108 protein-coding genes and 1 pseudogene (1 of these 109 running past the window's edge) are annotated in these 113,387 nt (G+C 70.9%); 69 read left to right on the top strand and 40 right to left on the bottom strand.

Annotated features, from left to right (window positions below; translation table 11 throughout):
• Positions 1-108 precede the first annotated feature (108 nt).
• The 8 genes from IG84_RS0102105 (at position 109) to IG84_RS0102135 (ending at position 7,335) form a co-directional block, all read left to right on the top strand.
• Entirely contained in the window at positions 109-753 is a 645-nt protein-coding gene (locus IG84_RS0102105; protein ID WP_031050585.1) for an HAD family hydrolase, read from the top strand.
• A 66-nt stretch (positions 754-819) separates the two neighbouring features.
• Positions 820-2,100: an MFS transporter gene (locus tag IG84_RS0102110; protein ID WP_051861292.1), complete on the top strand. Its 1,281-nt coding sequence runs from the start codon at positions 820-822 to the stop codon at positions 2,098-2,100.
• Positions 2,051-3,226, top strand: coding sequence for an acetoin utilization protein AcuC (locus IG84_RS0102115; RefSeq protein ID WP_031050591.1), 1,176 nt, complete (start codon positions 2,051-2,053; stop codon positions 3,224-3,226). The genes IG84_RS0102110 and IG84_RS0102115 overlap by 50 nt, the downstream gene beginning before the upstream one ends.
• Before the next feature lie 323 nt (positions 3,227-3,549).
• On the top strand, positions 3,550-4,365 hold the full coding sequence (locus IG84_RS0102120) for a phosphatase (RefSeq protein WP_031050594.1): 816 nt from the start codon (positions 3,550-3,552) through the stop codon (positions 4,363-4,365).
• A gap of 128 nt (positions 4,366-4,493) precedes the next feature.
• Positions 4,494-4,703: a helix-turn-helix domain-containing protein gene (locus IG84_RS0102125; RefSeq protein WP_014144137.1), complete on the top strand. Its 210-nt coding sequence runs from the start codon at positions 4,494-4,496 to the stop codon at positions 4,701-4,703.
• Positions 4,704-4,866: 163 nt separating this feature from the next.
• Positions 4,867-4,965 (top strand): 30S ribosomal protein bS22, encoded by a 99-nt coding sequence (locus IG84_RS39480; RefSeq protein WP_003948845.1) that lies wholly within the window; start codon positions 4,867-4,869, stop codon positions 4,963-4,965.
• Between the two features lie 301 nt (positions 4,966-5,266).
• Positions 5,267-6,316: an NAD-dependent epimerase/dehydratase family protein gene (locus IG84_RS0102130; RefSeq protein ID WP_031050597.1), complete on the top strand. Its 1,050-nt coding sequence runs from the start codon at positions 5,267-5,269 to the stop codon at positions 6,314-6,316.
• 14 nt (positions 6,317-6,330) lie between these two features.
• Positions 6,331-7,335, top strand: coding sequence for a lysophospholipid acyltransferase family protein (locus IG84_RS0102135; RefSeq protein ID WP_031050602.1), 1,005 nt, complete (start codon positions 6,331-6,333; stop codon positions 7,333-7,335).
• 168 nt (positions 7,336-7,503) lie between these two features.
• Here the strand turns inward: IG84_RS0102135 and IG84_RS0102140 are convergent, their stop codons facing one another.
• From IG84_RS0102140 to IG84_RS0102155, 4 genes are all read right to left on the bottom strand, one after another.
• A complete protein-coding gene (locus IG84_RS0102140) occupies positions 7,504-8,706 on the bottom strand; it encodes a DUF5667 domain-containing protein (RefSeq protein WP_031050604.1) in 1,203 nt (400 codons plus the stop codon).
• Positions 8,707-9,021: 315 nt separating this feature from the next.
• On the bottom strand, positions 9,022-9,816 hold the full coding sequence (locus IG84_RS0102145) for an ECF subfamily RNA polymerase sigma factor, BldN family (RefSeq protein WP_031050605.1): 795 nt from the start codon (positions 9,814-9,816) through the stop codon (positions 9,022-9,024).
• A 516-nt stretch (positions 9,817-10,332) separates the two neighbouring features.
• Positions 10,333-11,241, bottom strand: a complete 909-nt coding sequence (locus IG84_RS0102150) for an HAD family hydrolase (RefSeq protein ID WP_382467570.1) — start codon at positions 11,239-11,241, stop codon at positions 10,333-10,335.
• 261 nt (positions 11,242-11,502) lie between these two features.
• Positions 11,503-11,781: a glutaredoxin family protein gene (locus tag IG84_RS0102155; RefSeq protein WP_031050610.1), complete on the bottom strand. Its 279-nt coding sequence runs from the start codon at positions 11,779-11,781 to the stop codon at positions 11,503-11,505.
• 385 nt (positions 11,782-12,166) lie between these two features.
• Between IG84_RS0102155 and IG84_RS0102160 the strand changes: the two genes are divergently transcribed.
• Genes IG84_RS0102160 through hemB form a run of 5 tightly spaced genes read left to right on the top strand, consistent with a single transcriptional unit; the run spans position 12,167 to position 17,991 of the window.
• Positions 12,167-12,946 (top strand): redox-sensing transcriptional repressor Rex, encoded by a 780-nt coding sequence (locus IG84_RS0102160; protein ID WP_031050613.1) that lies wholly within the window; start codon positions 12,167-12,169, stop codon positions 12,944-12,946.
• The gene (locus IG84_RS0102165; RefSeq protein ID WP_031050616.1) at positions 12,943-14,391 is read left to right on the top strand and encodes a glutamyl-tRNA reductase; all 1,449 of its coding nucleotides are present in this window, start codon (positions 12,943-12,945) and stop codon (positions 14,389-14,391) included. The genes IG84_RS0102160 and IG84_RS0102165 overlap by 4 nt, the downstream gene beginning before the upstream one ends.
• Positions 14,388-15,356 (top strand): hydroxymethylbilane synthase, encoded by a 969-nt coding sequence (gene hemC, locus IG84_RS0102170; protein WP_031050619.1) that lies wholly within the window; start codon positions 14,388-14,390, stop codon positions 15,354-15,356. Before IG84_RS0102165 ends, hemC begins: the two co-directional genes overlap by 4 nt.
• Positions 15,353-17,002 (top strand): bifunctional uroporphyrinogen-III C-methyltransferase/uroporphyrinogen-III synthase, encoded by a 1,650-nt coding sequence (locus IG84_RS0102175; RefSeq protein WP_031050622.1) that lies wholly within the window; start codon positions 15,353-15,355, stop codon positions 17,000-17,002. Before hemC ends, IG84_RS0102175 begins: the two co-directional genes overlap by 4 nt.
• A complete protein-coding gene (gene hemB, locus IG84_RS0102180; protein WP_078648557.1) occupies positions 16,999-17,991 on the top strand; it encodes a porphobilinogen synthase in 993 nt (330 codons plus the stop codon). The genes IG84_RS0102175 and hemB overlap by 4 nt, the downstream gene beginning before the upstream one ends.
• Positions 17,992-18,082: 91 nt before the next feature.
• On the opposite strand, the gene IG84_RS0102185 is transcribed toward hemB, so the two are convergent.
• Both IG84_RS0102185 and argS read right to left on the bottom strand, forming a co-directional pair.
• Positions 18,083-18,274, bottom strand: a complete 192-nt coding sequence (locus IG84_RS0102185; protein WP_031050630.1) for a DUF1059 domain-containing protein — start codon at positions 18,272-18,274, stop codon at positions 18,083-18,085.
• A gap of 159 nt (positions 18,275-18,433) precedes the next feature.
• On the bottom strand, positions 18,434-20,188 hold the full coding sequence (gene argS / locus IG84_RS0102190) for an arginine--tRNA ligase (protein ID WP_031050632.1): 1,755 nt from the start codon (positions 20,186-20,188) through the stop codon (positions 18,434-18,436).
• Positions 20,189-20,336: 148 nt separating this feature from the next.
• Between argS and lysS the strand changes: the two genes are divergently transcribed.
• Positions 20,337-22,157: a lysine--tRNA ligase gene (lysS, locus tag IG84_RS0102195; RefSeq protein ID WP_078648558.1), complete on the top strand. Its 1,821-nt coding sequence runs from the start codon at positions 20,337-20,339 to the stop codon at positions 22,155-22,157.
• Between the two features lie 72 nt (positions 22,158-22,229).
• Here lysS and IG84_RS0102200 read toward each other — a convergent pair whose 3' ends face one another.
• From IG84_RS0102200 to IG84_RS0102210, 3 genes are all read right to left on the bottom strand, one after another.
• Entirely contained in the window at positions 22,230-23,456 is a 1,227-nt protein-coding gene (locus IG84_RS0102200; protein ID WP_031050636.1) for a DUF2637 domain-containing protein, read from the bottom strand.
• 137 nt (positions 23,457-23,593) lie between these two features.
• Positions 23,594-24,307, bottom strand: coding sequence for a DUF3558 family protein (locus IG84_RS0102205; RefSeq protein WP_031050641.1), 714 nt, complete (start codon positions 24,305-24,307; stop codon positions 23,594-23,596).
• Positions 24,308-24,458: 151 nt separating this feature from the next.
• Positions 24,459-25,547, bottom strand: a complete 1,089-nt coding sequence (locus tag IG84_RS0102210; RefSeq protein WP_051861296.1) for a hypothetical protein — start codon at positions 25,545-25,547, stop codon at positions 24,459-24,461.
• A gap of 240 nt (positions 25,548-25,787) precedes the next feature.
• Here IG84_RS0102210 and IG84_RS0102215 point away from each other — a divergent pair, with 240 nt between their 5' ends.
• The 7 genes from IG84_RS0102215 (at position 25,788) to IG84_RS0102245 (ending at position 33,639) form a co-directional block, all read left to right on the top strand.
• A complete protein-coding gene (locus IG84_RS0102215; protein ID WP_031050646.1) occupies positions 25,788-26,981 on the top strand; it encodes an RtcB family protein in 1,194 nt (397 codons plus the stop codon).
• Positions 26,982-27,420: 439 nt separating this feature from the next.
• The gene (locus tag IG84_RS0102220) at positions 27,421-27,780 is read left to right on the top strand and encodes a hypothetical protein (protein ID WP_031050648.1); all 360 of its coding nucleotides are present in this window, start codon (positions 27,421-27,423) and stop codon (positions 27,778-27,780) included.
• 307 nt (positions 27,781-28,087) lie between these two features.
• Complete coding sequence (locus IG84_RS0102225; protein WP_031050652.1) at positions 28,088-28,765, top strand: GAP family protein; 678 nt, start codon at positions 28,088-28,090, stop codon at positions 28,763-28,765.
• 276 nt (positions 28,766-29,041) lie between these two features.
• Complete coding sequence (locus tag IG84_RS0102230; RefSeq protein WP_031050654.1) at positions 29,042-29,632, top strand: hypothetical protein; 591 nt, start codon at positions 29,042-29,044, stop codon at positions 29,630-29,632.
• A 92-nt stretch (positions 29,633-29,724) separates the two neighbouring features.
• Entirely contained in the window at positions 29,725-31,077 is a 1,353-nt protein-coding gene (locus tag IG84_RS0102235; protein ID WP_051861297.1) for a Dyp-type peroxidase, read from the top strand.
• A gap of 56 nt (positions 31,078-31,133) precedes the next feature.
• Positions 31,134-32,288, top strand: a complete 1,155-nt coding sequence (locus tag IG84_RS0102240; protein WP_031050658.1) for a catalase family protein — start codon at positions 31,134-31,136, stop codon at positions 32,286-32,288.
• A 313-nt stretch (positions 32,289-32,601) separates the two neighbouring features.
• Positions 32,602-33,639: a methyltransferase gene (locus IG84_RS0102245; protein WP_031050661.1), complete on the top strand. Its 1,038-nt coding sequence runs from the start codon at positions 32,602-32,604 to the stop codon at positions 33,637-33,639.
• A 143-nt stretch (positions 33,640-33,782) separates the two neighbouring features.
• On the opposite strand, the gene IG84_RS0102250 is transcribed toward IG84_RS0102245, so the two are convergent.
• The 5 genes from IG84_RS0102250 to IG84_RS0102270 all read right to left on the bottom strand — a co-directional run bounded on the left by IG84_RS0102250 (position 33,783) and on the right by IG84_RS0102270 (position 37,492).
• A complete protein-coding gene (locus IG84_RS0102250) occupies positions 33,783-34,226 on the bottom strand; it encodes a peptidoglycan-binding domain-containing protein (RefSeq protein WP_245659200.1) in 444 nt (147 codons plus the stop codon).
• A gap of 71 nt (positions 34,227-34,297) precedes the next feature.
• Complete coding sequence (locus tag IG84_RS0102255) at positions 34,298-34,690, bottom strand: VOC family protein (protein WP_031050668.1); 393 nt, start codon at positions 34,688-34,690, stop codon at positions 34,298-34,300.
• 52 nt (positions 34,691-34,742) lie between these two features.
• Positions 34,743-35,492, bottom strand: a complete 750-nt coding sequence (locus tag IG84_RS0102260) for an SDR family NAD(P)-dependent oxidoreductase (RefSeq protein ID WP_031050671.1) — start codon at positions 35,490-35,492, stop codon at positions 34,743-34,745.
• Positions 35,493-35,591: 99 nt separating this feature from the next.
• Positions 35,592-35,927: a YnfA family protein gene (locus IG84_RS0102265; protein ID WP_031050674.1), complete on the bottom strand. Its 336-nt coding sequence runs from the start codon at positions 35,925-35,927 to the stop codon at positions 35,592-35,594.
• A 20-nt stretch (positions 35,928-35,947) separates the two neighbouring features.
• A complete protein-coding gene (locus tag IG84_RS0102270; RefSeq protein WP_037799092.1) occupies positions 35,948-37,492 on the bottom strand; it encodes an FAD-dependent oxidoreductase in 1,545 nt (514 codons plus the stop codon).
• 108 nt (positions 37,493-37,600) lie between these two features.
• Between IG84_RS0102270 and IG84_RS0102275 the strand changes: the two genes are divergently transcribed.
• Positions 37,601-38,200 carry a TetR/AcrR family transcriptional regulator gene (locus tag IG84_RS0102275; protein ID WP_051861298.1) on the top strand — a complete coding sequence of 200 codons (600 nt, stop codon included), beginning with the start codon at positions 37,601-37,603 and terminating at the stop codon, positions 38,198-38,200.
• Positions 38,201-38,210: 10 nt separating this feature from the next.
• Here IG84_RS0102275 and IG84_RS0102280 read toward each other — a convergent pair whose 3' ends face one another.
• Together IG84_RS0102280 and IG84_RS0102285 are read right to left on the bottom strand one after the other, a co-directional pair.
• Complete coding sequence (locus tag IG84_RS0102280; RefSeq protein ID WP_031050682.1) at positions 38,211-39,149, bottom strand: M56 family metallopeptidase; 939 nt, start codon at positions 39,147-39,149, stop codon at positions 38,211-38,213.
• A 3-nt stretch (positions 39,150-39,152) separates the two neighbouring features.
• Positions 39,153-39,584: a BlaI/MecI/CopY family transcriptional regulator gene (locus tag IG84_RS0102285; RefSeq protein ID WP_031050684.1), complete on the bottom strand. Its 432-nt coding sequence runs from the start codon at positions 39,582-39,584 to the stop codon at positions 39,153-39,155.
• A 171-nt stretch (positions 39,585-39,755) separates the two neighbouring features.
• On the opposite strand from IG84_RS0102285, the gene IG84_RS0102290 reads away from it, so the two are divergent.
• Positions 39,756-40,019 carry a twin-arginine translocase TatA/TatE family subunit gene (locus IG84_RS0102290; protein ID WP_037799095.1) on the top strand — a complete coding sequence of 88 codons (264 nt, stop codon included), beginning with the start codon at positions 39,756-39,758 and terminating at the stop codon, positions 40,017-40,019.
• A gap of 30 nt (positions 40,020-40,049) precedes the next feature.
• Here the strand turns inward: IG84_RS0102290 and IG84_RS0102295 are convergent, their stop codons facing one another.
• From IG84_RS0102295 to IG84_RS0102320, 6 genes are all read right to left on the bottom strand, one after another.
• A complete protein-coding gene (locus tag IG84_RS0102295) occupies positions 40,050-40,505 on the bottom strand; it encodes a tellurite resistance TerB family protein (RefSeq protein ID WP_031050687.1) in 456 nt (151 codons plus the stop codon).
• Positions 40,506-40,632: 127 nt separating this feature from the next.
• Positions 40,633-41,355 (bottom strand): GAF and ANTAR domain-containing protein, encoded by a 723-nt coding sequence (locus IG84_RS0102300; protein WP_031050690.1) that lies wholly within the window; start codon positions 41,353-41,355, stop codon positions 40,633-40,635.
• A 56-nt stretch (positions 41,356-41,411) separates the two neighbouring features.
• On the bottom strand, positions 41,412-42,257 hold the full coding sequence (locus IG84_RS0102305) for an ANTAR domain-containing protein (RefSeq protein WP_031050693.1): 846 nt from the start codon (positions 42,255-42,257) through the stop codon (positions 41,412-41,414).
• A gap of 9 nt (positions 42,258-42,266) precedes the next feature.
• On the bottom strand, positions 42,267-44,147 hold the full coding sequence (locus tag IG84_RS0102310; protein WP_031050695.1) for a CheR family methyltransferase: 1,881 nt from the start codon (positions 44,145-44,147) through the stop codon (positions 42,267-42,269).
• Positions 44,147-44,767 carry a chemotaxis protein CheB gene (locus IG84_RS0102315; protein ID WP_031050698.1) on the bottom strand — a complete coding sequence of 207 codons (621 nt, stop codon included), beginning with the start codon at positions 44,765-44,767 and terminating at the stop codon, positions 44,147-44,149. The genes IG84_RS0102310 and IG84_RS0102315 overlap by 1 nt, the downstream gene beginning before the upstream one ends.
• Positions 44,768-44,886: 119 nt before the next feature.
• Positions 44,887-45,498 (bottom strand): hypothetical protein, encoded by a 612-nt coding sequence (locus IG84_RS0102320; RefSeq protein ID WP_078648563.1) that lies wholly within the window; start codon positions 45,496-45,498, stop codon positions 44,887-44,889.
• A gap of 125 nt (positions 45,499-45,623) precedes the next feature.
• Between IG84_RS0102320 and hemL the strand changes: the two genes are divergently transcribed.
• The 7 genes from hemL (at position 45,624) to ccsB (ending at position 53,343) form a co-directional block, all read left to right on the top strand.
• Positions 45,624-46,931 carry a glutamate-1-semialdehyde 2,1-aminomutase gene (gene hemL / locus IG84_RS0102325; RefSeq protein ID WP_078648564.1) on the top strand — a complete coding sequence of 436 codons (1,308 nt, stop codon included), beginning with the start codon at positions 45,624-45,626 and terminating at the stop codon, positions 46,929-46,931.
• Positions 46,928-47,650, top strand: coding sequence for a histidine phosphatase family protein (locus IG84_RS0102330; protein WP_031050705.1), 723 nt, complete (start codon positions 46,928-46,930; stop codon positions 47,648-47,650). The genes hemL and IG84_RS0102330 overlap by 4 nt, the downstream gene beginning before the upstream one ends.
• Before the next feature lie 151 nt (positions 47,651-47,801).
• Positions 47,802-49,010, top strand: a complete 1,209-nt coding sequence (locus IG84_RS0102335) for a polysaccharide deacetylase family protein (protein ID WP_031050708.1) — start codon at positions 47,802-47,804, stop codon at positions 49,008-49,010.
• A 57-nt stretch (positions 49,011-49,067) separates the two neighbouring features.
• Complete coding sequence (locus IG84_RS0102340) at positions 49,068-49,685, top strand: TlpA family protein disulfide reductase (protein WP_031050711.1); 618 nt, start codon at positions 49,068-49,070, stop codon at positions 49,683-49,685.
• 4 nt (positions 49,686-49,689) lie between these two features.
• Positions 49,690-50,460, top strand: a complete 771-nt coding sequence (locus IG84_RS0102345) for a cytochrome c biogenesis CcdA family protein (protein WP_031050713.1) — start codon at positions 49,690-49,692, stop codon at positions 50,458-50,460.
• A 4-nt stretch (positions 50,461-50,464) separates the two neighbouring features.
• Entirely contained in the window at positions 50,465-52,258 is a 1,794-nt protein-coding gene (resB, locus tag IG84_RS0102350) for a cytochrome c biogenesis protein ResB (RefSeq protein WP_031050715.1), read from the top strand.
• Positions 52,255-53,343 carry a c-type cytochrome biogenesis protein CcsB gene (ccsB, locus tag IG84_RS0102355; protein ID WP_031050717.1) on the top strand — a complete coding sequence of 363 codons (1,089 nt, stop codon included), beginning with the start codon at positions 52,255-52,257 and terminating at the stop codon, positions 53,341-53,343. Before resB ends, ccsB begins: the two co-directional genes overlap by 4 nt.
• A 36-nt stretch (positions 53,344-53,379) precedes the next feature.
• Here ccsB and IG84_RS0102360 read toward each other — a convergent pair whose 3' ends face one another.
• From IG84_RS0102360 to IG84_RS0102380, 5 genes are all read right to left on the bottom strand, one after another.
• Entirely contained in the window at positions 53,380-53,967 is a 588-nt protein-coding gene (locus IG84_RS0102360; RefSeq protein ID WP_031050720.1) for a DUF4291 domain-containing protein, read from the bottom strand.
• 107 nt (positions 53,968-54,074) lie between these two features.
• Positions 54,075-55,499, bottom strand: coding sequence for an alkaline phosphatase family protein (locus tag IG84_RS0102365; RefSeq protein WP_031050723.1), 1,425 nt, complete (start codon positions 55,497-55,499; stop codon positions 54,075-54,077).
• 174 nt (positions 55,500-55,673) lie between these two features.
• Entirely contained in the window at positions 55,674-56,603 is a 930-nt protein-coding gene (locus IG84_RS0102370) for an isopenicillin N synthase family dioxygenase (RefSeq protein WP_031050726.1), read from the bottom strand.
• 58 nt (positions 56,604-56,661) lie between these two features.
• Positions 56,662-57,114 carry a nucleoside deaminase gene (locus IG84_RS0102375; RefSeq protein ID WP_031050729.1) on the bottom strand — a complete coding sequence of 151 codons (453 nt, stop codon included), beginning with the start codon at positions 57,112-57,114 and terminating at the stop codon, positions 56,662-56,664.
• Positions 57,111-57,536, bottom strand: a complete 426-nt coding sequence (locus IG84_RS0102380) for a PLD nuclease N-terminal domain-containing protein (RefSeq protein WP_031050732.1) — start codon at positions 57,534-57,536, stop codon at positions 57,111-57,113. Before IG84_RS0102380 ends, IG84_RS0102375 begins: the two co-directional genes overlap by 4 nt.
• 89 nt (positions 57,537-57,625) lie before the next feature.
• Here IG84_RS0102380 and IG84_RS0102385 point away from each other — a divergent pair, with 89 nt between their 5' ends.
• Together IG84_RS0102385 and mqnP are read left to right on the top strand one after the other, a co-directional pair.
• A complete protein-coding gene (locus IG84_RS0102385) occupies positions 57,626-59,083 on the top strand; it encodes a menaquinone biosynthesis decarboxylase (protein ID WP_031050734.1) in 1,458 nt (485 codons plus the stop codon).
• A complete protein-coding gene (mqnP, locus tag IG84_RS0102390) occupies positions 59,080-59,982 on the top strand; it encodes a menaquinone biosynthesis prenyltransferase MqnP (RefSeq protein ID WP_031050736.1) in 903 nt (300 codons plus the stop codon). Before IG84_RS0102385 ends, mqnP begins: the two co-directional genes overlap by 4 nt.
• An 88-nt stretch (positions 59,983-60,070) precedes the next feature.
• Here mqnP and IG84_RS37620 read toward each other — a convergent pair whose 3' ends face one another.
• On the bottom strand, positions 60,071-60,817 hold the full coding sequence (locus tag IG84_RS37620) for a DUF4870 domain-containing protein (RefSeq protein WP_051861299.1): 747 nt from the start codon (positions 60,815-60,817) through the stop codon (positions 60,071-60,073).
• Positions 60,818-60,893: 76 nt separating this feature from the next.
• On the bottom strand, positions 60,894-61,478 hold the full coding sequence (locus IG84_RS0102400) for a rhomboid family intramembrane serine protease (protein WP_031050741.1): 585 nt from the start codon (positions 61,476-61,478) through the stop codon (positions 60,894-60,896).
• Between the two features lie 135 nt (positions 61,479-61,613).
• On the opposite strand from IG84_RS0102400, the gene IG84_RS0102405 reads away from it, so the two are divergent.
• From IG84_RS0102405 to IG84_RS0102435, 7 genes are all read left to right on the top strand, one after another.
• Positions 61,614-62,336 carry a UbiX family flavin prenyltransferase gene (locus IG84_RS0102405; protein ID WP_031050744.1) on the top strand — a complete coding sequence of 241 codons (723 nt, stop codon included), beginning with the start codon at positions 61,614-61,616 and terminating at the stop codon, positions 62,334-62,336.
• A 105-nt stretch (positions 62,337-62,441) separates the two neighbouring features.
• Positions 62,442-62,897, top strand: coding sequence for an Lrp/AsnC family transcriptional regulator (locus tag IG84_RS0102410; RefSeq protein ID WP_031050747.1), 456 nt, complete (start codon positions 62,442-62,444; stop codon positions 62,895-62,897).
• A 53-nt stretch (positions 62,898-62,950) separates the two neighbouring features.
• Positions 62,951-64,114, top strand: a complete 1,164-nt coding sequence (gene mqnE, locus IG84_RS0102415) for an aminofutalosine synthase MqnE (protein ID WP_031050750.1) — start codon at positions 62,951-62,953, stop codon at positions 64,112-64,114.
• Positions 64,115-64,161: 47 nt separating this feature from the next.
• On the top strand, positions 64,162-64,686 hold the full coding sequence (locus IG84_RS0102420; protein ID WP_031050755.1) for a GNAT family N-acetyltransferase: 525 nt from the start codon (positions 64,162-64,164) through the stop codon (positions 64,684-64,686).
• Between the two features lie 94 nt (positions 64,687-64,780).
• Complete coding sequence (locus IG84_RS0102425) at positions 64,781-65,068, top strand: DUF4229 domain-containing protein (protein ID WP_031050757.1); 288 nt, start codon at positions 64,781-64,783, stop codon at positions 65,066-65,068.
• Between the two features lie 380 nt (positions 65,069-65,448).
• The gene (locus IG84_RS0102430; RefSeq protein ID WP_031050759.1) at positions 65,449-66,792 is read left to right on the top strand and encodes a dicarboxylate/amino acid:cation symporter; all 1,344 of its coding nucleotides are present in this window, start codon (positions 65,449-65,451) and stop codon (positions 66,790-66,792) included.
• 163 nt (positions 66,793-66,955) lie between these two features.
• Complete coding sequence (locus IG84_RS0102435) at positions 66,956-67,606, top strand: TetR/AcrR family transcriptional regulator (RefSeq protein WP_031050762.1); 651 nt, start codon at positions 66,956-66,958, stop codon at positions 67,604-67,606.
• Between the two features lie 72 nt (positions 67,607-67,678).
• On the opposite strand, the gene IG84_RS0102440 is transcribed toward IG84_RS0102435, so the two are convergent.
• Together IG84_RS0102440 and IG84_RS0102445 are read right to left on the bottom strand one after the other, a co-directional pair.
• Positions 67,679-68,551 carry a MaoC family dehydratase gene (locus IG84_RS0102440; protein WP_031050763.1) on the bottom strand — a complete coding sequence of 291 codons (873 nt, stop codon included), beginning with the start codon at positions 68,549-68,551 and terminating at the stop codon, positions 67,679-67,681.
• A complete protein-coding gene (locus tag IG84_RS0102445) occupies positions 68,551-69,879 on the bottom strand; it encodes a 3-oxoacyl-ACP reductase (protein ID WP_031050765.1) in 1,329 nt (442 codons plus the stop codon). Before IG84_RS0102445 ends, IG84_RS0102440 begins: the two co-directional genes overlap by 1 nt.
• Positions 69,880-69,950: 71 nt before the next feature.
• Here IG84_RS0102445 and IG84_RS0102450 point away from each other — a divergent pair, with 71 nt between their 5' ends.
• Together IG84_RS0102450 and IG84_RS0102455 are read left to right on the top strand one after the other, a co-directional pair.
• Positions 69,951-71,240: an acetyl-CoA C-acetyltransferase gene (locus IG84_RS0102450; RefSeq protein WP_031050767.1), complete on the top strand. Its 1,290-nt coding sequence runs from the start codon at positions 69,951-69,953 to the stop codon at positions 71,238-71,240.
• 118 nt (positions 71,241-71,358) lie between these two features.
• Positions 71,359-73,269 carry an AMP-dependent synthetase/ligase gene (locus IG84_RS0102455; protein ID WP_031050770.1) on the top strand — a complete coding sequence of 637 codons (1,911 nt, stop codon included), beginning with the start codon at positions 71,359-71,361 and terminating at the stop codon, positions 73,267-73,269.
• Between the two features lie 240 nt (positions 73,270-73,509).
• Here IG84_RS0102455 and IG84_RS0102460 read toward each other — a convergent pair whose 3' ends face one another.
• Positions 73,510-73,713 carry a cold-shock protein gene (locus IG84_RS0102460; protein ID WP_003984261.1) on the bottom strand — a complete coding sequence of 68 codons (204 nt, stop codon included), beginning with the start codon at positions 73,711-73,713 and terminating at the stop codon, positions 73,510-73,512.
• A gap of 336 nt (positions 73,714-74,049) precedes the next feature.
• On the opposite strand from IG84_RS0102460, the gene IG84_RS0102465 reads away from it, so the two are divergent.
• From IG84_RS0102465 to IG84_RS0102480, 4 genes are all read left to right on the top strand, one after another.
• Positions 74,050-74,937 (top strand): menaquinone biosynthetic enzyme MqnA/MqnD family protein, encoded by an 888-nt coding sequence (locus IG84_RS0102465; RefSeq protein WP_051861304.1) that lies wholly within the window; start codon positions 74,050-74,052, stop codon positions 74,935-74,937.
• Between the two features lie 400 nt (positions 74,938-75,337).
• Positions 75,338-76,537 (top strand): cyclic dehypoxanthinyl futalosine synthase, encoded by a 1,200-nt coding sequence (gene mqnC / locus IG84_RS0102470; protein WP_031050775.1) that lies wholly within the window; start codon positions 75,338-75,340, stop codon positions 76,535-76,537.
• Between the two features lie 10 nt (positions 76,538-76,547).
• The gene (locus IG84_RS0102475; protein WP_031050778.1) at positions 76,548-77,081 is read left to right on the top strand and encodes an imidazolonepropionase-like domain-containing protein; all 534 of its coding nucleotides are present in this window, start codon (positions 76,548-76,550) and stop codon (positions 77,079-77,081) included.
• Between the two features lie 36 nt (positions 77,082-77,117).
• Entirely contained in the window at positions 77,118-77,816 is a 699-nt protein-coding gene (locus IG84_RS0102480; protein WP_031050781.1) for a demethylmenaquinone methyltransferase, read from the top strand.
• Positions 77,817-77,842: 26 nt separating this feature from the next.
• On the opposite strand, the gene IG84_RS0102485 is transcribed toward IG84_RS0102480, so the two are convergent.
• Positions 77,843-78,355, bottom strand: coding sequence for a GNAT family N-acetyltransferase (locus IG84_RS0102485; RefSeq protein WP_031050784.1), 513 nt, complete (start codon positions 78,353-78,355; stop codon positions 77,843-77,845).
• A gap of 55 nt (positions 78,356-78,410) precedes the next feature.
• Here IG84_RS0102485 and IG84_RS0102490 point away from each other — a divergent pair.
• The 4 genes and pseudogenes from IG84_RS0102490 to IG84_RS0102505 form a co-directional block, all read left to right on the top strand.
• Positions 78,411-79,763: pseudogene (locus IG84_RS0102490) on the top strand (geranylgeranyl reductase family protein); the annotation flags it as partial.
• Positions 79,764-80,020: 257 nt separating this feature from the next.
• The gene (locus IG84_RS40410; protein WP_157848803.1) at positions 80,021-80,188 is read left to right on the top strand and encodes a hypothetical protein; all 168 of its coding nucleotides are present in this window, start codon (positions 80,021-80,023) and stop codon (positions 80,186-80,188) included.
• 50 nt (positions 80,189-80,238) lie between these two features.
• A complete protein-coding gene (locus tag IG84_RS0102500) occupies positions 80,239-80,982 on the top strand; it encodes an IclR family transcriptional regulator (protein WP_031050791.1) in 744 nt (247 codons plus the stop codon).
• Positions 80,983-81,094: 112 nt separating this feature from the next.
• The gene (locus tag IG84_RS0102505) at positions 81,095-81,424 is read left to right on the top strand and encodes a putative quinol monooxygenase (RefSeq protein ID WP_031050794.1); all 330 of its coding nucleotides are present in this window, start codon (positions 81,095-81,097) and stop codon (positions 81,422-81,424) included.
• 103 nt (positions 81,425-81,527) lie between these two features.
• On the opposite strand, the gene IG84_RS0102510 is transcribed toward IG84_RS0102505, so the two are convergent.
• Complete coding sequence (locus IG84_RS0102510) at positions 81,528-82,340, bottom strand: C40 family peptidase (protein ID WP_031050797.1); 813 nt, start codon at positions 82,338-82,340, stop codon at positions 81,528-81,530.
• Between the two features lie 725 nt (positions 82,341-83,065).
• On the opposite strand from IG84_RS0102510, the gene IG84_RS0102515 reads away from it, so the two are divergent.
• From IG84_RS0102515 to nuoN, 14 genes are read left to right on the top strand one after another with little or no spacing between them, the layout of a single operon-like run.
• Entirely contained in the window at positions 83,066-83,425 is a 360-nt protein-coding gene (locus tag IG84_RS0102515; protein WP_030262580.1) for an NADH-quinone oxidoreductase subunit A, read from the top strand.
• Positions 83,426-83,435: 10 nt separating this feature from the next.
• A complete protein-coding gene (locus tag IG84_RS0102520) occupies positions 83,436-83,990 on the top strand; it encodes a NuoB/complex I 20 kDa subunit family protein (protein WP_030262584.1) in 555 nt (184 codons plus the stop codon).
• Positions 83,987-84,784 (top strand): NADH-quinone oxidoreductase subunit C, encoded by a 798-nt coding sequence (locus IG84_RS0102525; RefSeq protein WP_031050800.1) that lies wholly within the window; start codon positions 83,987-83,989, stop codon positions 84,782-84,784. Before IG84_RS0102520 ends, IG84_RS0102525 begins: the two co-directional genes overlap by 4 nt.
• The gene (locus IG84_RS0102530) at positions 84,784-86,115 is read left to right on the top strand and encodes an NADH-quinone oxidoreductase subunit D (RefSeq protein ID WP_031050803.1); all 1,332 of its coding nucleotides are present in this window, start codon (positions 84,784-84,786) and stop codon (positions 86,113-86,115) included. The genes IG84_RS0102525 and IG84_RS0102530 overlap by 1 nt, the downstream gene beginning before the upstream one ends.
• A gap of 35 nt (positions 86,116-86,150) precedes the next feature.
• Entirely contained in the window at positions 86,151-86,996 is an 846-nt protein-coding gene (nuoE, locus tag IG84_RS0102535) for an NADH-quinone oxidoreductase subunit NuoE (protein ID WP_037799107.1), read from the top strand.
• Positions 86,996-88,372, top strand: coding sequence for an NADH-quinone oxidoreductase subunit NuoF (gene nuoF / locus IG84_RS0102540; protein WP_031050811.1), 1,377 nt, complete (start codon positions 86,996-86,998; stop codon positions 88,370-88,372). The genes nuoE and nuoF overlap by 1 nt, the downstream gene beginning before the upstream one ends.
• Positions 88,369-90,915, top strand: coding sequence for an NADH-quinone oxidoreductase subunit G (locus IG84_RS0102545; RefSeq protein WP_031050813.1), 2,547 nt, complete (start codon positions 88,369-88,371; stop codon positions 90,913-90,915). The genes nuoF and IG84_RS0102545 overlap by 4 nt, the downstream gene beginning before the upstream one ends.
• Complete coding sequence (gene nuoH, locus IG84_RS0102550) at positions 90,915-92,306, top strand: NADH-quinone oxidoreductase subunit NuoH (protein ID WP_051861306.1); 1,392 nt, start codon at positions 90,915-90,917, stop codon at positions 92,304-92,306. The genes IG84_RS0102545 and nuoH overlap by 1 nt, the downstream gene beginning before the upstream one ends.
• The gene (gene nuoI / locus IG84_RS0102555; protein ID WP_037799110.1) at positions 92,299-92,931 is read left to right on the top strand and encodes an NADH-quinone oxidoreductase subunit NuoI; all 633 of its coding nucleotides are present in this window, start codon (positions 92,299-92,301) and stop codon (positions 92,929-92,931) included. The genes nuoH and nuoI overlap by 8 nt, the downstream gene beginning before the upstream one ends.
• Positions 92,928-93,785 (top strand): NADH-quinone oxidoreductase subunit J, encoded by an 858-nt coding sequence (locus IG84_RS0102560; protein WP_031050819.1) that lies wholly within the window; start codon positions 92,928-92,930, stop codon positions 93,783-93,785. The genes nuoI and IG84_RS0102560 overlap by 4 nt, the downstream gene beginning before the upstream one ends.
• A complete protein-coding gene (nuoK, locus tag IG84_RS0102565; RefSeq protein ID WP_030262617.1) occupies positions 93,782-94,081 on the top strand; it encodes an NADH-quinone oxidoreductase subunit NuoK in 300 nt (99 codons plus the stop codon). Before IG84_RS0102560 ends, nuoK begins: the two co-directional genes overlap by 4 nt.
• A 12-nt stretch (positions 94,082-94,093) precedes the next feature.
• Complete coding sequence (gene nuoL / locus IG84_RS0102570; protein ID WP_031050821.1) at positions 94,094-96,040, top strand: NADH-quinone oxidoreductase subunit L; 1,947 nt, start codon at positions 94,094-94,096, stop codon at positions 96,038-96,040.
• 3 nt (positions 96,041-96,043) lie between these two features.
• On the top strand, positions 96,044-97,687 hold the full coding sequence (locus IG84_RS0102575; protein WP_031050823.1) for an NADH-quinone oxidoreductase subunit M: 1,644 nt from the start codon (positions 96,044-96,046) through the stop codon (positions 97,685-97,687).
• A complete protein-coding gene (gene nuoN / locus IG84_RS0102580; protein ID WP_031050825.1) occupies positions 97,684-99,363 on the top strand; it encodes an NADH-quinone oxidoreductase subunit NuoN in 1,680 nt (559 codons plus the stop codon). Before IG84_RS0102575 ends, nuoN begins: the two co-directional genes overlap by 4 nt.
• Before the next feature lie 91 nt (positions 99,364-99,454).
• Here the strand turns inward: nuoN and IG84_RS0102585 are convergent, their stop codons facing one another.
• The gene (locus tag IG84_RS0102585) at positions 99,455-99,946 is read right to left on the bottom strand and encodes a hypothetical protein (protein ID WP_051861312.1); all 492 of its coding nucleotides are present in this window, start codon (positions 99,944-99,946) and stop codon (positions 99,455-99,457) included.
• Between the two features lie 24 nt (positions 99,947-99,970).
• Positions 99,971-100,405 (bottom strand): hypothetical protein, encoded by a 435-nt coding sequence (locus tag IG84_RS0102590; protein WP_031050829.1) that lies wholly within the window; start codon positions 100,403-100,405, stop codon positions 99,971-99,973.
• Positions 100,406-100,703: 298 nt separating this feature from the next.
• Between IG84_RS0102590 and IG84_RS0102595 the strand changes: the two genes are divergently transcribed.
• Positions 100,704-101,903 (top strand): carboxylate--amine ligase, encoded by a 1,200-nt coding sequence (locus tag IG84_RS0102595; protein ID WP_382467557.1) that lies wholly within the window; start codon positions 100,704-100,706, stop codon positions 101,901-101,903.
• A 117-nt stretch (positions 101,904-102,020) separates the two neighbouring features.
• On the top strand, positions 102,021-103,217 hold the full coding sequence (locus IG84_RS0102600) for an NAD(P)-binding domain-containing protein (RefSeq protein ID WP_031050833.1): 1,197 nt from the start codon (positions 102,021-102,023) through the stop codon (positions 103,215-103,217).
• 134 nt (positions 103,218-103,351) lie between these two features.
• Here IG84_RS0102600 and IG84_RS0102605 read toward each other — a convergent pair whose 3' ends face one another.
• Together IG84_RS0102605 and IG84_RS0102610 are read right to left on the bottom strand one after the other, a co-directional pair.
• Entirely contained in the window at positions 103,352-105,349 is a 1,998-nt protein-coding gene (locus IG84_RS0102605; protein ID WP_031050836.1) for a CocE/NonD family hydrolase, read from the bottom strand.
• A gap of 20 nt (positions 105,350-105,369) precedes the next feature.
• Positions 105,370-106,842 (bottom strand): peptide MFS transporter, encoded by a 1,473-nt coding sequence (locus IG84_RS0102610; RefSeq protein ID WP_031050838.1) that lies wholly within the window; start codon positions 106,840-106,842, stop codon positions 105,370-105,372.
• Positions 106,843-107,090: 248 nt separating this feature from the next.
• Here IG84_RS0102610 and IG84_RS0102615 point away from each other — a divergent pair, with 248 nt between their 5' ends.
• The 4 genes from IG84_RS0102615 (at position 107,091) to IG84_RS0102630 (ending at position 111,678) form a co-directional block, all read left to right on the top strand.
• A complete protein-coding gene (locus tag IG84_RS0102615; protein WP_031050840.1) occupies positions 107,091-108,104 on the top strand; it encodes a polyprenyl synthetase family protein in 1,014 nt (337 codons plus the stop codon).
• Between the two features lie 232 nt (positions 108,105-108,336).
• The gene (locus IG84_RS0102620; protein ID WP_031050842.1) at positions 108,337-109,638 is read left to right on the top strand and encodes a LolA family protein; all 1,302 of its coding nucleotides are present in this window, start codon (positions 108,337-108,339) and stop codon (positions 109,636-109,638) included.
• Positions 109,639-109,763: 125 nt separating this feature from the next.
• Positions 109,764-110,810 carry an ABC transporter ATP-binding protein gene (locus tag IG84_RS0102625; RefSeq protein WP_031050845.1) on the top strand — a complete coding sequence of 349 codons (1,047 nt, stop codon included), beginning with the start codon at positions 109,764-109,766 and terminating at the stop codon, positions 110,808-110,810.
• Positions 110,797-111,678: an ABC transporter permease gene (locus IG84_RS0102630; RefSeq protein ID WP_031050848.1), complete on the top strand. Its 882-nt coding sequence runs from the start codon at positions 110,797-110,799 to the stop codon at positions 111,676-111,678. The genes IG84_RS0102625 and IG84_RS0102630 overlap by 14 nt, the downstream gene beginning before the upstream one ends.
• Here the strand turns inward: IG84_RS0102630 and rarD are convergent.
• Both rarD and IG84_RS0102640 read right to left on the bottom strand, forming a co-directional pair.
• Positions 111,615-112,592 carry an EamA family transporter RarD gene (gene rarD, locus IG84_RS0102635; protein WP_037799113.1) on the bottom strand — a complete coding sequence of 326 codons (978 nt, stop codon included), beginning with the start codon at positions 112,590-112,592 and terminating at the stop codon, positions 111,615-111,617. The genes IG84_RS0102630 and rarD overlap by 64 nt on opposite strands.
• A 330-nt stretch (positions 112,593-112,922) precedes the next feature.
• Positions 112,923-113,387, bottom strand: the 3' portion of a protein-coding gene (locus IG84_RS0102640; RefSeq protein WP_031050854.1) for a 2-oxoacid:ferredoxin oxidoreductase subunit beta. Its footprint extends 630 nt past the window's final position; the window shows 465 of its 1,095 coding nt (coding positions 631-1,095); its start codon lies beyond the right edge, outside the window — the gene reads right to left on this strand; the stop codon is at positions 112,923-112,925.

A 113,387-nucleotide genomic window follows, 5' to 3' on the forward strand; every position in this document is an offset into this window, starting at 1 on the left:
GGTACTGCAGGGGGGACCCTGTGGGAGAGTAGGACGCCGCCGAACAATCATTGTGGGAAAGCCCCGCACCGTATGGTGCGGGGCTTTTCTGCGTTTAGGGTCGGTCCCATGCGATACGACCTGGTCATCTTCGACAACGACGGTGTGCTCGTCGACAGTGAGCCGATCTCCAATACGATCCTGGCCGGCTACCTCACCGAGCTCGGACATCCGACGACGTACGAGGAATCCATCCGGGACTACATGGGTGCCGCGATACACCGGGTGCACGACCTCGTCGCCGAGCGGACCGGACAGCGACTGCCCGCGGATTTCGACACCACTTTCCATGCCCGGGTCTTCGCCGCTTTCGAGCAGGAGCTGACGCCCGTCACCGGAGTACCGGAACTGCTGGAGAAACTGACGGCGGCCGGCACTCCGTACTGCGTCGCATCCTCCGGGAGCCACGAGCGGATCAGAGTAGGGCACCGGAAAACCGGGCTCGACCGGTGGTTCGGAGACGAGCGGATCTTCAGCTCGGAGGACGTGGGGCGGGGAAAGCCGGCCCCCGATCTCTTTCTGCACGCGGCGGAGAAGATGGGCGTCGCCCCCGAGCGGTGCGCGGTCATCGAGGACAGCCCGCTGGGCGTGCAGGCGGCGATCGCGGCCGGCATGGACGTGTACGGGTTCACGGCCATGACCCCGGCCGACCGGCTGACGGGCGCGACCGCGCTCTTCACCGACATGGCGAAGCTCCCGGATCTCCTCGTGTGACTCGTGTGAGGCGACTTATGTGATTCATCTACCCATCAGTAGCAGTGAGTTCTACGCTGTCCGGCCATGACCGCCCCCTCCGCCCCAGAGCCCGGCCTCGAGCTCGCCCCTGAGCCTCGCCTCCGCCACGGCCGGGCCGCGCTCGCCCTGAGCTTCTTCGTGCAAGGGGCGGTCTTCGCGCTGCTCGTGACGCGCATACCGGCGATCCAGGACCGGTACGGGATCTCCGACGCGCTGCTGCCCGCATTCCTCGCGGCCGTCCCGGTACTGGCCGGCGTGGGCAGCGTGGCGACCGAGCACCTGGTGAAGCGGATACGGCCCGGGCTCGTCCTGCGATGCGTACAGCCGGTGGTCTGCCTGGCGCTGGTGGGCGTGGGGGCCGGGAGCGGGCTGGCCCAGGTGGCCGTGGCCCTGGGGGTGTTCGGGCTGGCGGTCGGGGCGCTGGACGCGTCGATGAACATGCTGGGGGTGAGCCTGCAGCGCGCCTACGGGCGCAGCATCATGCTCGGCTTCCACGCCGCGTACAGCCTCGGCGGCATCGTGGGCGCCTCGCTGGCCTGGGTGGGCGCGCACGGGGAGCTGCCGCTGGTGGCGCTGTACGGACCGGTCGCCGCGGTCGCCGTCCCGGCCGTGCTGATCGCCGGTCGCTGGTACGTCGACCAGGAACGTGGGCCGAAGGCCGCCGGTGCCGTGGCCCCCGCCTCCCTGTCCATGCGGTTCCTCCTCCCCCTCTGCCTCGTGATGGCCTTCGCGTACATCGGGGACTCGACGGTCTCCAACTGGAGCGCGAAGTACCTGCAGGACGTGCTGGGGAGTTCGGAGCAGCTGGCGACCGTGCCGTACAACGTGTACATGGTCACCACGCTCCTCGGGCGGACCGTCGGGGATCTGGGGGTGCGGAGGTTCGGGCCGGTCGCGGTGGTGCGGACGGGGGCCGTGGTGGCGGCCGCGGGGTTCGCGGTGGTGGCCGCGGCGCCCGGTGCGTGGCCGGGGATGGCCGGGTTCACGCTGTTGGGCCTGGGGCTGTGCGTGATCGTGCCGCAGACGTTCGCGGCGGCGGGCCGGCAGGCGTACGAGGCGCACGGTCCGGCAGGCGGTCCGAAAGCGTCGGATGCAGCCATCGCGCGACTGAATATCTTCAACTATGTGGGCTTTCTGGTGGGTTCGCCGCTCGTCGGGGCGGTGGGGGACGCCTGGAGTTACCGCGGGGCAATGCTGGTGCCGATGGTGCTCGTGTTGGCGACACTGGTGTATGCCCCATCGTTCGGCGGGGGCCGGGCCCGATACGGTGGCGGGCATGAGTGGCCGCGCACAGCTGATGTGGGACGAGGCAGTAACGGGCTATGACTTCGGGCCCGGTCATCCGATGGACCCGGTGCGGCTCGCGCTGACCATGCGGCTGGTCCAGGCGTACGGACTCGACCGCGCGCCGGTAAAGGTGTCGGCCGCCAAGGCGGCGGGCCTGTCCACGCTGCGCCTGGTGCACCGCGAGGACTACATCGACGCGGTACGGCGTGCCTCGGCCGATCCGAAGGCCGCGGAGGCGGCGTACGGGCTCGGTACCGAGGACGACCCGGCGTTCGCGGGCATGCACGAGGCGTCGGCGCTGATCGCCGGGCAGTCGGTGGGCGCGGCGGAGGCGGTGTGGCGCGGGGACGCGCTGCACGCGGTGAACTTCACCGGTGGGCTGCACCACGCGATGCCGGGCGGCGCGGCCGGTTTCTGCATCTACAACGACGCGGCGCTGGCCATCGCGCGGCTCCTGGAGCTGGGCGCGCGCCGGGTGGTGTACATCGACGTGGACGTGCATCACGGGGACGGCGTGCAGGCCGCGTTCTGGGAGGACCCGCGGGTCCTGACGATCTCGCTGCACGAGCACCCGCGCACGCTCTTCCCGCAGACCGGCTGGCCGGAGGAGACCGGCGCCGAAGGGGCCGAGGGCAGCGCGGCGAATGTGGCGCTGCCGGCCGGTACGGGCGACGCGGGATGGCTGCGCGCTTTCCACGCGGTGGTGCCCGAGCTGGTGGCCGGATTCGGTCCCGATGTGATCGTCACGCAGCACGGCGCCGACACCCATTTCGAGGACCCGCTGGCGCACTTGGCGGTGAGCGTGGACGCGCAGCGCGCGGTGGCCGAGACCTGTCACGAGCTGGCGCACGCACACTGCGAGGGGCGCTGGGTGGCGCTCGGGGGCGGCGGTTACGCGGTGGTCGATGTGGTGCCGCGTACCTGGACGCACCTGGTGGCGATCGCGGCGGGGCAGCCGCTGGACCCGGCGACGGACATCCCGGAGGAGTGGCGGCAGCAGGTGTACCGGCTGACGCGCCAGCAGGGGCCGCGGCGGATGACGGACGGGCGGGAGCCGGTGTTCCGGGACTTCGCGGACAGCGGGTACGACCCGGCGGACCGGCTGGACCAGGCGATCCTGGCGACCCGCCGCGCGGTGTTCCCGGCCCACGGGCTGCTGCCGTAACGGGGTTTGGGGCGGGAGCGGGCCGCATACAGAGGCGCTGACGATGGTCCCCACTCAACCCCTACCCGTGGGGTGGGAGGGGGCATGCGCGGGGATGGGGCGGAACGCTGACGCCGGGGTGGAATGCCAATGGCGGAACGTGAACGGCGGGATGGGGCGCGAACGTCGGGGTGGGGCGCGGATGTTGGAGCGGGACGTGAGCGCCGGGGAGAACGCCACTGACGGGACGTGAACGCCGGTGAGGGGCGTCAGGGGTTACACGGAGGTGTGATTACTGGGCGGTTCGGGCATGGGGGTCGGTGCGGGGCGTCAGCATGGGCGGCGTGTTGAGCAGTGGCGCGCTGCGGGCGCATCTGGTCGGAGCACGGCTCGCGGGGTCGATCGCGACCTCGCGGGAGAAGAGCCTGAACCGCTACCGCCTCTTCGCGGCCGGCGACCCACGGGCGCTCATCGGGCTGGAGCCCGCAGGGGACTGGTCCGTCGGCGATCTGCTCGGGCTCATGGGAGAAAGGTGCGGGGTTTCAGCCGATCCTGCGCATATTTCTGGCACGGATGTGATCGACCCGGACCGGACCGTGGCGGCACTGAACGCGTTCGCCGACCGGCTCGGTGAGGCGGCCGGCGAACGCTCGCCGGTACTGATCGGCACGGGCCATCCTGACCGCCTCACCGGCTTTTACGGCGGTCTGGCAGACGCTTTGTCGGCGGCGGGATGCCCCGTCCTCACCCCTGCGTACGGCATGAGTATCGACATAATGACCCGGTTTGGGGTACGTACGTACAACCTTGCGTACGTACGGGGAGTCGCGCGGATGCGCGAACCCGGCGTGCGGGGGGACCTCGGGGAGCCGGAGATCCACACGCACTCCCCCCTCCCGGTTCGTAGTGCCCTTGGTGCTGCCGCAGACGCCTGTGGGCCCCTTCCCGAGCTGGTGATCGGGGACCACGGATGGGTCTGCGGAGCAGGTCAGCTGGGCTTTGAGGCCATCGGCCTGGCGGATACTGACGATCCGGCGCTGTTCGTCGGGCAGGCGGAGGGGCGGGTGTCCGTCGTAGTTCCGCTTGATGACGCTGTGCGGTCTGATTACTACCGACCGCTTACTCGCTATGTACTCAATCGAGCGTGTCTGTCACAGTAGGCGGCCGACGGCTACTCCTCTTCCCCACTCGCATCACCCGCCCCTAACCTGGGGAGTGAGCGCATAGCGACGAAGAGTCACCGGAGGGGAAGCCGGTGCCCGTCATGTGCGGAAGGACCAGGTGTGTCATGGCTGCAGACCAGAGGCCTCTGAATGAGGTCGTGTTCCTTACTGTGGCGGAAGTTGCCACAGTGATGCGAGTGTCGAAGATGACCGTGTACCGCTTGGTGCACAGCGGTCATCTGCCCGCGATCCGAGTGGGGAGGTCGTTCCGGGTTCCGGAGCAGGCGGTCCACGACTACCTCCGCGAGTCCTATGTGGGGGTGGAATCGGCCTGACGGGGGCCCAAGAGGTCCCTTTGCGGGCCTGGTGAGGCCGTATGGAGGCCACGGAAGACCCTCGGATTACGCCGTACGCTCGGCGCCGGGTAGGCTGGCCCGATGTAGGTAGTGTGGGCTCGGACGCCCCGCACCGAGTGATTCGAAGTGAGCGAGGGTAGTCGTGGGCTCTGTTATCAAGAAGCGGCGCAAGCGGATGGCTAAGAAGAAGCACCGCAAGCTGCTCAAGCGCACCCGTGTTCAGCGTCGCAACAAGAAGTAAGCGACGCTGAGCGCGTTACTACAGCCCCCCACCGCATGGTGGGGGGCTGCAGTGCGTTCGGGGGCGCACAAGCCCGGAAGGGCAGCCGAGCCCGGAACGGCACACAAGCCCGGAAGCCGGGTACTCGGCGCAGTGCCACGGCGCGAGCCGGCGTCCGGTACGCAGGACCGGACCAGGCCGAAACATGGCCGGGGCCGTCCACAAGTCATCACAGCGCAACACCGACCGGATAGCGTGGGCCGCCACATCTCGGCACGTGCGGGGACGTGCGGGGGACGACGGTGGGAAGGAAGGGCTGATCTTGGGCAAGGTCGTGCTCGTCACGGGAGCCGCACGTCAGCTGGGCGGCCGTTATGTTCGCCGGCTGCAGCGCGATCCCGACGTCGACCGGGTGATCGGCGTCGACGCCGTGCCGCCCGAGCACCACCTCGGCGGCGCCGAGTTCCTGAAGGCCGACATCAGACATCCGGCCATCGCCAAGGTCCTCGCCGAAACGGGCGTGGACACGGTCGTGCACATGGACATCCACGGCACCCCGCTCGGTTCCCGCGGCGGCCGCTCGACGGCCAAGGAGACCAACGTCATCGGGACGATGCAGCTCCTGGGCGCGTGCCAGAAGGCACCGCACGTCAAGCGGCTGGTCGTGAAGTCCTCCGCGAGTGTGTACGGCTCCGCGCCCCGGGACCCGGCGGTCTTCACCGAGACGATCAGCCCCAAGTCCCTGCCCAGCGGCGGCTTCGCGAAGGACGTCGTCGAGGTCGAGGGGTACGTACGCGGGTTCGCCCGCCGCCGGCCCGACGTCGCGGTCTGCGTGCTGCGGTTCGCCAACATCCTCGGGCCGTGCGCGGACTCCCCGCTCGCGGAGTACTTCTCGCTGCCGGTGCTGCCCACGGTCCTCGGGTACGACCCGCGGCTGCAGTTCGTGCACGAGGAGGACGCGATCGAGGTGCTGCGGATCGCGGCCGCCGAGCCGCGTCGCGGAACGCTCAACAGCGGCACGTTCAACATCGCGGGCGACGGCGTGCTGCTGCTCTCGCAGTGCTCGCGGCGGCTGGGCCGCCCCACGCTGCCGCTGCTGCTGCCGACGGTCACGTGGGCGGGCTCGATGCTGCGCTCGCTCGGCATCACCGACTTCTCGCCGGAGCAGATCCGGATGCTCACGCACGGCCGGGTCGTCAGGACGACCCAGATGCGCGAGACACTGGGATTTGAACCGGCGTACACCACGGCCGAGACCTTCGCGGAGTTCGCCCGCAGCCGAGGTCCCGGCCTGCTGCCGCCCGAGACCGTCTCCCGTACCGTCGACCGGCTCGCCGCGCTGCTGCCCGCAGCCAGTGCCCAGACCCAGTGAGGAGTTCACCCACGATGGCGGACGCCAAGGTCATCCCGTTCGGCGAGGAGCCGCGCTCGAGGAGGAGGGCCAAGCGGTCGGCGGGCGCGGCGCGCAGCGCGGCCCTGACGCCCGTACCGCCGCCGCGCCAGGAGGAGCCGGGGGCGACGGCCCCAGGCGAAGCGCCCGAGGAGCGGGGCGCGTCCTGGGAGCAGCGGCTCGCCGGCGGCCTCAACTTCCTGCGCAGACGGCTCACCGGTGAGTACGAGGTCGACGACTTCGGGTACGACGAGGAGCTCACCGACCAGGTCATGATGTCCGCGCTGCGGCCCCTGTACGAGAAGTACTTCCGGGTCGAGGTGAAGGGCGTCGAGAACATCCCCGACAAGGGCGGGGCGCTGATCGTCGCCAACCACTCCGGGACGCTGCCGCTGGACGGCCTGATGCTCCAGGTCGCGATCCACGACCAGCACCCGGCGGGGCGTCATCTGCGGCTGCTGGCGGCCGATCTGGTCTTCATGCTGCCGGTGGTCAACGAGCTGGCGCGGAAGGCCGGGCACACGCTGGCCTGCACGGAGGACGCCGAGCGGCTGCTGGAGCGCGGCGAGGTGGTCGGCGTCATGCCGGAGGGCTTCAAGGGCGTCGGCAAGCCCTTCTCGGACCGGTACCGGCTGCAGCGCTTCGGGCGCGGCGGCTTCGTCTCGACGGCGCTGAAGTCCGGGGCGCCGATCGTGCCGTGCTCGATCGTGGGCGCGGAGGAGATCTACCCGATGATCGGGAACGCCAGGACGCTGGCGCGGCTGCTGGGCTTCCCGTACTTCCCGATCACGCCGACGTTCCCGTGGCTGGGGCCGCTGGGCGCGGTACCGCTGCCGACGAAGTGGACGATCCAGTTCGGCGAGCCGATTCCGACGGACGGGTATCCGGCGGAGGCGGCGGACGACCCGATGCTGATGTTCAACCTCACCGACCAGGTGCGCGAAACGATTCAGCACACGCTCTACAAGCTGTTGGTGCAACGGCGTTCGGTCTTCTTCTGAGGCCGTGACGGCCGGGTGACGGCCGTGATGGGGGATGCCCCGCGTGCGCACCGCCGGGCGGCCCGTACGGACACAGGCGACGGCGCCCGGTGTTCTTCTGGAGGGAAGGACCGGAAGAACACCGGGCGCCGCCGGGCCGCGGAGGCGCGCTGCGATTGCCGCGCGCCGCTACTCCTCCTGGCCGTCGACGCCGAGCCCCGGGAGCAGGTCCGGGAGCAGCGGCGGGATCGTGACGTCGGGCTCGGTGGGCTCGTCGCTCTTCTGCTCGCCCTCCGAGGGGGAGGGGCTGTCCTTGGTGGGCGGGTCGAGCAGGCCGCCGGTGTTCCCGCCGAGCAGGCCGTCGTCCTTCGGCGGGGACGACGAGGACGGGCGGGGCGTCGGGGAGTCGTGCTCCTTGCCGCTCGCGGACGGGCTGCCGGAGCGGGACGGCGCCGTCGAGTGGTCCTCGGCCGTGCTGTCCGAGGCGGACGGAGCGCCGTGCCGGGCGCCCTTGTCCGGCTTCTTCGGCAGCAGCGAGCGCAGCGGCCCGACCTCCTCGTCTATGGCGTCGAAGACCGAGCTGACGTCCTGTGAGACGTCGTCGAGCTGCACCGGCAGCCGGTCGCGGAGCTGCGCCCAGCCCTCGCGGTGCGAGGCGGTGAAGGAGTCCAGCGCCTGGATGGCGCCGAGCGAACCGTCCCGCTCGTACGCGTCGTGCAGCAGGCGGTGGCCCGTGCCCGCGGATTCGGTGACGCCCGCCAGCGACCTGCGGACCTCGGAGAGCGTCTCGTGCGCCAGCGGACCGGCCCTGAGCCGCTCCATCAGCCGGCGGGCCTCCTGCATCCGGCTGGACGCCTGGTCGAGGTAGAGCCGGCCGCGGTCGGAGTCGTCCTCGGCCATGCCGAGCTTGAGGTCCTCCATGCCGCGCTTGAGGCCGTACAGCGAATCGCCGGGCAGCGCGTCGGAGCTCGCGGCGGCCACTCCGCTGAACGCGCCCGCGGCCACCCCGACCGTCAGCCCGCCGGCGGCGAGCCTCCTGGACAGCCGGGACCGCGGGCGCAGCCGGCCGAGCGACTTGGCGGCGCGGTGCGCGCCTCGCACGCCGCGCTGCTGGGGCACCTTCGCGCCGTCGGAGGGTGCGCCGCCTTCGGCGAAGGCGGCCTCCATCGCGGCGATGAGCTGCGCGCGCTGGATCGTGCGCGCTTCCGGGTCCAGCGTGGGCTTGGGGAGCTCCCCCAGGCCGCCGGCGACTGCCAGCAGCCGTGCCGTTTCGGGCTCCGGCTCCTGCTCCGGTGTGTCGATCTGCTCATCGGCCGCGCCCTGGAGGTCCTGATCCTCCAGCGCCTGGGCGAAGGCGTGAGCCCGCCGGTGCGCCGATACGTTCGCGATCACGGGCGGCACCTCCTCTCATCATCCCGCTCGACTCCCCGGACTGGCTTGACGATCCAGCAGGGCCGGAAGGCTGCACACCCTGCGCACAACCACTCGATCGAGTGAGCGGCCGCGGGCATGGCGTGTCTGCAGGGAGCCTGCATTCCGCACAACGAGCGGCGAGGTACTCGGGTTACGCCCCCACGATGATGTGACGGACCGGTACCGCGCGATGGCTGAAAGTGATGGCCTGGTCAGGGCTTGGCGGCACAATAAGAGTGGTGTGGGGGACGGATGTTCGGGGAGGGGGCGGCCCGAGGAGGGGAGCGGACGGCGTCAGCGGGCGTCGTCCGGCAGCAGCCGCGCGAGGGTCCGGACAGCGCGGTACTGGAGGGTCTTGATCGCTCCTTCGTTCTTGCCCATGACGCGGGCGGTCTCGGCGACCGACAGCCCTTGGAGGAACCGGAGCGTGACGCATTCCTGCTGCTGGGGGTTGAGTTTGCGGACGGCTTCGAGGAGGGCGGCGTTGGACAGGGATTCGAGGACGGAGTCCTCGGGGCTGCGCTCGACCTCGTTGGCGTCGAGCATCTCGCCCGTGGTCACCTCCAGGCGGAAGCGCGAGGACTTGAAGTGGTCCGCGACGAGGTTGCGCGCGATGGTCACCAGCCAGGCGCCGAAGTCCCGGCCCTGCCAGGTGAAGGTGCCGATCCGGCGCAGCGCGCGCAGGAACGTCTCGCTGGTCAGGTCCTCGGCGGTGGCCCGGCCGCCGACGCGGTAATAGATGTAGCGGTAGACCGTGTCGGCGTACTGGTCGTAGAGGCGGCCGAACGCGTCGGCCTCGCCCGCCTGGGCGCGCTCGACGAGCTCCATCATGCGGCGGCTGTCGCTGTCGGCGGGGCGGCGGGCGGTGGTCGTGCCACCGCGGCGCGTACGGCTGCCGGCGGACCGTGCGCCGACGGCGGTCCTGGCGTCCGCCAGGGCGTAGCAGGGGCGGACGGGTCCTGCGGCAGGTGCGGGTGTGGCGAGGGCGGGGACGGTGTACGCGGTGGGGACAAAACTGCGCAGGTGGTCGACGAGCGTCGTACGCAGCGTAGCCAGGCCCGAGGCGTCAACCCCGACGTGTGGGTACACGGGACTCCCAGAGGCAGAGCTTCCATCACGTGCAGTGCGGGACCGTTCACCCGCGGTAGGGGCTTATGGGTTCCGGTTTGCGTCTGAGGAGAATAACGCTTCGTACAGGCAGCGCTACACCCAGTTGCTCAAATCGTCGATTCCGTCTGGTCTGTTACGTATTTCTGGTCGTTCAAGTATCAGATGTTGAACAGGTATTGATCGGAAAGCGACGTGATCTGCCTGGTTGGAGGGCGTGTTGTGGCGTACCGGGCGTCGTGCGACTGTGCGTCGACCGGTGGGGTATGAAGAAGGTTTGCCCTGCACACAGCGGTACGGGTGTTCGTACGGGGCGCGTAGAAGCACCCTCAGGAGTGGTGCTGCGAAGGGCAGCGCGAAAAAACTGGAACGCGCCGTCGATGTGATCATCGGTGGGCGGCGCGTCTCCCGCCCTTTCGGTGACGGTGTGTAACGCCTACCCCTCCACTGGAAGTTGGGTGAGCTTCCGGTTATGGAGCTCGCCCCGGAGGGGCGTGGCTACCGGCGCCGGCGCTGCAGGGCGACCGCCGCCGCCGCGCCGCCCGCGACCGCGCCCACCCCGGCCGCCGCCGGAATGCCGATCTTGGCGGCCTTGCGGCCCGTCCGGTAGTCGCGCAGCCGCCAGCCCTGCTCCCGCGCGTGCTTGCGCAGCCGGGTGTCGGGATTGATCGCGTAAGGGTGGCCGACGAGGGAGAGCATCGGGATGTCGTTGGCGGAGTCGCTGTACGCGGCGCAGCGCGACAGGTCCAGCCCCTCGGCCATGGCCAGCGCCCGTACGGCCTCGGCCTTGGCGGGCCCGTGCAGCGGCTCGCCGACCAGCTTGCCCGTATAGACCCCGCCGACGGACTCGGCGACCGTGCCGAGCGCGCCGGTCAGGCCGAGCCGGCGGGCGATGATCGTGGCGGTCTCCACGGGGGCCGCGGTCACCAGCCAGACCTTCTGGCCCGCGTCCAGGTGTGCCTGGGCGAGCGCGCGGGTGCCGGGCCAGACGCGCTCGGCCATGTACTCGTCGTAGATCTCCTCGCCTATGGTCATCAGCTCGGAGACGCGGTGGCCCTTGACGATGGAGAGGGCGCTGTTGCGCACGTCCTCCATGTGCTCGGGGTTCTCCGAGCCGGCCAGCCGGAAGTACGCCTGCTGCCAGACGAAGCGGGCGAGGTCACGCTTGTGGAAGAAGTGCCGCTTATAGAGACCGCGTCCGAAGTGGTAGATCGCGGCGCCCTGCATGACGGTGTTGTCGAGGTCGAAGAAGGCGGCGGCCGCCTCGTCGCCGACGACCGGGAAGTCCGGCTCGGCGTCCTCGGATTCGCTGTCGGCGGCCGCTGCGGCGGCTTCCGCCGCGGCCTGGGCCTCGGCTTCCTGGGAGCTCTTGCGGGCGGCCTCGGCCGCCGCCTCGCCGGCCAGCACGCTGCGCGCGGTGGCGGGGCGCCGGTGACGGGTGAACCACCCCGTCACAAGGGACGGAATGCCCGTGACGAGGGACGCACTGAAGGGGCTCCTGCCGGGGCGGTGCTCGGGCGAGGGGTCGGCCATACGGCGAGCATAGCCAGTTTGTTCGGTGGCCCTGGTTACGCACGCATGTCAGGCAGGTACGGGGCTGCCGACGGTCGCGTTACGGCCACACCGCGTGGCCCCGGCGCGCCCCGGCCACGGGCCTTGTGTACGCCCTCAGGCGCCCAGCGCCTTGCGCAGCCGCTGCGGGTCGACGCGCCAGAAGTCGTGCTGCGCGCCGTCGACGAGGATGACCGGAATCTGCTCCCAGTATTTGCGGTAGAGCTCTTCGTCCTCGGTGATGTCCTGCTTCTCCCAGACGGCGCCGGTCTCGGCGCAGACCGCCTCGATCACCTTCTGTGCGTCGTCGCACAAATGGCACCCCGGCTTGCCGATGAGCGTGACCGTGTGGTCGGCGGGGTTCTTGCGCGGGGTGCGGCGGAGAAGCGGGGCCATGCCGCCATTGTGCCCCTGCCGGGTCCGTCCGTGCCCGTGTCACCAGGTCAAGAACGTTTATGACGGCCGTCACGAACCCTCTGCCGGGGAGGTGGTTTCCCGTACCATCGACGGGCGATTTAGTGGTGTACGGGGGCAAAACAGCAAGGAGACTCGCGGCGTGTTCCCGTTCACGATCCTGCGTTATGCACGCGAAGCGTGTGAACGGAGTGACGCAGGATGCGGTTCCGCGAATTGCCGCAATAAGTGCGTGACACCGGTCACGTTGACGGGACAAAGCGGACACCATCTTTGTGCACGCGTTCACAAAGACATAGCCTGCTATCGACAGGGCGGTCTTGAGACATTTGGCCGTCCAAAGCCCCGCTCTACCCGCAGGAGCACCGTGGCAACTGGCCGAACTCACCGACCGGCGACCCGAAGCCGAGGGATCCCCGAGGCCACCGTCGCCCGGCTTCCGCTGTATCTGCGTGCACTGACCGCGCTCTCGGAGCGTTCGGTCCCCACGGTCTCCTCCGAGGAGCTGGCGGCCGCGGCGGGGGTCAATTCCGCCAAGCTGCGCAAGGACTTCTCGTACCTGGGCTCCTACGGCACCCGCGGCGTGGGCTACGACGTGGAGTACCTCGTCTACCAGATCTCGCGGGAGCTCGGTCTCACGCAGGACTGGCCGGTTGTGATCGTCGGTATCGGTAACCTCGGCGCCGCGCTCGCCAACTACGGCGGCTTCGCCTCCCGCGGCTTCCGCGTCGCGGCCCTGATCGACGCCGACCCGGCCATGGCGGGCAAGCCCGTCGCGGGCATCGCCGTCCAGCACACCGATGAGCTCGAGAAGATCATCACCGACAACGGCGTCTCGATCGGCGTGATCGCGACCCCCGCGGGCGCAGCCCAGCAGGTCTGCGACCGTCTCGTCGCCGCCGGCGTCACCTCCATCCTGAACTTCGCGCCGACCGTGCTGTCCGTCCCCGAAGGGGTCGACGTGCGCAAGGTCGACCTGTCGATAGAGCTGCAGATCCTCGCCTTCCACGAGCAGCGCAAGGCCGGCGAGGAGGCCAGCAGCCAGGACGCGGCGCAGCCCGCGACGACTCCGGTGCGCCCGGGGTCCACCGACGACTCCGACCGCAAGGGACCTGACGGGGACGTGCCCGCCGTGATGCCGGCATGAGTCTCCTTGTTGTCGGCCTTTCGCATCGCAGTGCGCCGGTCAGCATCCTGGAGCGCGCCGCGCTCGCGCCCGACTCCCGCGGCAAGCTGCTGCAGGACGTCGTGTCGGCCGAGCCCGCCGCCGAGTCGGCCGTGCTCTCCACCTGCAACCGCATCGAGCTCTACGCCGACGTGGACAAGTTCCACGCCGGTGTGGCCGAGCTGTCCACGCTGCTCGCCCAGCACAGCGGCGTCAGCCTGGACGAGCTCACGCCGTACCTCTACGTCCACTACGAGGACCGCGCCGTCCACCACCTGCTGTCCGTGGCCTGCGGCCTGGACTCCATGGTCGTCGGCGAGGGCCAGATCCTCGGCCAGATCAAGGACGCGCTCGCCCTCGCGCAGGACCAGCACACCGCCGGGCGGCTGCTGAACGACCTGTTCCAGCAGGCCCTGCGGGTCGGCAAGCGCGCGCACAGCGAGACCGGCATCGACAAGGCCGGCCAGTCCCTGGTCACCTTCGGCCTGGAGCAGCTCGCGGGCGCGGCCGGCGGTCACGACGCGCACTGCGTCCTCACCGACGACGCCGTGCCGGACGCCACGGCCCCGCTCGGCGCACCGGGCGTCGACGCCTGGGCCCGCGGCAAGCGTGCCCTGGTCATCGGCGCGGGCTCGATGTCCTCGCTCGCGGCCGCCACCCTGGCGCGCGCGGGCGTGAGCGAACTGGCCGTCGCCAACCGCACCGTGGAGCGCGCCGAGCGGCTGACGGAGATCCTCACCGAGCCGGGCAGCCCCGGGCGCGCCAACGGCCTCACCGCGCGCGCCGTCCCGATGTCCGAGGTACCGGCCGAGCTGGCCGCCGCCGACATCGCGATCTCGTGTACGGGGGCGACCGGGCTCGTCCTCACCGGCGAGGCGGTCGCGGCGGCCGCCGAGGGCCGCAAGGACCGGGAACTGGCCCTGCTCGACCTGGCGATGCCGCGCGACATCGACGGCGCGGCCCACCGGATCGCGGGCGTCCACCTCGTCGACATCGAATCGCTGGCCGACGCGTCCGCCGACGCCCCCATGGCGTCCGACGTGGACCAGGTACGCACCATCGTGTCCGAGGAGGTCGCGGCCTTCGGCGCGGCCCAGCGCGCCGCGACGATCACCCCGACCGTGGTGGCCCTGCGCACCATGGCCGCGGACGTGGTCGCCGCCGAGATCGCGCGGCTGGACGGCCGCCTCCCCGACCTGGACGACAAGCAGCGCGCGGAGATCAACCAGACCGTGCGCCGGGTCGTCGACAAGCTTCTGCACGCGCCCACCGTGCGGGTCAAGCAGCTCGCCAGCGAGCCCGGCGGTGCCGGGTACGCCGACGCGCTGACCAAGCTCTTCGACCTCGACCCCCAGACGGTCGCCGCCGTCAGCCGGGCCGACACGCGCGCGGACAGGCACGACACAGCACGGGAGCAGCGCTCATGACGCACCACGCATTGCGACTCGGGACACGGCGCAGCAGACTCGCCATGGCCCAGTCCGGACTCGTCGCCGAGGCGGTCCGCCAGGTCACCGGGCGGCCCGTCGAGCTGGTGGAGATCACCACCTACGGCGATGTCTCGCGCGAGCACCTGGCGCAGATCGGCGGTACCGGCGTCTTCGTCTCGGCGCTGCGCGACGCGCTGCTCGGCGGCGAGATCGACTTCGCCGTCCACTCGCTCAAGGACCTGCCGACCGCGCAGCCCGAGGACCTGACCCTCGCCGCGATCCCGGTCCGCGAGGACCCGCGGGACGCGCTGATAGCCCGCGACGGCCTCACGTTCGAGCAGCTCCCCGACGGGGCGCGGGTCGGTACCGGCTCGCCGCGCCGCATGGCGCAGCTCAACGCCTGGGCGCGGACGCTGGGCCGTCGTATCGAGACCGTGCCGATCCGCGGGAACATCGACACCCGCATCGGTTACGTCGAGAAGGGCGAGCTGGACGCGGTCGTACTGGCCGCTGCCGGGCTCAACCGCCTCGGCCGCACCGGCGAGGCGACGGAGCTCCTCTCGCCGGACGCAGTTTTGCCCGCCCCTGGCCAAGGGGCGCTTGCGGTGGAGTGTGCCGCTACCCATGAGCACCTCGCCGCCCGGCTCGCCGAGCTCGACGACCCGTTCACCCGGGCCGCCGTGACCGCCGAGCGTTCCCTGCTCGCCGCCCTGGAGGCCGGCTGCTCCGCACCTGTGGGTGCGCTGGCCGATTTCCAGGCCGGCGAACGGGCTGTCACCGAAATGCGCCTGCGTGGCGTCGTCGGCACGACCGACGGCAGCACGCTGGTGCAGCTGTCCACCACCGGACACGTACCCACCTCCCGCGACGACGTTTCAGTACCGGCGACCATGGGCCGTGAGCTCGCCGCCGAGATGCTCGCCAAGGGTGCGGCCGGTCTTATGGGGGAGCGAGCACTTTGAACCCCACCGCCCCTAACCACCCCGCCGCCGGCCAGGTCACCTTCCTCGGTGCCGGGCCGGGAGATCCGGGTCTGCTCACGCTGCGCGCCGTGGAGGCGCTGTCCCACGCGGACGTGCTGATTGCGGACCCGCAGGTGCTCGACGTCGTCCGCACGCATGCCCGGGCGAACGTGGACACACCGCTGCAGGCTTCCGCTGACGAGGCGTCAATCCCCGCCGATGTCCCCACGCTTCGGGACACGACCAATCTTGTCATGGGCGCCGCGCGCACCGGCAAGCGGGTCGTGCGTGCCGTGTCCGGAGACCCCGGCCTGGACGCCAATGTGGCCGAGGAGATGCTGGCCTGCGCCTCCGAGGGCATCGGCTTCGAGGTCGTGCCGGGCATCGCCGCAGCGGTCGGCGTGCCCGCGTACGCCGGTGTGCCGCTGCGCGACGCGCAGGGCACCGACGTCCGCTTCGTGGACGCCCGTACGGCCGACGACCGCTGCTGGTCCGAGGTCGGCGCCAGCGACGCGACCGCGGTCGTCTCCACCACCCTCGACTCGGTGGCCGCGGCCGCCGGCGAGCTGGTCGCGGCGGGCCGCAAGCCCGACACCCCGTTGACCGTCACGATCGCCGGTACGACCACCAAGCAGCGCACCTGGACCGCCACCCTCGGCACCATCGCGCAGACGCTGAAGGCCGCCAAGGTGCTGCCCTCGGCGGACGGCGGGCAGCCGGTCATAGCCGTGGTCGGCGAGCGCAGCGCCGCCGCGCAGCGGGACCAGCTCTCCTGGTTCGAGTCCAAGCCGCTGTTCGGCTGGAAGGTGCTCGTGCCGCGGACGAAGGAGCAGGCCGCCTCGCTCTCCGACCAGCTCGTCTCGTACGGCGCGGTGCCGCACGAGGTCCCGACGATCGCCGTCGAGCCGCCGCGCACTCCCCAGCAGATGGAGCGCGCGGTCAAGGGCCTGGTCACCGGCCGGTACGAGTGGATCGCCTTCACCTCGGTCAACGCCGTGAAGGCCGTCCGCGAGAAGTTCGAGGAGTACGGCCTGGACGCGCGTGCCTTCGCGGGCATCAAGGTCGCGGCCGTCGGCGAGCAGACCGCCAAGGCGCTCATCGCCTTCGGCGTGAAGCCGGACCTGGTTCCTTCCGGGGAGCAGTCCGCGGCGGGCCTCCTGGAGGACTGGCCGCCCTACGACCCGGTCTTCGACCCGATCGACCGCGTCTTCCTCCCGCGCGCCGACATCGCCACCGAGACCCTGGTGGCGGGCCTGATCGAGCTGGGCTGGGAGGTCGACGACGTCACGGCCTACCGGACCGTACGCGCCTCGCCCCCGCCCGCCACGACCCGTGAGGCGATCAAGGGCGGCGGCTTCGACGCGGTACTTTTCACCTCGTCTTCGACGGTGCGGAACCTCGTCGGCATCGCCGGCAAGCCGCACAACGTGACCGTGATCGCCTGTATCGGCCCGGCCACCGCGAAGACCGCCGAGGAGCACGGGCTGCGCGTGGACGTCATGTCGCCCGAGCCCTCGGTGCACAAGTTGGCCGAAGCGCTCGCGGACTTCGGTACGGCCCGGCGCGCCGCCGCGGTCGAGGCCGGTGACCCGGTCACCCGTCCGAGCGAGCGCCGGCCCGGATCGCGCAGGAGGGCACGCAGTTGAGCAGTACGTACGGACGTTTCCCAGGTGCGCGGCCGCGGCGGCTGCGCACCACCCCTGCCATGCGCCGCATGGTCGCCGAGACCCGTCTCCACCCGGCGGACCTGATCCTTCCCGCGTTCGTGCGCGAGGGGATCTCCGAGCCGGTGCCGATCGGGTCGATGCCGGGCGTCGTCCAGCACACCCGTGACACGCTGCGGAAGGCGGCCGTCGACGCCGTCTCCGCGGGCGTCTCCGGGATCATGCTCTTCGGCGTCCCCGAGGAGGCCAAGAAGGACGCGGCGGGCACGGTGGGCACGGACCCCGACGGCATCCTCCAGGTCGCCCTCCGGGACGTGCGCTCCGAGGTCGGCGACGATCTCGTGATCATGTCCGACCTCTGCCTGGACGAGTTCACCGACCACGGCCACTGCGGCGTCCTGACGCCGGATGGCCGGGTCGACAACGACGCCACGCTGGAGCGGTACGCGGAGATGGCCCGCGTCCAGGCCGATGCGGGCGCCCACACGGTCGCACCCAGCGGCATGATGGACGGGCAGGTCCGTGTGATTCGCGAGGCGCTGGACGGCGCGGGCCACGCGGATGTCTCGATCCTCGCCTACACCGCGAAGTACGCCTCGGCCTTCTACGGCCCCTTCCGCGAAGCGGTGGGCTCGTCGCTGCAGGGCGACCGGAAGACGTACCAGCAGGACGGCGCCAACGCCCGCGAGTCCCTGCGCGAGCTGGCCCTCGACCTCGAAGAGGGCGCGGACATGGTCATGGTCAAGCCGGCCATGCCGTACCTCGACATCCTGCGGGACGTCGCGGAGTCCGTCGACGTGCCGGTCGCCGCGTACCAGATCTCCGGCGAGTACGCGATGATCGAAGCTGCCGCGGAAAAGGGCTGGATCGACCGCGACGCGGCGATCCTGGAGGCCCTCACCGGCATCAAGCGCGCGGGCGCCCAGAACATCCTCACGTACTGGGCAACCGAGGTCGCCCGCCGGCTCTGACGCCTCTGACGCCTACGGCGTCGCTGTACCGACCGCTGAGCCCCCGCCGTCCATCCGGACGCGGGGGCTCTGGTCATTCACTTCCTCAGCCCTAGGCGTGCTGCGGTACCTCGTCCTTGAGCGCGTCCCGGACCTGCCGACGCAGTTCCAGGCTGTCCGTGTGCCCGTGCACGGACACAGCGTGCTCAGCGGCGGCACGGACGACTTCTTCCTCCTCGCCGGAGATCACAAGCGTGCAGTTCATCTCGCTGGGGTAATCCCGGCAATCGGCGACCTTGCGCATAACGCGACCACCTCCTCACCTTCCAGTGTCGACCCGCCTGGGGCGCGACGCATTCCCTCTTCGGTGCCGCCTGCGACGCAGCGATGCGGCGGTCCCGGAAGGGAAATCCGGGGCCGCCGCATCGGGGGCGTGCGGGAGCGCGTGGTGGCGCGTGGGGCGTCAGAGGCGCTCGGGGGTCCTGATGCCCAGGAGGGACATGCCCTTGTGGAGGGTGCGGGCGGTGATGTCGCAGAGGAAGAGGCGGTTTTCGACCTGGGCGGGGGTGTCCGCCTTCAGGACCGGGCACTGGTCGTAGAAGGTCGTGTAGAGGGAGGCGAGCTGGTAGAGGTACGCCGTCAGCTTGTGGGGCGCGTACTCCGCGGCCGCGTCCGCGACCGTTTCGGCGAACTGGTCGATGTGCAGGCCGAGGGCCCGCTCGGCCGGGGCCAGCGGGAGCTCGGCGTGGGCCACGGGCTGCGCGTCGCCGGCCTTGCGGAGGATGGACTTGATGCGGGCGTGGGCGTACTGGATGTACACCGACGTGTCGCCGTTGAGGGAGACCATCTGGTCCAGGTCGAACTTGTAGTCGCGGTTCGCGGACGTGGAGAGGTCCGCGTACTTCACCGCGCCGATGCCGACCTGGGCGCCCCGCTCCTGGATCTCTTCCTCGGTGAGGTCCTGGGCCTTCTCGCGCACCACCTCGGCGGCGCGCTGCGCCGCCTCGTCGAGCAGGTCCTCCAGGCGGACGGTCTCGCCCGCACGCGTCTTGAACGGCTTGCCGTCCGCGCCGAGCACCGTGCCGTAGCCCATGTTGTGCGCGGTGACCTCGTCGCCGAGCCAGCCCGCCCGGCGGGCCGTCTCGAAGACCATCTTGAAGTGCAGGGACTGGCGCACGTCCACGACGTACAGGAGCGTCGTCGCCTGCAGGTCGAAGACGCGGTTTCGGATAGCGGAGAGGTCGGACGCCGCGTAGCCGAAGCCGCCGTCCGCCTTCTGCACGATGAGCGGGACCGGCTGGTCGTCCTTGCCCTTGATGTCGTCGAAGAAGACGACGAGGGCGCCCTCGGAGCGGACCGCGACGCCGGACTCCTCCAGCAGCCGGGCCGTCTCGGCCATCATGTCGTTGTACGCGGACTCGCCGACGATCTCGTCGTCCCGGATCTCCATGTCCAGCTTCTCGAAGACCGAGTAGAAGTAGACCTTCGACTCGTCCACGAACCGCTGCCAGAGGTCCAGGGTCTCCTTGTCGCCGGACTGGAGGGCCACGACCCGCTTGCGGGCCCGCTCCTTGAACTCCTCGTCCGCGTCGAAGACGGCGCGCGACGCCTTGTACACCCGGTTCAGGTTCGACATGGCCTGTTCGCCGTCGACATCCTCGGCCGGGGCCAGCTCGCCGGGGTTCTCGATCAGGTACTGGATGAGCATGCCGAACTGGGTGCCCCAGTCGCCGATGTGGTGGCGGCCGATCGTCTTCTCGCCGGTGAAGTCCAGCAGGTGGCGCAGGGCGTCGCCGATCACCGCGGAACGCAGGTGGCCGACGTGCATCTCCTTGGCGACGTTCGGCTGGGCGTAGTCGATCACCGTCGTGCCGGGGTTCTCGGCGTACGGCACGCCGAGCCGGTCGTCCGCGGCGCGGGCGGCCAGCGTCTGCACGAGGGCCGTGTCGGTGACCGTGATGTTCAGGAAGCCGGGCCCGGAGACCTCGATGTCCTTGATCAGCTCGGGGGCCGTGATCCGCTCGACGACCTGCGTGGCCAGCTCACGGGGGTTCCCCTTGAGCTTCTTCGCGAGCGCGAGCATCCCGTTGGCCTGGAAGTCGGCCCGGTCGCTTCGTCGCAGCAGCGGGTCGGCGGCGCCGGCCTCCGGCAGGGCTGCCGAGAGGGCGTCCGCGACGCGCTGGTTGACCGAGGCGGCGAGAGAAGGGACCGAAGCCATGGAGTGCTGCCGTTCCGTTGAAGGGGATGAGGTGGTCAGGGTTTGTGACCAGTATTTCACGCCGGTCCCGGCGGCCTCCCCGGATTTACCGGCGCGGGAACCGGCCGGGCGACCGGCGGGGGAAACGATCACGGGGGTGTCTGGGACAATGGAACGGCCAGGCTTGGGTCCGACGACCGTGAGCAACCGAACGAAGCGCGAAGAAGAGGAAGGGCCGACCGTGGCTCAGAGCACCGAGACAACCGACTGGGTCTCCCGTTACGCGGATGAGGTCATTGCCGAGTCGGAGCGTCGCGCGCCTGGCAAACCGGTCGTGGTCGCCTCCGGCCTGTCCCCCTCCGGCCCGATCCACCTGGGCAACCTCCGCGAGGTCATGACCCCGCACCTGGTCGCGGACGAGATCCGCCGCCGGGGCCTGGAATGCGTGCACATCCTGTCCTGGGACGACTACGACCGTTACCGCAAGGTGCCGTTCGGCATCCCCGGCGTCGACGAGTCCTGGTCGGAGCACATCGGCAAGCCGCTGACCGCCGTGCCGGCGCCGCCCGGCAGCGCGTACGGAAGCTGGGCCGAGCACTTCAAGGCGGCCATGGAGGAGTCCCTGGCCGAGCTGGGCGTGGAGTACCGCGGCATCAGCCAGACCGCGCAGTACACCTCCGGCGCGTACCGCGAGCAGATCCTGCACGCCATGAAGCACCGCGGCGGGATCGACGGCATCCTCGCGCAGTACCGCACGAAGCCGAAGAACGACCCGAAGAAGCAGGCCAAGAATTCGCAGAAGCCGGTCGACGAGGCCGAGCTGGAGGCCGCCGAGGGCTCGGGCGCGGCCGCCGAGGACGACGGCAGCGCGGGCGGCTCCGGGTACTTCCCGTACAAGCCGTACTGCACGGCCTGCAACAAGGACTTCACCACGGTCACGTCCTACGACGACGAGACCACCGAGCTGGCGTACGAGTGCACCGCCTGCGGGCACCGCGAGACCGTGGTCCTGAAGGAGTTCGACCACGGCAAGCTGGTGTGGAAGGTCGACTGGCCGATGCGCTGGTCGTACGAGGGCGTGATCTTCGAGCCCAGCGGCGTGGACCACTCCTCGCCGGGCTCGTCCTTCGTCGTCGGCGGCCAGATCGTGCGCGAGATCTTCGACGGTGCGCAGCCGATCGGCCCGATGTACGCCTTCGTCGGCATCAGCGGCATGGCCAAGATGTCCTCCTCCAAGGGCGGCGTGCCGACCCCGGCCGACGCGCTGGAGATCATGGAGGCGCCGCTGCTGCGCTGGCTGTACGCGCGCCGCAAGCCCAACCAGTCGTTCAAGATCGCCTTCGACCAGGAGATCCAGCGGCTGTACGACGAGTGGGACAAGCTGGAGTCCAAGGTCGCCGACGGCTCGGTCCTGCCGGCCGACGCCGCCGCGTACACCCGCGCGGTGCGCACCGCCGCCGGTGACCTGCCGCGGACCCCGCGCCCGCTGCCGTACCGCACGCTCGCCTCGGTCGTGGACGTCACGGCCGGCCACGACGAGCAGACGCTGCGGATCCTGACCGAGCTGGACCCGGAGAACCCGGTCACCTCGCTCGACGAGGTCCGGCCGCGGCTGGAGCGCGCCGAGCACTGGATCACCCACCAGGTGCCCGCCGAGCAGCGCACGATCGTCCGCGACGAGCCGGACACCGAGCTGCTGGCGTCCCTGGACGACGAGGCGCGCGAGTCGCTCCGGCTGCTGCTGGACGGCCTGGACGAGCACTGGTCGCTGGACGGCCTGACGCACCTGGTCTACGGCGTGCCGAAGGTCCGGGCGGGCTTCTCCGCGGACGCCACCGCGAAGGAGCTGCCGCCGGAGATCAAGACCGCCCAGCGGTCGTTCTTCGCGCTGCTGTACCGCCTGCTGGTCAGCCGCGAGACCGGCCCGCGCCTGCCCACCCTGCTCCTCGCCGTCGGCGCGGACCGGGTGCGCAAGCTGCTGGGCGCGTAAGAGGTACCGCACTCCGTCAGGGGCCCGGGCGCACGCCGCCCGGGCCCCTGGCCGTGCGAGGTGCCCGGTTCGTCAGGCGATGTGCTCGCTCTCCATCTCCTGGCGGAAGCGGGCGCGGAAGTCGCGTACGTACGTCCGCAGGTAGTTCTCGCTGAGGGGACCGACGCCGTCCCGGCCCGTGACGCCGTAGTTGTTGAGCAGGTAGCGCGCGAACTGGTGGGCGTCGGGCAGCTCGTTCCTGTCGGCGACGTACGCCCGGAACGCCTCGTAGAACTGCTCGTCGCGCGGCATGCCCTCGGAGAGGGCGGCGGGCGGGGCGACGGGGACCGGGGCGGGCTCGGGTGCCGGCGGCGCGGGCATCGGTACGGTCGCGCCCGCGGTACCGAGCGGGCGGCTGCGCCCCGGGCCCACGGGGATGGTGAGCGCGGGCTCTGCGGGCTCGACGGGCTCTGCGGCTTCCACCGGTGTGACTGCTTCGGCCGTCTCGACCTGCTCGACCTGCTCGACCGTCTCGACCGGCTCGGCGGGCGACTCCACCGGTACGGGATGCTCCCGGGCCGCCGCGTCCAGTTCCGGGCGCACCGGCTCGCCGATCTGCTCGCCGAGCCGTTCGCGTACCGGATCGATCCCCGCCGCCGCGAGCCCCGCGGGCGCGGTCTCCGCGAGCGGTATCCCGTACCGTGCCAGCCGCAGCGGCATCAGCGACTCCACCGGCGCCTTGCGCCGCCACGCGCGCCCGTACCGCGACCGGAGCCGCGCCTGGTACACCAGCCGGTCCTGCTCCAGCTTGATCACCTGCTCGTAGGAGCGCAGCTCCCACAGCTTCATGCGGCGCCACAGCCGGAAGGTCGAGGGGAAGGCGAGGAGCCAGCGGGAGAGCCGGACGCCCTCCATGTGCTTGTCGGCGGTGAGGTCGGCGATCCGGCCGACCGCGTGCCGGGCGGCCTCGACCGCCACGACGAAGAGGACCGGGATCACCGCGTGCATGCCGACGCCGAGCGGGTCGGGCCAGGCCGCCGCGCCGTTGAAGGCGATCGTCGCGGCCGTCAGCAGCCAGGCCGTCTGGCGCAGCAGCGGGAACGGGATGCGGATCCAGGTGAGCAGCAGGTCCAGCGCCAGGAGGACGACGATGCCCGCGTCGATGCCGATCGGGAAGACGTACGAGAAGGAGCCGAAGCCCTTCTGCTCGGCGAGCGCGCGGACCGCCGAGTACGAACCGGCGAAGCCGATCGCGGCGATGACCAGCGCGCCCGCGACGACCACGCCGATCAGTATTCGGTGCGTACGACTCACACGCATCGCGGCCACCCGCGATCCCTCCCCGCACTCGGCTGACTGGCCTGATTGGCGCGCCTAGCCTGGCACACCTGTGTGGCCGGGTGCCGGGAGGGACGGAGGCGTTACGCGAGTGGTACGCCCGCGGTGCGGATATGTGGTTACTTGTTCGCCTGCGAGATCTCGTTGACGGCCTGCTTCGCGGCCTCCTGCGCGTCCGCGAGCATCTCCTTGCCGTCCGGTGCCTTCGCGCCGGCCAGGCCCGCACCGTTGAAGTTGATGGTGACCACGGCGTTGGCGGTACGGGCGACGACCGTCTGGTTCTTGAAGTCGTTGCCGTCCTTCTTCAGGTCGTACGTCACCGTGGTCGCCTGGTCGCCGATGCCCTTGGCGGGCTCGCTCTTGACGTTCTTGGCGTCCTTGGTGCCCTTGGCCGCGTCGACCTGCTTGTTGTAGAAGCCGGTCGCCCGCTTGTCGCCGGAGCCCAGCGCGGGGTCGGAGTCGTAACGCTGCAGGTTGACGGCGAGCCAGCGGAACTGCGTGCCGTTGATGCCGCCCTTGCCCTGCCGCTCCTCGCTGCTCCAGGTGCAGGTGCCGTGCGCGGAGGTGTCGCTGCTCTTCCCCTCCTCACCGCTCTCGTCCTTCACGGCGGGCAGCATCTTCTTGACGCGGTCCTTCGTGAGGGCCTTGCAGGGGTCGGGGAGCTTCTTGAACTTGCCCGGTGCCACCTTGGGCGAGGAGCTCGGGGACGCGGACTTCGAGGCGGAGTCGCCGCCCGAGTCCTTGCCCGAGTCGTCGGAGCAGCCGGCGACGAGCATCACCGGTACGGCTGCGCAGGCGAGGTAGCTGGCGAGTCGCTTGGCTGAACGGTGCATGGTTCCTTCGCTGTTCGTCGTCGTGCGAGCGGCCGTTCCGCGCGCAGGGTCCGGGTGGCCCCTGGGTCGCACGGTACGCGGCGGACGGGTGCCGGTCGCCGATTCGTGTCGTTACTCGCCGACGGTAACCGGTCAATCCGACCGTAACCGGTCATTCGGTCCAGTGCGCGGCCAGCTCGGCGGCCAGCGCCCGGGCCTTTTCCTGCAGCTCGCGGCGGTCGGGGAGGACGGACTTGTCGGTGGACCACTGGTCGTACTCGATGGTCACGATCACATTCGAGGACCGGAAGACGACCGTGACGTCGCGGTGCAGACCGGAGTCGGCGGTGACCAGCGCGTCGTTCAGGAAGGCGGCGTCGCCGAGGCCGGCGAGCGGACGCGGCGCGAGGCTCGCGGCGTCGTCGGGGGAACCGGAACCGGGGGAGCCGGAGGGGTCGGGGGAGCCGGAAGAGCTGGGGGAGTCGCCTTCGGCCGTACGGGTGTCCGAGGGGCGCGAGGCGTCACCGGAGCCGCTGCCGGCGCTCTTCCCGGAGCCGCTGTCCTGCGCGTCGCCGGGGGCGTTCCCCGCGGTGTTTCCGGCGGTCCCGGAGCCGTCGCCGGCCTGCGAGCGGCCGGTCGGGTCCGCCGAGGGGTCGGCGGCGGGGCCCTTGCCGCCGGAGGGGCGGGTGCCGCTGCCCGCGCCGGTACGGCTGTCGGCGTCGCTGCCCGATGCCCCACCGGACTTCTCGCCCTGCTCGGCCTTCTCCCCGTCCTTCTCGCCGGAGGTGCCCGACCCCTTGCTCGCGGACGGGGTGGGGGTGCTCGACGCGTCGCTCGGGATGTGGGCCGCGAGCTCCTTCTTCGCGTACAGCTCCTGCGCCTTGTCGTCGTCGCTGACGGAGCCGTCGTACGACACCACGCGCTGCAGGTCGATGTTCAGGTGGCGGGTGCCCTCGGAGGTCTCCCGCTTCCAGTGGCAGCCGACCCGGCGGTCGGTGTCGAAGGTGACGTCGGCCCGGCCGCGGTAGATCTTGTCGGCCTCCGCGCGGGTCTCCGGGCTGCCGTCGGTGGGCAGCAGGCTGCGCAGCGTGCTCCGGCCGGGCAGCCCGCACGGCTCGGGGAGCGAGTCGAACTCGCCCGGCTCGGCGACCGGCGCCGACGACGTGCTGTCGCCGCCCTTGGCGTCCTCGGCCCCCGCATCGGTGTCCGAGCTGCCGGAGCAGCTGGTGAGCATGGTGGCCAACGCCACGGCAGCCGCCACGGCGGCCCCTCGTACGGACGACCTTCGCTGCACCGTCCCCGGCTCCTTCCGTACGAAATCCGGTTGCCGCTGAGCAGCGGCTGATGGACACAATGTCTACCGCACGCATCGCCGCACCCGCCGGTCCGTTGTCGGTGATCGGGTGCAATATCCAGCTTTTGCGTTTTCGACGCTACGCACCTTTTGCTGGTTTTTGTTGGCGTTTGCCGTTATCCATTTCATCGGGGGAACGAGGAAGTCATGTCGTACGTGGAAGTGCCCGGCGCGCAGGTCCCGATCCGCATGTGGGCGGACCCGGCCACGGTCGAGGGTGTCGCGCTGCAGCAGCTCCGCAATGTGGCGACGCTGCCGTGGATCAAGGGCCTCGCCGTGATGCCGGACGTGCACTACGGAAAGGGCGCGACGGTCGGGTCGGTCATCGCCATGCACGGCGCGGTCTGTCCGGCGGCGGTCGGCGTCGACATCGGCTGCGGCATGTCCGCGGTCAAGACCTCCCTGACGGCGAACGACCTTCCTGCCGACCTCTCCCGCCTCCGCTCGAAGATCGAGCAGGCCATTCCGGTCGGCCGCGGAATGCACGACGACCCGGTGGACCCGGGCCGGCTGCACGGTTACGGCACGGCCGGCTGGGACGACTTCTGGTCCCGCTTCGACGGCATCGCCGACGCGGTCAAGTTCCGCCAGGACCGGGCAACGAAGCAGATGGGCACGCTCGGTTCGGGCAACCATTTCATCGAGTTCTGCCTGGACGAGGACGACGCCGTCTGGCTGATGCTGCACTCCGGCTCCCGGAACATCGGCAAGGAGCTCGCCGACTTCCACATCGGCGAGGCCCAGAAGCTGCCGCACAATCAGGGCCTGGTCGACCGCGACCTCGCCGTCTTCATCGCGGACACCCCGCAGATGGCGGCGTACCGCAACGACCTCTTCTGGGCGCAGGAGTACGCCAAGCACAACCGCGCGATCATGATGGCCCTCTTCCAGGACATCGTCCGCAAGGAATTCAAGAAGGCCCGCCCGACCTTCGAACCGGTCATCTCCTGCCACCACAACTACGTCGCCGAGGAGCGGTACGACGGCATGGACCTGCTCGTGACGCGGAAGGGCGCGATCCGGGCCGGGAGCGGGGATTACGGGATCATCCCGGGCTCGATGGGGACCGGCTCGTACATCGTGAAGGGCCTCGGCAACGAGAAGTCCTTCAACTCCGCGTCGCACGGGGCGGGTCGGAAGATGAGCCGTAATGCCGCGAAGAAGCGGTTCTCCACGAAGGACCTGGAGGAGCAGACGCGGGGTGTGGAGTGCCGTAAGGACTCCGGCGTCGTGGACGAGATCCCGGGCGCGTACAAGCCGATCGAGAAGGTCATCGACCAGCAGCGCGACCTGGTGCAGGTCGTCGCCAAGCTCAAGCAGGTCATCTGCGTGAAGGGCTGAGGGGCAGCGCTGTACGTGACCGACGAGCCCCGGACTGAATGCGGTCCGGGGCTCGGTGCGCTTCTTGTGACGAAGTAAGCAAGGGAGCGATGGGGACCGGCTGCGCTTCGTGGCGAGCTGGGTGGCCGATCAACTGCCCAGGGCCTGTTGGCCCTGCCGGAGAGAAGTCGTGGATGTCGGCCGAGGTGGCAGTGCTCGACCGAGGTGGACGCTGAGCGGGTCGTCGGCGTAGTGGCCGAAGGCCGGGACCTCGGTACAGCCGCAGGAGCGGTACAGGCGACCGGGCGGAATGACGACCCTGGCGTCTCGGAGTGGCAGGTTGGGGCCGGACCTCTCCGCGTGACTGCTGCGGGCGGATACCGGCAATCAATCGTGCCGATGGTGCCGGGGTGCCACACTTCTGGCGTAGCCCTACTGACGGCTGCGACTGGAGACAGCCATGAAGCGAACCGACGCTGACTATCAGGACGCCGTACAGGCTGCTGTTGACATCTTGCGGGAGCGAGCCCGGCAGGCGCGTGACATCTCCTACGGGGACCTGAGCGCCGAGCTGACGGCGCGCGGGTTCACTGGTGTCACGCCGCATCACGGGATCATGTCCTACCTCCTCAAGGACGTCTGTCTGTATGACAACGAGGACGGGCGGGCTCCCATGCTCTCTGTGCTCGTGGTCAACAAGGCCAGTCGCGTCCCGTCGGAGCAGTTCTCCGTCCTTGCCCGTGGGCTTCCGTTCTCCCGGCCGGGCGACTGGACCTGGCAGGACGAGCAACGAGCGGTGTTCGCCGGTTCTCGCGACTGAGCCGGCAGCGGCCCCGGCCTCACAGCTCGAGCAGGTCATCTGTGTGAAGGGCTGAGGGACAGCGCTGCACGTGTCCGCTTCGCCGTGCGGCCTTGCGGGGCCGCTGCCCGTACCTCACCATGGGCACGGCCAAGGGCTGCCGTACGCCGAAGACAGCCCATCGGTTCGGCAACGTCGGCGGCCATCAGCACGAGCGCTCACGCTCGTACGGGCCGCCCGAAGGTTACCCGCGCCTGTCCGTGTGCCTCCGGCGGCCGAGGGACCTGCCTGGCCGACACGTGTTCCTCATCGCCGCCCGGAGGGCGCCATGGGTCAAACTCTCGGTGATGTGCTGGGCTTTGCGGCAGGTGTCGCCATCAGCCCGCTTCCGATCGTCGCGATCATCCTGATCCTGGCCACACCACGGGGTCGGCTCAACGGATCGCTGTTCACCATCGGCTGGCTGGTGGGTCTGTCGGCACTGGGTGCGGTGATGCTGGCGATCGGAGGACCGGCCGGTTCCGCCGCCGGCAAGCAGCCGGCCACCTGGGTGGGCGGCCTCAAAATCGGCCTGGGAGTCCTGCTCGTCCTCTTCGCCGTACGACAGTGGCGCCGGCGTCCTGCCGATGCCTCGCAGGCGCAGCTTCCGAAGTGGATGGCGGCCATCGACCGTTTCACGCCGGTCAAGACCCTGGGCCTCGGTCTGGCGCTGTCGGCCGCCAACCTCAAGAACGCACCGCTCACCATCGCCGCCGGTGCCACGATCAGCGCGTCCGGGCTTCCGCTCGGGCAGCAGGTCGGATCGCTCGCCGTGTTCGTGGTCATCGGGTCCCTCGGGCTGCTCGTTCCCCTCGCGGTCTTCCTGTTGATGGGCGAACGGGCCCGACGCACCCTCGGCAACTGGAAGGACTGGGCCGTCCGGCACAACACCGCCGTGATGGCAGTCCTGTTCTTCGTCCTCGGGCTGAAACTGTTCGGCGACGGCATCGGCATCCTGACCTCCTGACCCGCACAGTCCTGTCCCGGGAGTCCCGCACCGGGGCGATGGCGTACGGCCGACCGGCCGGGAGTGCGGACAACGGTGTCCTGCGCGGTGCGGGCGGCGGTCGCTCTGTTCGCTGCAGTCAGCGTGGGAACGACCGCGTACCCGTACCGCGGTGGCCGGTTTTCCGAGCTGTCCGGGCTCGGGCGGCGCGCTAAGAATGGGGCAAGAGGGCGATGGCGCCTCATCTCCGACGCGCTTGGCGCCCCTCGGACGTATCCGTGGCAGGAGTGACTCACGATGGCTACGACGTCAGATGCAACCTCGTCGGACCAGCCCGAGCGCCCGGGCATGAAGGACGGAGTGTGCAGCGAGTTCACCGTCTTCACCGAGATCAAGCCGGGCCATGCGGACGCGTTGCGCAGGGACCTCGCCATGATGGCCGACGGATCGGCCGACAAGGAGGCCCGTGGGGCGCTGGAGCAGATCGGCACCCTGCACGACGCACGCCACGTGATGTTCGACAACGACACCCGGCACATGTTCGCCAGTGTCTTCGACGGCTCCTGGGACACCTACATCGACGACTTCGGCAAGACGGTGATCGGGGAACGCTTCGACAGGGTCTTCTCGCACACCGAAGGGTTCCCCGGCATCACCGATCCGGGGGTGAAGGACTGGTTCCTCGCCCACCAGGCACCCGCGGGAGTCTTCGTCAGCTCCTATCCCGACCTGACTGTTCAGCAGATCTGGAAGGACCAACGCGTGAGCGAGGCGTTCCAGGCGGTACTGGACACCCCCGAGTTCCGGGCGGCGCTGGACAACCCGGCCAACGCGGAGCTGCTGGCCAGCCCCGCCTTCCGGAGGCTGATGGAGGAGGCCGAGCGCTGATACCCGCCCCATGACCGACCCCGCGCCGGCCGGAGCGAGCCGGCCGACGCGGGGCTGTCCAGGCAGAGACGGATGCGGAGGCGCAGGCGAACATGAACGCGTCGGCAAGCACGAGCGGGACCGGAGTGGACGTCGAGATCGACGACGTCCAGAGCGGGGCGTTGCATCCACGGCCGGTGCCGTACGTGGGAAGGTTCGTCTTCCTGCGTGTCGATGACCGCGACGCCGGGCGCACCCTGCTGCGGCGGCTGCTCCCGTCGGTCGAGGGCGGTCTGCCCAGCGCGGACCCGAATCAGGACGCCTGGGTGGCGGTGGCGTTCACCTACCAGGGCCTGCGGGCGCTGGGCGTGCCCCAGGAGTCGTTGGACAGCTTCCCGCGGGCGTTCCGTCAGGGCATGGCGGCGCGTGCGCATCTGATCGGCGACGTGGGCGAGAGCGACCCGGCCCATTGGGAGCCGCCGTTCGGTACGGCCGATGTGCATGTCGTGCTGAGTGCCCTCTCCCCCGATGAGGCGCGGCTGGAGAAGGCACTGGAGCGGGCCCGCGCCGCCTGCCAGGAGACGCCCGGGGTGACCGTGACCTGGCAGCAGGAGGTCCGCCAGCTCCCGACCGGGCGCACCACCTTCGGCTTCCGCGACGGCATCAGCCATCCGCATATCGAGGGCCTCGGGCTGCCCGGCTCCAACTCCCAGGAGGCTCCCCTCAAGGCGGGCGAGTTCCTTCTCGGCTACCCCGACGAAACCGGCAACCTGCCGCCCATGCCCAGCCCCGATGTGCTGGGGCGCAATGGGACCTACGCGGCGGTGCGCAAGCTGCACACCAACGTGGCGGCCTGGCGCCAGTACCTGCGTGCGCACACCTCCAGCGAACAGGAGGAGGCGCTGCTGGCGGCGAAGATGGTCGGGCGCTGGCCCAGCGGGGCACCGTTGACACTGTCTCCGGAGCACGATGACGCGGAGCTGGGCAACGACCCGCACCGCAACAACGACTTCCTGTACCGGGAGAACGACGATCGCGGTTTCCGGTGCCCCGCCGGCGCGCACATCCGGCGGGTCAACCCCCGCGATGCCACCATCATCGGCGACGCGCGGATGCACCGCCTCATCCGCCGCGGCACCACCTACGGCCCGCCGTTGCCGGAGGGTGTCCTCGAGGACGACGGCGCCGACCGAGGGCTGATCGGCGTCTTCATCGGGGCCCACATTGAGCGGCAGTTCGAGTTCATCAAGACCGAGTGGGTCAACGACGGCAACTTCATCGGTTACCCCGGCGAGCAGGACCCGGTGGCCGGGCATCACGGCGGTACCGGCAGCGCCACCATCCCGGAGCAGCCGGTCCGGCGCCGCCTGCAGAACCTGCCCGGCTTCGTGGTCACCCGAGGCGGTGAGTACTGCTTCCTGCCGGGTCTGCGCGCCCTGCGCTGGCTCGCCGAACCGGAGGGCTGAGGGGCTGTCCTGCTCCCCGAGCCCGCCGGCACGGTCTCCGAGAAGAGGTCGAGGTCATGGCAGCACGGTTCGTTCCCTACACGCGGGACGTCGAGGACGAGGACCCGCACTTCGACCGTCACCTGCAGACGGTGATCGACAAGACCAGGCGCTTCATCGCCGAGTCGGTCACGGCCGGTGGCACCGGCCGGGCCGTCCGCGACGCCCACGCCAAGGGGTACGGGGTGGTCCGGGGGCAGGTGGAGATCCTGACCGGACTTCCTCCCGAGTACGCCCAGGGCATCTACGCGACGCCGGGAACCCACGACGCGCTCATCCGCTTCTCCAACGGGTCGCCCCACGCCGGGGCCGACGCCCGGCTGGGCAACGCGACCGGACTGGCACTGAAGATCTTCGACATCAAGGGCCCGACCCTGCTGGAGGACGAACCGGACGCAGGCACGTTCGACTACGCCAACATCAACGCACCGATCTTCTTCTGCAACACGGTCGAGCACTACCTGTTCATCCAGGACCTGTTCCTGAACGCGCCGGACTACTTCTCGCAGGGCCGGCCCGGCGCGCACCGGTTCTTCGCCGAGTTCGTGACCGGAAAGGGAACGCTGGCCCAGGAGGACTGGGCGTGGGACGAATTCCTGGCCTTCCTGCGCCTGTCGAAGATCCCCCCGGTCAACGTGCTGCTGTCGAGCTACTGGACGATGGGCGCCGTCCGGCACGGAAACCACATCGCCAAGGTGCGCATCGCCCCCGACCCGCACTGCGCGGCCGCGGTGGACCGGCGCGCCATCGACGCGACCTCGGCACCGGAGGTCTTCCGGCCGGCCCTGGTGGCCGAGCTGCAGGAGCGGCCCTACGCCTTCGACATCCAGGTGCAGCTCTGCACCGACCTGGAGCGGATGCCGGTGGAGGACACCACCGTGGAGTGGCCCGAGCAGCTGTCGCCGTTCGTCACGGTGGCCAGGCTGCGGTTGCCGCGGCAGGACATCTCCGGTCAGGACAACCTGGAGAAGATGGACGCGCTGTCCTTCACGCCCTGGCGGGTCACCGCCGAGCACGCGCCCCTGGGCAACATCATGCGGGCCCGCAAGGAGGTCTACCGGCAGTCCTCCATCGAGCGCCACAAGCTGAATCAGCAGCCCCGCAAAGAACCCCGCAGCGCCGACGAGGTGCTTCCCCCGGCTCACGACCGCGACGACGCCGTGGGCGGGTAGGACCCGGACCAGGTGGTCGCCCCGAAGCCGTGCGTGATCGACAAGACCTGGGCGGTACGTGATCGACAGGCCCCGGGCTGAAGGGGCTCGGAAAGGGTGCTTCGGGGTGGACCGGGAAGGGGGCGTGGCGGAGCGGGAGCGGCGCGCTCAGGCGTTCTCGGACGGTGTTGCGGGGGAGGGGCGAAGAAGGTGCTCCCGGTCGCTCGCAGGGCCCGCCACGTCCTTTGCCGGGAGCCGTAAAACCGGGTCTGACCTGCATAATTTGGGACAATGGGAGGGTCGAACGCCGGGTCCCGACGACAGGAGCAGACCCTTGCCAGTCACCTCTGACACCCAGACGGCAGACCTCAACAGCCACCGCCCCTCCTCCCCGCTCCACGACCTGATGTACGGGCACGTCTACGCCTCCGCGCTGCGTGCCGTCGCTCTGCACGGCATCGCGGACCAGGTCGCTGACACGCCGCGCCCGGTCGCGGACCTGGCCGAGCAGGCCGGCCTGGATGCCGGGGCGCTGCGGCGGGTGCTGCGGCTGCTGGCCGCCCGCGGCCTGTTCCTGGAAGACGCCGACGGGGCCTTCGCCCTCACCGACGCCGGTCAGGCGCTGCGTACGGACGCCGCCGATTCCCAGCACGCCGCGGTGCTGCTGTTCACCGACGAGATGTTCCGCAGCTCCGCCGAAGGCATCGAAAGCACCCTGCGGACCGGCGAGCCCAGCTTCGACGCCGTCCACGGCCGGCCGCTCTTCGACCACCTGGCCGCCACGCCCGACAAGAGCCGGCTGTTCAACGCCGCGATGACCTCCCTGACCACCGGGGTGAACGAGCAGCTCACCCGGGCCTGCCCGTTCCCCGAGGAGGGCACGGTCGTGGACGTCGGCGGCGGCCGCGGCGGGCTGCTCCGGGAGGTGCTCACCGCCCACCCGGACCTGACCGGAATCCTCTTCGACCAGCCGCAGACGGTGGCCGACCACCTCCTGGACACCGGCGAACTGCGGGGCCGCTGGCGCACGCAGGGCGGGGACTTCTTCACCACCGTGCCCGAGGGCGGCGACCTGTACCTGCTCAAGAACGTCCTGCACGACTGGCCCGACGAGGACTGCTTGCGCATTCTGCACACGATCCGCCGCGCGGTCGTCCCGGGCACCCGGCTGCTCGTGATCGACGCCGTCCTGCCCGGCAACGGGACGCCGCACCCGGCCCTGGCGCTGGACATGGTCATGCTGATGACGCTCAAGGGGCGGGAACGCACCGCCGCCGAGTTCGAGGACCTGCTCGCCACCGCCGGCTTCCGCCTCCACCGCATCGTGCCGACCGAGGCCCTGTCCTCGGTCCTCGAAGCCGAAGCCGTCTGACCGGCATGCGCCCCGCCGCCGCTCGGCACGTACCGCTCACCCGCTCGATGGGGCCGACTGTCGGCTCCTGCGAGTAGCGGTAAGGGAGAAAGGGCCGGCCCCCGGTGGGGCCGGCCCTTTCGGTGTGGCGGGTGGGACGTGGATCAGGCGGCGGGCTGAGCGGGCTGTCCGGGGGACTGGACCGGGCCGGCCGGGGCGCCCGCCTGGTACAGCGCGAGCCAGGTGGTGGGGTTGACCACGCCGTTCGGGACGAGGTCGTGGTCGGCCTGGAAGTGGGCCACGGCCGCCATGGTGTTGGCGTCGAAGGTGCCGCTGAGGTTGTTCCAGCCCAGGTACTGGCGGTTGGCCAGCAGGCACTGGACCTGGGAGACCTGGTCGCCCGCCGCACCGAGGGCGACGGTGCCGCGGTCCTCGGAGAAGGCACAGGCGGCGGGGCCGTGCACGACGTTGTCGCCCATCGCGGCGGAGGCGGGGGTGGCGAGCAGGCCGGTGGTCAACAGGCCCGCGCCCGCGGCCAGTACGGCCGCACGCTTGAAGGCCCTGCCGGGCCTGCGGAAACGGGGGGTGGGGATACGGAAAGTGCTCACGCTGCCCGCGTTCCCACCGAGCGGAAAATCATGTGGGGTGAGCATTGTGGATCTTGTGAAGGTCCGTCGCCCTACGCGTCCGCCGGGTACCAGCGCAGCTCGACGGTGTTGCCGTCCGGGTCCTGGACGTAGAGGGACTCGGCGGTGCCGCGGGCGCCGAAGCGCTTGCCGGGACCGTCGAGCACGGTGAACACCCCGGAGTCGATGACCTGTTGCCAGTCCAGGGGCGCGACGACCAGGCAGAGGTGGTCGACGTTCCGGCCGGAGCCGGACGCGTCGTCGGGAGCCCGTACCAGGTCGATGATGGTCGTCGGGCTCACCCGGACGGACGGGAACGGCACCTCGCCGGCCCGCCATTCGTCCACCCGGACCGGTTCGAGGCCGAGCGGCCCGCAGTAGAACTCCAGCGCGCGTTCGACGTCCGCGACGTTGAGGACCAGGTGGTCGAAGGCGGTGACGGTCACGGCAGCGGGGGTGGCGGGCATGGCGTGTTCCTTCCCTGGGAGTACGGACCGGTCAGGACTCGCGGTGGACCTTCGTGTTGGACGCCTGGGCGCGCGGGCGGACGACGAGGAGGTCGATGTTGACGTGGGCGGGGCGGGTGACCGCCCAGGAGATCGTCTCGGCCACGTCCTCGGCGGTCAGCGGCTCGGCGACGCCCTCGTACACCTTGGCGGCCCTGGACTCGTCGCCGCGGAAGCGGGTGAGCGCGAATTCGTCGGTCTTCACCATGCCGGGGGCGATCTCGATGACACGGACCGGCTGCCCGCACAGCTCCAGGCGGAGCGTCTCGGTGAGGACGTGGGCGCCGTGCTTGGCGGCCACGTAACCGCCGCCGCCCTCGTACGTGCCGTGCCCGGCGGTCGAGGAGAGGACGACGACCGTGCCGTCGCCGGTGGCGGTCAGCGCGGGCAGCAGCGCCTGCACCACGTTGAGCACGCCGAGGACGTTGACCTCGTACATCGCGCGCCAGTCGGCCGGGTCGGCGGTGGCCACCGGGTCGGTGCCGAGCGCGCCGCCGGCGTTGGCGACCAGGACGTCGCAGCGGTCCAGGGAGGCCGCGAAGGCGTCGACGGCGGCGCGGTCGGTGACGTCGAGGGCGTACGCCTCGGCGTGCGGGAGCTCGGCGGCCAGCGCCTCGATGCGGTCCTTGCGGCGGGCGGCGAGGATCACTCGGTAGCCGGCCTCGGCGAGCTGCCGGGCGGTCGCGGCACCGATGCCGCTGCTCGCTCCGGTGACGACGGCGGTACGGGCGGCGGCGGTCATGAGTGCTCCTCGGCGTACGGGCGTACGAATGTACGAGTGGGCGGTACGCGATCAGGATATGCGCGGCCGGGCCGGAAATCCGGGCGGTCCGCCGGTCCGTCACCGACCCCGCGGCGCGTACATGATCAAGGCCATGCCGGCCAGGCAGACCAGGGCGCCGGTGACGTCCCAGCGGTCGGGACGGTAGCCGTCCGCGACCATGCCCCAGACCAGCGAGCCGGCGACGAAGACGCCCCCGTACGCGGCGAGGATGCGGCCGAAGTCGGCGTCCGGCTGGAGCGTGGCGACGAAGCCGTACGCGCCCAGGGCCAGTACGCCCGCGCCCGCCCAGATCCAGCCGCGGCTCTCCCGTACGCCCTGCCAGACCAGCCAGGCGCCGCCGATCTCCAGGAGCGCGGCGAGGACGAAGAGGACGGCGGAGCGGAAGATCGGCATACGGGCAGCGTATGCGGAGCCTACGGCGCCGCTGTCGTGGCCGGTGCCTTCTCCGCAGGGCCCGTCCAGCGCAGCAGGGCCGCGCCCAGGGCGTCCGCGCGGGCCGCGCGGTCCATGGTGTCGGTGGCCCAGGCGATGTAGCCGTCCGGGCGGACCAGCAGCGCGGTGCGCCGGTCGCCGCGCCAGGTGCCGTGCACGAGGCGGCGCGTGTCCCGGCCGCCGAGCTCCGGCGTCTCGTACGCGGGGGTGATCAGGACGAAGCGGTTGCCGCGCAGCGCTTCGTAGAGGCGGCTGCCGTCCGCGAGCCGGATGTCGGGCGCGCGCCGGCCCGTCAGCGGGTGGTCGCCGCGGTGGCGTCCGTACGCGATGCCGATGCCGGTGATCATCGAGACCGCGCGGTGGGTCACCGGCGGTACCCGCTTGATGAGCTGTGTGGCCAGCATCCGCGCCACGTGCTGCGCGCGGGTCTGCAGCAGCGCGAACCGGATGAGCGCGCCGCTGGAGCGCAGAACCATGCGGCCCACCGGGTGGCGTTCGGCGTGGTAGCTGTCCAGCAGCGCGTCGGTGGCCCGGCCGCGCAGTACGGCGATGAGCTTCCAGCTCAGGTTGGCGGCGTCCTGCAGGCCGGTGTTCATGCCCTGGCCGCCGGCCGGGGAGTGGACGTGGGCCGCGTCGCCCGCGAGGAAGGCCCGGCCGACGCGGTACTGCGGCACCTGCCGCTCATCGCTGTGGAAGCGGGACATCCAGCGGGCTTCCTGGATGCCGTAGTCGGTGCCGTGGGCGAGCCGGGTGAGCTCGCGGACCTCCGCCAGATCGACCGGCGCCTTGTCGTCGGCCTGCCGGTGGCGGTGCCAGGCGATCACCCGGTACCAGCCGTCGCCGAAGCCCGCGATGAGGGCGAAGGCGTCGCCGGTGGCCTTGGCGACGAGCGGCGCGTCCGGCTTGTCGGTGAGCTGTACGTCGGCGAGGACGACGGACCGGATGACGGCCTTGCCGGGGAACGGCAGGCCGAGCGCCCGGCGGACGCCGCTGTGCACGCCGTCGGTGCCGACCAGGTAGGACGCGCGGTGGCCGGCCGTGCCGCCGTCTTCGGTGCGGACCGTGGCCGTGATGCCGTCGGCGTCCTGGTCGACACCGGTGAGCTCGTGGCCGTACGCGAAGGTCACGCCGGCCTTGCGGGCCCGCTCCTCCAGCACCCGTTCGACCTCGAACTGCGGGGTGACCAGGATGAACGGGAAGCGGGTGGGCAGCTCGGTCGGGTCGATCGCGACATCGGCGAAGAGCTGGAGCGAGGTCACCGGGTGGCCCGTGTCGATCACTTCCTCGGCGAGGCCGCGGGCGTCGAACTGTTCGAGGGTGCGGGCGTGCACGACCAGGGAGCGGGTGAGGTTGCTGATCCCGGGGGCGCGGCGCTCCAGCAGGGTGACGTCGAGGCCGGCCTCGGCGAGGTCGCCGGCGAGCAGGAGGCCGGTGGGCCCGGCGCCGACGACCAGGACGTCGGAGGTGGGGTGCGGGGTCGCCGCGCGGGCGGTGGTGCGGGCGGTGGTGCGGGGCTCGCGGTTCATGGCCGCCTCCTTTGCCAACGGGTGTTGGTCAACGCTTGTTGGCCGCTTATGGGCAACGTAGGGCGGCTCCCCTGGCATGTCAACAGGTGTTGGCCTACGATTGTTGGCATGGCTGACAGAGCCCCCTCCGATTCCCCTTCCGGGACCCTGGCCCGCCCCCGCCGCTCCGATGCGACCCGGGCCGCGATCCTCACCGCGGCGCGCGACCGCTTCGCCGCCGACGGCTACGAGCGCGCGACCATCCGGGCCATCGCCAGGGACGCGGGCATCGACCCGTCCATGGTCATGCGCTACTACGGCAACAAGGAGGGCCTGTTCGTCGCCGCCACCGAGATCGACCTGCGGATGCCGGACCTGACCGCGGTGGACCGCGACGGGCTGGGCGAGCGGCTGGTGCGCCACTTCCTGGACGTCTGGGAGCACGACGAGCGGCTGACGGGGATGGTGCGGGTCGCCGTGACCGTGGAGGCGGGCGCCGAGCGGCTGCGGGCGGTCTTCCGCGACCAGCTCGCGCCGGTGATCGCGGCGGTCTGCCCGGTGCCGGACGAGGCGCCGGTGCGGGCCGCGCTGATCGGCTCGCAGATCATCGGCATGGCGATGGCCCGTTACGTCGTGCGCATCCCGCCTGCCGCGGGGCTCGGCCACGACGAGGTCGTCGCCTGGCTGGCGCCGACGGTGCAGCGGTATCTGATGGCGGAACGCCCCTGAGGGGCCCCGTCTAGAGCGGTGTCGCCGCCTGCAGGACGAGGAAGAGGGCGACGGTGGCGTTGACGGAGGAGAGGGCCGAGGCGAGGGTGCCCGCCGCCGCGACGAGGGTGGCGATGCCGGCCGGGGTGAGCGCCGGCGGCCAGCCGCGTACCGGCGGCCCGGACCGCAGCAGCGCCGCCACCCGGCGCGGTACGGGCCCTGGAGCCGCGAACGACGCCAGCCCCGCCATCGGCGCGTGCCGGGTGATGAGCGCCGCCTTGCCCACCGCGCGCGCCGTCACCCGGCGGTCGCCGACCGCCTGCGCCGCCTCCTCGTCCGCCCAGCGTTCGGTGCAGAACTCCGTGGCCGTGCGCAGCGGAAGCAGGAACGGATTGGCGCGGGCCGCGAGCTGGACGGCCAGCAGGTAACGGTGGTGACGGCCCGCCAGATGCGCGCGCTCGTGCGCGAACAGGGCCCGCCGCTCGGGCGAGTCCAGTTGCGCCAGCATCGCGGTGGAGACCACGATCCGGCCCGGCCGGGGCCGCCGGGCCGGCAGCGCGTACGCGTACGGCGCGCCGTCCGGCAGGACCGCGACCCGCGAGCCCGGCAGTCCGGCCAGCGCGCGGGCCGCCCGGCGCCGTACGCGCAGATGGCGCCGGAGCGTACGGACGCCCGCGACGGCCACCGCGGCCAGCGCGGGGATCGCCGCCCTGCCCGCGATCTCGTCGTACGGGACCGCCGCGCGGACCTCCGGGTCGGACCAGCCGTCCGGCAGTGGGTTGCCGGGGAGCTGGGCGGTGCCGACGACCATGATCAGGCCGAGGCAGAGGGTGCTGCACACGGCCAGTACGGCCGCCACGCCGGCCAGCAGGCGGGTGGCGCTGCGCGGGTGCAGATGCTGTTCGGCCAGGCGCGCCACCGGCCACGCGGTCAGCGGGAGCACCAGGGGCAGGAAGACGAACACGCCCACGGGTCAGCCCTCGGCCGCGGGGCCGTCGGCGTCCTCCGCCTCGTGGAGCAGGCCGCGCAGCAGGCGCTCGTCGTCGGGGGAGAGGGCCGTGACAAAGCTGGCCAGCACCGCTTCCCGGTCGGCCTCGGCGTCCAGTACCCGGCGCATGCGCAGCGCGGCGAGCCCCGCCTCGTCGGACGCGGCCTGCCACACGAAGGCGCGGCCCAGGCGTTCGCGGGTGACGGCACCCTTGGCCAGCAGCCGGGAGAGGATGGTCATGACGGTGGTGTAGGCGAGGTCGCCGTCGAGACGTTTCTGCACCCAGGCCGCGGTCGCCGGGCCCGAGGAGAGCCGCAGTACCGACAGGACCTGTGCCTCCAGCTCGCCCTGGCCGCGCCGGCGTCCGCGGGGGTCGTGCCGCCCCTCGCCCGCTCGCCGGTCCGCTCCGCGGTCCACTCCGCCGTCTCCCTCCGCTGCCCCGCCCGTACGCGTGATGGCCGTACGGTCCGTGGGGCGGCCATCGTACTGAGGTGGACGCCGGCACTTCGGCGGGCCCGATTCCGGGCCGTGCCGCCGGCCAGTACGCTCATGGGGCCCTCCGTGCGGAGGGGGAAGAGAGGACCGGGGATGTTCGGGATCAGTGAGATCGCGCTGCTCCTCATCGTTGTCATCGTGGTGCTCGCGGCCAAGCGGCTGCCCGATCTCGTGCGGTCGGCCGGCAAGGCGACCCGCATCCTGAAGAGCGAGACCAGGGCGATGAAGGACGGGGTCCACCCGGACGACGACGGTCCGCCCCCGCGCGTGATCAAGGCGCGGCCCGGCGACGTGATCAACTCCCGCACGGACGAGGCGCCTTCCCGTGCGGCAGACGAGGGCGGGGCCCGCGGCTGAGCGCCGCGGGCGGAGTCCGGAACGCCGCTCTTACAGGTCGAACTCGGCCGGCGGGATGTCCAGCGCGAAGCAGACGTCGCGCACGACGGCCTGCTCGGACTTGTCGAAGTCGCCGTCCGCGCCGCCGATGACGATGCCGATCTGGATGACGGCGCGCGCCTCGGCCGGCTTCTTCTTCACCTTGCCGATCTCCTGGAGCACGCCGACCCTGCCGAAGTCGAAGTCGGCGATGAGCTTGTCGAGGTAACCGTCGAAGCGGCGCTGCAGATCGTCGGCCGGGAAGTTCTGCAGCACGTCGTTCGACATGATCAGCTGGGCGACGCGACGGCGTTCGGAGGCGTCGACGCTGCCGTCCGCCGCGGCCACCAAGGCGCACATCGCCATGCTCGCGTCCCGGAAGGCGCCGCTCTTCAGGTCGTTCTTCTTCGCCGTGAGCTGCGTCTGCATCGTCTGGGCGGAGTCCTTGATCCGGTCCCACAGGGCCATGTGCTGCTCCTCGTCGTCCTTCGTCGTTTCTCGTCCGCCGCGCGTCGGCGCGCCACGGAGCTGAAATCTACACGGGTGTAGAAGTTGACGAGACGCACGGGTGCGCGCCCGAGGGCAGGGAGTGGGATCAGCCCAGGTCGAGCCGGCCCTCGACCACGTCGTGGGCCACATCGGACAGCAGCCGGCGCTGCGCGCGGGCGTGGCCGCGCAGCAGGGCGAAGGCGCGGTCAACGGTGAGCGAGTGACGGTTGGCGAGCACGCCCTTGGCCTGCTCGATGATCACCCGGCTGTTCAGCGCGTACTCGAGCTGCGAGCTCAGCGCCCGGCTCGCGTGCAGTTCGTGGTCGCGCATCAGGGTCAGCGCGGCGAAGTCCGCGAGGGACTGGGCGAGCGCCGCCTTCTCCTCGGACACCGGGGCGTCCGCCGCGGATCCCAGCAGGACGAGCGCGCCCACGGACCGCTCACCGGTCCGCAGCGGGAAGGCGGTGGCGCGGGTGTACCCCAGCTCCAGCGCCCGCGGCGCGTACCGAGGCCAGCGCTGCCTGGCCACCTGGCCGTCGAACGCGATGCAGGGGACCGGCCGCCCGCTGCGCCGGCTGTCCGTGCCCGGACCCTCGCCCCACTTCAGCGCTGCCTGCTTCAGCAACTGTGCGCCGTCCTCGGAGCCGGCCACTTGCGGTTCAGCCCGGTCGTCGAGGGCCACCACCGTGCCGGCGGCGCGCACGCCCAAGAGCCCTGGACTGCACCGTGCCAGCGTGGCCAGCAGCTCGGGGACCTCCAAGGGCGTGCCCGCGGTACCTCCGGACAGTTCCACGAACACGTCGGCGATCTGCTGTGCCGGTGTCGTCATCACGCCCCCTTCAGGCGAGTCGCAGCGCTCCGCGAACCTTGCGCCATCTTTGCCGCTCAGGCAAGACGGAGCTTTCCGTGCACGATCCGCCGGGCCATTTCATTCACGGGTACCCCGTCGGCGTATGCCTTTGCCTTGATCAGCGCAAGTGCGTCCTCGACGGGACAGGGGACCTGTACGGACACCATGCCTGCCGCCTGGTGCACCGTGTCCCGGTGGTCCGTGCTGCCGTAGAGCTCCGGATCGGCGTCCGGGCCGAGCAGTACGGTGCGCACCAGCGCATCGGTGATCTCGGTGAAGACGGCGGACCTGGCGATACCGGGCCGGGGGTCGAAGACGGCCAGTGAACCCAGGCAGCCGTCGGGAGTCTCCAAGGGTACGGCGACCACCTCGCCGAAGCCCAGTGCCGTCACCGCCGGACCGTAACCGGGCCAGCGCCGCTCGATGGCGGGCCCGGCGGCGATGATCCGGCGGCGGCCGGCGGCGGCGTCCCGGCAGGGGCCCTCGCCGAGGACGTACTCCAGGTCCTGCGCGGCACGTGACGGGTCATCGGACGCGGCGACCGCGAGCTGGCTGTGGTCGGAGCCTAGGAGGGCGAGGGCGGCGCTGCCCGTGCCGCAGGCGTCCGCGACCACGCTCATGAACGGGGGCGGCGGGCCGGCCGGCGACTGCCAGCTCTCCAGCCGGTGCGCGTACGCCTCTTGGAGATGGGCGGAGGAGCGGTGGCTGGCGGCTGCCTTGCGGTGGGTGGCCGCGATCCGGAGATGGATCGGCTGACCGGTCTGCTCCGCGAAGTGCTCCTGCTGGGCGGCCAGCGCCTCGGCGCGGTCCGCGCGTCGGTGCGCCCCGGCCGCACGACGCCGTGCGGCCGCCGCCTTTCCCGACGGGCCCCGGGTTTCCATACGGGCAGCCTACGCGGGCTTTCCGCCATCGGCCTGTGCATCGGGCACTTCTTCCATCAACAGCACGACGCCGCCGTTGTACCCGTCGAACGGCGAGCACACCACCGTGCAGTGGATGGCCCGGCCGATGCGGTTCACGGCCGGGATGCCGACGGGCCCCGTACGCAGGCCCTTGTCCAGGCACTTCTGCACCATGTCCCGCAGCTGATCGGCGGGCAGCCCGAAGTCCAGTGAGAAGAACGGTTCTTCGACGACCTCGTCCGAGCGCAGCCCCCACAGCTCGGCGGCGCCGCGGTTCCAGCTCTTGACCCGGGCCTCCCGGTCCAGGACCACCACACCGGCCGCGACGCTGGTCAGGACCGCTTCGAGGAACGAGCGGGCCTCGTCCAGCTCCTCGGTGCGGATGCGCATCTCCTCATTCATGGTCTCCAGTTCCTCGTTGCCCGACTGGAGTTCCTCGTTCGTCGTCTCCAGTTCTTCGTTGGTCGACTGGAGTTCCTCGTTGGTGGTCTCCAGCTCCTCGATGCTGGACTGGAGTTCCTCGTTCGTCGTCTCCAGCTCCTCGTTGGTCGACTGCAGCTCTTCGTACGCGGTCTCCAGGTCCTCCCGCACCCGTTTCACCTCCGACCGGAGCTGCGTGGCCACGGTGACGTCGGTGAACGTGATGCTCGTGGCGGCGGTCGTCCCGTTCGCGGACATCAACGGCTGGATGAGGATGTCGTAGTACTGCATCTCCTCGCCGGTCCGCCGCTCGGCGCCGTTGACCCGCAGGGTCCGCCGCTCGTGCACGGCCTGTTCGATCAGGGAGCGCAGCTCGACCGGGCGGTAGGAGATCTCCAGGTCCTGGAACGGGCGGCCGATGTCGCCCGCGGTGAGGGAGAACTGGGCGCGCGCCTGATTGTTGATCATCACCACGGTGCCGTCGGTGTCGACGGCGACCGACGGGAAGGGCGCGGCGTCCAGGATCAGGTCGCGGAGCTGGCGGTTGCGGGCGAGGGAGTGGATCTCGTTGTGGCCGCCCGCGCGGATCTTCACGGGGGCGGGGTTGTACGGCGGGCCCGACTCGCCCGGACGGCGCCGGAAGACCCGCTGGCGCATGTTCATGACATCGAACCGCTCGGTGTCGTTCAGCAGCATCTCCGCCTTCCCCAGGAAGAGGAAGCCGCCCGGACGCAGCGCGAAGTGGAAGCGGTCGACGATCTGGGTCTGCGCCTCGACGTTGAAGTACATCAGCGTGTTGCGGCAGACCAGCAGGTCCAGGCGGGAGATCGGGGCGTCGCGGGTGATGTCGTGCCGGCCGAAGATCACCCGGCGGCGCAGGTCGGCGCGGAAGCTGAACTGCGTGCCGTTCTGGTCGAAGTACTTCTCCCGCAGCTCCGCCGGCAGCCCCTCGAGCGCCTTCGCCGTGTAGAGCCCGGAGCGCGCGTCGCGCAGCGCCTCTTCGTCGACGTCCGTGGCGTAGATCTTGACGCGGTTCAGGCACTCCTCGATGCCGAGCGCCTCGGCGAACATGACCGCGAGGGAGTACGCCTCCTCGCCGCTGGAGCAGCCCGCGCTCCACACCCGGATCTCCTCCTCGGGGTCCCCCTGCGCGAGCAGTTCGGGCAGCACCTCGCGCTGGAGGAAGGCCCAGGCGTCGGGGTCGCGGAAGTAGGAGGTGACGTTGATCAGGATCGTGTTGAAGAGCGCGCCGAATTCGTCCGCGCTGATCTCCAGCAGGTCCCGGTAGTCGGTGTAGGACTCGACGTTCACGTCCGCCATCCGCTTCCGGATGCGGCGGCCCAGGGACGATCTCTTGTAGCCGGTGAAGTCGAACCCCCGGGTGTCTCTGAGAAAGCCGAGCAGCGCCTCCAGCTCCTCGTCGGACTCGGCTTCCCGTACGTCACCCATCATTGCCTCTTGGTCTCGACCAGGCCACGGATCACCGCGGCGATTTCTTCCAGGGGCAGCACGAAGTCCACAGCCCCTGTTTCCACGGCCGCCTCCGGCATGCCCCGGAATTCTGCCGTGCGGGGATCTTCGGCGATGACGGTGCCACCTCGCGACTTCACGGCGTCGACGCCCATCGCGCCGTCGAAGCCGGAGCCGGTCAGGACGCAGGCGATGGCGCGGGGGCCGTAGGCGCCCGCCAGGGATTCGAAGAGGAGGTCGGCAGAGGGGCGCACGAAGTGCACCAGCTCGCTGCTGGAGAGCGTCAGGACGCCGTCGGCGTCGACGAGGAGGTGGTGGTTGGGCGGGGCGATGTACACCACGCCGGGACGTGCCTGTTCCCCGTCCTGCGCCAGCTTGGTCCTGAGCGGGGTGCGCCGCGCGAGGACGTCGGCGATCACGGTGCCGTGGCGGGGGTCGAGGTGCTGCACGATGAGGAGCGGGACGGAAAGTCCGTCCCCCAGCGTCTCCAGGAGCACGCTCAGTCCGTGGATGCCGCCGGCCGAGGAGGCGACCGCCACGATGGCGAAGTTGTCCGGTGCGGAGTGGCCGTGGTCCGGCGCGGGCGTGTGTGCCGTCACACCTGCGAGCCTAGTCTCCTGCGCCCGTGGGAGGGGCGAGCGGAGGGGACGCGTACCGGCGCCGTCGGGGAGTACCGGTTCGGATACGCCGTCCGGCGGGGCCGGCCCTCCGTCGTCCGTCAGGGCCACACCAGGCAGTACGCCTGATGTCCGGCCTCGTGCAGACGGTGGCTGAAGTCCTGCCATTCATGGAGGAGCCGGTAGACGGCGAAGGCGTCGCGCGGGCCGCCGCGGTCGGGGACGGTGGACCAGATGAAGGCGGCGGCGCCCACGGACTCCTCGCCGACGCCGCGCAGCGGGTCGACGACCGTCATCGGGAGCTTCACCACGGCGTAGTCGGGGTGCAGGACGACCAGTTCCAGCGGGGGGACCTTGGACAGCGGTATGCCCTCTATGCCGGTCAGCACCATCGCCGCCATGGTCTCCGGCTTGATCTTCGTGAACATCCCGCCCATGCCGAGCTCGTCGCCGCCCAGCTCTTCGGGGCGCATCGAGATCGGTACCCGGGCCGCGGTGGCGCCGTCGGGAGCGCCGAAGTACTTGTACGTCACCCCCATGCGCCCGCCTCTGCTGCTGGTCCCGCTGTTGTTCCCCGGGCCGACCTGCCCGGCGCCGCTGTGCTCCGCACGGTCCTGCTCGCCGCTGTACTCCGCTCGGCGGTGGCGTCCGCGCCGGGCGCGCTCCGGGCCCCGGTCATCGGTCCCTTCGCCCAGTTCGCCACCGCGATGCATATCTCCACCCGACCACTCGCAGCCTCAGCCGCGCAACCCGATCATCGTCTCAGAGACCTCCCCCGTCACCGGCGTGTGAAACGCCCGGCCGCGCGCCCCCGTGCGCCTCTGAGACCATTGCTTGCGTGACTCACTCGTACGATGCCCCAGTTTCGCAGACGCTCTTCGACCGCGCGGCCGTCGTGACGCCCGGCGGCGTGAACTCTCCCGTGCGCGCGTTCCGCGCCGTGGGCGGTACGCCCCGGTTCATGGTGTCCGGTACCGGTCCGTACCTCACCGATGCCGACGGTCGTGAGTACGTCGACCTCGTGTGCTCGTGGGGACCGATGATCCTCGGCCACTCCCACCCGCAGGTCCTCGCGGCCGTGCAGGACGCCGTCGCACGCGGCCTGTCCTTCGGCACGCCGGGCGCCGGCGAGGTCGAACTCGCCGAGGAGATCGTGAACCGGATCGAGCCGGTCGAGCAGGTCCGCCTGGTCTCCTCCGGTACCGAGGCCACCATGTCGGCGATCCGGCTGGCCCGCGGCTTCACCGGCCGCCCCAAGGTGATCAAGTTCGCCGGCTGCTACCACGGGCACGTGGACGCCCTGCTGGCCGCGGCCGGTTCGGGCGTGGCGACCTTCGGGCTGCCCGACACGCCGGGCGTCACCGGCGCGCAGGCCGGCGACACGATCGTGCTGCCGTACAACGACATCGAGGCCGTGCGCGCCGCGTTCGCCGCGCACGAGGGCCAGATCGCCTGTGTGATCACTGAGGCGTCGCCCGGCAACATGGGCGTCGTCCCGCCGCTCCCCGGCTTCAACCAGGGCCTGAAGGACCTCTGCTCCGCGAACGGCGCGCTCTACATCTCCGACGAGGTCATGACCGGCTTCCGGGTGAGCAAGGCCGGCTGGTACGGCATCGACGGGGTCACCCCGGACCTGATGACGTTCGGCAAGGTCATGGGCGGCGGCTTCCCGGCCGCGGCGTTCGGCGGCCGCGCCGACGTCATGGCCCACCTCGCCCCGGCCGGCCCCGTCTACCAGGCGGGCACCCTCTCCGGTAACCCGATCGCCACCGCCGCCGGCGTCACGCAGCTCCGGCTGCTGGACGACGCCGCGTACGAGCAGGTCGACGCGGTCTCCGCGGAGCTGCGCGGGCTGGTCTCCGAGGCGCTGACCAAGGAGGGCGTGGCGCACCGCCTGCAGGTCGCGGGCAACATGTTCTCGGTCTTCTTCACCGACCAGGACGTCACCGACTACGAGAAGGCCAAGGCGCAGGAGTCCTTCCGCTTCACGCCCTTCTTCCACTCGATGCTCTCCCAGGGCGTCTACCTCCCGCCGTCCGCCTTCGAGTCGTGGTTCGTCTCCACCGCGCACGACACGCAGGCCGTCGAGCGGATCGCGGCCGCGCTGCCGGCCGCCGCGCGGGCCGCCGCCGAGGCCACCGCATGAGCGGCACGACCGGCAGCGGCGGCAGCGGTGACGACATCACCGTCGTCCACCTGATGCGCCACGGCGAGGTGCACAACCCCGACGGCGTCCTCTACGGGCGGCGCCCCGGGTACCACCTCTCCGAGCTCGGCCGGCAGATGGCCGACCGGGTAGCCGAGCACCTCGCCGACCGCGACATCACGCATGTCGTCGCCTCCCCGCTGGAGCGGGCGCAGGAGACGGCCACGCCGATCGGCAAGGCGCACGGGCTGGACGTCGCGACCGACGGGCGGCTCATCGAGGCCGGGAACATCTTCGAGGGCAAGACCTTCGGCGTCGGGGACGGCGCGCTCAAGCGGCCGGGGAACTGGAAGTACCTCACCAACCCGTTCCGGCCGTCCTGGGGCGAGCCGTACATCGAGCAGGTCGTCCGGATGATGGCGGCGCTCGGCACGGCCCGGGACGCGGCGCGCGGCCACGAGGCTGTCGCGGTCAGCCACCAGCTCCCGATCTGGATCGTGCGCAGCTTCGCCGAGCGGCGCCGGCTGTGGCACGACCCGCGCAAGCGGCAGTGCACGCTGGCCTCGCTGACGTCCTTCACCTTCCACGGCGACCGGATCGTGTCGGTCGGCTACAGCGAGCCCGCGCTCGACCTCGTGCCCGAGCATCTGCGGGCCGGGGCCCAGCCCCGGTTCGGCAAGGGCGCCGTGAAGGGCCAGCCCAAGGCGGCCGGCGCCTGATTCCCCTGCGGCGGTACGTACGGACAGAGAGCTGTCCGTACGTACCGCCGTAGATATATGCGCTCGCGCCGGAACCCCGGCTCCTGTCCCGCCCTCTTACCCCATGTCCGTATATACGGGCTTTGGCACGGCAAGGGTGAACGGGAACGGTATGAGCGCGATCAGTCGGCGGAACCTGCTGGGCATCGGAGTGGGGGCGGCCGCCGCGATCGGGCTCGCGGGCTGCGGCACGGCCCGGCCCGGCGACGCCGCAGGGAAGGCCACCGTCCAGGCCCGTCCGAAGCCGATCGGTGACGGCTCCACTGCCGAGACCGGCCCGCAGCCCCACCAGCCACCGAAGCCCGAGCCGCTGGAGCCCGGGCAGACCCCGCCTCAGTTCGTCGTCTTCTCCTGGGACGGCGCGGGCGAGGTCGGCAACGGCCTCTTCCCCCGCTTCCGCCGCCTCGCCAAGGACCACGGCGCGTCGATGACGTTCTTCCTCTCCGGGCTGTACTGCCTGCCGGAGGCCAAGAAGTCGCTCTACCGCCCGCCGAACAATCCGGTCGGCGCCTCCGACATCGGCTATCTCACCGACGCGCACATCAAGGAGACGCTGCGGAACATCCGCGCGGCCTGGCTCGAAGGGCACGAGATAGGCACCCACTTCAACGGCCACTTCTGCGCCGGCTCCGGCTCGGTCGCCCACTGGACCCCGGCGCAGTGGCGCTCCGAGATCGACCAGGCCACCGACTTCGTCACGAAGTGGCGGACGCACACCGGCTTCACCGACGTCGAGCCGCTGCCCTTCGACTACAAGAAGGAACTCGTCGGCGGCCGCACCCCCTGCCTGCTCGGCCAGGACAATCTGCTGCCCACCGCCCGCGAGCTGGGCTGGCGCTACGACGCCAGCTCGCCCGGCGGCCGCCAGACCTGGCCCACGAAGAAGTGCGGCATCTGGGACTTCCCGCTCCAGCAGATCCCGTTCCCGGGCCACTCCTTCGAAGTGCTCTCCATGGATTACAACGTCCTGGCGAACCAGTCCGGGAACTCCACCCGGGCCCCGAAGGCGAACTACCCGGGCTGGCGCCGGCAGGCCACGGACGCGTACATCTCGGGCTTCCGGCGCGCGTACGAGACCAACCGCGCCCCCTTCTTCATCGGCAACCACTTCGAGGAGTGGAACGGCGGGATCTACATGGACGCCGTCGAGGAAGCGTTCAAGCACATCGCGGACGAGAAGCACCGGGACGTGCGGCTGGTGTCCTTCAAGCAGTTCACCGACTGGCTGGCCGTGCAGGACCCGAAGGTGCTGGCCCGGCTCCAGCGGCTGGACGTCGGCGAGCGGCCGAAGGGCGGCTGGCGGCGGTACCTGGGGGGCTGAACCGCCCGACGAGGGGGGTGCGGAAGATCCGTAATGGGCCCATGCGAAACTTTTCACATGAGTGCCTGCCGCGTCCCCCGCCGCCGCGTCACCCGTCGCCGTATGCTCCTGCCGGCCGCCGGAGCCGCGGTCGCCGCCGTGCTGCTGAGCGCCTGCGGGTCGGGCGGCACGTCAGGGGGCTCGGAGCAGACGAAGTTCGTGCAGGGCAAGGACGGCGTGGACACCGTGAAGCCGGCCGACCGGCAGCCGGTGCCCGACATCTCGGGCGAATCCACCAAGGGCAAGCACCTCGACATCGCCGACTACAAGGGCAAGGTCGTCGTCCTCAACATCTGGGGCTCCTGGTGCGCGCCCTGCATCGCCGAGGCCCCGAACTTCGCCAAGGTCGCGAACGAGACCAAGGACAAGGGCGTGCAGTTCCTCGGGATCAACACCCGGGACTCCAAGAAGACCCAGGCGGTCAGCTTCGAGGAGCAGCACAAGGTCCCGTACCCGAGCCTGTACGACCCGATGGGCAAGCAGATGCTGCGCTTCCCCAAGGGCAGCCTGAACCCGCAGGCGATCCCCACCACCATCGCGATCGACCGCAAGGGCCGGATCGCGGCGCGCGCGCTCACCCCGCTCAGCGAGACCGAGCTGCGCAAGATGGTCGACCCGCTGATCGCGGAGAAGTGATTCCGTGATCGCGCTCGCCGCAGCAAGCACAGCGCCGAACCAGACCGTGCTCACCGGCGCCCTGCTGGTCGCCCTGCCGGTCGCCCTGCTCGGCGGCCTGGTGTCCTTCTTCTCGCCGTGCGTCCTGCCGCTCGTACCGGGCTACATGTCGTACGTGACCGGCGTCACCGGCACCGACCTCGGCGAGGCCAGGCGCGGCCGGATGCTGGGCGGCGCCGCCCTCTTCGTCCTCGGCTTCACGGTCGTCTTCGTCTCCGGCGGCGCCCTCTTCGGGTACTTCGGGCAGACGCTGCAGGACTACAAGGACGTCATCTCGCGGGTGCTCGGCGCCCTGACCATCCTGCTCGGCCTCACCTTCATGGGGGTGCTGGGCCGCTTCGGGCAGCGCGAGTTCCGGATGCTGCACAAGCGGCCCGCGATGGGGCTGGTCGGCGCGCCCGTGCTCGGCGTGCTCTTCGGCGTCGGCTGGACCCCGTGCCTGGGCCCCACCCTGACCGCCGTGAACGCCCTGTCGTTCAACGAGGCCAGCGCGGGCCGCGGCGCGCTGCTGACCATCGCGTACTGCATCGGTCTCGGCCTGCCCTTCATCCTGGTCGCGCTGGCCTTCCGCAAGGCGCTCGGCGCGTTCGGCTGGGTCAAGCGCCACTATGTCTGGGTGATGCGGACCGGTGGCGGGCTGCTCGTGATGATCGGCGTCCTGCTCGTCACAGGAATCTGGGACAGCATGATGTCCGAGCTGCAGAGCTGGACGACCGGCTTCACCGTTGGGATCTGAATTGATGGCCGCCAAGACCGACACCCACAGCGACCCCGCGCAGGACGCCGACCTCGGCGCCGCGGGCTCCCAGCTGTCCACCGCGCCGAAGGAGGAGGTCTCCCTCCCCTCCCTCGGGCCGATCGGCTGGGCCCGCTGGTTCTGGCGTCAGCTCACCTCGATGCGGGTGGCGCTGATCCTGCTCTTCCTGCTCTCGCTCGGCGCCGTCCCCGGCTCGCTGATCCCGCAGACCAGCATCGACCCGGTCAAGGTCGACCAGTTCCAGAAGCAGCACGACGTCCTCGGGCCGATCTACGACAAGCTCGGGATGTTCCACGTCTACAGCTCGGTGTGGTTCTCCGCGATCTACCTGCTGCTGTTCATCTCGCTGATCGGCTGCATCGTCCCGCGGACCTGGCAGTTCGTCGGCCAGCTCCGCGGCCGCCCGCCGGGCGCCCCGCGCCGGCTGACCCGGCTGCCCGCGTACGCCACCTGGCGCACCACCGCCGAGCCCGAGCAGGTCCTCAAGGCCGCCCACCGGACCCTCAAGAAGCGCCGCTTCCGTACCCATTCCCCCAAGCTCTCGGCTTCGCTCGAGCAGGGAGGTACCCCCACCGGCACCTCGGTCGCCGCTGAAAAGGGATACCTCCGCGAGGCCGGCAACCTGATCTTCCACATCGCGCTGATCGTGATGCTGGTCGCCTTCGCCATCGGCAATCTCTGGAAGTCCGAGGGCGGCAAGCTGATCGCCGAGGGCGACGGCTTCTCCAACAGCCTGACGCAGTTCGACGACTTCAAGTCCGGTTCGTTCTTCGACACGGACGACCTGGAGCCGTTCGGCTTCCAGCTCGACAAGTTCGTCGCCACGTACGAGCGCGGCGGGCCGCAGAACGGCACCCCCCGGATCTTCCGCGCCGACGTCACCTACTTCAGCGGTGCCGACGGCAAGGAGCACAAGACCTCGATCAAGGTCAACGAGCCGCTGGACATCGGCGGCGACCGGGTCTACCTGCTCTCGCACGGCTACGCGCCCGACGTCACCGTCAAGGACGGCACCGGCAAGGTCGTCTACGAGGGCGCGGTCCCCTTCCTCCCGCAGGACCCGAAGAACTTCACCTCCAGCGGCGTGGTGAAGGTCCCCGGCGCCAAGACCAAGGACGGCAAGAAGAATCAGCTCGGCTTCCAGGGCTTCTTCGTCCCGACCTTCGGCGGCAAGGGCTCCGGCTCGATGTTCTCCGTCTTCCCCGCGCTGGACAATCCCCGGCTGACGCTGACCGCGTACCACGGTGACCTGGGCGTGGACTCCGGCCTGCCGCAGAACGTCTACCAGCTCGAGACCAAGAACCTGAAGCAGTACAAGGTCGACGGCCGGGCGGTCGCCCAGATGATGTCGCCGGGGCAGTCCATGAAGCTGCCCGGCGGTGACGGCAGCATCAAGTTCAACGGCGTCAAGCAGTGGGCCAGCTTCAAGATCTCCCACCAGCCGGGCAACGGACTCGCGCTGGGCGGCGCGGTCGCCGCCCTGCTCGGCCTCGCCGGTTCGCTGTTCATCCAGCGCCGCCGGGTGTGGGTCCGCGCCGAGCCGGGCCCCGACGGCGTCACCGTCGTGGAGATCGCCGGCCTGGGCCGCAGCGAGTCCCCGAAGCTCCCCGAGGAGCTGGCGGACCTCGCGTACACCCTCCAGCCGGACGCGCCCCAGGCCCCCGAGCCGGACCCCGAAGCTTCCGACCCCGAAGACTCCGACCCCCACGCAGAAGACTCCGCGGAGCCGACCGACTCCGCCGGTAACGCTGACCCCTCCGAAGGAGCGCGCGCGTGAACCTCGCGGCCGCGGCCAACGAGAATCTGGCCCACACCAGCAATGTGCTGATCTATTCGGCGATGGCGGTCTACACCCTCGCGTTCCTCGCGCACATGGCGGAGTGGGTGTTCGGCAGCCGGAGCAAGGTGGCCCGTACGGCCGCGGCGCTCACCGAGGAGAAATCAGCGGCGTCCGCCGTGACGGTGCAGTCCAAGGCCAAGGCCGGCGGCACCGCCGTGCTGGACCGCCCGAAGGTCGTCACCCGCTCCGCGGCCGGCAGCCGGGACGTGCCCGACGGTATCGGCGCGCACGGCGGCACCGAGAAGGGCGACCTGTACGGCCGGATCGCCGTCTCGCTGACCGTGCTGGCGTGGCTGATCCACGTGGGCGGCGTAGTCTCCCGCGCCCTGTCCGTGCAGCGTGCCCCCTGGGGCAACATGTACGAGTTCTCCACCACCTTCGCCGCGGTCGCGGTGGCCGTGTACCTGATCCTGCTGACCGCCAAGAAGAACGTCCGCTGGATCGGCCTGCCGCTGGTCACCACCGTCCTGCTGGACCTGGGCCTGGCCATCTCGGTCCTCTACACCGCCAGCGACCAGCTCGTCCCGGCGCTGCACTCGTACTGGCTGTGGATCCACGTCAGCTGCGCGATCATCTCCGGCGCGGTGCTCTACATGGGCGCGGTCGCCACCCTGCTGTACCTCTTCCGCGACCGCTACGAGGCGAAGCTCGCGAACCCCGCGGGCAAGCAGCCCGGCGCCTTCGCCAAGTCGGTACTGGAGCGGCTGCCCGCCGCCGCCTCGCTGGACAAGTTCGCGTACCGCATCAACGCGACCGTCTTCCCGCTGTGGACCTTCACGATCATCGCGGGCGCCATCTGGGCCGAGGCCGCCTGGGGCCGCTACTGGGGCTGGGACCCCAAGGAGGTCTGGTCCTTCATCACCTGGGTCGCCTACGCCTGCTACCTGCACGCCCGCGCCACCGCCGGCTGGAAGGGCCGCAAGGCCGCCTACCTGGCCCTGATCGCCTTCGCCTGCTACCTCTTCAACTACTACGGCGTGAACATCTTCGTCACGGGCCTGCACTCCTACGCGGGCGTCTGACCGGCCGCACCGCACCCACCACGGGCCGCCTCCTGCTCAGGGGGCGGCCCGTGGTGCGAGCGGCCGCTCGTCCGGCAGCAGCCGCCGCGCCGCCTCGAGGTCACCGGCGCGTACGTGCGCGTGGATCTCGTGGGCGAGCGGGGTGACGTCCGTGATGGCGACGGTCCACTCGTCGGCGTAGTGGCGGGCCGCCTCACCCGCCAGACCGAGCTGGAGCGAGCGGTACGGCAGCGGCCGCAGGCGCAGGTCGCGCTCCGGGTCCCACTGGACGCGGGCGGGGGCTTCCCGCAGCGCCTGCTTCCAGGCGGCGCGGTCGGCGTGCTCGGCGGGGTCGTAGTGCGAGAGGCAGGCGTGGCGCAGCGCCCAGTCGAGGCCCGCCCGCTCGATCTCCACGGCCAGTACGCGCTCCTGGCCGGGCTTGGTGGCCCAGCCGGAGCGGTACATCATCCACAGGAACGACGGCTTGATCCAGGTCATCCGGTCCCGCTTCCAGGTGGCCGGGAAACGGCCGTCGCGGGCTGCCGGGCCGGCGAGGGCGGGGGCGTACGCCTGGTAGACGGTGACGGTGGTGGCGGTGTGGACGGCCCTGATGCGGCGGGCCGGTTCGGGCTGATGTTCGTTCATGGGAGGTCAGCGTGCGGCATGCCGGGCGCCGCGGGCCACCGGATTATCCGCCGGGCGGGCCCGGTGCCCGGGTCGTGGCGTCGGGCGGATGCGGCGAAGCAGGTGGTTCAGCGGCGTTTGCGGCTGCCGGGTTCCTGGTGGGGCGGGGTCTGGCCCGTCCCCGGGAGGACGGGTTTCGGCAGGGTCGCGACCTCCCGCCGGGCCTCGGCCAGCCGGGCGGCGGTGTCGCGCGGCAGGCGTGGTGGACGCCGCGCCGGTACGAAACCGAAGGCCGAGGTCAGGTCGCCGAAGGTGGTGCGGCGCCAGTCGGAGATGTTGGGCTCCTCGACGCCGGTGAAGCGCTCCAGGAACTGCAGTACCGAGGTGTGGTCGAAGGCGTCGCCCCCGGCCCAGCCGCCCACCGTCCACGGCGAGACGATCAGGCACGGGACGCGGAAGCCGCCGCCGATGGGCAGCCCGCCGACGAACTCGTCCTCCGTGCCGGGGGCCGGCACCGGCGGCGGCACGTGGTCGAAGAGCCCGTCGTTCTCGTCGTAGTTCAGGATGAAGGCGGTCTTCCGCCAGACCTTCGGATTGGCGGCGATGGCCTCGACCGTCCGCGCGACGAAGGCGGCACCGGCAGCCGGCAGATAGTCCGGGTGCTCCGACTCCGCCGCCGTCGGGATGATCCAGGAGACGGCCGGCAGCCGGTCGCTGCGCGCGTCGTCCTCGAAGGTGCCCGCGGGCCGCGGCCGCACCCCGCACTCGTACAGCGCGTCCCCGGGCCCGGCGTCCCGGAAGCTCTGGAACTGCTCCAGCAGATTGCAGCCGTAGTCGTCGTCCTGCTGGTACACCTTCCAGGACACGCCCGCCGCCTGCAGCCGCTCGGCGTACGTCGTCCAGCGGTACGGCCGGCGCGCGGTGTTGTTCAGGACCGGGCCGCCCAGGGTGCCGCCGGGGTCGATGGTGCCGGTCATCCAGTACAGCCGGTTCGGCCAGGTCGGCCCGAGGACCGAGCAGAAGTAGTTGTCGCAGAGGGTGAACGCCTCGGCGAGGGCGAAGTGGAAGGGGATGTCCGCGCGGGTGTGATAGCCCATCACGTACGGGCCGTTCCGCCCGTCCGCCTTGCGGTGCGCGGGCAGCCACCGGTCCATCTGCCCGCCGTGCCACGCCTCGTGCTGCACGGACCAGGCGTGACTGGTGGACGGGATGGCCTGGGCGCTGGACCGGTGGGTGTCCAGGTGGAAGGGCAGCAGGTGGCCGTCCGGGGACACGGCGTCGGGCTGGTGGAAGACCGAGCGGCCGGTGGAGAGGGTGAGCGCGTCAGGGTCCGCGAAGCCGCGTACGCCGCGCAGCGTCCCGAAGTAGTGGTCGAACGAACGGTTCTCCTGCATCAGCAGCACGACGTGCTCGATGTCGTCCGGCGAGCCGTACCGGGCCGGCCCGGCCGCGACCGCCTTCCGCACGCTCGGCGGCAGCAGCGACAGCGCGGCGCCGCCGCCCACCGCGCCCGCGGCGGAGCCGAGGAGTCTGCGTCGGGTCAGGCCGGGCACGGGTGCCCTCCCGGCAGCCCACTATCGCCCGGCAAAAGGCGCTGGCCAGGCAAGTTGTCGGAGATGATCACCGCCGTCACTTTACGGCGAGTGCGACGTTTCCTGACGGAGGCTCAGATGTGTGGTGTCGGAGAGGCGGTGCTGCGCGGTGCCGGAGAGCCGGGGCCCGGCCCGTCAGCCGACGGTGATCGCGGTCAGCTTCTCCCGCAGATAGGCGTGCGAGTCGGGAAGGCCGCCGAGGCGCGTCCCCGGGTCGCACTCGTAGAAGTACACCAGCGACATCAGTTCCTCGGCCGGCACGTCGGCCGGCGGCGGCAGGACGCGGTGCCGCCCCGACTGCCAGCGGCCGCCGGTCCACCGCGCCATCAGGTCGCCGATGTTCACGGTGAACGAGTCCGGCGCCCAGGGCGCGTCCGTCCAGCCGTCCGCGTCGGTGAACACCTGCAGGCCGCCCTTGCCACGCTGCCGGTCCAGGACGGTGACCGTGCCGAAGTCGGTGTGCGGACCGATCCGGAACTGGCCCGGCAGCGGCGCGCCGACCACCTCCGTGCCCGGGTACCAGTTGATGTTGAAGCCCCAGGTGGGGTGCCCGGTGTGCCGGGTGAAGAAGTCGGCGGGCTCGCCCAGCGCGCCGGCGAGCACTTCGAGGAGCAGGTCGGACAGCGCCCGCATCGCACCGGTGTACCGCTCGACCAGCGGCCGCAGCTCCGGCACCTCCGTCGGCCAGGTGTTCGGCAGGAACCACTCCGCGTCCACGGCGGCGTTTCCTGTCGGCTCATCGGCGGCGAAGGACAGCGACTCCTTCAGGTCCGGCGGCGTCTCCGTGCCCTCCGCGTACCCGTTGGCCTCCGCGCCGGGCCCCAGCCAGCCCCGCTCGCCGACCGTGACCGCGTACGGCTCCTTGTCGGCCGCCGGCAGCCGGAAGAACCGCCGGGCGGCCGTACGGATGTCCGTCCGCAGCCCCGCGTCGACGCCATGACCGGTGACGACGAGGAAGCCGGCGGTGCGCAGGGCGGCGTCGACGGTGGCGGCGAGCGTCTGCCGGGCCGCGGCGTCACCCGCCCGCCACGCGCCCAGGTCGATGACGGGAATCGCGTCACTCATCACCGGTCTCCTTCGGCCTTCCGCGGCGGCTGTCCCCGGCCCGCTCCGGTTCTCTTCCTCAGTCCTCGCCGATGTCCTCGTGCCACAGCTCGGGGCGGTCCGCGATGAAGGCGCGCATCATCGCGACGCACTCCGGGTCGTCCACCACCACGATCTCCACGCCGTGCTCGGCCAGCCAGTCGTGCCCACCGTGGAACGTCTCCGCCTCGCCGATCACCACCCGGGAGATCCCGAACTGGCGCACCAGCCCGCTGCAGTACCAGCAGGGCGAGAGCGTGGTGACCATGGTCGTGCCCTTGTACGAGCGCTGCCGCCCGGCGGCCCGGAACGCGGCCGTCTCGGCGTGCACCGACGGGTCGCCGTCCTGCACGCGGCGGTTGTGACCCCGCCCGAGCAGCGTGCCGTCCGCGCCGTACAGCGCCGCGCCGATCGGGATGCCGCCGGAGGCGAGCCCGGCCCGGGCCTCGGCCACCGCGACCGCCAGCATCGCGCGCGTGTCGGAGTCGCTCATTCGTCGCGCTCCCCGGACTCCCGGCGCTCCCCGGGCCCCTTGCCGTCTCCCGACTCGCGGCGGCGGAGCTCCTCCTCGCGGCGCTTCAGGTCCGCCTCCCAGTCCTTGAGCAGCGCCTCGTCCTCGTCCCGGCGCTGTGCCCGCTCCCGCGTGCCCAGCTTCTCCAGGAACTCGGGGTTGTCGTCCGGCGCGACCCAGCCGCCCCGGCCGCGCCCCGGCGCGCCGCCCTCGGCGGCGAGCGCCGCACGGTTCTTCCCGGCGATCAGCCAGGACACCGACCCGACGAGCGGGAAGAGCAGGACGAGGATCGCCCACAGCACCTTCGGCATGTGGCGCACATGCTTCTCATCGGTGGTGACGCAGTCGATGAACGCGTAGATGCTCAGTGCCAGCGGCACCAGGATCATCAGCACCCGCAGCATGTGTCGCTCCCCCTGGGAGTGGCCGGGCGGGCCGGTGAGCGCGGCCCCAGTGACCAGTCCAGGGTAGTGCGTACCGGATACTGGGATGCATGGCTTATGACGATCTTCGCTCGTTCCTCCGGGCGCTCGACCGCGAAGGTGACCTCAAGCGCATCAAGGCCGAGGTCGACCCCCATCTGGAAGTCGGGGAGATCGTCGACCGGGTGCAGAAGGCCGGCGGCCCCGCGCTCCTCTTCGAGAATGTCAAGGGCTCGGCGATGCCCCTGGCGATGAACGTCTACGGCACCGACCGCCGCCTCCTGAAGGCGCTCGGCCTGAAGTCCTACGACGAGATCAGCGGCAAGATCGGCGGCCTGCTCAGGCCCGAGCTGCCGCAGGGCTTCGTCGGCGTCCGCGAGGCGTTCGGGAAGCTCGCGAACATGACGCACGTACCGCCGAAGAAGGTGAAGGGCGAGGGCGCGCCCGTCCAGGAGGTCGTGCTCCATGGCGACGAGGTCGACCTCGAGCGGCTGCCCGCCCTGTTCACCTGGCCCGAGGACGGCGGCTCGTTCTTCAACCTGGGCCTGACCCACACCAAGGACCCCGAGAGCGGCGTCCGCAACCTCGGTCTGTACCGCCTCCAGCGCCACGACAAGCGCACCATCGGGATGCACTGGCAGATCCACAAGGACAGCCGGAACCACTACCAGGTGGCCGCCAGGCGCGGTGAGAAGCTGCCGGTCGCCATCGCCTTCGGCTGCCCGCCGGCCGTGACGTACGCCTCGACCGCGCCGCTCCCCGGCGACATCGACGAGTACCTCTTCGCGGGCTTCGTGCAGGGCAAGCGGATCGAGATGGTCGACTGCAAGACCGTGCCGCTCCAGGTCCCGGCCAATGCCGAGGTGGTACTGGAGGGCTGGCTGGAGCCGGGCGAGACGCTGCCCGAGGGGCCCTTCGGCGACCACACCGGCTTCTACACGCCGCAGGAGGACTTCCCGGCGCTCACCATCGACTGCGTGACGATGCGCAGGCGTCCGCTGCTGCAGTCGATCGTGGTCGGTCGGCCGCCGACCGAGGACGGGCCGCTGGGCCGGGCGACGGAGCGGTTCTTCCTCCCGCTGCTCAAGATCATCATCCCGGACATCGTGGACTACCACCTCCCGGAGTCCGGCGGCTTCCACAACTGCGCGATCGTCTCGATCGACAAGAAGTACCCCAAGCACGCGCAGAAGGTCATGCACGCCATCTGGGGCGCGCACATGATGTCGCTGACCAAGTTGATCATCGTGGTGGACGCCGACTGCGACGTGCACGACCTGCACGAGGTGTCCTGGCGGGCGCTCGGCAACACGGACTACGCCCGCGACCTGACGGTCGTGGAGGGCCCGGTGGACCACCTGGACCACTCCTCGTACCAGCAGTTCTGGGGCGGCAAGGCCGGCATCGACGCGACCGCGAAGTGGCCCGAGGAGGGCTACACCCGGGACGGGGGCTGGCCGCAGATGATCGTCTCGGACCCGGAGATCTCCGAACGGGTCACCAAGCGCTGGAAGGAGTACGGGCTGTGACCGCTTCCGCCGCCGCGATCCCGCAGCCGGGCCGCACCAAGGCATTCCTGCGGCTCGTCATGATCGAGCACTCGGTCTTCGCGCTGCCCTTCGCCTACATCGCCTCGCTCACCGCGATGTATCTGCACGACGCCAGGATCCACTGGGCCCGGCTGCTGCTGGTCACGGTCTGCATGGTCGGCCTGCGGACCTTCGCGATGGCCGCGAACCGCATCATCGACCGCGAGATCGACGCCCGTAACCCGCGCACCGCGGGCCGCGAGCTGGTCACCGGCGCGGTCTCGGTCCGGTCCGCCTGGACCGGCGCGCTGGTCGCCGTCGTCGTCTTCCTGGGCGCCGCCGCGCTGCTCAACCCGCTGTGCCTGGCGCTGGCGCCGGTCGCGGTGGTCCCGATGGTGGTCTATCCGTACGGCAAGCGGTTCACGAACTTCCCGCACGCCATCCTCGGCATCGCCCAGGCCATCGGCCCGATCGGCGCCTGGCTCGCCATCACCGGAAGCTGGTCGTGGGAGGCGGTGATCCTCGGCCTCGCGGTGGGCGTCTGGATCGGCGGCTTCGACCTGATCTTCGCCTGCCAGGACGTGCGGGCCGACCGCGCGCACGGCGTGAAGTCGGTACCGGCCCGCTTCGGCATCCCCGGCGCGCTGTACGGCGCCCGGGCCTGCCACGCCGTCACGATGGTGCTGCTGGTCTGGTACGCGCTGGCCACCGGCGCCGGTGCCTTCTTCTGGGTCGGCCTGGTGATCGTCGCGGGCGCGTTCCTGTACGAGCACACGATCGTCCGGCCGCACGACCTGTCGCGGCTGAACCGCGCGTTCTTCACGGTCAACGGCTTCATCGGGATAGCGCTGTTCGTCTGCGCCCTGCTGGACCTGCTGGTGCGCGGGCTGACGCTCTGAAACCGACGCTCCGAGGGAGCGGAAGAACGGCCAGGGGCCGGCGCCCACCCGGGTGCCGGCCCCTGGCCGTGTGTCGTTGCTTCGTCGCTCAGTTCTTGACGAAGCGCCAGGACAGGAACTTCGGGTAGGACCACATCTCGCCGTTGTTGGCCTTCACCGAGCCGATGATCCCGAAGACCAGCGTGGTGATCCAGTACGCGCCGAAGAGGACGAAGTAGCAGATCAGCGGGATGAGGAAGACCATCCCCGGGTCGCCGGTGCCGGAGTCGGCGGTCACGCCTGCGCTGATCACCACGACGAAGTACAGCACGCCGGTGATCACCGCCATGATCGCCTGGGTGATGCCGTAGTTCATCCCCTGGGCCGAGTGGTGGCGGATGTACGGGTCGTGCTCGTTCTGCGCGTTGTTACGGATGGCGAGCGGGGCGATCCAGCCGCACAGCATGCCGATGCAGCACACGCCCGTGCCGACGAAGACGGTGAGCACCGCGCCGAGGTGCGACCACATCGCGGGCCCGGTCGAGGGCCGGGCCGGGGCGGAGTAGCCGTATCCCGGGGGCTGGGAGCCCCAGCCGGGACCGCCGGGGCCGCCGTACGGCGGCTGCTGGCCGGGGCCGGGCGGCGGGGCGGGGTAGCCGTAACCGGGCTGCTGCCCCTGCGGCTGGCCGTACGGCTGCTGCCCCTGCTGCGGGTAGGGCTGACCGTACGGCTGCTGTCCCTGCTGTCCCTGCTGTCCCTGTCCCGGCTGCTGGCCGTAGGGCTGCTGCTGCCCGCCGTTCTGCGGCGGCTGCCCCTCGGACGGCGGTTCGGATGCGGACTTGTCGAACTCGACCACGGGCTGATCCCCCCGATGACGTGAATGGTGTCTCCGGCAGTGCTGGGCCGTGGCCCGGCGCTGCCGCGTGCAGAGACTACGGGACGCCGCCTCCCGTGCGGAGGCCCGGCGTCCGCACCCGGAAGACGTACGCGGCCAGCGCCCCGCCGGCCAGCCCGAAGAAGTGCGCCTGCCAGCTGATGCCGTTCGAGGCCGGGAGCGCGCCCCACAGGATCGAGCCGTAGAGCACCGCGACGAGCACGCCGATGGCGATGTCCAGCGCCTTGCGCTCGATGAAGCCGCGCACGACGAGATAGCCGAAGAGCCCGAAGATCACTCCGGAGACGCCCGCGGTATTGCTGCCCGGCGGCGATATCAGCCAGACGCCCAGTCCGCTGATCACGGCGATGAGCAGCGTGACACCGGCCAGTCTGCGGATCCCGGAGCGCAGCCCTGCGAGGAAGCCGAGGACGAGCAGCGGGAGGGTGTTGGCCATGAGGTGGGCGAAGCCGAAGTGCACGGCGGTCGCCGGGAGCACGTCGACCAGCTCGCTCGGATCGCGTGGCCGGATGCCGAAGCTGTCCAGCGCGTTTCCGGTGGCCACGTCCACCGCCTCCAGCAGCCAGAGCAGCCCGACCCAGGCCAGCACCAGCAGCGCAGCGGGTTTGGCGCGTCCGCCCATGTCCGGCCCTCCTCGCCTGCCGGCCGGTCTTTGCCGTACCGGCACGTCCGCCGAGGTCCGCGCGATGGCCGCGCGCCCTCACAGGCAAGAACGGCTGTGACGGTGCTCCTGGTTCCGCCGGATAGGCTCGGTGCCGTGGAGCCGCCGCACAACGTCACCAGTCAGCACGCCGGCACCGGTCCCCGCAGGCCGTGGGTCGTCGGCATCTCCGGCGCGTCCGGGACCCCGTACGCCGCGTCCGTGCTGCGCGGCCTGCTGGCCGCGGGCGAGGCCGTCGACCTGGTGGTGAGCCGGGCCTCCCGGCTGACGCTGCTGGACGAGACCGGGATCTCCTTCCGGGACGCGCACTGGCGCACGGACCTGCGCGAATGGCTGGCGCGCGGCGCGGACGGCAAGCCGGAGACCTTCCGGATCACGGAGTCGGATCTCGCGGACGTACGGCACTGGGCGGCCGGTGACCTGGCCGCGGGCCCGTCCTCGGGCTCGTACCCGGCCAAGGGCATGCTGATCGTGCCGGCCAGCACGGCGTGCGTGGCCGGGGTGGCACTGGGGCTCTCCAAGGACCTGCTGCAGCGGACGGCGAGCGTGACGCTGAAGGAGCGCCGGAAGCTGGTCGTCGCGGTGCGCGAGACGCCGCTGAACGGACAGACCCTCAAGCACCTGGTCGCCCTGGACGAGGCGGGCGCCGTGGTGCTGCCGGCCTCGCCCGCGTTCTACGCGGGGGCGACGCACATCCAGGACCTGGTGGACTTCGTGGCGGGCCGGACGCTGGACGCGGCGGGCGTGCCGCACGGCCTGTACCGGCGCTGGTCGGGCGAGCTCGGCGGCGCCGCAGGCGATGCCGGCAGAGCCCAGTGATCAATCTCTGTTTTTTACCTGGGATTGCAGGCTAAATCGTCCTGCATGCCTTAGATTCTGTAATCAGTAGTGGCAATGCGGAAAGATTGAAAGGTCGGGGACGCAATGGACGCGGTGGACAGGCAGCTCATCCAGGCACTGCGCGAGAACGGCAGGGCCTCGTACGCGGAGCTCGGCCGGCTGGTGGGCCTGTCCGGCCCCAGCGTCACGGACCGCATCAACCGGCTGGAGTCGGCCGGCGTGATCACCGGCTACCGCGCGACCGTCGACGCCGCCTCGCTGGGCCTGGGTGTCACGGCGCTGGTCGGCATCTCGCTGTCGGACGCCACCGACCACGAGGAGCTCGCCCACCGGCTGCGCGAGCTCAGCGAGATCGAGGACTGCTGGTTCATCGCGGGCGACGACTCGTACATGCTCAAGGTCCGGGTGGACGACGTGGACGGCCTGGAGCGGACCATCCGCCGGCTCTCCGGCACCAAGGGCGTCTCGCGTACGCGCACCACGATCGTGCTCTCCACGAAGTGGGAGAACCGGGTCGGAGAGCTTCCCGAAGAGGGGTAGGCGTACGCTCGGTCGAGGTCGTATCGGTAGAAAACAATGGGAGGCGGACCGGAATGGACGCTGGGCTCAAGCGCGAGCTGGAGGAGAAGGTCCACGCCGGTGAACGGCTGACCCGCGAGGACGGCATCGCCCTCTACGAGTCCGACGACCTGGCGTGGCTCGGCGGCCTCGCGCACGAGGTGCGCACCCGCAAGAACGGCGACGTCGTGCACTTCAACGTCAACCGTCACCTCAACATGACGAACGTGTGCACCGCCTCGTGCGCCTACTGCTCCTTCCAGCGCAAGCCGGGCGAGAAGGACGCGTACACGATGCGCATCGAGGAGGCCGTCCGCCTGGCCAAGGCCATGGAGAACGAGAACCTCACCGAGCTGCACATCGTCAACGGTCTGCACCCGAACCTGCCCTGGCGTTACTACCCCCGCTCCCTGAAGGCCCTCAAGGAAGCCCTGCCGAACGTCGGGCTGAAGGCCTTCACGGCAACGGAGATCCACCACTTCGAGTCCATCTCGGGCATGGACGCCTCGGACATCCTCGACGAGCTGATCGAGGCCGGCCTGGAGTCGCTGACCGGCGGCGGTGCGGAGATCTTCGACTGGGAGATCCGGCAGCACATTGTCGACCACCGCACCCACTGGGAGGACTGGTCGCGGATCCACCGCCTGGCGCACGAGAAGGGGCTCAAGACCCCGAGCACCATGCTGTACGGGCACATCGAGGAGCCGCGCCACCGCGTGGACCACGTGCTGCGGCTGCGCGAGCTGCAGGACGAGACCGGCGGCTTCCAGGTCTTCATCCCGCTGCGCTACCAGCACGACTTCGTGGACATGCAGGACGGCAAGGTCCGCAACAAGCTGCAGGCCCGCACGACCATGGCCACCGGCGCCGAGGCCCTGAAGACCTTCGCGGTCTCCCGCCTCCTCTTCGACAACGTGCCGCACGTGAAGTGCTTCTGGGTCATGCACGGCCTGCAGACCACGCAGCTCGCGCTGCAGCACGGCGCGGACGACATGGACGGCTCGGTCGTCGAGTACAAGATCACGCACGACGCCGACAACTACGGCACGCCGAACAAGCTCACCCGCGAGGACCTGCTGGACCTCATCACGGACGCGGGCTTCCGGCCGGTCGAGCGGAACACCCGGTACGAGATCATCCGCGAGTACCCGGGCCCGGACGCGAACCGCCGCGAGGAGCCGCAGCCGATGCGGGTGTGACGGAAAGAGCTTTTCGGTCACCGGAGTGACGAATTAGGGTCCAGGTCATGAGCGTGCGCTTCGACCTGGACCCTTCTGTCACCCCTGAACTGCGCGACGGCATCTGCTCGCTGTGGGCGGATGTCTCGAACGCCGGCGGGGCTGTCGGGTTCGTGCCGCCCGTGACCGGCGAGGACATCCGTCCCGAGCTGATCAGGCACCTGGCCGCGATGGCCGAGGGCCGGGCGCGCCTGGTCGTCGGCCGGGACGCGGACGGCACACCGCTGGCGACCGCCTTCTTGTACGAGAACACGCACCGGCTCATGCGGCACTGGCTGTGGGTCTACAGCGTGATGGTGCACCCCTCCTTGCAGGGACAGGGCGTGGGCCGCGCGCTGATGGCGGCGGTCGAGGACGCCGCGCGTGGCACCGAAGGGATACGCGCGATCCGGCTCACCTGCCGCGGCGGCACCGGAGCGGACCGCTTCTACGCCTCCTGCGGATACAAGGAGGTCGGCCGGGTCCCCGACGCCATCAAGGTCGGCGACGACGACTACCGCGACGACGTCACCATGTGGCACGAGCTGCACTGAGGCGGCCGGGTCCGGGGGCGGGAAAGATCGCACAGACTGCTGTGCTTGACTGGATGCAGACCCTTTCGGTTGTCGTTGAGAAGAAGGTCCGACCGTGAGCAGCCAGAAGCACGCCGCACTCCTGTACACCGCTTCCCGTCTGGGCCTCTTCGTCGTCTGCTTCGCGGTCGTCTGGGGCCTCGCGTACCTGCGCGTCATCCCGCTGGGTATCGGTGACTCGAACATCATCTGGCTGCTGCTGCTCGCCATCGTGATCTCCGCGCCGCTCAGCTTCGTGCTGCTGCGCAAGCAGCGGGACGCGATGTCCCAGCAGATCGTGGCCAAGGTGGACCGCCAGAAGGAGCGGCTCGCCGCCAACCGCAGCCAGGAGGACGGCGTCTGAGACCGCCCGGCCGCCGGCCCTTCGGCGTGTAAGACGCCTCACACACCGCGCCCGCCCGCCCGTGGAGTTTCCGCTCCACCGGCGGGCGTTGGCGTATCCCGTCCGGTGCGGTGGCGGGTGATGCCAAAGATTTTCTTTGAGTGTCCCAAAGTTCAAGTGTTAACGTATCGGACATGAAGACAGCAGTAGCGCACTCGTTCCCCATGAGCCTCACGCTCGTGGCGCGCCTGCACGTCGATCTTTGCCGCTGTGAGTCCGCGGCCTGTTGCCGCCGTTGACGTCCCCGCGACGTTCACCGCAGCGGCCGGAGATCCCGCAAACGGACCTCCTGGCGCTCCACGCCTCGTCCCGAAAGCCTGCACGCACCCGGAGTGTGCCCGTTGTCCACGTCTTCCGAGACCCCCTCTCCCAAGACCTCCCGCATACCGAAGGTCCCCTTCTGGGCGCAGATCCTGCTGGGTCTCGTCCTCGGTGTGCTCCTCGGCTGGATCGCCAAGAGCGGCGACATCGGCTGGCTGGTCACCACCCTCGGCAAGATCGGTGAGCTCTTCGTCCAGCTCCTGAAGCTGGCCGTCGCCCCGCTGGTCTTCTTCGCCATCGTGGTGTCGATCACCAACCTGCGGCAGGTCAACAACGCCGCCAGGCTCGCCACCCGCACCCTGCTCTGGTTCATGGTCACCTCGCTGATCGCCGTCGCGATCGGCCTGGCGATCGGCCTGGTCACCAACCCCGGCTCCGGCACGGGCCTCACGCCCGCCGACGGCTCCAAGCCCGACCACGCCGGTACCTGGATCGACTTCCTGACCGGGATCATCCCGACCGACATCATCACGCCCTTCACCGAGCTGCAGGTCCTGCAGATCGTCTTCATGGCGGCCGTCGTCGGCATCGCGGCGCTCCAGCTCGGCGAGAAGGCCGAGCCGGTCCTCAAGCTCAGCCGCTCGGCGCTCGAACTGCTCCAGAAGGCCCTGTGGTGGGTCATCCGGCTGGCCCCGCTGGGCACCGTCGGCCTCATCGGCAACGCGATCGCCACGTACGGCTGGAACCTCATCGGCAAGTACGCGACCTTCACCGTCGACATCTACGTCGGCTGCGCGCTGGTGATGTTCGGCGTGTACCCGCTGCTGCTGGCGACCGTCGCCAAGGTCAGCCCGCTGCAGTTCTTCAAGGGCGCCTGGCCCGCCATCCAGCTCGCGTTCGTCTCGCGCTCCTCGGTCGGCACCATGCCGGTCACCCAGAAGGTCACCGAGCGCCTCGGCGTCCCGAAGGAGTACGCGTCCTTCGCGGTCCCCTTCGGCTCGACGACCAAGATGGACGGCTGCGCCTCGATCTACCCGGCGCTCGCCGCGATCTTCATCGCGCAGATCTTCGACGTCCCGCTGAACGTGGGTGACTACGTCCTGATCGCCTTCGTCTCGGTCATCGGCTCGGCCGCCACCGCCGGCCTCACCGGCGCCACGGTCATGCTGACCCTGACCCTCTCCACGCTGGGCCTCCCGCTGGCCGGTGTCGGTCTCCTCATGGCCATCGACCCGATCCTGGACATGATGCGGACCGCCACCAACGTGGCCGGCCAGGCCGTCATCCCGATCCTGGTCTCCGCCAAGGAGAAGATCCTGGACCGGGAGGCGTACGCCAACGCCACCAGCATCAGCCTGGACGGCGACCCCGAGGCGGCGACCACCGCCGTCGAGGCCGACCGGAAGGTGTCGGTCCCGGCCTGACCCGCCCTCGTACGTCCGGCACCGCGCCCCGAAGTCACCGGCTCCGGGGCGCGGTGCGTTGTGCGGGGCTTTCCCGGCATCTGGCCCGAAGGGGACCATCGTCCCGGGGTGGCGGTCCGTAAACTTACTTGGCGGTAAGCGGCGGGGTGGAAGGACGTTCGGTGTGGGTGGCGTGAAGAGCAAGCGGGTGCCGCGGGCGGTGCGCGAGCAGCAGATGATGGACGCGGCCGTGCTGACGTTCGCGCGGCGGGGGTACCGGGCCGCCTCGATGGACGAGATCGCCGAGGTCGCCGGGGTGTCCAAGCCGCTGGTCTACCTCTATCTGAACTCCAAGGAGGAGCTGTTCACCGCGGTCATCCAGCGGGAGGCGGCGGCGCTGGTCGCGGCCGTGCGGGGCGCCGTGGAGCAGGGCGCCGCGGCCGACCGGCAGCTCTGGAGCGGGCTGAAGGGCTTCTTCGCGCACACCGCCGAGCATCCGGAGGGGTGGGCGGTGCTGCACCAGCAGGCGCGTACGCACGGCGAGCCGTTCGCCCTTGAGGTCGCCGCGATGCGCGCGGAGATCATCGAGTTCGTGACCGGCCTGATCGGTGCCGCGGCGCGGGAGGCGGGCTGCGACGAGAGCCTGGCCGAGCGCGAGGTGTCGGGGCTGGCCCATGCGCTCGTCGGCTCCGCCGAGTCGCTCGCCGAGTGGGCCAACGCCCGCCCGGAGGACGCCCGCCCCTCCGCCAAGGAGACCGCGGCGACGCTGATGAACTTCGCCTGGACCGGCCTCGGCCCCCTGATGGGTGGCGAGCGGTGGGCGCCCGGCGGGTGACCTCGCGCGGAAGGGCGGCCGCGGCGGCGCGGCGGGGTCCGGGCCGTGCCGCCGCGACGACCCGCGCGGGGGTCATCCAGGTATTCGGATGTTCCCCTCCAGATGGATGCGCTCTTTTCGGCCGGATCGGCTGCCCAGTCGGAAGGCGTGGCCGTCGGAGCCGTAGGTGACGGTCGCCGGGAGCAGGACCGGGGCGCGGAAGCGGGCGGTGAGGTGCACTGCCGGGGCGTCGGCCGGTACGGCCTCGGCGGCGCACCGCGCGATGGTCCACATGCCGTGTGCGAGGGCGCGCGGGAAGCCGAGCGCGCGGGCGGTCAGCGGGTGGAGGTGGATGGGGTTGTAGTCGCCGGAGACGGCGGCGTGCCGGCGGCCGAGGTCGGCGGCCAGCTTCCACTCGTCACAAAACGGCAGCTCGGGGGTGGCGGGATCGTCCGGCGGGGGAGTGCTCGCCGTGGCCTCCGTCCGGTGCCGGGCCAGGTACGTGCTGCGGTCCTCCCACACCAGTTCGCCGCCCCGCCGCGCCTCCGTGACCAGGACGGCCTCGGTGCCGCGCCGGTGCGGGCGCAGTTCCTGTGCGTACACCGTCAGGTCCAGCGGCCGGTCCGCGTACAGCGGCGCGTGCTGGGCGATCTCGATCGTGGTGTGCACGAGGCCGAGCATCGGGAGCGGGAAGCTCCGGGCGCTCATCAGCCGCGCGGCCAGCGGGAAGCCGAGGATGTGCGGATAGGTGACCGGCAGTACCGGGCCGGGCGCGCCGAAGCCGCACACCTCGGCGTACGCGGCGGTGCGCGCCGCGTCGGCCCGTACGCCGGGCAGCGTGAGCCGTACGGCGGGCAGCGGCGCGTCCGCCCGCGGCCGCTTGCCCATCCCGGTCACCGCCCCCTTGGCCAGCGCGGGCATCAGCCGCGGCGCGCGCGGGAGGGAAATCTCCGGCAGCACAGACATCACGCCCCCAGCAGGCTCTGCCCGCAGACCCGGACGACCTGGCCGTTGACGCCGCCGGAGGCCGGGCTCGCGAGCCAGGCGATGGTCTCGGCGACATCGACCGGCAGGCCGCCCTGGCCGAGGGAGTTCATCCGGCGGCCGGCCTCCCGGATGAAGAGCGGTACGGCGGCGGTCATCCTGGTCTCGATGAAGCCGGGCGCCACGGCGTTGACCGTCACGCCGTACTCCTCCGCGGCCCGCGGCGCCAGCGAGCGGACCAGCCCGATGATCCCGGCCTTGCTCGCCGCGTAGTTGGTCTGCCCGGTGTTGCCCGCGATGCCGGCGATGGACGCGGTGGCGATCACCCGGCCCGTGCCGCGCCGCAGCGTGCCGGCGGCCAGCAGGTGATCGGTGGTCCGCAGGACGGAGGCCAGATTGACGTCCAGTACGGAATCCCAGCGGTCGGCCGCCATGTTGGCCAGCCGCCGGTCGCGCGTGATGCCCGCGTTGTGGACGAGGACGTCCAGCCCGTCGGGGAGCGCGGCGGCGATCCGCTCGCCCGCGTCCGGCGCGGTGATGTCCAGCGTGAGGGCCTGCCCGCCCAGCCGCTCGGCGACCGCCCGCGCGTCCGCCTCGGCCTGCGGCACGTCCAGGCAGACCAGCCGCGCGCCGTACCGGGCCAGCGTCTCCGCGACCGCCGCGCCGATGCCCCGCGCGGCGCCGGTCACCAGCGCGGTACGCCCGTCCAGCGGCCGGTCCCAGTCGCCGGGGACGGGCACGTCATCGGCCGCTGCGACGCCGATGACCTGCCCGCTCACGTATGCGGACCGGGGCGAGAGCAGGAAGCGCAGGGTGGACTCCGCGGCCCCGGCGGACGCCGGTGCCAGCCGCAGCAGGTGTGCCGTGCGGCCGCGGCCGACCTCCTTGCCGAGCGACCGCACGAATCCTTCGAGGGCCTGCTGCGCGGCGGCCTGGTGATGGTCCGTCGGGTCGGGTGCCGAGCCGAGTACGACCAGCCGGGCGTCGTCCGTCAGCGACCGCAGCACGGGGTGCAGCCCGTCGTACACCTCGCGCAGGGCGGCCACGTCGCCCGCGCCGGTGGCGTCCACGACGACCGCCGCGTACCGCGCCCCGGCCTGGCGCGAGGTGTGCACCGGCAGCCCGGCGCGGGCCAGCACCGCCGCGGGCTCGACCGTGCTCCTGCTCGCCGTCAGATGCAGCAGCGGCCCGTCCAGTACCGGCCGTTCCGCGCTCCACCGGTGCAGCGGCGCCGGCTGCGGCAGCCCCAGCCGCCGGGTCACGAAGCGGCCCGGACCGGATTGCGTGAAACGAAGGTAGCGATCGGGCATTGGCCGGCTCCTGGATCTCGCGTAAATTTACTTCTGAGTAAGGTTACTCAAGGGTCAGGAGCTGGTCGAGGATGAGTACGCAGGAGAGCGCCGCGGGCATCCGGCGGGTCGCGGTGATCGGCGGCAGCCGCATTCCCTTCGCCCGCTCGGACGGCCCGTACGCCACCGCTTCCAACCAGGAGCTGCTGACCGCCGCGCTGGACGGCCTGGTCGAGCGGTTCGACCTGGAGGGCGAGCGGATCGGCGAGTTCGTCGCGGGCGCGGTGCTCAAGCACAGCCGCGACTTCAATCTGGCCCGCGAGACGGTGCTCGGCTCGGGGCTGGATCCGCGCACCCCCGCGTACGACATCCAGCAGGCGTGCGGCACCGGCCTGCAGGCCGTCATCGCCGCCGCCAACAAGATCGCGCTCGGCCAGACGGACAGCGCGATCGCCGGCGGCTCCGACACCGCCAGCGACGCCCCGCTCGGCGTCAACGAGGAGCTGCGGAAGATCCTGCTGGCCACCCGCCGCGCGAAGTCGGCCGGCGCCCGCCTCAAGCAGCTCTCCCGTATACGCGCGCGCCACCTCGTCCCCGAGATCCCCCGCAACGCCGAGCCGCGCACCGGACTCTCCATGGGCGAGCACGCGGCCCGTACGGCCAAGAAGTGGGGCATCCAGCGCGCGGATCAGGACGCCCTGGCCGCGACCAGCCACCAGCGGCTCGCCGCCGCCTACGACCGCGGTTTCCTCAAGGACCTCGTCGTCCCCTTCCGGGGTCTGGACCGCGATCAGAATCTGCGGCCGGACTCGACGGTGGAGAAGCTGGCCCGGCTCGAGCCGGTCTTCGGCGTCCGGGACGGCGACGCCACGATGACGGCGGGCAACTCCACGCCGCTGACGGACGGCGCGGCGACCGTGCTGCTGGCGAGCGAGGAGTGGGCGACCGCGCGCGGCCTTGCGCCACTGGCCTACCTCACCGCGTACGAAACGGCCGCCGTGGACTACGTGGACGGGGACGACGGGCTGCTGATGGCGCCCGCGTACGCCGTGCCGCGGATGCTGGAGCGGGCCGGGCTCGGCATCGAGGACTTCGACCTGATCGAGATTCACGAGGCGTTCGCCTCCCAGGTGCTCGCCACCCTCGCCGCCTGGGAGAAGCAGGGGCTGGCGCCCGTCGACCGCGACCGGCTCAATGTCGCCGGGTCCTCGCTCGCCACCGGCCATCCCTTCGCCGCGACCGGCGCCCGCATCGTCGCCACCCTCGCCGAGCTGCTGGCCGAACGGGAACCGGCCGCCGACGGCAGGCCCGTACGCGGCCTGATCTCGATCTGCGCGGCGGGCGGCCTGGGCGTGACGGCGGTCCTCGAACGCGCGCAGTAACCCGCGCAAGGACCTTGCCAGGGCAGCCGGGCAGCCCGTACCACGCCGTACCCAGCAGCAGCGTCGTCCCCAGCAGCAGCCGAAGAGCCGTACCGCAGCAGCACCGAAGGAGCCGCTCGTGTCCAGCCAGGAAGCCGCACCACCCGCCACGCCCGCACTGGTCCCGCCGCGCAAGACCGTCGAGGACGGTGTCGTCCGCGAGGTCTTCGTCCCGCCGCTCGCCCCCGCCGTCCCCACCGGCTCCCTGGGCGACATCCCCTTCGACAACGCCGCCGCGGCCCCCACCGACGTCGTCCTCGGCCGCAAGCAGTACGACGGAAGCTGGCGCGACGTGACCGCCGCCGACTTCGCCGACGAGGTGCTCGCCCTCGCCAAGGGCCTGATCGCCCACGGACTGCGCCCCGGCGACCGGCTCGCCATCATGGCCAGTACCAGCTACGAGTGGACCCTGATCGACTTCGCGTCCTGGGCGGCGGGGCTGGTCACCGTCCCCCTCTACCCGACCTCCTCGGCCCACCAGGCCCAGTCGATCCTGCAGGACTCCGGCGCCCGGGCCTGCGTCGTGGAGAACGTCGAGCAGACTCGCATGATCAGCGGGATACGCGGCGGCCTCCCGGACCTCGCCCAGCTCTGGCAGCTCGACACCGGCGCCGTCGCCCAGATCACCTCGGCGGGCCGCGACCTGTCCGCGTACGAGGTGACCAAGCGGCGCGCCGGACGCGGCCCCGCCGACACCGCCACCCTCATCTACACCTCCGGCACCACCGGACGCCCCAAGGGCTGCGTCCTGACCCACGGCAACTTCTTCGCCGAGGTCGACAACTCCATCGAACTGCTGCACCCCGTCTTCAGGTCGGTCAGCAAGGACCCCGCCTCGACCCTGCTCTTCCTGCCCCTCTCGCACGTCTTCGGCCGGATGGTCGCGGTCGGCTGCCTGCGCGCCCGCGTGAAGCTGGGCCACGCGCCCAGCATCCAGACGGACGAGCTGCTCGCCGACCTGGCCGGGTTCCGCCCGACGTTCCTGCTGGCCATCCCGTACGTACTGGAGAAGGTCCACAACACCGGCCGGGCCACGGCCGAGAAGATGGGCCGGGCCGCCTCCTTCGACCGCGCGGCGCGGATCGCCCGCCGTTACGGCGAGGCGGTCGAGGCCGCGGAGCACGGCACCGGGCCCGGTCCGGGCCTCGGCCTGCGCGCGGCGCGCAGCCTGTATGACCCGCTCGTCTACCGCCGCATCCGCGCGGCGCTGGGCGGCCGGGTCCGTTACGCGATCTGCGGCGGCTCCCCGCTCGGCCGGCGGCTGGCCGCGTTCTACGAGGGCGCCGGCATCCAGGTCTTCGAGGGGTACGGCCTGACGGAGACCACCGCGGCCGCCACCGTCACCCCGCCCCTCAAACCGCGCCTGGGCACCGTGGGCTGGCCGCTGCCGGGCAGCGCGGTCCGCATCGCGCAGGACGGGGAGGTACTGCTCCGCGGTGGCCAGGTCTTCAGCGGGTACTGGGACGCGGCGAGCGGGACCGCCGTCCCGGCCGTCGACGAGGAGGCGTGGTTCGCCACCGGCGACCTCGGCACGCTGGACGCGGACGGCTACTTGACCATCACCGGCCGCAAGAAGGAGATCATCGTGACCGCCAGCGGCAAGAACGTGGCGCCCGCGCCGCTGGAGGACCGGCTGCGCGCGCACCCGCTGGTCGGCCAGTGCCTGGTGATCGGCGACAACCGCCCGTACATCACCGCGCTGCTCACCCTGGAGCCGGACGGGCTCGCGCACTGGCGGCAGATGCAGAAGAAGCAGGACGTGCCGCTCGCGGAGCTGGTGCACGACGAGCGGCTCCGCGCCGACCTGCAGCGCGCCGTCGACGACGCGAACCGGCTCGTCTCGCGCGCCGAGTCCATCCGCCGCTTCGCCGTGCTGCCCGCCGACTTCACCGAGGAGGCCGGCCACCTCACGCCGTCGTTGAAACTGAAGCGAGTGGCCATTGCACGGGACTATGCGAAAGACATCGAGGCGCTGTACGAAAGTAGTTGAGCGCGGAACCGACCCCGCCCGTCGTCCGTCGGACCGGGCGCGTCAGACTGGAGTCCCGTGTCGCCTCTGTGGGGGAGGCGGCGCGGGGCTTCACCTTTTCTGCCCCTTTTGTCGGACGCCGGCTCGTGGAGCCGGTGCGGGAAAGGCGGAAAAGGCAGGAGCCCCGCTCGCCACCGAGATGGCGGAGCAGGGCTCCTTGGGTACTGCTACTAACGGCCGCGACCGGCCGGCCCGGGCAACTTAGACCGGGGTGACGTTCTCCGCCTGCGGGCCCTTCGGACCCTGCGTGACGTCGAAGTTCACCTGCTGGTTCTCCTCAAGGGAGCGGAAGCCAGAGGCGTTGATCGCGGAGTAGTGGACGAAGACATCGGGGCCGCCGCCGTCCTGGGCGATGAAGCCGAAGCCCTTCTCGGCGTTGAACCACTTGACGGTTCCGGTAGCCATAAGCCCTCCTTGGGCCAAAGGGTTGCCCTGCTCCAGAACCTGCAATGAAGTCTGAAAACTACAAATGCCTGCGGGTCACATGATCCGCAGGCTCTGTACTGCAAGGGAAACCAAACTGCAACTTGCGCTGAGCCTAGCACGGTGCGCTCAGAAGGCGGAAGAGCCAAAGATCACGTTTATCTTCGTGCCGGGGTTCGCGGTCGGTTCTCGCCATGCGTCCCGCCCGGTTCTTCCCGGGGTTCCGGTCCGGTTCTCGCCGCGGTTCCCTGCGGTTCTCGGCGCCGCACGGAGGCCCCCGCTGCCTCGCGGCGCGCCCCGCGGGTCTAGCCTCCACATGTGGACAATTCAACCGTAGGAGACGCACCCGCACCGACCTCCGGCCACCGCCGGACCCGGCCGCGGGTGGGCCACATCCAGTTTCTGAACTGCCTGCCCCTTTACTGGGGCCTGGCCCGTACGGGCACCCTGCTCGACCTGGAGCTCACCAAGGACACCCCCGACCAGCTCAACGAGAAGCTGGTCAGCGGCGAGCTGGACATGGGACCGATCACCCTCGTCGAGTTCCTCAAGCACGCCGACCAGCTCGTCGCCTTCCCCGACATCGCGGTCGGCTGCGACGGCCCGGTGATGTCCTGCGTGATCGTCTCGCAGAAGCCGCTGGACAAGCTGGACGGCGCCCGGGTCGCGCTCGGGTCGACCTCGCGCACCTCCGTACGGCTGGCGCAACTCCTGCTCGCCGAGAAGGTCGGCGTCACGCCCGACTACTACACCTGCCCGCCCGACCTGGGCGTGATGATGCAGGAGGCGGACGCCGCGGTCCTCATCGGGGACGCCGCGCTGCGCGCCAACCTGCACGAGGCGCCCCGTCTCGGCCTCGAGGTGCACGACCTCGGCCAGATGTGGAAGGACTGGACCGGCCTGCCGTTCGTCTTCGCGGTGTGGGCGGCCCGGCGCGACTACCTGGAGCGCGAGCCGGTCGTCGTACAGAAGGTGCACGAGGCGTTCCTGGCCTCCCGCGACCTGTCCCTGGAGGAGGTCGGCAAGGTCGCCGAGCAGGCGGCGCGCTGGGAGCACTTCGACGAGGAGGTCCTCGCCAAGTACTTCACCACGCTGGACTTCCGCTTCGGCCCCGACCAGCTCCGCGGCGTCACGGAATTCGCCCGCCGCACGGGCCCGACGACGGGCTTCCCGGCGGACGTACGGGTGGATCTGCTGGGCGCCTGACCCGAGCGCACGACACCGGGGGGCCGGCCGCTCGTGCGAGGCGCCGGCCCCTCCCTTTTTTCTTGCCCTATACATCTTCTTCCGCTCCTTCCGGGACGTCCTTCCTTGCCGTCCTTCGGTCCGGGATTCCGCCCCGGAATTCTTGGTGAATGTTTAACGAACGAAGGGGCGGATTCCGGCGCCGTGCGGCATTTCCGGCCGCCGCCGTACCCGGGAATTCCGCCCACTGCTTTTCACCGCAAGAAGGCCGAGAACCCCTCCTGCCGACCCCTGGCGCCGGCCCCTTCCGGCAGGCGCCGCCGGCCGGTGACGGTGGCAGGTGGCCGGGCCGCAAAAGCCCTGGCGTAGGCTGGATCGGTCGTTACGCATGCCCGCCCAAGAACCTCGAAAGGGACGCCCGGTGACCGAGAACGCCGACCTCCAGTCCGTACTCGACCGCGCCGCGGAGGGCGGGCGGATCACCCCCGAGGAAGCCGTCGAGCTGTACCGCTCCGCGCCGCTGCACGCCCTCGGCAAGGCCGCCGACGCCGTGCGCCGCCGCCGCTACGCCGGTACGGAGCACATCGCGACGTACATCATCGAGCGGAACATCAACTACACCAACGTGTGCGTGACGGCGTGCAAGTTCTGCGCGTTCTACGCCGCGCCCAAGGACACCGCCAAGGGCTGGTCCCGCGACCTGGACGACATCCTGCGCCGCTGCGCGGAGACCGTCGAGCTGGGCGGCACGCAGATCATGTTCCAGGGCGGCCACCACCCGGACTACGGCGTGGAGTACTACGAAGAGCACTTCGCCGCCATCAAGAAGGAGTTCCCGGAGCTGGTCATCCACTCCCTCGGCGCGTCCGAGGTCGAGCACATGGCCCGCATCTCGGGTGTCTCCGTCGAGGAGGCCATCCGCCGCATCCACGCCGCGGGCCTCGACTCCTTCGCGGGCGCCGGTGCCGAACTCCTCCCCGAGCGCCCCCGCAAGGCGATCGCTCCCCTCAAGGAGTCCGGCGAGCGCTGGCTGGAGATCATGGAGATCGCCCACAACCTCGGCGTGGAGTCGACCTCCACGATGCTGATGGGCACGGGCGAGACCAACGCCGAGCGCATCGAGCACCTGCGCATGATCCGCGACGTGCAGGACCGTACGGGCGGCTTCCGCGCCTTCATCCCGTACACCTACCAGCCCGAGAACAACCACCTGAAGGGCCGCACGCAGGCCACGATCTTCGAGTACCTCCGGATGATCGCGATCGCCCGCATCTTCCTGGACAACGTCGCCCACATCCAGGGCTCCTGGCTGACGACGGGCAAGGAGATCGGCCAGCTCTCCCTCCATTACGGCGCGGACGACCTCGGCTCGATCATGCTGGAGGAGAACGTCGTCTCCTCGGCCGGTGCCAAGCACCGCTCCAACCGCCAGGAGATCATCGACCTGATCCGCAAGGCGGGCCGTGTCCCCGCCCAGCGCGCGACCACGTACGAGCACCTCGTCGTCCACGACGACCCGGCGAACGACCCGGTCGACGACCGCGTCGCCTCGCACATCTCCTCCACCGCCATCGAGGGCGGCACGGCCCACCCCGAGCTGAAGCTCGTCGAGACGAACTGAGCCGCGGACTGTGCTGACGATTCACCGCGTCCGGGCGGTCGAGGACGTCTCGGCGGAGGACGCGGACGCGGTGGTCGTCGACGGCGCGCGCATCGCGGCCATCGGCCCGTACGAGCAGCTGGCGGCGGAGTACGGCGCGCGGGCCCGCGTACGGGAATGGGACGGCGTCCTCACCCCCGGCCGGCACGAGCCCGACGCCGCGGCGTACCTGGAAGCCGCTTACCACCCCGACCCGCGCGAGGCCGCCGAGCTGGGCACGGAACCCCTGACGGGCGCGGCACTGACGGCCCTCGCCATGACCGACACCCGCTGGGGAGCCAGCGCCCGCCGCGGCCTCCAACGCCTCCTCTCCACCGGCACCACATCCCTGACGGGCCCCTTCACCCACCCATCGGTCCGCACGGCGGTGAGCAGGTCGGGCCTGCGGGAGACCCCGGTCCCCCTCGCCCCGGGCGCCCCGGCCGACTTCGCGGTCTTCGCCACGTCGGGCGCCTGCCTGGTGACGGTCCTCGGCGGCCGGCTGGTGTACCGGCGCCGGGGGTGAGCCCGGGCGCCGCACGCCGTGGTGAACAATGGGCCCGTGACCCGAGCATCTCTGGACAAGCAGCCGCACGAAGTCGCTTCGATGTTCGACGACGTGGCGGAACGGTACGACCTCACCAACGACGTGCTGTCCCTCGGGCAGGCGCGGCTGTGGCGCAAGGCCGTGGACAAGGCCGTGGGGGCGCGGCCCGCCGAGCGGGTGCTCGATCTCGCGGCCGGTACGGGCACGTCGTCCGTGCCGTTCGCGCGGACCGGGGCGTACGTCGTGCCGTGCGACTTCTCCATCGGCATGCTCCGGGAGGGGAAGAAGCGGCAGCCGTGGCTGCCGTTCACCGCGGGGGACGCGACCAAGCTGCCCTTCGCGGACGACTCGTTCGACGCCGTCACGATCTCCTTCGGGCTGCGGAACGTGCAGGACACCGACGCCGCGCTGGCCGAGCTGTACCGCGTCACCAAGCCCGGCGGCCGGGTCGTCATCTGCGAGTTCAGCCAGCCGACGTGGGCGCCCTTCCGGACCGTCTACACCGAGTACCTGATGCGCGCGCTGCCCCCGGTCGCGACCGCCGTCAGCTCCAACCCCGACGCGTACGTCTACCTCGCCGACTCCATCCGCGCCTGGCCCGACCAGCCCGCCCTGGCGGCGCTGCTCCAGAAGGCGGGCTGGCAGAAGGTGGCCTGGCGCAACCTCACGGGCGGGATCGTGGCGCTGCACCGGGGGACGAAGCCGGCCGCCTGAGCCGGCGCGGCGCGCTCCGCCGGCTCTCACAGGTCCAGCCGGTGGCACAGGCCCGTCACCTTCGACACGGGGGAGACGAAGGTCTCCGCCTGCCGCATCCCGAGCCGCCGGGTGACCGCGATCGAGCGCGCGTTCTCGGCGTGCACCATCGCCACGACGTGCCGTACGCCCGCGGCCCGCACGTCCTCCAGGGCGCGCCGGGCCACGGTGGTGGCGTAGCCCTTGCCCCAGTACTTCCGGCCCAGCCGCCAGCCGATCTCGATCTCGCCGACCGGCCCCCACTCCGTCCGCGGCCACGGCTGCGCGCCCGCGAAGCCGATCACCGCGCCGTCCGACGGGTCGACGATGGTGTAGAGGCAGTAACCGCGTTCGGCGTGGTGGCGGCGCTGACGCGCGGTCAGCTCCTCGTAGACCGACGGCTCGGCGGACGCGCCGCCGTGGAATTCCATCACCTCCGGGTCGTCGAAGACCCGGTGCCAGTTCCATGCGTCCTCCTCGGTGGGGACGCGCAGCTCGACGGGGGGAAGCGGCTTCTGCATGGACCAACCCTTCGGAATCCGATCAGGTACGCCTGCATAGACTGCACGGGTCCAGTGCCGGTCGGCACCCAGATATCGAGTTCCGGGAGACAACGCCGTGACCGACGTGACCGATGCCGCCACCGCGACCCAGGCCCGCTCCGAGCACACCGCCGATGTGATCGTCGTGGGGGCCGGCCCGGCCGGCTCGACCACTGCGTACTACCTCGCCAAGGCCGGCCTGGACGTCCTCCTGCTGGAGAAGACGGCCTTCCCGCGCGAGAAGGTCTGCGGCGACGGCCTCACCCCGCGCGCCACCAAGCAGCTCGTCTCGATGGGCATCGACATCTCCGAAGAGGCCGGCTGGCTGCGCAACAAGGGCCTGCGCATCATCGGCGGCGGCGTCCGGCTCCAGCTCGACTGGCCGGACCTGGCCTCGTACCCGGACTACGGCCTGGTCCGCAAGCGTGACGACTTCGACGAGCAGCTCGCCCGCCAGGCGCAGAAGGCCGGCGCCCGGCTGTACGAGCGCTGCAACGTCAGCGGCCCGGTCGTCAACGACCTGACCGGGCGCATCGAGGGCGTCACCGCCAAGCTCGGCGAGGAGAAGACCCCGGTCACCTTCCACGCCCCGCTCGTGGTCGCCGCCGACGGCAACTCCACGCGCCTCTCCCTGGCGATGGGCCTGCACCGCCGCGAGGACCGCCCGATGGGCGTCGCGGTCCGCACGTACTTCACCTCGCCCCGCCACGACGACGACTACCTGGAGTCCTGGCTGGAGCTGTGGGACCGCAGCGGCCCGCAGGACCGGCTGCTGCCCGGCTACGGCTGGATCTTCGGCATGGGCGACGGCACGTCGAACGTCGGCCTCGGCGTCCTGAACACCTCCAGCTCCTTCAAGGAGCTGGACTGGCGCGAGATCCTCAAGGCGTGGTGCGCCTCCATGCCGGAGGACTGGGGCTACACGCCGGAGAACATGACGATGCCGATCCGCGGCGCGGCGCTCCCCATGGCCTTCAACCGCCAGCCGCACTACACCAAGGGCCTCCTTCTGGTCGGTGACGCGGGCGGCCTGGTGAACCCCTTCAACGGCGAGGGCATCGCGTACGCCATGGAGTCCGGCCAGATCGCCGCGGACGTCATCGTGCAGGCGCACGCGCGCGCCACGTACGCCCAGCGCGAGCTGGCCCTGCAGCGGTACCCGAAGATCCTCAAGGACACCTACGGCGGCTACTACTCGATGGGCCGCGCCTTCGTGAAGCTCATCGGCAACCCGAAGATCATGAAGCTGGCCACGCAGCGCGGCCTCACCCACCCGCTGCTGATGAAGTTCACCCTGAAGATGCTGGCCAACCTCACCGACCCGACCGGCGGCGACGCGATGGACCGCATCATCAACGGCCTGAGCAAGGTCGCGCCCAAGGCGTGACCCGCGCGCGTACGGCCTGACGTGCCGCCATCGGCCCTGCCGGTGGCGGCACCGTGCTTTCGCGCCCCTTTCGTCCCCGCGCGGCTCCCGGCTGTCTCAAGGCCGTCCTTGACACGTGAAGTTGGCGGATTGTGCCTACTGCCGTGCAGGCGTGCGGGCGGCCAGGCTGGGGAGGAGCACACACAGCGCCGAGTGGAACACGGAGCGTGAACCATGAGGATGGCGAGGGCACGGCGCCGGCTGCGAGGGGGGATGTCATGAGCGACGGCTCGAAGGGGGGCGAACGGGATGAACGGGATGAGGGGGCCGAGTGTCCCGAGGCGGTGGACCGGACGGACGAGGCGCAGGGGGAGGACGACCGCCGGGCGGAGCTGAGCGCGAAGGTCCGGGAGGCCAACCGGCAGAGCACGCTCTGGCCGCGGTGAGGGATCCTGGAACCGCAAGCAACTGCCGCCCCGAGACGCCCGGAGGGACCATGTCCGCCGCACCCGCCAACGGACCGCTCTCCGTCGACCGGGCGCTGGACGTGCTCGACGCGGTGGCCGGGTCGGCGGGGCCGGTGCCGGCCAAGGCGCTGGCCCGGCGGCTGGGCTGTTCACTGTCCACGGTCTACAACCTGCTGGGACCGCTGACCGCACGCGGGCACGTGCGGCGTACGGGCGGTGGCTACGTCCTGGGGCACCGGGTCCCCGCGCTGTACCGGGCGTTCCAGCGGCAGACCGGTATCGAGGAGGACGCGCGCGAGCTGCTGCGGCACGTACGGCGCGCGACCGGGACGCACGCGTACCTCAGCGCGGTGGGTCAGGGGCGGATCGCGGTCGTCGACAGCACGCTGCCGGTGTCCGCGGCCGGCGGGCCGTTCGCGGTGGGGCCCGACCACGGCGCGCACGCCACCGCACACGGCAAGGTGCTGCTCGCCGCGCTGAACCGGCCCGCGCGCCGCCGCTACCTCGACGCGCACGGCCTGCCCCGGCTGACGGACCGTACGATCACCTCGCCCGAGCGCTTCGAGGCGGAGCTGGTGCGGGTGCGCCGGGAGGGGCTGGCCGTGTCGGTCGGCGAAACCGACCCGGCCCACACCTGTCTCGCCGTCCGCCTCCCGGGCGAGGGCCCCGACGGCTCCCTCCGCGCGCTGTCGGTGTCCCTGCCGACCGCCGACTACCCCGCGCGCCGGGGCGAACTGGCCTCCGTACTGACCCGCGCGGCGGCCGGGTCCTGAACAGCCGGGCAGCCGCACCCGCAGCGGGTTCCCCCGTACCGGTTTTCCGGCATCGGTGGAATGGCGGGCCCGTCGGCTCGCGACGGGGCCGCCCGCGGCGCACAGTGGTCGCATGATTTTCATCGCTGTGAAGTTCACCGTCCGGCCCGAGAAGAGCGACCAGTGGCTGTCGCTGACCGAGCCCTTCACGCTCGCCACCCGCGCCGAGCCGGGCAACATCTTCTTCGAGTGGTCCCGGAGCGCGGAGAACCCGAACCAGTTCGTGCTGCTGGAGGCGTTCGCGGGCCAGGAGGCGGGCGCGGCGCACGTGCAGTCCGACCACTTCAAGGAGGCCATCGAGCTGATGTCCGGCCTCGTCGCGAGCACCCCGGAGATCATCAACGTCGAGACCGAGGGCACCGGCTGGGGCGAGATGGCCGAGGTCAAGCCGCGCGAGCAGTGAACGCATAAGCGGTCCTGGTACCGCAAAGCGCGCCGAAAGGGCCGTCGTTCCCGAGCGGGGGAACGACGGCCCTTCGTGATGCGTGCGACCTCGGGGAAGGGTCTCAGCGGACGCGGACGGCGCCCGTCGGCTGGTCGTAGCTCATGTCGCGCTGCACGACGCCGGTGCTGGAGTTCTGCGCGCCGATGAACTGGCCGTCGCCGATGTAGACCGCGACGTGGTACGCGCTGCCCGCGCTGCCCCAGTAGAGGATGTCGCCCACCTGGAGGTTGTCCAGGCCCACCTGGGTGCCGGCGGTCGACTGGTCCTGGGAGACGCGCGGCAGGTCGATGCCGATCTGCCGGAACGCGGCCTGGGTGAGGCCGGAGCAGTCGTACGCGGACGGGCCGGTCGCGCCGCTCACGTACGCCTTGCCGACCTGGGCCTTGAGGAAGCTCACCAGGGAGGCGGTGGAGCCGGAGAGGGAGCCGGTGTCGACCGAGGCGGAGGCGGAGAGGAGGGGGCCGCGGTCGGCGGAGCGCGAAGCGCGGGCCTGCTCGGCCTCCTTGGCCTTGCGGGCCGCGGCGGCGCGCTTCTCCGCCTCGGCCTTGCGCTTGGCCTCGACGGCCTTGTCCTTGGCCTTCTGAGCGGCCTTCTCGGCCTTGGAGAAGACCGAGTCCTGCGCGGCCTGCAGCTCGTACTGGTCCGCAACCTGCTGGGTGGTGTCCGCGGTCTTCGCCACGGACGTCGCGAGCGTGGCGCTGATGGTCGGCATCTCCTGGGTTTCGGAGGGCGACTTCTCGGCGGCGTTCGCGGGGACGGCGGTACCGGTCACCGCCAGCGTGAGGATGCCACCGGTGAACCCTGCGCGCACGGCTCGCGAAGTCGCGGAGCGGCGGGGCTTCCGGTGGCTGGGTATGAGTGCGTTCGGGGACATGGCACCACGGCTATCAGGAGCCCCAGGTTGCTGCCAACAAAGGTGGTGTGCACCACTTTTGACGCGTACACGGCGAACAAACCGGACCAATCGGCCAGCGGCGTGTCGGCCGAGGGGGTGTCCGAATTTCGTGATCATGTTCCTGCGCACGGCATTTACCGCTCGATGCGCCCCAGCACGGCACTTACCACCTTCGCAACCGACACGCCAAGGCTTCCCTACCGTCAAGGTTTTAGAAGCGTGAGACGCGTGGGATAGCTCACTCCTGAGTGACCGTTATGTCCTCGTGATGCGCGCTCGTGAAGCAATGCACGTACCGGCGATCACGGCCGGGTCACGACTAGGTCACGCGGACGGGTGGGCGCGCGCTAGCAGTTGACGATGTCCAGCGCCAATTTGCTTGCGGAGCGTAGCTCTTGATAGAGGGGGCATCCTCTTGACCAGCGGCAACCGCTGCGTTTGTCACTTCAAGTGATCACTCGAGCGCTTCGGGTGCGAAGATCACCGCTGATCCGACTTCATGATCCTTCGTCAGGTGGTGGAGATCACAAAGGCGTTGTCGCACCCCGTGTCGCAGATCACAGACTCACGGGCATAGGATGCAGGCGGCCAGGGCTTGTGAACTGCCTCACATAGCGGTGATCTCTGTCGAGATCCGTCGAGGAGTGAACGGGCCCGCGGCCGGACCGCCAACCAGTCATCGTCGACTGAAGGGAGCGAGGACGGTGAACGCCTATGCGCCCATCCTCGTACTGGGAGCCCTCGGGGCAGGCTTTGCGATCTTCTCTGTCGTCATGGCCACGCTCGTCGGACCCAGGCGCTACAACCGGGCCAAGCTCGAGGCGTACGAGTGCGGGATCGAGCCGACCCCACAGCCTTCAGGCGGCGGTCGCTTTCCGATCAAGTACTACCTGACGGCGATGCTCTTCATCGTCTTCGACATCGAGATCGTCTTCCTCTACCCCTGGGCCGTCACCTTCGACGCCCTGGGGCTGTTCGGGCTCGTCGAGATGCTGCTCTTCGCGCTCACCGTCTTCGTCGCCTACGCCTACGTATGGCGGCGTGGCGGCCTGGAATGGGACTAGGGGTCACCCAATGGGACTTGAAGAGAAGCTGCCCAGCGGCTTTCTGCTGAGCACCGTCGAACAGGCCGCGGGCTGGGTGCGCAAGTCATCGGTCTTCCCGGCGACGTTCGGACTCGCGTGCTGCGCCATCGAGATGATGACCACCGGCGCCGGCCGCTACGACCTGGCCCGCTTCGGCATGGAGGTCTTCCGCGGCTCGCCCCGGCAGGCCGACCTGATGATCGTGGCCGGCCGGGTCAGCCAGAAGATGGCGCCCGTCCTGCGCCAGGTCTACGACCAGATGCCGAACCCGAAATGGGTCATCTCCATGGGCGTCTGTGCCTCTACAGGCGGAATGTTCAACAACTACGCCATCGTGCAGGGTGTGGACCACATCGTCCCGGTCGACATCTATCTCCCGGGATGCCCGCCCCGCCCCGAAATGCTGATGGACGCCATCCTCAAGCTCCACGAGAAGATCCAGGGCTCCAAGCTCGGGGTCAACGCCGAGGAGGCGGCCCGCGAGGCGGAGGAAGCGGCGCTCAAGGCACTCCCGACGATCGAGCTGAAGGGGCTGCTGCGGTGAGCGACCCGAAAAACGGTGCGAACGGGCCGAAGAACGGCACCGGGGCCAACGGGGTCAATCCCGACAAGGACCTCAACGCGCAGAACCTTCCCGGCCAGCGCGGCGACCAGGGCGAGATCATCGGCACCCGGCGCGGCATGTTCGGCGCGAACAACGGGGGCGACACCTCGGGATACGGCGGTCTCGTACGGACCGTACGGCTGCCCGGCGCCACCTCCCGGCCGTACGGGGGGCCAGGCGCCGGAGGCGCATATGGTTACTTCGACGAGGTGGCCGACGAGCTCGAAGGCGCGCTGGAGGAACAGGGCCTCCTCCCCGAGAACGTCATCGAGAAGACGGTCGTGGACCGTGATGAGCTGACGTTCCACATCGCGCGCGAATACCTCCCCGTCGTCGCGAAGACGCTCCGCGACGACCCGGCCCTCCGCTTCGAACTGTGCACCGGCGTCAGCGCCGTGCACTTCCCCGGTGACAAGGGCCGCGAGCTGCACGCCGTCTACCACCTGCGGTCGATCACCCACACCCGGCTGATCCGGCTGGAGGTCTCCGCGCCCGACGCCGATCCGCACATCCCGTCGGTCGTCAGCGTCTATCCGACCAACGACTGGCACGAGCGCGAGGTCTACGACTTCTTCGGGCTGATCTTCGACGGCCATCCCGCGCTCACCCGGATCATGATGCCGGACGACTGGCAGGGCTTCCCGCAGCGCAAGGACTACCCGCTCGGCGGCATCCCCGTCGAGTACAAGGGCGCCCAGATCCCGGCTCCCGACCAGCGGAGGTCGTACAGCTGATGTCCACTTCGTCCACTTCCCATGCGACTCCCCGCGAGACCACGGAGGGCACCGTCTACACGGTGACCGGTGGCGACTGGGACGAGGTCGTCGAGGCCGCCGCCAAGGCCGACGACGAGCGCATCGTCGTGAACATGGGCCCGCAGCACCCCTCCACGCACGGCGTGCTCCGGCTCATCCTGGAGATCGACGGCGAGACCGTCACCGAGGCCCGCTGCGGCATCGGCTACCTCCACACCGGTATCGAGAAGAACCTCGAATACCGCACCTGGACCCAGGGCACGACCTTCGTCACGCGGATGGACTACCTGACGCCGTTCTTCAACGAGACGGCGTACTGCCTGGCCGTGGAGAAGCTGCTCGGCATCCAGGACGACATCCCGGACCGGGCCACGATCATCCGCGTGCTGCTGATGGAGCTGAACCGGCTCTCCTCCCACCTGGTGTGCATCGCCACCGGCGGCATGGAGCTCGGCGCCACCACGATCATGATCTACGGCTTCCGCGACCGCGAACTGGTCCTGGACATCTACGAGCTGATCACCGGCCTGCGCATGAACCACGCGTTCATCCGGCCCGGCGGCCTCGCCCAGGACCTGCCGCCCGGCGCCGTCGACCAGGTACGCGCCTTCGTGAAGAAGATGCGCAAGAACCTCACCGAGTACGACAAGCTCGCCACCGGCAACCCGGTCTTCAAGGGCCGCATGCAGGGCATCGGCCACCTGGACCTGTCCGGCTGCCTGGCCACCGGCGCCACCGGGCCGGTCCTGCGCTCCGCCGGCCTCCCGCACGACCTGCGCAAGTCCGACCCCTACTGCGGCTACGAGACCTACGACTTCGAGGTCCCGACCACCGACACTTGCGACGCCTACGGCCGCTTCCTGCTCCGCCTGGAGGAGATGCGGCAGTCCCTGCGGATCGTCGAGCAGTGCCTGGACCGGCTGGAGCCGGGCCCGGTCATGGTCGGGGACAAGAAGATCGCCTGGCCCGCGCAGCTCGCGCTCGGCCCGGACGGCCTCGGCAACTCCCTGGACCACATCAAGAAGATCATGGGCACCTCCATGGAGGCCCTGATCCACCACTTCAAGCTGGTGACGGAGGGCTTCCGGGTCCCGCCCGGCCAGGCGTACGTGGCCGTCGAGTCCCCCAAGGGCGAACTGGGCGTGCACGCGGTCAGCGACGGCGGCACCCGCCCCTACCGCGTCCACTTCCGCGACCCCTCCTTCACCAACCTGCAGGCCATGGCGGCCATGTGCGAAGGCGGCCAGGTCGCCGACGTCATCGTCGCCGTCGCGTCCATCGACCCCGTGATGGGAGGCGTCGACCGGTGACAGCCACATCCGGCAATCCAGAGGTGAGCTTGGGGATGCCGCAGCTCCCCGCCCCCGATTACCCGGCCGACGTACGGGCCCGGCTCGAAGCGGACGCGAAGGAGGTGATCGCCCGCTACCCCGGCTCTCGCTCGGCCCTGCTGCCGCTGCTGCACCTCGTCCAGTCCGAGGAAGGCCACGTCACGCGTACGGGCATCCGCTTCTGCGCGGAGCTGCTGGGCCTCACCACCGCCGAGGTCACGGCCGTCTCGACCTTCTACACGATGTACCGCCGCAAGCCGAGCGGTGACTACCAGGTCGGGGTGTGCACCAACACCCTCTGCGCCGTCATGGGCGGCGACGCGATCTTCGACGAGCTGAAGGAACACCTCGGCGTCGGCAACGACGAGACCACCGCCGACGGCAAGGTCACCCTCGAACACATCGAGTGCAACGCCGCCTGCGACTACGCGCCCGTCGTGATGGTCAACTGGGAGTTCTTCGACAACCAGACGCCGGAGAGCGCGAAGCAACTGGTCGACGACCTGCGGGCCGGGCGGCCCGTCGCGCCGACCCGCGGCGCGCCCCTGTGCACGTACAAGGACACGGCCCGCATCCTGGCCGGCTTCCCCGACCGGCGGGAGGGCGCGGTCGAGGCGACCGGCAGCGCGGGGGCCGCCTCGCTCGCCGGACTCCGGCTGGCCAAGGGCGAGGAGCTGCCGGGCGGCACGGACCACGTCGTCGCCCCGCGCGACGGTGCCCGGCCGACGGACGAGGCGCCTTCCGGGCGCGCGCCCGGCGAGGCTCCGGCCACCCACCCGAGCTCGCACGACGCGCCCCGCGACACCTCGGCCTCCGATCCTCACCACCCCGCCGGACCCGCTGCCGAGGAGGGAGAGTGATGACGTTGTCCACCGAATACGGGGGCCACTCCCAGCCGGAGGCCGGAGGAGAGACCAGCCCGGAGAAGCTGCTCACCCCCGTCCTGTCGGCCTTCTGGGACCAGCCGAACTCCTGGACCCTGGAGACCTACCGGCGGCACGAAGGCTACGAGGGCGCGCGCAAGGCCCTGGCCATGGCCCCGGACGACGTCATCGCGTACGTCAAGGACGCGGGGCTGCGCGGCCGCGGCGGCGCCGGCTTCCCCACGGGCATGAAGTGGCAGTTCATCCCCCAGGGGGACGGCAAGCCGCACTATCTTGTTGTCAACGCCGACGAGTCGGAGCCCGGGACCTGCAAGGACATCCCGCTCCTCTTCGCGAACCCGCATGCGCTCATCGAAGGCATCGTCATCGCGTGTCACGCGATCCGGTCCGAGCACGCGTTCATCTATCTGCGCGGCGAGACCGTGCCCGTACTGCGGCGCTTGCACGAGGCCGTACGCGAGGCGTACGCGGCGGGCTACCTCGGCAAGAACGTGATGGGGTCCGGACTCGATCTGGAACTCACCGTGCACGCGGGCGCGGGCGCGTACATCTGCGGCGAGGAGACCGCGCTGCTGGACTCCCTCGAAGGCCGGCGCGGACAGCCCCGGCTGCGTCCCCCTTTCCCCGCGGTGGCTGGCCTCTACGCCTGCCCCACTGTCGTGAACAACGTCGAGTCCATCGCGTCGGTTCCCGCCATCATGAACCGGGGCAAGGAATGGTTCCGCTCGATGGGCAGCGAGAAGTCCCCGGGCTTCACGCTGTACTCGCTGAGCGGCCACGTCACCAATCCCGGCCAGTACGAAGCCCCGCTCGGCATCACGCTGCGCCAGCTCCTCGACATGAGCGGCGGCATCCGCCCCGGCCACCGGCTGAAGTTCTGGACCCCCGGCGGCTCGTCCACGCCGATGTTCACCGACGAGCACCTGGACGTCCCGCTGGACTACGAGGGCGTCGGCGCGGCCGGCTCGATGCTCGGCACCAAGGCCCTCCAGTGCTTCGACGAGACCACCTGCGTCGTCCGGGCGGTGACGCGCTGGACCGAGTTCTACGCGCACGAGTCCTGCGGCAAGTGCACGCCGTGCCGCGAGGGCACGTACTGGCTCGTCCAGCTGCTGCGGGACATCGAGGCCGGCAAGGGCCGCATGGCGGACCTCGACAAGCTGAACGACATCGCCGACAACATCAACGGCAAGTCCTTCTGCGCCCTCGGTGACGGCGCCGCCTCGCCGATCTTCTCCTCGCTCAAGTACTTCCGCGCGGAGTACGAGCAGCACGTCACCGGCAAGGGCTGCCCCTTCGACCCGGCCAAGTCCACCGCTTGGGCCGACAAGCACCTGGAGGTGAACGCATGACAGTGACCACTAACAACGCGCCCTCCGGGGGCGGCGAGGCGGCGGTCCCGCCCGAAGACCTGGTGTCGCTGACCATCGACGGCATCGAGATCAGCGTGCCCAAGGGCACCTTGGTCATCCGGGCCGCCGAGATGCTCGGCATCGAGATCCCGCGCTTCTGCGACCACCCGCTGCTGGACCCGGCCGGCGCCTGCCGCCAGTGCATCGTCGAGGTCGAGGGCCAGCGCAAGCCGATGGCTTCCTGCACGATCACCTGCACCGACGGCATGGTCGTGAAGTCCCAGCTCACCTCGCCGGTCGCCGAGAAGGCGCAGCGCGGTGTGATGGAGCTGCTGCTGATCAACCACCCGCTGGACTGCCCGGTCTGCGACAAGGGCGGCGAGTGCCCGCTGCAGAACCAGGCCATGTCCGCGGGGCAGGCCGACTCCCGCTTCGAGGGCAAGAAGCGCACGTTCCAGAAGCCGGTGCCGATCTCCCAGCAGGTGCTGCTGGACCGCGAGCGCTGCGTACTGTGCGCCCGCTGCACCCGCTTCTCCAACCAGGTCGCGGGCGACCCGATGATCGAGCTGCTCGAGCGCGGCGCGCTCCAGCAGGTCGGCACGGGGGAGGGCGACCCGTTCGAGTCGTACTTCTCCGGGAACACCATCCAGATCTGCCCGGTCGGCGCGCTGACCTCGGCGGCGTACCGCTTCCGCTCCCGCCCCTTCGACCTGGTCTCCTCGCCGTCCGTGTGCGAGCACTGCGCGGGCGGCTGCGCGACGCGTACGGACCACCGGCGCGGCAAGGTCATGCGGCGGCTCGCGGCGGACGACCCCGAGGTCAACGAGGAGTGGATCTGCGACAAGGGGCGGTTCGCCTTCCGGTACGGGCAGTTGCCCGACCGGCTGGAGACGCCGCTCGTCCGGGACGCGTCCTCGGGTGAGCTGGTACCGGCGAGCTGGCCCGAGGCGCTGGAGGCGGCGGCCCGCGGGCTCGCCGCAGCGCGCGGCCGGGCCGGGGTGCTGACCGGCGGCCGCCTCACCGTCGAGGACTCCTACGCGTACGCCAAGTTCGCGCGCACCGTCCTGGACACGAACGACATCGACTTCCGGGCCCGCGTGCACAGCGCGGAGGAGGCCGGTTTCCTCGCGGCGCAGGTCGCGGGGCACGGCCGTGACCTCGACGGACAGGGTGTCACGTACCGCTCGCTGGCGGCCGCGCCGGCCGTCCTGCTGGCCGGTATCGAGGCCGAGGAGGAGGCGCCCGGCGTCTTCCTGCGGCTGCGCAAGGCGCACCGCAAGAACCGCCAGCGGACCTTCGGGCTCGCTTCGTACGCCACCCGGGGGCTCATCAAGGCGGGCGGCACGCTGCTGCCCGCGGCGCCCGGTACGGAGACGGAGTGGCTGGACGCGCTGGCCGGCGGGGTCGGGCTCGAAGGCGAGGGCCGGGTCGCGGCCGAGGCGCTGCGGGCCGAGGGTTCGGTGATCGTCGTCGGCGAGCGGCTGGCCGCGGTACCGGGGGCGCTCACCGCTGCGGTACGCGCTGCCTCGGCCACCGGTGCGCGGCTCGTCTGGATCCCGCGCCGGGCGGGCGAGCGGGGCGCCGTCGAAGCGGGCGCGCTCCCCGGGCTGCTGCCCGGCGGCCGGCCCGGGACGGACCCGCGCGCCCGCGACGAGGTCGCCCGCGCCTGGGGCGTGGCCGCGCTGCCGCACCGGCACGGCCGGGACACCGGCCAGATCCTGGAGGCCGCGGCCATCGGTGAGCTGAACGCCCTGGTGGTGGCCGGTGTCGGGGTCGAGGACCTGCCCGACCCGCGGCGCGCGGCCGAGGCACTGGACGCGGTCGGCTTCCTGGTCAGCCTGGAGCAGCGGCCGAGCGAGGTCACGCGGCGGGCCGACGTGGTGCTGCCGGTGGCCGCCGTGGTGGAGAAGGCCGGCACGTTTCTCAACTGGGAAGGCCGGGCACGGCTCTTCGAGGCCGCGCTCAAGCCGGACCAGATGACCCGCCGCCATCTGCTCCCCGACGCCCGGGTGCTGCACATGCTCGCGGACGCGATGTCCGTGGCGGACGACTCCGTACCGGGTCTGGCGCTGCCGGACGTGCGCGCCGTACGGGCGGAGCTGGACCGGCTCGGCGGCTGGGACGGGCAGCGCGCCACCGGTGACGTGCTCGCCGGCACCGAGGCGCGGGCGCTGCCCCGGCCCGGCGCGGGCGAGGCCGTCCTCGCCGGGCACCGGCTGCTGCTGGACCAGGGGCGGATGCAGGAGGGCGACGCGGCGCTGGCCGGCACCCGGCACGCCGCGGTGGCCCGGATGTCCGCCGCCACCGCCGCCGAGGCGGGCCTCAAGGACGGCGCGGACGTACAGGTCACCGGCCCGCGCGGCGCGGTGACCTTCCCCCTGCAGGTCAGCGAGATGCCCGACCGGGTGGTGTGGCTGCCGCTCAACTCCCGGGGCGGCGGCGTCCCGTACGACACCGGAGCGAACCCCGGTGACCTGGTGACGGTCGCCGCGAAGACCGCGGGCCCGGCGGCCCCGGCGGACGGCACGGAGGTGGCGGAATGATGAGTCTCGCCGCGGAACAGCTGGCGCTCGGCGCGGACCGGATCGCGCTGGCCGCCGAGGACCTGAGCGTCTTCGGGCGCGACCCGTGGTGGCTGGTGGTCATCAAGGCGGTCTTCTGCTTCGCGTTCCTGATGCTGACCGTGCTCTTCTCGATCGTCTGGGAGCGCAAGGTCGTCGCCTGGATGCAGCTGCGCATCGGGCCCAACCGGCACGGCCCCTGGGGCATGCTCCAGTCCCTCGCCGACGGCATCAAGCTGATGCTGAAGGAGGACGTGGTCGTCAAGCGGGCGGACAAGGCGGTGTACGTCCTCGCCCCGGTCGTCGCGGCCATCCCCGCCTTCATGGCGTTCGCCGTCATCCCGTTCGGCCCGGCGGACAACGAGATCTCGATCTTCGGCCAGCGCACGACGATGCAGCTGACGGACCTGCCGATTGCCGTGCTCTACATCCTGGCCACGGCCTCGGTCGGCATCTACGGCATCGTGCTCGCGGGCTGGTCCTCGGGCTCGACGTACCCGCTGCTCGGCGGACTCCGCTCGTGCGCCCAGATGATCAGTTACGAGATCGCGATGGGCATGGCCTTCGCGTCGGTGTTCCTCTACTCCGGCTCGATGTCCACCTCGGCGATCGTCGACGGACAGCAGAGCACCTGGTACGTCGCGCTGCTGCCGGTCTCCTTCCTGATCTACATCGTGGCGATGGTCGGCGAGACCAACCGTGCGCCGTTCGACATGCCGGAGTCCGAGGGCGACCTGGTCGGCGGCTTCAACACGGAGTACTCCTCCATCAAGTTCGCGATGTTCATGCTCGCCGAGTACGTCAACATGGTCACCGTCTCGGCGGTCGCGATCACCCTCTTCCTCGGCGGCTGGCGGGCCCCCTGGCCGATCAGCACCTTCTGGGAGGGCGCGAACCACGGCTGGTGGCCGCTGCTCTGGTTCACCATCAAGATCCAGCTCCTGCTCTTCTTCTTCATCTGGCTGCGCGGCACGCTTCCCCGCGTCCGCTACGACCAGTTCATGAAGCTGGGCTGGAAGGTCCTCATCCCGGTCTCGATGGTCTGGCTGATGCTGGTCGCGACGGTGCGGGCGCTGCGGAACGAGGGGTACGACTTCCAGCGGATCGTGCTGTACGTCGGCGGCGCCGCGGTCGCCCTGCTGCTGATCTCCTTCGTCGCGGACTTCTTCCGCAAGAGCGAGAAGGAAGAAGTACCCGCCGCCGAGCAGCCCTTCGACCCGATGGCGGGCGGCTTCCCCGTACCGCCGCTGCCCGGTCAGACCCTGCCGCCGGTGCCGCGGAGGCGGCCACGCCACCAAGATCGCGAGCTGATTGTCAGTGGCGGGGTCAATACTGACAGTGACGAAAGTGGGAAGGGGGACAACGGTGTCTGATTTCCAGAATCCGGTGGCCGGCTTCGGCGTGACCTTCAAGGCCATGTTCAAGAAGCGGCTCACCGAGCAGTACCCGGAGGAGAAGAAGCCGACCGCGCCTCGTTTCCACGGCCGGCACCAGCTCAACCGCCATCCGGACGGCCTGGAGAAGTGCGTGGGCTGCGAGCTCTGCGCCTGGGCCTGCCCGGCCGACGCCATCTATGTGGAGGGCGCGGACAACACGGACGAGGAGCGCTACTCGCCCGGCGAGCGGTACGGCCGCGTCTACCAGATCAATTACCTCCGCTGCATCCTCTGCGGCCTCTGCGTCGAGGCGTGCCCCACCCGGGCGCTCACGATGACGAACGAGTACGAGCTCGCCGACCGCACCCGCGAGTCCCTCATCTACACCAAGGAGGAGCTGCTCGCGGGCCTGGAGGAAGGCATGGTCGACAGCCCGCACGCGATCTTCCCCGGCATGACGGAGAAGGACTACTACAGCGGCCTGGTGAGCGAGGCCGCGCCGGGCACGGAGCGGCAGGTCGCGGTCAGCAAGGGCGAGCGGCCGGACGAGGAGCGGGCCGGGACGCCCGAGACCCCGGCCCCCACGGCCGAGCGCCCGGCGGGGACGGGGGTGGAGGCATGAGCAGCGCAGTACTGGCAGCGGCCTCCGCGACCTCCACGGGCGAGGCGGTGCAGTTCTGGATCCTCGGCACGGTCGCCGTGGTCGGCGCGCTGGCCACGGTCCTGATGAAGCGGGCGGTGCACAGCGCGCTCTCGCTCGCCGCCACCATGATCATCCTGGCGGTCTTCTACCTCGCCAACGGCGCGTACTTCCTCGGCATCGTCCAGGTCGTCGTCTACACCGGCGCGATCATGATGCTCTTCCTCTTCGTGGTCATGCTGGTCGGCGTCACGGCGGCGGACTCCCTCAAGGAGACGCTCAAGGGCCAGCGCTGGCTGGCGGCGGGTGCCGGACTCGGCTTCGGCATCCTGCTGATCGCCGGCCTCGGCAACGCCTCGGTGAAGCACTTCAACGGCCTCGGCGAGGCCAACGCCGGGGGCAACGTCCAGGGCCTGGCGGCCCTCATCTTCACCAAGTACGTCTTCGCGTTCGAGCTCACCGGCGCGCTGCTGATCACCGCGGCGGTCGGCGCGATGGTCCTCACGCACAAGGAGCGCACCGAGCGCGCCAAGACCCAGCGCGAGCAGGCAGCGCAGCGCGTACGGGAAGGCACGCAGGTCGTGCCGCTGCCCGCCCCCGGTGTGTATGCCCGGCACAACGCGGTCGACGTGCCCGGTCTGCTGCCCGACGGCACCCCCTCCGAGCTCACCGTCAACCCGACCCTGCGCAAGCGCGGCCAGATCCGGGACGTGTCGGGGGAGTCGCTGGCGGAGCTGGCGGCGCTGGAGCGGCGCTCCTCGGAGTGGCTGGAGCGCGGCGAAGGCACCGAGCGCGGCGAGCAGGTCCGGGAGCGCGGCGAGGAGGCCACGCGATGAATCCGATCAACTACCTCTATCTGGCTGCCCTGCTGTTCACCATCGGCGCGGCCGGGGTGCTGATCCGGCGGAACGCCATCGTGCTCTTCATGTGCGTCGAGCTGATGCTGAACGCCTGCAATCTCGCCTTCGTGGCCTTCTCGCGGCTGCACGGAAATCTGGACGGCCAGATCATCGCGTTCTTCACGATGGTCGTCGCCGCGGCCGAGGTCGTGGTCGGCCTGGCGATCATCGTGACGATCTTCCGTACCCGCCATACGGCCTCGGTCGACGACGCCAGCCTGATGAAGCTGTAAGGGGTCGCACTCGTGGAATCTCTGATCGCGCTGCTCGTCGGGGCACCACTGGTCGGTGCGGCCGTGCTGCTCTGCGGCGGCAAACGCCTGGACCGTACGGGCCATTGGCTCGGCACGCTGCTCGCGGTGGTGTCGTTCGTCATCGGCCTGGTGCTGTTCGCGGACATGCTGGGCAGGGGCGCCGAGGACCGCGCCCTGCACCAGCACCTCTTCAGCTGGATCCCGGTGGGCGGCTTCCAAGCCGACGTCGCCTTCCAGCTCGACCAGTTGTCGATGACGTTCGTGCTGCTGATCACCGGTGTGGGATCGCTGATCCACATCTACTCGATCGGCTACATGGAGCACGACGAGCGGCGCCGCCGCTTCTTCGGCTATCTGAATCTGTTCCTCGCGGCGATGCTGCTGCTCGTCCTCGCCGACAACTACCTCCTGCTGTACGTCGGCTGGGAGGGCGTCGGCCTCGCCTCGTACCTCCTCATCGGGTTCTGGCAGCACAAGCCGAGCGCGGCGACGGCGGCCAAGAAGGCGTTCCTGGTCAACCGGGTCGGCGACATGGGCCTGTCCATCGCGATCATGCTGATGTTCACCACCTTCGGGACGTTCGCTTTCGGCCCGGTGCTGGGCGCGGTGGGCGACACCAGTGAGGGCAAGCTGACCGCCATCGGGCTGATGCTGCTGCTGGCCGCGTGCGGTAAGTCCGCGCAGGTGCCGCTGCAGTCCTGGCTGGGCGACGCGATGGAGGGCCCGACCCCGGTCTCGGCCCTCATCCACGCCGCCACGATGGTCACCGCGGGGGTCTACCTGATCACCCGCTCCGGCGCGATCTTCAACGGGGCGCCGGACGCACAGACCGCGGTGGTCGCGGTCGGCGCGGTCACGCTCCTCTTCGGTGCGATCGTCGGTTGCGCGAAGGACGACATCAAGAAGGCCCTCGCGGGCTCGACGATGTCGCAGATCGGGTACATGATCCTCGCGGCCGGGCTGGGCCCGATCGGGTACGCCTTCGCGATCATGCACCTGGTCACCCACGGCTTCTTCAAGGCGGGCCTCTTCCTCGGCGCCGGTTCCGTGATGCACGGGATGAACGACGAGGTGGACATGCGCCGTTACGGCGGCCTGCGGAAGTACATGCCCATCACGTTCGTGACGTTCGGCCTGGGCTACCTCGCCATCATCGGCTTCCCGGGGCTGTCCGGCTTCTTCTCCAAGGACAAGATCATCGAGGCGGCGTTCGCCTCGGGCGGCACCCAGGGCTGGATCCTCGGGGGAGCGGCCCTGCTCGGCGCCGGGATCACCGCGTTCTATATGACGCGCGTGATGCTGATGACCTTCTTCGGCGAGGAGCGCTGGCGCAAGGCCCCGACCCCGTCGCCGGCCGAGCCGAGCGTCGAGCCCGCGGCCGAGACGCGCGGCGAGTACACGCCACCGCATCCGCACGAGTCGCCGAAGTCGATGACGCTCCCGATGATCCTGCTGGCGTTCGGTTCGGTCTTCGCCGGCGGCCTGTTCAGCATCAACGAGGCGTTCGTGCACTGGCTGGAGCCGGTCACCTCCTTCGAGCACGGCCACTCCCCGCTCAGTGCGGCGGCGGTGACCTCCGCGACCATCGTGGTCCTGCTGTTCGGCGTGGCCCTCGCCTGGCTGCAGTACGGCCGCAAGCCCGTGCCCGCCGTCGCCCCGCGCGGCTCGTTCCTCACCCGCGCCGCCCGGCGCGACCTGCTCCAGGACGACTTCAACCACGTCGTACTGGTCCGCGGCGGCGAGCAGCTCACCCGCGCGCTGGAGCAGATCGACCACTCCGTCGTCGACGGCGCGGTCAACGGCACCGCGGTGTCGGTCGGCGGTCTCTCCGGCCGGCTGCGCCGCCTGCAGACCGGTTACGTCCGCTCCTACGCCCTGCAGATGCTGGGCGGCGCCGCGGTGCTGGTCTTCGCGACCCTGCTGATGAGGGGTGTCTGAGCCATGTCGTTTCCCCTGCTGACGGCCACAGCCGCGGTCCCAGCGATCGGCGCGGTCGCCACGGCCGCGGTGCCCGCCGCGAAGCGCACCGCCGCCAAGTGGCTGGCGCTGCTCTTCTCGCTGGCCACGCTGGCACTGGCGCTGGTGATCGCGGTCCGCTTCGACCCCGGCGCCAAGGGCCCGTTCCAGCTCAGTGAGTCGCATGCCTGGATCGCCGACTTCGGCGTCCGGTACGAGCTCGGCGTGGACGGCATCTCGGTGGCGCTGATCGCGCTGACCGCCCTGCTGATCCCGTTCGTGATCCTGGCCGGCTGGCACGACGCCGACGCCCTCGACCATGACAACGCGAATCGGCGCTGGCGCCCCACCCAGGGCCTCTTCGCGCTGATCCTCGCCGTCGAGGCGATGGTGATCCTCTCCTTCGAGGCCACCGACGTCTTCCTCTTCTACATCTTCTTCGAAGCCATGCTCATCCCGATGTACTTCCTCATCGGAGGCTTCGGGGACCGGGCGGGCACGCACGACGCGACAGAGGGCGCGGCCCGGCGCTCGTCCGCCGCGGTGAAGTTCCTGCTGTACAACCTCGCCGGCGGCCTGATCATGCTGGCCGCGGTGATCGGCCTGTACGCCGTCACCGCCGACCAGCTCGGCACCGGCACCTTCTCGCTCTCCCAGATCGTCCAGGCCCGCGCGGCCGGCGAGCTGACCATGGGCGCGGGCACGGAGCGGCTGCTCTTCCTCGGCTTCTTCTTCGCCTTCGCGGTGAAGGCGCCGCTGTGGCCACTGCACACGTGGCTGCCGGGCGCCATGGGCGAGTCCACGGCGCCGATCGCCGTGCTGATCACCGCGGTGGTCGACAAGGTCGGCACGTTCGCGATGCTCCGCTTCTGCCTCCAGCTCTTCCCCGAGGCCAGCAAGTGGGCCACGCCGGTGATCCTCGTCCTGGCGCTGATCAGCATCCTGTACGGCGCGCTGCTCGCGGTCGCCCAGCGGGACATCAAGCGCCTGGTCGCCTATGCGTCCATCTCCCACTTCGGCTTCATCATCCTCGGCATCTTCGCGATGACCAGCCAGGGCCAGAGCGGCGCGACGCTGTACATGGTCAACCACGGCATCTCCACCGCCGCGCTGATGCTGGTCGCCGGCTTCCTGATCACCCGCCGCGGCTCGCGCCTCATCGCAGATTACGGCGGCGTGCAGAAGGTCGCGCCGGTGCTGGCCGGCACCTTCCTGATCGGCGGCCTGGCCACGCTGTCGCTGCCTGGCCTCGCGCCGTTCGTCAGCGAGTTCCTGGTCCTGGTCGGCACGTTCAGCCGGTATCCCGTCATCGGCATCATCGCCACGGTGGGCATCGTGCTGGCCGCGCTGTACGTCCTCGTGCTGTACCAGCGCACGATGACCGGCCCGGTCAGGGCCGAGGTGCAGGGCATGCCCGACCTCAAGGCCCGGGAGCTGGTGGTGGTGGCGCCGCTGATCGCGCTGCTGCTCTTCCTCGGCGTCTATCCGAAGCCGCTGACCTCCATCGTCAATCCGGCGGTGGACCACACGCTGTCCGTCGTGGACAGGCAGGACCCCAAGCCCGACGTACGGGTCAACGCCGAGCCGCATGAGGCCGGTTCCGATCGAGATGCGGAGGCCGCGAAGTGACATCCGTGGCAGCGGTCCACACCCTGTGGACGATGGCGGACGGGGCGGCCGGCTCCCCGTTGGCCCCGGACGGCCCCGGCAGGATTCCGGCGCCGCACATCGAGTACGCACAGCTTGCGCCGACCCTGATCGTGCTCGGCGCGGCCGTGCTCGCCGTGCTGGTCGAGGCGTTCTGGCCGCGCCGCGGCCGGTACTACGCGCAGGTGCTGCTCTCCGTGGTCGCGCTGGCCGCCGCGTTCGCCGCGGTCATCGGCCTCGCGGCCGGCGGCTTCGGCACGACCAAGGCACACATCGCGGCGATGGGCGCCCTCGCGGTGGACGGCCCGGCGCTCTTCCTGCAGGGCACGATCCTGCTGGTCTCGCTGATCGCGATCTTCACCTTCGCCGAGCGCCGGCTGGACCCCGCGGCGCACGGCCGCCCGGTGGACTCCTTCGCGGCCCAGGGCGCCGCGGTTCCCGGCGGCGAGGCGGAGAAGGCGGCCGTCAAGGCCGGCTTCACGACGACCGAGGTCTTCCCGCTCGCGCTCTTCGCGATCGGCGGCATGCTGGTCTTCCCGGCGGCCAATGACCTGCTGACCCTCTTCGTCGCGCTGGAGGTCTTCTCCCTCCCGCTGTACATCCTGTGTGCGCTGGCCCGCCGCCAGCGGCTGCTCTCGCAGGAGTCGGCGGTGAAGTACTTCCTGCTCGGTGCGTTCTCCTCGGCGTTCCTGCTCTTCGGCGTGGCCCTGCTGTACGGCTACGCGGGCACGGTGACGTACGCGGGCATCGCCGAGGTCGTCAGCGACGGCGCCAAGCAGATCGACCCGGCGCTCGCCGACACCATGGGCAATGACGCGCTGCTGCTGATCGGCGGGGCGCTGGTCGTGATGGGCCTGCTCTTCAAGGTCGGCGCCGTCCCGTTCCACATGTGGACCCCGGACGTGTATCAGGGCGCGCCGACCCCGGTGACCGGCTTCATGGCCGCCGCCACGAAGGTCGCCGCGTTCGGCGCGCTGCTGCGGCTGCTGTACGTCGCGCTGCCGGGCCTGCGCTGGGACTGGCGCCCGGTGATGTGGGGCGTGGCGATCCTGACGATGCTGGCCGGCGCGGTCATCGCGCTCACCCAGACCGATGTGAAGCGGCTGCTGGCGTACTCCTCCATCGCGCACGCGGGCTTCATCCTGGCCGGCGTGATCGCCACGAGCAGGAACGGCATCTCGTCGGTCCTCTTCTACCTGCTCGCGTACTCCTTCGTGACGCTCGGCGCGTTCGCGGTGGTCACGCTGGTGCGGGACGCGGGCGGCGAGGCGACGCACCTGTCCAAGTGGGCGGGGCTCGGGCGGCGTTCGCCGCTGGTCGCGGCAGTGTTCGCGGTCTTCCTGCTGGCCTTCGCCGGTATCCCGCTGACCTCTGGGTTCGCGGGGAAGTTCGCGGTGTTCAAGGCGGCGGCGGAGAGCGGCGCCGGCTGGCTGGTCGTGATCGGTGTGCTCTCGTCCGCGGTCGCCGCGTTCTTCTACATCCGGGTGATCGTCCTGATGTTCTTCAACGAGCCGAAGGCGGACGGCCCGACGGTGGCGGTGCCCAGCCCGCTGACCATGACGGCCATCGCGGTCGGCGTGGTGGTGACGCTCGTCCTGGGCCTCGCGCCGCAGTACTTCCTCGACCTGGCGGGGCAGGCGGGGGTCTTCGTCCGCTGACCCGGCGAGGTATCCGTACGCACGAAGCTGCCCGGCACCCCCCCCGAGGGGTGCCGGGCAGCTTCGTGCGTATGCGGGACGGCCGGGTACGTCAGCCGCTCCGCTGGAAGCCGTCCAGCGCCGAGGGGTCGATGGACGGCAGGTCCGTCGTGCCCTCGGTCCGGGTGAAGACGGACTCCTTGCCGGAGGCCCAGCGCACGGTGAGCTTCTTGCCCTGCAGGCTCTGCACCGTGCCCGCGGAGTGCTCGGTGTCGCCGTCGGTGCACTTGAAGGTGAGCTCGATCGGCTGGCCGTCCACGACCTTGCCGCCGCAGGACTTCTTGCCGATCAGTACCGCCTCGTGCTTCGAGACGGACAGGATCAGCAGGCCCTTGTCGGCGTGCAGCGCGTTCGTGGTCCAGCCGCCCTCCAGGGACGCCACGGAGACGTCGGCACCGGGCGTCCGTCCGGCCGATGAAGCGGACGGCGACGGCGACTCCGACTTCTTCGCGCCACCGCCGGTGTCGCTGCCGCCGCTGCAGCCGGCGAGCAGGACCGCGGCCGCGGCGGCCGCGACGGCGGCGAACTGAATGCGCTTACGCACGTTGATCTCCTCGGGGGAAGCCGCTCAGTTGGTGCCGGACGGCAGGTCGGGCTTGGGGATCTCCACCTTGCCCTCGGTCTTGGTGAATTCCTCGGTGGGCCCGTTCTTCCAGCTCACCGTGAGCTTGTCGCCGGTCTGCTTCACCGTGCCCATCGAACGGGTGTCGTCGCCATCGCTGCACTTCAGCGCGAGCATGGTGGTTCCCATGTCCTGGACCGTGCCCTGGCAGGCAGTTTTGCCCGTGGACAGCGTGGCGGATTCGCCGATGACCGCGAGGGTGACCGTGCCGTTCGCGGACTTCGACTGCCAGGCGCCGTCGATGCCGCTCGCGGGCTTGTCGGCACCGTCCGCCGACTGCGACGGCTTGCTCTCCTCGTCGCCCTCGCTGCTGCTGCCGCAGCCGCTGAGCAGCATCGCGGCGATGGCGGCCGCCCCGGCGATCTGCGCTGCCTTGCGCACGTACGTCTCCTCCGTTGTGGGACAGGATTCGTGAGGCTAGCAGTCACGCGCATGACAACAGCCCCAACAGCACCGTGAGATGGATCCTGCCCGACGGGGCAGCAGGCGCCCGTTCCGTACCGCTCATCCGAGACATACCTAAAGAGTTAGCAATGTCCGGAAATGGATTGGCAGGCCGCCCACGGGGGTTCTAGCGTCCTGACGGGGCGCGGCCGGGGTGGGGCTGTGGCCATAGGGGGGACACGTGGCTCATGCCAGCACGCGGTTCACGGTCGACCGGACCGTGCCAGGGCTGATTGTGAAGATCGGTGATTATCCGCTGCACCACGGCGGGGTGGGGGCGATCCGCAGCCTGGGACGGCTGGGCGTGCCCATGTACGCGATCACCGAGGACAGATACACGCCGGCCGCGGCGTCGCGGTACCTCAAGGGGCGGTTCGTCTGGCCGACGACCGGCCGCGAGGACCCGGAGCGGCTGGTCGACGGACTGCTGCGGATCGGCCGCCGGCTCGGCCGGCCGGCCGTCCTGGTGCCGACCGACGAGGAGGCCGCGGTACTGATCGCCGAGCACGCGGACGTCCTGGGCGACCGCTTCCTCTTCCCGCGCACCCCCTCCGGGCTCTCCCGCAGACTCGCCAGCAAGCAGGGCCTGCACGAGCTGTGCACCGAACACGGCATCCCGTCCCCCCGGGCGGCCTTCCCGCAGAACCAGGCGGACGTCGAGGACTTCGCCGCACAGGCCCGCTTCCCGGTCGTCGCCAAGAACCGGGAGGCGTTCCAGCGCCGCAGCCGGCCCGCCGTGAACGGCACCACGCGCATCGCGGACGCCGCCCACCTCCGGCATCTCGCCAAGGACTGGGGCCCGCACCCCGGCGTGATCCTCCAGGAGTACCTCCCGCGCGAGGAGGCCGAGGACTGGATCGTGCACGCGTACTTCGACGGGGACAGCGCGGCGCTGACGATGTTCACCGGGGTCAAGGTCCGCTCCTGGCCGCCGCACGCCGGAATGACGGCCTGCGCGTACGTCGTGGACAACCCCGAACTGGCCGACATGACCGCGCAGTTCATCAAGCGCATCGGCTTCAGCGGCATCGTCGACCTGGACTGGCGCTACGACCGCCGGGACCGGCGCTACAAGCTGCTGGACTTCAACCCGCGGATGGGCGCGCAGTTCCGGCTCTTCGAGAACGAGGCGGGCATCGACGTCGTCCGCGCCCAGCACCTGGACCTGACCGGCCGCGCGGTGCCGGAGGGCGAGCAGCGGGCCGGGCACCGCTTCGTGGTGGAGAACATCGACCTGCCCGCCTGGCTGGCGTACCGCCGCAGCGGCTACACCACCCCGCACGTGCCGGACCGCCCGGCGAGCACGGAGCTGGCCTGGCTCGCCGCCGACGACATGAAGCCGTTCTTCACCATGCTCGCGCGGTTCGTCCGGCCGGGCGCCAAGCACCTCTGGCAGATGTGGCGTGACCGGTCGGGCCGGTGGCACGACCGCTGACGCCCCGCGCCCCGCCGGCGCGCTCCGATTCCCGCACGGTTCCGGGCAGCGCGGCCCCGAGCCGTGCACCGGTACGCAGTACGACGCATCAGCAGCACCCTGGGGAGGGAAACCCGAGTGAACACTCCGGTAGCAGTCATCGGCGCAGGCCCCTTCGGCCTGTCCACCGCCGCTCATCTCCGCGCACGCGGCATACCCGTACGGACCTTCGGCCGCCCGATGGTGAGCTGGAGCGAGCACATGCCGGCCGGCATGGTGCTGAAGTCCACGCCGGCCGCGTCCAGCATCGACACCCCGCAGCCCGGCCACACGCTCGTCGACTACTGCGCGGCCTCGGGGGAGCGGCGGTACGAGTCGGACTGGGACATCATCCCGGTGGAGACCTTCGTCCGGTACGGCCAGTGGTTCCAGCAGCGGCTGGTGCCGGACCTGGAGGAGGTCCGGGTCGTCTCCGTCGACCGGCAGCGGTCCGGATTCGAGCTGAAGCTGGACAGCGGTGAGCAGTTCAGCGCCCGTGCGGTGGTCGTGGCCACGGGACTCACCGGCTTCGCGCACGTGCCCGCCGAGCTGGCCGACGCCGTACCGGATGGACCGTCCCCCACTGGGCCCATCTCGCACACCTCCCAGCACGCGGACCTGTCCGGGTTCGCGGGCCGGGAGGTCGTGGTCGTGGGCGCCGGGCAGTCGGCACTGGAGAGCGCGGTGCTGCTCGCGGACGCCGGCGCTTCGGTGCGGGTGCTGGCCCGCGGCCGGCAGGCCGTCGGCTTCGGCGCGCCGCCGGACCGGCAGCCGAAGCTGCGCCCCGAGACGCCGTTCGGCAACGCCTGGTCGCTGTACGCCTTCTCGTACCACGCGGACGGCTTCCGCTATCTGCCGGCGCCGACCCGGCAGTTCCTGGTCAAGCGGGTGCTGGGGCCGCTGGGCGCGTGGTGGCTGCGGGACCGGTTCGTGGGCCGGGTGCAGGTGAGCGCCGGGCGGCGGATCGTGCGGGCCCGGGTGGAGGACGGCCGCCCCGTGCTGTCGCTGCGCGGCTCGGACGGGTACGACGGCGAGCTGGCCGCCGACCACGTGCTGGCGGCCACCGGGTACCGGGTGGACCTGGGCGCGCTGGACTTCCTCGGGCAGGGGCTGCGGACTGAGCTGGCGGTGGGCGCGGGCGGACCGCGGCTGGGCGCCGGCTTCGAGTCGTCCGTGCCGGGCCTGTACTTCACGGGGCTGCCGGCGGCGGCCAGTTACGGCCCGGTGATGCGTTTCGTCTGCGGCACGGAGTTCGCATCGCCCCGGCTGGCCAGGTCCATCGCGCAGACGCGGTAACGCTCCGCTGGGGGTTTTCCGTGGGGCTGCGGCTGCGGGCCGTGTGTGGCTGGGCGCGCAGTTCCCCGCGCCCCTGAAAGGGCAGGCCCGGTACGGCATCGAATGCTCGTACCGGGCCCGCCCTTTCTTCGGGCTCACACCGCCGTGCGTGGGATGCGCCGGTGCCAGCTCCGGCGGAAGACCTCCTCGTCCCCGTCCCGGCACACGACCTCGTTCTCCGTCACGAAGTCCCCGCCGTCCGTGGTGATCTCCGAGCGGGTCTCGATGCGCGCGTCCCAGCCGAGGTCCGGACGGCGCAGCCGGATCGACCAGTCCGAGCGGGTCGCGGCGCTCTCCGGGTCGGCGCTGTCGATCCGGTAGGTCTCCAGCGCGTCCTCGGTGAACTCCAGCCCGTCCGGGTAGATCCGGGTGCCGCCGTAGCGTGGGTCGACCTCCAGCGTCCAGGTGCCGGCCGCGACGTCCCGGATCACCTTCCGCTCGGGCCGCTGGTCACTGCCTTCGGGGAAGACCACGCCGAGCGGCTCGGACTGCTCGGGCACCTCGAAGGTGATCTCCGGCTCCTCCGTGCCCGGGGTGCGGACCGGCAGTTCGACGGTGCTGGCGGCCGGGTCGACCGTCCAGCCCGCCTCGCTGCCTGCGTGCGGCCAGATCCACGGCCAGTACGCGGAGGAGAGCGCTACGCGGATGCGGTGCCCGGCGGGGAACGCGTGTCCGATGCCGTTCAGCTCGAAGGTCACGTCCTCCGTGGCGCCCGGCGTCCACTCCACGGCCCGGTCCCGGCCGTGCCGGGTGAGCAGGTTCAGTACGCCCCGGGTGACCAGCGTGGACGAGCCGTCCGGCGTCACGTCGCAGATCCGGGCGATGACCTGGCCGCGCGGTACTTCGGAGGTCAGCCGCAGGGTGACCCGCGGCCGGCCGAGGATCTCCACCCGCTCGGTCAGCTCCGGCAGGTCGAAGCAGACCGACCGGCCGTCCTCCTCGCGCTGGTCCGGCGGCAGGTCGGCGTCGTTGCCGAACGGGAAGTAGCGGCCCGCGTCGACGCCGGTGTGCTGCGGCGAGCGGACCGACAGCGGCCGGTCGCCGGGCAGGGTGTACGCGGTCGGCGTGACGTTCGGCGAGGGCCAGGCGGGGTCGGCGACCCAGCGGCCCGGCAGCTCGTCGTACACCGTGGCCGGCGGGTGCGACTCGCTGATCCAGGCGCGCAGCAGCGGGTCGTCCTCGACGCCCCGGTCCTCGCCTTTGAGCCAGTGGTCCCACCAGCGCAGCGTCTCCTGGAGGAAGCCGATCGCGGGGCCCGGCGGCAGGCCGCGGTCCGGATACTGGTGCGACCAGGGCCCGATGAGGCCGCGCACGGGCGCGTCTAGGTGCTGGACCAGGCGCAGCGCGGTGTCGCGGTACGGGTCGTGCCAGCCGCCGACCGCGAGCACCGCCGCCTTGATCGCCGAGTAGTCCTCGCAGACGCTGCCGTGCTGCCAGTACGCATCCCGCGACTGGTGGTCCAGCCAGGTGTGGATGAACGGATCGACCGCTTCGAGGCGGTCCGTCCACTGCTTGCGCCAGCCCTCGCCGACCTGGGCCGGGTCCGGCGGGCGGGAGACGAAGGCGAGCATCGTGGCGGCCCAGGCGTGCATGTCGACGGCGAGCAGCGAGCCGCCCATGTAGTGCACGTCGTTGTCGAAGCGGTCGTCGGCCGAGCAGACCGTGACGATCGCCTTCAGCGCCTTGGGCGCGCGGGCCGCGAGCTGGAGGCTGTTGAAGCCGCCCCAGGAGATGCCGAACATGCCGACCTTGCCGGAGCACCACGGCTGCGCGGCCAGCCACTCGATGACGGCGACGCCGTCGGCCAGCTCCGTCTCGGAGTACTCGTCGGTCGGCAGGCCCTCGGAGTTGCCGTGGCCGCGGACGTCGACGCGGACGGACGCGTAGCCGTGGCCCGCGTAGTACGGATGGCGCTGGGCGTCGCGCGGCGCGGTCCAGTCGCTCAGCCGGTAGGGCAGGTATTCGAGCAGCGCGGGGACGGGCTCCGTGCCGTACGGGCGCCAGACGCGGGCGTAGAGCTGCGTGCCGTCCGGGAGGGGGATGCGGACGTCCTCGCAGAACGTCCGGTACGGGAAGTCGGTGCGGATGCGCATGAGGCCGGTCCAGGGGGGTGTCAGTGAACGGGGTGCATGGTGCGGCGCAGCCAGGGTCCGGCGGCGATCACCGCGAGGCCCACGACGACCGCGAAGCCGCCGTTGAGGCCGAAGTACAGGTCGTTGGCGATCTCGCCGAAGTACTTCACGACCTGGGCCTGGATGCCGTTGGCCAGGGCGAGGGAGAGGAACCACAGGGCCATCGTCTGGCTGGCGAAGGCGGCGGGCGCGAGCTTGGTCGTCGCGGACATGCCGGTGGTCTCCAGCAGGATGTCGCCGAGGCCGAGCAGGACGAAGGAGATCAGGAGCCACCAGGCGGCCATCTTCCAGTCGCCGGTCTGCCCGTGCGTCGCGGGGACCATCACGAGGAAGGACAGGCCGCCCAGGATCACGCCGTACGCGATCTTGTGCGAGGCGTGCGGCTGGCGCCGGCCCAGCTTGACCCAGACGGCCGCGACGACCGGAGCGAGCAGCACCTCGGCGCCGCCGAGCACGGAGCCGTACCAGGTCGAGGGGAACTCCCAGCCGAGGATCTCGGTGTCCGCATGGCTCGCGGCCAGCAGCGTCATCGTCGAGTACGACTGGAAGAGGACGAAGTTGAAGACCACCGAGGCGGCGAAGAGCACGAGGTAGGGGCGGAGCCGGCCGCGCTCCTTGGAGCCGACCCGGGGGCTGCGGAACATCACCACGAAGTAGACGATGGGCGCGATCACCGAGATCACGGTCAGCACGTCCACGGTGCGGTCCATGGTCAGCCAACCGGCGAGGGCGAGGCCCGTGGCGACGGCGGCGACCAGCACGCAGCCGCCGGCTATCAGCCAGGTCGCGCGGCGCATCGCGGCCTGCGGCAGGGCGAATTCGGCGCTGTGCTTGCGGCCCGCGAGGCCCTTGCGGCCCGCGATGTACTGGATCAGGCCCAGGGTCATGCCGATCGCGGCGGCCGAGAAGCCCCAGTGCCAGCCCTGCTTCTGGCCCAGCCAGCCGATGACCAGCGGGGCGAGGAAGGCGCCGATGTTGATGCCCATGTAGTACAGCGCGAAGCCCGCGTCCCGGCGCTCGTCCTCGGTCGCGTAGAGCTTGCCGACCATGGTCGAGACGTTGGGCTTCAACAGGCCCGTGCCGGCGATGATCAGACCCAGGCCCACCCAGGTCATGGCCGCGGTGGGCACCGCCATGGAGTAGTGGCCGCAGGCGATCAGGACGCCGCCCCACAGGACCGCGCGGTAGGAGCCGAGCATCCGGTCCGCGAGCCAGCCGCCGGCGACCGAGACGAGGTAGACCAGGGTGCCGTAGGCGGCGGTGACCGATGCCGCGGTGTTCTCCGCCATGCCCAGGCCGCCGTGCGCGACCTGATCGGCGAAGTACAGCACCAGGATGGCCTGCATGCCGAGGAAGGAGAACCGCTCCCAGACCTCCAGGCCCGAGAGGGTCAGCAGTCCTCGCGGGTGACCGAGGAAGGAATGATCGTCGCGAGGGTGCGGGGGTCCGGACACGGGGGTGACTCCTGGGGCTCGGGAAGATTAACTTGCTTCTGCTGTCCGTTCCTCCCGGTACAAAACCCGCGACGCTGGGTGATCAAGAACATGCCGGGCCCCGGTACGGCGTCGCCCTGTCGGCCGCCGGGTACGGCAGACGGACGGGCGCTCATGGTGATCGAACTGCGACCGGATACGCTGGCCAATGGTGGAGACAGCGACAGATCGACAATCCGTTTGATCGTCAGCAGACAGGAGTAACCCTCGTGACCGTCGTCGGGCCCTTCGGGCTGAGCGTGCGGGACCAGGCTCTTGAGGCCGATGTCCAGGCCGGGTTGGCGGCTGTCGAGGAGGGCCTGCTGGAGGCCACCAAGAGCGACGTGCCGTTCATCACCGACGCCGCGCAGCATCTCGTCCGCGCGGGCGGCAAGCGTTTCCGGCCGCTGCTGGTGATGCTGGCCGCCCAGTTCGGTGACCCGTACGCGCCGGGCATCGTGCCCTCGGCCGTCGTCGTGGAGCTGACGCACCTGGCGACGCTGTACCACGACGACGTCATGGACGAGGCCGAGGTGCGCCGCGGCGTGGAGAGCGCCAACGCCCGCTGGGGCAACTCGCTGGCCGTCCTGACCGGCGACTTCCTCTTCGCGCGCGCCTCGCACACGCTGGCCGACCTGGGCCCGGAAGCGGTCCGCATCCAGGCCGAGGCGTTCGAACGGCTGGTGACCGGCCAGATCCTGGAGACCGCGGGGCCGCGCGACGGCCGCGACCCGGTCGAGCACTACCTCGACGTCATCGCGGGCAAGACCGGCTCGCTGATCGCCGTCGCCGGCCGCTTCGGCGCGATGATGTCCGGCGCCGACGAGGCCACGGTCGACATCCTCACGCAGTACGGCGAGCGCCTGGGCACCGCCTTCCAGCTCGCCGACGACGTGCTGGACATCGCCAGCGACGCAGGCGAGTCCGGCAAGACCCCCGGCACCGACCTGCGCGAGGGCATCCCGACGCTGCCGGTCCTGCACCTCCGCGCGCTCGCCGCCTCCGACGCGGCGACCGAGGAGGACCGCGCGCTGGCCGCCCTCCTGGACCAGGACCTCACCGACGACGCCCGGCACGCCGAGGCGCTGGCCGGGCTGCGCGCCCACGCCGCCCTGCGACAGGCCCGCCGCGACACGATCCGGTACGCCGAGGATGCGCGCGCGACGCTGGCACCGCTGCCGGAGTGCGCGGCGAAGACCGCGCTCCAGGAGCTGTGCGACGCGGTGGTGCACCGGGCGGGCTGACCGGTCCGGCGGCGTACGGCGGGCTTCGCCCGTGGCAGTACGCCGCGCGCTGCCCCTCAGGGGCGTCTCATCCTTCAGCAGTACACCGTTCCAGCCCCGGGGCTGACGCTTCGGGTTGGCGGATTTGATGGCATTGACACCACCACGCCATGGCGGAGCGGGCCACAATGAGCCCGAGGTGTGGACGAGTGCGTTGCGTTGAGACCGCCGCCTACGACGGAGGTAGAAGCACATGCCACGGAACGAAGCGTCACGGGTCACCGGTGAATGGGACGACGGGGGGAAGCGCACGGGACGCCGCAAGGTCATCCGGTACGGCGTCCCCGTCGCAGTGGCGGGGGTGGCGGCGGCAACGATCGGGCTGGTCCCCGCGTTCGCCGGTGCCGGCGACCCCGACCTGCCGGAGATATCCGCGCAGGACCTGATCGCGAAGGTAGCGGCGTCGGACGTGCAGCAGCTGTCCGGCACGGTACGGACCAGCACCGACCTCGGCCTGCCGGAACTGCCCGGCGGCATGGGCGCGGGAGCGCTGGGCTCCGGCCAGGGCAAGGGCGGTGCGTCCGCCGACCCGAAGGACAAGCTCATGGAGCTGGCGTCCGGCACGCACACGCTGCGGGTCGCCGCCGACGGACCCGACCGGCAGCGGGTGTCCGTCATCGACAAGGCCGCCGAGTACAGCCTGGTCCGCGACGGCGCCAAGGTGTGGGGGTACGACAGCGGCAGCAACACCGCCTTCCGCGCCACCGGGCCGGAGTCGGACGCCCCGAAGAAGGGCGACCAGCGCCGGGCCATGCCCAAGGGCCTGGGCGACGTCACCCCGCAGGAGCTCGCCGAGCACGTCCTCGACGCGGCCGGTGACACCACGTCGGTCACCGTCGACGGCACCGCCAAGATCGCCGGGCGGGACGCCTACCAGCTGCTGGTCAAGCCCAAGCAGGCCGGCTCGACCGTCGGTTCGGTACGGATCGCGGTGGACGCGGACAACGGCGTACCGCTGCGCTTCACGCTGACGCCGAAGAGCGGTGGCGCACCGGCCGTTGAGGCCGGGTTCACCTCGGTCGACTTCGCGAAGCCGGCGGCGAGCACGTTCGCCTTCGACCCGCCCAAGGGCGCGAAGATCGTCGACGGCGACCGGGTCCGTACGCAGCGGCACGACGACGCGGCCGGGGACCTCCCGAAGGGCCTGCCCGGCGGGCTGCCGCAGGGCCTGCACGAGGCGCGGGCCGGGGACGGGGGCGGCCTGGACGTCATCGGCCACGGCTGGACCGCGATCGCGAAGATCGAGGGCGAGGGCGAGGGCGAGGGCAAGGCCGGCGAGGGCAAGGAAGCGGCCGCGGGGCAGAAGGCAGGTGTCCCCACGGGCGACGCTGCCAAGTTCCTGGACTCGATGGGCGAGAAGGTGACCGGCAGCTTCGGCTCCGGCCATGTCTTCAGTACGCGCCTGGTCAATGCCCTGATGACGGACGACGGCACGGTCTACGTCGGCGCCGTCGACCGGCAGTCCCTGATCAAGGCGGCGAACGCGGCGAAGTGACCGCGGTGGAAGTGACCGTGGTGGAAGTGAGCACGGCGAAGTGAGCGCGGCGGCGGTACGGCGGTGACCGGCCGCCGTGCCGCCGCCCGGCCCGGTACCAGTCCCGGCACACAGTGGGGGAGTGCATGGCGCCACCGTCGTCGAACGGGGAGGACGGAGCGGCTCCCGGGGCGCCCGTCATCGAGACGCACGGCCTGACCAAGAGGTACGGGAGCGGGCCGCCGGCCGTCGACGGGCTCGACCTGTCCGTGCCGCCCGGCAGCATCTTCGGCTTCCTCGGCCCCAACGGCTCGGGCAAGACCACCACGATCCGCATGCTGATGGGCCTGATCGAGCCGACGGCGGGCGGCGCCCGGCTGCTCGGCGAGCCGATGCCCGGCGCCGCGCGCCGGGTGCTGCCCCGGGTCGGCGCGCTCATCGAGGGCCCGGCCCTCTACGGCTTCCTCACCGGGCGGGCCAACCTCCTGCGGTACGACGCCGCCGACCCGACCGCCGATCCCCGCACCCGGGCCGCGCGGGTGGCCACGGCCCTGGAACGCGTGGGCCTGGCGGCCGCGGCCGGCAAGAAGGCACGCGCGTACTCCCTCGGCATGAAGCAGCGGCTCGGGCTGGCCGCGGCCCTGCTCCGCCCCCGCGAGCTGCTGGTCCTGGACGAGCCGACCAACGGCCTGGACCCGCAGGGCATGCGCGAGATCCGCAGCCTGGTGCGCGAGCTGGCCGCCGACGGCACGACCGTCTTCCTCTCCTCGCACCTCCTGGACGAGATCGAGCAGGTCTGCACGCACGCCGCCGTGATGTCCCGCGGCCGGCTGATCGCACAGGGGACGGTGGCGGAGCTCGCGGCCGGCGCCCGCGGCCGGCTGGCCGTCACCACCCCGGACACCGCGGAGGCGGCCCGGGTGCTCAAGGAACACGGCCTGACCGACCTCGTGGTGGGCGAGGACCGGGTGACGGGGGAGCTGCCGCCGGGGCCCGGCGGCGCGGGGCCGGAAGCAGTCGGCGCGGGCGGGGGACCGGATCCGGCGGGCATGGGCGGGGGGCCGGATCCGGCCGACCTGAACGCCGCGCTCGTCGCGGCCGGCGTCCGTGTCCGCGCCTTCGGGGCCGAACGCGCCTCGCTGGAGGACGTCTTCGTGGCACTGACGGGGGAGGGCTTCGATGTCGCGGGCTGAGACGGTGGTGGGGGCGGCCGAGGTACGGGTCTCCCGGGGGCCGAGTCCGCTGTGGACGCTCGGCCTGCTGCGCAATGAGATCGGTATGACGTTCCGGCGCCGCCGTACCCTCGTGCTGCTCGCCGTGCTGGCCCTGGTACCGGTACTGGTCGGGATCGCCATCCGCGTCCAGACCGAGGACGGCGGCGCCCGCGGCGGCCCGGCCTTCATCTCCCTGGTCACGAACAACGGGCTCTTCCTGGTCTTCACCTCCCTCGCGGCCACCCTGCCGGTGTTCCTGCCGATGGCGCTCGGCGTCGTCGCCGGGGACGCGATCGCGGGCGAGGCGGGCGCCGGCACGCTGCGGTACCTGCTCGTCGCCCCGGCCGGGCGGACCCGGCTGCTGCTCGTCAAGTACGCGAGCACGCTGGTGTTCTGCCTGGTGGCGACGCTGGTCGTGGCGACGTCAGCGCTGGCCGTCGGCGCGCTGCTGTTCGGGCTGGGCGAGGTCACGCTGCTGTCGGGGACGACCGTGCCGCTCGCCGAGGGGCTGCTGCGGGCGCTCGCCGTCGCGGGCGTGGTCGCCCTCTCGCTGATCGGCGTGGCCGCGCTGGGGCTGTTCGTCTCCACGCTCACCGGAAGCGGGATCGCGGCCATGGCGATGACCGTCGGAGTGGTGATCACCCTGCAGATCCTGAACACCATCCCGCAGCTGCACGCCGTCCAGCCGTACCTCTTCCCGCACTACTGGCTGAGCTTCGCCGACCTGCTGCGCGACCCGGTCTACTGGGACGACATCCGCCGCAACCTCGGCCTCCAGGCGGTCTACGCGCTGGTCTTCGGCTCGGCGGCCTGGGCCCGGTTCACGACCCGGGACATCACGGCCTGAGAAGCGGACGCCGTCCGGGCAGCGGCCCGGGACATCCGCGCCGTGCGCAGCGCGTCCCAGGTGAGCACGGCGAGCGCCAGCCATACGAGGGCGAAGCCCGCCCAGCGCTCGGGCGGCATGGCCTCGTGGAAGACGGTGAGGCCGAGGACGAACTGGAAGGTCGGCGCGAGGTACTGGAGCATGCCGAGTACCGACAGCGGCAGCCGGACGGCGGACGCGCCGAAGGCGATGAGCGGCAGGGCCGTGGCGATGCCGCAGCCCGCGAGCAGCAGCGCCTGCCCCGCGCCATCGCTGAGGAAGCTGGACTCGCCGCGTACGCCCAGGAAGATCAGGACGCCCAGCGCGGGCAGGAACTGGATGGTCGTCTCGACGCTGAACCCCTCGATGCCGCCGAGCTTGACGCCCTTCTTGAGCAGGCCGTACGTGGCGAAGGACAGGGCGAGGACGAGGGCGATCCAGGGCACCTGGCCGTACGCCACGGCCATCACGACCACCGCCAGCGTGCCGACGCCCACCGCGGCCCACTGCAGCGGGCGCAGCCGCTCGCGCAGGAAGATCACCCCGAACGCGATGCTGACCAGCGGGTTGATGAAGTAGCCGAGGGACGCCTCCAGCACATGGCCGGCGTTGACCGCCCAGATGTAGAGGTACCAGTTGACCGAGATGACGGCGGCCGCCGCCACGACCAGGCCGAGCCGCTTCGGCTGCCGCAGCAGCGGGCGTATCCAGGACCAGCGGCGCAGCGCCACCAGGAAGACCAGGGCCACCGGCAGCGACCAGGCCATGCGGCTGGCCAGGATCTCGGTGGGGGAGGCGGCGGACAGCAGGTGCCAGTAGAGGGGGAGGACGCCCCACAGGCCGTACGCCACGAAGCCGTAGGCCAGGCCGGTGCGCTGGTCGGACGGAGACGGCAAGGGGTCCTCCTGGGACGGGCGGGCACCGGCACGACGCGTCGAGGGCGTGCGGCGGCGAGACGCAGCGAGCTCTCCGAAGGTAACGCCGCCGGCCTCGCATGTCATGCCCGTATTTCAAATACGGTGGTTACATATCCGGAACCGGGCAGGGACCGGGGATGAGCGTGGCGGGCGGCGCGGCGCACGGAAGCGTGGGACAGCGGGCGGCGGCCTGCGCGGCGCACGGGAGTGTGGGGCGGTGGCCGTACACGTACGGCTGCCCGGGACCGCGCCCGCAGGCCGGTCCCGGGCAGCCGGGAGAGAAAGCGGCGGCCGGGGCCGCCCGGGTCGTCAGCCGACGACCGTCCAGGTGTCGTTGCCGGCGAGCAGGGTGGCCAGGTCGCCCTTGCCCTTCTGCTCGATGGCGGCGTCCAGCTGGTCGGACATCAAGGTGTCGTACACCGGCCGGTCCACGCTGCGCAGCACACCGATGGGGGTGTGGTGCAGCGTGTCGGGGTCGGCGAGCCGCGAGAGCGCGAACGCCGTGGTGGGCGAGGGGTTGTGCGCATCGTGCACCAGCACGCCCGCGGTCCCCTCCTGCGTGACGTCGATGATCCGCAGATCGCCCGTTGCCGGGTCGCGGACGACACCCTTGGACCCGAGGCCGTCCTCGGCGGGCGCGCCGAACCGGATCGGCTGCCCGTGCTCCAGGCGGATGACGGCCTCCTGGGCCTTCTCCTTGTCCTTGAGCGCCTCGAACGCGCCGTCGTTGAAGATGTTGCAGTTCTGGTAGATCTCCACCAGCGCCGTGCCGGG

It is taken from the genome of Streptomyces ochraceiscleroticus (assembly GCF_000720485.1).
GTDB classification, from domain to species: Bacteria; Actinomycetota; Actinomycetes; order Streptomycetales; family Streptomycetaceae; genus Streptomyces; species Streptomyces ochraceiscleroticus.

What these genes read in the sequence shown, in the direction of transcription:
- IG84_RS0102105 (WP_031050585.1), top strand. Translation starts at nt 109, where the DNA reads ATGCGATACGACCTGGTCATCTTCGACAACGACGGTGTGCTCGTCGAC.
- IG84_RS0102110 (WP_051861292.1), top strand. Translation starts at nt 820, where the DNA reads ATGACCGCCCCCTCCGCCCCAGAGCCCGGCCTCGAGCTCGCCCCTGAG.
- IG84_RS0102115 (WP_031050591.1), top strand. Translation starts at nt 2,051, where the DNA reads ATGAGTGGCCGCGCACAGCTGATGTGGGACGAGGCAGTAACGGGCTAT.
- IG84_RS0102125 (WP_014144137.1), top strand. Translation starts at nt 4,494, where the DNA reads ATGGCTGCAGACCAGAGGCCTCTGAATGAGGTCGTGTTCCTTACTGTG.
- IG84_RS0102135 (WP_031050602.1), top strand. Translation starts at nt 6,331, where the DNA reads ATGGCGGACGCCAAGGTCATCCCGTTCGGCGAGGAGCCGCGCTCGAGG.
- IG84_RS0102155 (WP_031050610.1), bottom strand. Translation starts at nt 11,781, where the DNA reads ATGGCCCCGCTTCTCCGCCGCACCCCGCGCAAGAACCCCGCCGACCAC.
- IG84_RS0102165 (WP_031050616.1), top strand. Translation starts at nt 12,943, where the DNA reads ATGAGTCTCCTTGTTGTCGGCCTTTCGCATCGCAGTGCGCCGGTCAGC.
- hemC (WP_031050619.1), top strand. Translation starts at nt 14,388, where the DNA reads ATGACGCACCACGCATTGCGACTCGGGACACGGCGCAGCAGACTCGCC.
- IG84_RS0102185 (WP_031050630.1), bottom strand. Translation starts at nt 18,274, where the DNA reads ATGCGCAAGGTCGCCGATTGCCGGGATTACCCCAGCGAGATGAACTGC.
- argS (WP_031050632.1), bottom strand. Translation starts at nt 20,188, where the DNA reads ATGGCTTCGGTCCCTTCTCTCGCCGCCTCGGTCAACCAGCGCGTCGCG.
- lysS (WP_078648558.1), top strand. Translation starts at nt 20,337, where the DNA reads ATGGAACGGCCAGGCTTGGGTCCGACGACCGTGAGCAACCGAACGAAG.
- IG84_RS0102200 (WP_031050636.1), bottom strand. Translation starts at nt 23,456, where the DNA reads ATGCGTGTGAGTCGTACGCACCGAATACTGATCGGCGTGGTCGTCGCG.
- IG84_RS0102205 (WP_031050641.1), bottom strand. Translation starts at nt 24,307, where the DNA reads ATGCACCGTTCAGCCAAGCGACTCGCCAGCTACCTCGCCTGCGCAGCC.
- IG84_RS0102215 (WP_031050646.1), top strand. Translation starts at nt 25,788, where the DNA reads ATGTCGTACGTGGAAGTGCCCGGCGCGCAGGTCCCGATCCGCATGTGG.
- IG84_RS0102220 (WP_031050648.1), top strand. Translation starts at nt 27,421, where the DNA reads ATGAAGCGAACCGACGCTGACTATCAGGACGCCGTACAGGCTGCTGTT.
- IG84_RS0102225 (WP_031050652.1), top strand. Translation starts at nt 28,088, where the DNA reads ATGGGTCAAACTCTCGGTGATGTGCTGGGCTTTGCGGCAGGTGTCGCC.
- IG84_RS0102230 (WP_031050654.1), top strand. Translation starts at nt 29,042, where the DNA reads ATGGCTACGACGTCAGATGCAACCTCGTCGGACCAGCCCGAGCGCCCG.
- IG84_RS0102235 (WP_051861297.1), top strand. Translation starts at nt 29,725, where the DNA reads ATGAACGCGTCGGCAAGCACGAGCGGGACCGGAGTGGACGTCGAGATC.
- IG84_RS0102240 (WP_031050658.1), top strand. Translation starts at nt 31,134, where the DNA reads ATGGCAGCACGGTTCGTTCCCTACACGCGGGACGTCGAGGACGAGGAC.
- IG84_RS0102260 (WP_031050671.1), bottom strand. Translation starts at nt 35,492, where the DNA reads ATGACCGCCGCCGCCCGTACCGCCGTCGTCACCGGAGCGAGCAGCGGC.
- IG84_RS0102265 (WP_031050674.1), bottom strand. Translation starts at nt 35,927, where the DNA reads ATGCCGATCTTCCGCTCCGCCGTCCTCTTCGTCCTCGCCGCGCTCCTG.
- IG84_RS0102270 (WP_037799092.1), bottom strand. Translation starts at nt 37,492, where the DNA reads ATGAACCGCGAGCCCCGCACCACCGCCCGCACCACCGCCCGCGCGGCG.
- IG84_RS0102275 (WP_051861298.1), top strand. Translation starts at nt 37,601, where the DNA reads ATGGCTGACAGAGCCCCCTCCGATTCCCCTTCCGGGACCCTGGCCCGC.
- IG84_RS0102290 (WP_037799095.1), top strand. Translation starts at nt 39,756, where the DNA reads ATGTTCGGGATCAGTGAGATCGCGCTGCTCCTCATCGTTGTCATCGTG.
- IG84_RS0102295 (WP_031050687.1), bottom strand. Translation starts at nt 40,505, where the DNA reads ATGGCCCTGTGGGACCGGATCAAGGACTCCGCCCAGACGATGCAGACG.
- IG84_RS0102300 (WP_031050690.1), bottom strand. Translation starts at nt 41,355, where the DNA reads ATGACGACACCGGCACAGCAGATCGCCGACGTGTTCGTGGAACTGTCC.
- IG84_RS0102305 (WP_031050693.1), bottom strand. Translation starts at nt 42,257, where the DNA reads ATGGAAACCCGGGGCCCGTCGGGAAAGGCGGCGGCCGCACGGCGTCGT.
- IG84_RS0102310 (WP_031050695.1), bottom strand. Translation starts at nt 44,147, where the DNA reads ATGGGTGACGTACGGGAAGCCGAGTCCGACGAGGAGCTGGAGGCGCTG.
- IG84_RS0102320 (WP_078648563.1), bottom strand. Translation starts at nt 45,498, where the DNA reads ATGCATCGCGGTGGCGAACTGGGCGAAGGGACCGATGACCGGGGCCCG.
- IG84_RS0102330 (WP_031050705.1), top strand. Translation starts at nt 46,928, where the DNA reads ATGAGCGGCACGACCGGCAGCGGCGGCAGCGGTGACGACATCACCGTC.
- IG84_RS0102335 (WP_031050708.1), top strand. Translation starts at nt 47,802, where the DNA reads ATGAGCGCGATCAGTCGGCGGAACCTGCTGGGCATCGGAGTGGGGGCG.
- IG84_RS0102340 (WP_031050711.1), top strand. Translation starts at nt 49,068, where the DNA reads ATGAGTGCCTGCCGCGTCCCCCGCCGCCGCGTCACCCGTCGCCGTATG.
- resB (WP_031050715.1), top strand. Translation starts at nt 50,465, where the DNA reads ATGGCCGCCAAGACCGACACCCACAGCGACCCCGCGCAGGACGCCGAC.
- IG84_RS0102360 (WP_031050720.1), bottom strand. Translation starts at nt 53,967, where the DNA reads ATGAACGAACATCAGCCCGAACCGGCCCGCCGCATCAGGGCCGTCCAC.
- IG84_RS0102370 (WP_031050726.1), bottom strand. Translation starts at nt 56,603, where the DNA reads ATGAGTGACGCGATTCCCGTCATCGACCTGGGCGCGTGGCGGGCGGGT.
- IG84_RS0102375 (WP_031050729.1), bottom strand. Translation starts at nt 57,114, where the DNA reads ATGAGCGACTCCGACACGCGCGCGATGCTGGCGGTCGCGGTGGCCGAG.
- IG84_RS0102380 (WP_031050732.1), bottom strand. Translation starts at nt 57,536, where the DNA reads ATGCTGCGGGTGCTGATGATCCTGGTGCCGCTGGCACTGAGCATCTAC.
- IG84_RS0102385 (WP_031050734.1), top strand. Translation starts at nt 57,626, where the DNA reads ATGGCTTATGACGATCTTCGCTCGTTCCTCCGGGCGCTCGACCGCGAA.
- IG84_RS0102400 (WP_031050741.1), bottom strand. Translation starts at nt 61,478, where the DNA reads ATGGGCGGACGCGCCAAACCCGCTGCGCTGCTGGTGCTGGCCTGGGTC.
- IG84_RS0102410 (WP_031050747.1), top strand. Translation starts at nt 62,442, where the DNA reads ATGGACGCGGTGGACAGGCAGCTCATCCAGGCACTGCGCGAGAACGGC.
- mqnE (WP_031050750.1), top strand. Translation starts at nt 62,951, where the DNA reads ATGGACGCTGGGCTCAAGCGCGAGCTGGAGGAGAAGGTCCACGCCGGT.
- IG84_RS0102420 (WP_031050755.1), top strand. Translation starts at nt 64,162, where the DNA reads ATGAGCGTGCGCTTCGACCTGGACCCTTCTGTCACCCCTGAACTGCGC.
- IG84_RS0102440 (WP_031050763.1), bottom strand. Translation starts at nt 68,551, where the DNA reads ATGTCTGTGCTGCCGGAGATTTCCCTCCCGCGCGCGCCGCGGCTGATG.
- IG84_RS0102445 (WP_031050765.1), bottom strand. Translation starts at nt 69,879, where the DNA reads ATGCCCGATCGCTACCTTCGTTTCACGCAATCCGGTCCGGGCCGCTTC.
- IG84_RS0102450 (WP_031050767.1), top strand. Translation starts at nt 69,951, where the DNA reads ATGAGTACGCAGGAGAGCGCCGCGGGCATCCGGCGGGTCGCGGTGATC.
- IG84_RS0102460 (WP_003984261.1), bottom strand. Translation starts at nt 73,713, where the DNA reads ATGGCTACCGGAACCGTCAAGTGGTTCAACGCCGAGAAGGGCTTCGGC.
- IG84_RS0102485 (WP_031050784.1), bottom strand. Translation starts at nt 78,355, where the DNA reads ATGCAGAAGCCGCTTCCCCCCGTCGAGCTGCGCGTCCCCACCGAGGAG.
- IG84_RS40410 (WP_157848803.1), top strand. Translation starts at nt 80,021, where the DNA reads ATGAGCGACGGCTCGAAGGGGGGCGAACGGGATGAACGGGATGAGGGG.
- IG84_RS0102500 (WP_031050791.1), top strand. Translation starts at nt 80,239, where the DNA reads ATGTCCGCCGCACCCGCCAACGGACCGCTCTCCGTCGACCGGGCGCTG.
- IG84_RS0102505 (WP_031050794.1), top strand. Translation starts at nt 81,095, where the DNA reads ATGATTTTCATCGCTGTGAAGTTCACCGTCCGGCCCGAGAAGAGCGAC.
- IG84_RS0102510 (WP_031050797.1), bottom strand. Translation starts at nt 82,340, where the DNA reads ATGTCCCCGAACGCACTCATACCCAGCCACCGGAAGCCCCGCCGCTCC.
- IG84_RS0102520 (WP_030262584.1), top strand. Translation starts at nt 83,436, where the DNA reads ATGGGACTTGAAGAGAAGCTGCCCAGCGGCTTTCTGCTGAGCACCGTC.
- IG84_RS0102530 (WP_031050803.1), top strand. Translation starts at nt 84,784, where the DNA reads ATGTCCACTTCGTCCACTTCCCATGCGACTCCCCGCGAGACCACGGAG.
- nuoE (WP_037799107.1), top strand. Translation starts at nt 86,151, where the DNA reads ATGCCGCAGCTCCCCGCCCCCGATTACCCGGCCGACGTACGGGCCCGG.
- nuoF (WP_031050811.1), top strand. Translation starts at nt 86,996, where the DNA reads ATGACGTTGTCCACCGAATACGGGGGCCACTCCCAGCCGGAGGCCGGA.
- IG84_RS0102545 (WP_031050813.1), top strand. Translation starts at nt 88,369, where the DNA reads ATGACAGTGACCACTAACAACGCGCCCTCCGGGGGCGGCGAGGCGGCG.
- nuoH (WP_051861306.1), top strand. Translation starts at nt 90,915, where the DNA reads ATGAGTCTCGCCGCGGAACAGCTGGCGCTCGGCGCGGACCGGATCGCG.
- IG84_RS0102560 (WP_031050819.1), top strand. Translation starts at nt 92,928, where the DNA reads ATGAGCAGCGCAGTACTGGCAGCGGCCTCCGCGACCTCCACGGGCGAG.
- nuoK (WP_030262617.1), top strand. Translation starts at nt 93,782, where the DNA reads ATGAATCCGATCAACTACCTCTATCTGGCTGCCCTGCTGTTCACCATC.
- IG84_RS0102575 (WP_031050823.1), top strand. Translation starts at nt 96,044, where the DNA reads ATGTCGTTTCCCCTGCTGACGGCCACAGCCGCGGTCCCAGCGATCGGC.
- IG84_RS0102605 (WP_031050836.1), bottom strand. Translation starts at nt 105,349, where the DNA reads ATGCGCATCCGCACCGACTTCCCGTACCGGACGTTCTGCGAGGACGTC.
- IG84_RS0102620 (WP_031050842.1), top strand. Translation starts at nt 108,337, where the DNA reads ATGCCACGGAACGAAGCGTCACGGGTCACCGGTGAATGGGACGACGGG.
- IG84_RS0102625 (WP_031050845.1), top strand. Translation starts at nt 109,764, where the DNA reads ATGGCGCCACCGTCGTCGAACGGGGAGGACGGAGCGGCTCCCGGGGCG.
- IG84_RS0102630 (WP_031050848.1), top strand. Translation starts at nt 110,797, where the DNA reads ATGTCGCGGGCTGAGACGGTGGTGGGGGCGGCCGAGGTACGGGTCTCC.